Origin of the sequence: Streptomyces sp. NPDC001530, assembly GCF_042894545.1 — a bacterium.
GTDB lineage: Bacteria > Actinomycetota > Actinomycetes > Streptomycetales > Streptomycetaceae > Streptomyces.
On the sequence record NZ_JBIAVS010000007.1, the window covers coordinates 227,154 to 338,161 of the forward strand.

The following is a 111,008-nucleotide window of genomic DNA, read 5'->3' on the forward strand; positions in this document are numbered from 1 at the left end:
AACTCGCCGACGATCTCGCCCGCGGTGGCCGCCCCGACGAGGCCGCCCTCGCCGGCCTGCGCGTCCTGGACCTCCTCGGTGAGGTCCAGTCCTCCCGCATCCAGACCATGCTGGCGGGGACCGCCCGCGTCCTGCTCCCGCACCGCAGGGCATCGGGCGTCTCGACGTTCCTGGAACGCCACGCGAGCCTGCCGCGCATGGCGTGAGGACCGTCGGGGCGGGACTTTGCTTTCGCGGTGCCCGGCGGGGGTGCGGGGGTGCTGGGCGGGGTGGGCCGCGCAATCCGGCGCTTACGGGGTGCCTCCCCCAAGCTCTTCGAGCAGGGGGTACCCCCAGTGCCCACCCTCCCCCAAGTTCTCGACTTCGCTTGAACAGGGGGACCCCCATCGCCCAGCGGCACGCATGCCCACAGCTACATAAGGTGCCCGCAGTCGTTCCACGTCTCGATCGCGGGCTCCCCGTACGCCCATCCGAGCACCGACAGCGAGGTCGGGTTGAGCCGGATGCGGGCCGCGAAGTCGAGGGGAAGGCCGAGCCAGCGGGCGCCTATGGAGCGCAGGATGTGGCCGTGGGCGAAGACCAGGACGTCACGGTCCTCGGCACGGGCCCAGGCGACGACCTCGTCCGCGCGCGCGGAGACCTGCTCCAGGCTCTCCCCTTCGGGGACACCGTCGCGCCAGATGAACCAGCCCGGGCGGATCCCCTGGATCTCGTCCGGCGTCATCCCCTCGTACGCGCCGTAGTCCCACTCCATGAGTGTGTCCCAGGTGCCCGCCCGCTCCCCGAACCCGGCGAGTTCGCACGTCTCACGCGCGCGTGCCAGCGGGCTGGTGCGCACCTCGACCCCGGAGAGGCTGTCGAAGGGTGCCCGGTGGAGCCGCTCCCCCAGCAGCTTGGCGCCGCGCCGGCCCTCCTCCAGGAGCGGGATGTCGGTCCTGCCGGTGTGCTTGCCGGACAGCGACCATTCCGTCTGTCCGTGCCGGGCCAGCAGGATGCGCGGTGCCATGAAGAGGTGCCTTTCCGGAGCGGGGGACGGGACCACACGTGCGAATGCGCAGTGGGTCACTCCATCATCGCTCACCGGCTCACGGGGCAACCCGGCGGGCGATCTCCGCGTCTTTGAGGACCGGGGGCACCCCTTCGGGGCGTTCACATACACCGTAAAATCCGATGTGGCCACGGATCGTCGTCAGCAGACTGCAGACTGTCGGGTCACCAACAAGCAGATGGGGGAGGGCGATCGGATGCCGCAGACCGATGCGCCGCGTTCCGAGGCGGCACCACGCGCCCGGTTTCGTCGGTGGACCGACCTGCGCAAGTCCGCGGCACCGCACGCCCGGCTCCGCTGGTGGACCGAGCTGCCGCTGATCGTGCTGGTGTACGCGTCGTACTCGGCGGGCCGGCTGCTCGCCCGGGGCGACACCTCCAGCGCCGTCCACCACGGCCTGGAGATCCTGCGCATCGAGAAGTTCTTCCACCTCAACGCCGAGCACCCGCTGAACCGGCTGTTCACCCGCGAGACCTGGCTGGGCGTGCCCGCCGACTTCTGGTACGCGTCCCTGCACTACCTGGTGACGCCCGCGATCCTGATCTGGCTCTTCCGCTCCCGCACGGTGCGCTACCGCGCGGCCCGCACCTGGCTGATGACGTCCACGTTCATCGGCCTGATCGGCTTCACGCTGCTGCCGACCTGCCCGCCCCGGCTGCTCTCCCCGGGCCACGGATTCGTCGACACGATGGCCCAGTACAGCTCGTACGGCTGGTGGGGCGGCGAGGCGAGCGCGCCGCGGGGTCTCGGCGGCATGACGAACCAGTACGCGGCGATGCCGAGCCTGCACGTGGGCTGGGCGCTGTGGTGCGGAGTGATGCTGTGGCGGTACGGCCGCACGCCTGCCGCCAAGGTCGCGGGCGTCGCGTATCCGCTGCTGACCACGATCGTCGTGATGGGCACGGCGAACCACTACTTCCTCGACGCCGTCGCGGGGGCCTGTGTGATGGGCGTCGGACTGCTGCTGACCCCGTTCGTGATGCGGCTCTCGGACCGGCTGAAGACACTGCTGGCCGCGCGTTTCCCGAGGGTCGCGGGTGCCTCGGGGGTCGCGGGTGCCTCAATTGTCAGTGCGGGGTGCCAGACTTCGGCGGGTGAGCGAATTCCCCGACAGCGCGAGTCCCGAACCGGGCCGGGAGCCGAACCGGGTGCCTCTCCCACGGACGCGGGGGACGGCGCTCCGGCAGCGGCTCGCTGAGCTGCGCGGTCCGGCCGTACCGCCCAAGTCCCTCGACGCGCGCGCCCTCGCGGCGCTCGCCGCGAACCCCGGGTGCAATCGGCGTGCGCTCCTGGACGGTGCGGGTGTCGACAAGGCGAAGCTGGCGGGCGCGCTGGGCTCGCCGTCCGCCTTCGGGCAGTCACAGTTCGCCTTCATGCGGGGCAACGCGTTCGAGGCACGGGTCAAGGCCGACGGCGGCGCGGAGTTGCTGCGGCTCGTGCACGAGAAGCTGGACCCCGGCGCCGAGCCGCCCACGGCCGGTGTCGTCCCCGACCTGAGCGCCGTCGGCCCCGAGGGCCGCGCGGCCCGTACGGCGCTGGCGCTGCGCGAGGCCACCGCGGCCGGCGGCTGGACGCTGCTCGACCACCCCATGCTCGCGCTCGACGTCGCGGGCTCCCCCGCCTTCCTGGAGCCGGACGCCGTGGTCGTGCACCCCGACGGCGGCTGGACGGTCGTCGAGATCAAGTCCTTCCCGATGCTGGACGGTTCGGCGGACCCGGCGAAGGTGGGCGCGGCCGCCCGCCAGTCCGCGGTGTACGTCCTCGCCCTGGAGGAGGTCGCCGCGCACCTCGGCGCGCAGCCGGAGGGACGCGCCGGTGGCGGGGGGACGACCGTGCTCGACTCCTCGACACCGGCTGAGGCGCCCCGAAGGCGGAGCGCCTCAGACAGCGTCCCCGTCCCCGAGGTGCACCACCGCGTCCTCCTGGTCTGCCCCAAGGACTTCTCCAACCTGCCGACCGCGTCCGCCGTCGACGTCCGCAAGCAGCGCGCGGTCACCCGACGCCAGCTCGGCCGTCTCACCCGTGTCGAGGACATCGCCGCCGCCCTCCCCGAGGGCACCTGCTTCTCCCCCGACCTCCCCACCGCCGACCTGACGACCGCCGTCGAGTCCGTCCCGGCGACGTACGCCCCCGAGTGCCTGTCCGCCTGCGAACTGGCCTTCCACTGCCGCGACCGCTCCCGCGCCGAGGGCGCCGTGACGTCCCTGGGGCGCTCCCTGCGCGCGGACCTGGGCGGGTTGACGACGGTGGGGGACGTGTTGGCGGCTGCCCATGGCGAGGCGGGCGACCCGGACGACCCGGCGGTCGCGGCCCTGAGGAGAGCGGCACAGCTGCGGGCCGAGGCGCTGGGCGCGCGGTCTCTCGGAGTCGGGCCCCCGGGAGCCGAGGCGCCTGGAGTGGAGCCTTCGGGAGCGGCGGCATCGGCAGCCGCGGCGCCGGAAGCTGCGGCGTCAGGAGCTGTGGCGCCGGGAGTTGTGGCGTCGGGAGCCGAAGCGTCGGGTGTTCGGGACGGTGCCGTATGTCGCTGATCGCCACCCTCGCCCGGCTGGAGGCCGTCGAGAGCGGTCGGGCTCAGCCCGCCGCCACCGTGCGGCACCGGCATCTCACCGAGCGGCCGCTGGTGTTCGTGCCGCTGATCACCGCCGGTGAGGCGGGCGCTCCGCTCGGCGCGCTCGTCGGGACCGAGCGGGACGCGCCCCGGCTGCTCGTCGTACCGCAGCCCCGGGACCGGGATCTGCGGTTCGCGTTCCTCGCCGAGCTGGCCGATGTCGTCCTGCCGTACATCGACTCGTACGCGGACGTGGTCGAGGCGGCCGAGCGCAACGAGACCGATCCGGAGACCGGGAAGCGCGTCAAGGTCGAGGTCGAACTGTGCGCGGACGCCCCGCAGTTGATCGTGCCGAGCCGGGCGGGCATCGAGCTCGTACGGCTGCTCGGGCGCTCCACACGGTTTAGGCGCACCGCCGAGCAGGATCCCGAGACGCCCCATCCGGCGCCGCCCCGGGTGCCGTTGCTCGGGCGGTGGCTCACGCACTACGGGGAGCGGGCCCGGGTGCCGGGTTCCTCGCTCCTCCTCGCGCTCACCGACGTGCTGTCGCGGCACTGGGCCACCGGACAGAGCAGCCTGGAGGACCAGCACCTGGGCGCGCTGCTCGCCTGGATCGACCCGCCGGACGGTGCATCGGGCGCGGAGGCCGCGCTGCACGCCGAGCTGCGGCGGGACTCCCGGGGCCAGCTCGTCTGCCCGCCCGCGGGCCCCGCCACCGACCCAGCCTTCGACAACACGCTGCTGGCTCCCGCCATCGAGCGCTACGACCGCGCGCGTACGGCACTCGCCGCCGCCGAGGACGGCATCGAGGCGGACGACCGGCTCGGCGCGCTCACCGCCGCCGAGCGGGAGATCCGGGCCCTCGTCGAGAGGGTCACCCGGCCCACGTGGGACGCGGTGTGGCGCGGACTCGACCTGCTGCGCGCGCTCCCCGAGGGCGCCCACGCCGCTGACCGCTGGACCCGCGACCGCTGGTCGTTCACCGGCCACCGCGACCGCGTCCTCGCGGGTGAGCCGCCACAGCCGCGCCGCGACGACGCGGTCACCGCGGCGAACAAGCTCGCCACGCGCGAGCGCGAACAGGCCCGCCTGGAAGCCCAGGAGGCCCTCGACGACCCGCTGGTCATGGCCGGGCGGCGGCTCGCCGGGGAGGCGTTCGCGGGCGAGGTCACGGAGGTCGTGATGGCGTACAGCGAGGGCAAGCGGCCGAGCCCGCGCCCCCTGGTGACGGTCTACACGGAGGACCGGCCGCATCTGGGGGAACGGGCGAAGGTGTACCGGTCGTTGGGAGGAAAACCGCAGGCCGCGGAGTTCGTCGGGTACGAAGGGCCCGGGGACGAAGGCGTCGGGGGTGCCGCTGTCGTGCTGCGCGTCCTCGACAAGATGGGGCGCGGCAAGGAGCCCGAGGCCGGATCCGTGCCCGTGAAGGGGGATCTCGTCTGCTTCACGCTCTTCGAGCACGAGCAGCGGGGCGGCGCGAAACTGCCCGACCCGGAGGAGACACCGTGGACGCACGGGGGGCCGCCGGGTGAGCCCGACGCGGTTCCCCTCCCGGACCCGGTGACGGAGGAGGACGTCCTGTGACCCCCGCGACCGAAGAGGACGTCCGCGAACCCCGTGACCGCGGAGAAGAACGTCCCGCGAGCCGCCCCGCGACCGAAGAGGACATCCCGGTGCACCCCGTCGCCCCTTTCGACCCCGGCGCCGAAGCCACCCGCGCCACCGACGCGATCCTGCGCGACACACTGCACGGCACGCATCGCGGAGTCGTGGTCGACTCCCCGCCCGGCGCCGGGAAGTCGACCCTCGTGGTCCGCGCGGCGCTCGAACTGGCCGCCGCCGGACGCCCGTTGATGGTGATCGCGCAGACCAACGCCCAGGTCGACGACCTGGTGCTGCGGCTCGCCGAGAAGGACCCCGAGCTGCCCGTCGGGCGGCTGCACAGCAGTGACTCCGACCCGTACGACAAGGCGCTCGACGGCCTGGAGAACGTGCGCAAGTCCACCAAGGCGGCCGACCTGGCGGGCCTCGACGTCGTCATCTCCACCGCCGCCAAGTGGGCCCATGTCAAAGGGGTCGAGCCGTGGCGGCACGCGATCGTCGACGAGGCCTACCAGATGCGGTCGGACGCGCTGCTCGCCGTGGCCGGGCTCTTCGAACGGGCGCTGTTCGTAGGCGACCCGGGGCAGTTGGACCCGTTCGCGATCGTGGGCTCCGAGCAGTGGGCCGGCCTGTCGTACGACCCGTCGGCGTCCGCGGTGACCACGCTGCTCGCCCACAATCCCGAGCTGCCGCAGCACCGGCTGCCGGTGTCCTGGCGCCTGCCCGCGACGGCGGCACCGCTGGTCTCGGACGCGTTCTATCCGTACACGCCCTTCCGTAGCGGTACGGGGCACGGTGACCGGCGGCTGAACTTCGCCGTCCCGTCGGACGGTTCGGGTCCCGACCGGGTCATCGACGAGGCGGCGGAGGCGGGTTGGGGACTGCTGCAGCTGCCGGCCCGGCACACACCTCGTACGGATCCCGAGGCGGTGCGGGCCGTGGCCCAGGTCGTACGCCGGCTGCTGGACCGGGGTGGCGCGGCCACGTCGGAGCGGGCGGATGATCCGGTGCCGCTCACCGCCGACCGGATCGCCGTCGGTACGGCGCACCGGGACCAGGCCGCCGCCGTACGAGCCGCCCTGTCGGACCTCGGCGTCGCGGACGTCACCGTCGACACGGCGAACCGTCTTCAGGGGCGGGAATTCGATGTGACGGTCGTGCTCCACCCGCTCTCGGGGCGGCCGGACGCGACGGCGTTCCACCTGGAGACCGGGCGGCTGTGCGTCCTCGCCTCCCGGCACCGGCACGCGTGCATCGTGGTGTGCCGGGCGGGGGTGACCGACCTGCTGGACGACCATCCGTCGACGGAGCCGGTGCAGCTGGGGGTCACGGTGAAGTTTCCCGATGGTTGGGAGGCCAATCACGCGGTGTTGTCGCACTTGGCGGAGCATCGGGTGGAGTGGCGGCCATAGATCCTGGGGATCCATGTCCCCGTGGATCCCCAGGATCCCCGCAGATCCCTGCCCCCAGGGATCCTGAGGATCCCTGCGGATCCCTGTCCCCTGTGGTTCCTGCGGATCCCTGCCGGGGCTGGTCCTTCGGACCCACTTGCGCGGGCGGGGGAGAATAGACGGTGGTCCACCCACGAGGGGGGCGGGTCGCTGAACCGTACGAGGAGGAGAAGACATGGCGGAGCCAACGCCGCGTCGGAACGAACCGCGGCTGCGCCCCGCGCCCCTGCTCTTCGAGCCCGCGGAGGCCGCCGGGGATCCGGAGCATTTCTTCGACCTGGAGTCGATCGACGATCCCCGAGCGTTGTTGGACCGGGCGACGGAGCTGACGCTGGCGTTTCGTGCCGCGGCGGACAGGGCTGTCGAGTTCCAGGCGATCGCCGCGGCGCAGCTGGCCGATCCGCGGCGGTTCGACCGGCTCACGCCGGCTGCCATCGCCGAGCGGGCCGAGTGGACCGAGGACTACGCGAAGAAGATGATCGAGTTCGGGCGGGATCTGCTGCGGGGGGTTGAGGGGAACGGGCATGGGCACGAGGTGACCGACCTGGCCTGAGCCCGGGCGCACCTGGAGTTTTTCGCCCCCTCCGCCCCTACCCGTCCCATACCTGGGGGGCTCCGCCCCCCAGAGCCCCCGTATCGCGCTGACGCGCTCGTCCTCATACGCCGGACGGGCTAAGACCCGCTGACATATGGCTAAGACCCCCTGGCATATTCCGGCGGGCAAGATACTCCGCCTCACCCCCTCCTGTCCCGATTTCCGGCAACCCTTCGGGGCGGAATGCTCACCGTCGGTAGATGTATTCGACATGAGCAGCACGCGGAACCCGGCAAGCACCTTCCCCCAAGGCCCCGGCGCGCCGTTGCCCGATCGGCCCGACGTCGCGGGAGTCACCTCCGCGGGCGCCGCCTGGCTCGCCTCGGCAGGAACGCATCCGCGCAGCACGCTCGCCCTCTGGGCGGAGCGGCCGAGCGCCCCGGTCGTACTGCCCTGCGGCCGTGCCTTCGACGTCGTCAACGCCCCGGCGATCTTCGGGCGGCGAATGCTCGACCGGTTGTGGGACGACGGGCCCGGCTCGGGCCCGGTGGCGGCGTACAACGGGCGGATGCTGCTGTTCGCCGCGCCCGGCACGGCTCAGCGGCTGCCCTCGCTCCTGGAGTGGGAGGAGTGGGGTTCCCGCGGCGCCGAGGGCCAGGAGGCCGCCGGGTATGTGGGACGGTGCGGCGCGGTGCCGCCCCTGCTCTGCCACGGCACCGGGGACGCGGTCACCGTCCCCGCACTGAGCGACGAGGGCGTAGGGCCCGCCGCCCGCCTGGAATCCCGCTGGCTCGTCGCCCCCGACACCCGGCATCCCTGGCTTCCCGGCCCCGAGATCCTGCTCTGGGCGGCCGTCCGGGCGGCACGCACGGCCGCCTCCGCCGCGGTCCGCATATCGATTTTTCCTCCCGCCGATCAGGATGCTAAGGTCTACGACGTCAGCAGGCGCCGCTAGCTCAGTTGGTTAGAGCAGCTGACTCTTAATCAGCGGGTCCGGGGTTCGAGTCCCTGGCGGCGCACGCTAGCGATGGCGAGGCGTGTTCGCGGAAAGCGCGAACACGGCTCGCCATCGTTGTTTCTGCGCGGCTTCGCCGCGCGTCGTGGAGGCTTCGCCACCCACATCCCCGCCCCCGACGGGCCGGGGTGATCAAGTGGCCGTTCGGCTCATCCCGTCGTGATCTTCACCGTCCACGCCCCCGAAGCCGTCCGGTCCTCCACCTCGATCCGGACCTTCTCGCCCGGCACCGTGTAGGTCTCCCCGACCGCCACCGGCGCATCCGCGAGGGGCGGGTAGACCGAGTCCTCCCAGCAGGACTCGGTGTGGGGGTGCGCGTCGAGAACCTCGATCGGACCGCCTCCCGACTCGGCCTCGCTGCGGACGCGGTAGACCAGGACGCCCTGCGTGCACGTCGAGCCGTCGTTGCCCGCCGAGCCGCGCACCTCGAAGGCGAGCACGCTGTCGGAGCCGGTGGGGACCACCGCCAGCTTGGTGCCCCCGCCGGAGCCGAAGGCCCGCGCACCAGGGACACCCGACCCGCCCGACCCGCCCACGGCGTACGACCGCGCGCGCGGGCCGGCGGCGCCCGCCCCTGAGGCCCCGAAGGAACCCAAGGGCCGCAAGGAACCCGAGGACCGCAAGGAACCCGAAGCCCCCGAGGCACCCAAAACCCCCGAGCCACCTGGAGCACCCGAGCCACCCAAGGCGCCAAAGGAGCCAACGGCCCCCGGGGCACCCGACGCCCCAAGGGCCCCCGCCGCCCCCACCGGGTCCACCGGGTCCACCGGCTCCACCGGCTCCACCGAATCCAGCGGGTCCAGCGACTCCAAAGACTCCAACGTCAACCGCGTACTCCCCGAACCCCGTACGCACGCCACCTGGTCCGCATCCAGCCAACCCAGCTTCCACTTGTGCCAGCCGAAGAGGTCGGGGGCGAGTCCGAACTGGCTGCCCATGAGGTCCCAGTCGCCGACGTAGGTGTCCCAGTCGCCCTTGCCGTCGGAGGGGCGGTGGTAGAGGTCGGGCAGGTCGAAGACGTGGCCGGTCTCGTGGGCGAGGACGAGGCGGTCCGGCGGGTGCTTCTCGAAGACCGTGACCACGCGGCGGATGTCCGTGCCGTCGGCGTGCAGGGGGGTGTCGAGGTTGACCACCTTCGTGGCGTCCGAGTCGACGCCCGGCGCGTCCGGGTCGGCCACGAAGTAGACGATGTCGTAGCGCGAGAAGTCGACCTGCTTGTCGGCGACGGCGAGCGCGTCGTGCAGATAGGCGGCGCGGTTCGCGGCGCTCCAGTCACGCTGTATGGCGTACGACGTGGAGGTGTGCGGCATGCGGATCCAGTCACGCTGGGGATGCGGGCGCACCGTGAACTTGCCGTACGAGGCGCGCTCGAAGAAGTCGCTGGTGGACGGGAAGTAGTCGGTGGTCAGTTCGGCGGGTGTGGTGCGCGGTGTGGAGTCCGGGAAGGACAGGAAGACCATCGCCGCGTCGAGCGGGTGGGTGGGGCGCACATACGCGGAGTTCCAGGTGTCGACACCCTCCGCGTGATGTGCCTCGGTCCGCTTCAGGGCGCACGGGGCCGAGCGGGGTTCGGCGAGCGCGGGGCCCGGCAGCAGGGAGGTCGCGGCGAGCGCGGTCATCGAGGTGAACACGGCCGCGGTGCTGCGCCAGCGTGGCGCCCCGTCACGAGTGAGGCCGCGCAGGGCCGCACGGGTGAAACCCTGCAGGGCCTCGGTGTGACCTCTCAGGGGGAGTGGACGCGGCACGTCGACCTCCGGATGCGGACTTCAGGACACCGCACCCAGCCTGTGTGAGTTCGTCATACTTCGCCCTGTTTGCCTGCACCAGAAGGGTGAGGAGCCTTGCGAGGCCGACACCCCGAACACTCACGGAACGTCACATGCGATCGGCGGGCCAAGGAACCCGTCCAGATGCAGGCAGAAACGATCTGTCAGAAGTGGCCGTTGGTCCGAGACACTGGACAGTGGCTGCAACCCCCCGAGGCCACCCTCTATGATCGGCACACTTTCCTGCACGGACACGGCTTGTTCGGCCGTCCAGCACCGGCCGACCACGCCGAGAGACCCATACGAAGAACGAGTGCACTGCGGGAGCGAGCGGTGAGCGGAACGTCCGAAGGGCCGGCGCCCGCGGCAGACCTCGTCCGGCCGGCCGTCACAGAGCGTCACATTGGCACATCTCCTCGTACGTCCGCCGGGTCCCCTCCCGGTGCCTCCGTCTCCCCCGGGTCACCTCCTGACCCGTACGCCTCTGCCGAGGCGCCCCCTGACACATCCGCACCCGACGGAACGTCACCTCGCACGTTCCGGGCCGCCTTCGCCACCGCGCCCCTCGCCATGGCCGTCGTCGACCGCGAGGGACTCGTCGTCACCGCCAACGACTCGCTGGGCACGCTGCTCGGGGCCGATGCGGACGCGCTCGCCGGGCGGATCGCCGCCGATCTCGTGGACCTGGCGTCCGACGCCCGCACCTGGCACTCGTACCGCGAGGTGCTGCGCGGCCGGCAAGCGCGCCTGCGCTGCACCCGGCGCCTCAAGCACCCCGACGGGCACTCCGTCTGGGTCCAGGTGACGGTCGCGCCGCTGCCCCCGCAGGAACAGGCCGTGCTGGTGTCCGTCGCCGACATCAGCGCCCGGCGTGAACTCCAGGCGCGTCTGCGCCACTTGCAGATGCACGACCCGGTGACCCGGCTGCCCAACCGCACCCTGTTCTTCGAGCGTCTCTCGGCCGCCCTGGAGGCGGAGGTGTACGAGGAGGGCGGCACCGGCCGGATCGGGCTCTGCTATCTGGACCTCGACGGGTTCAAGGCGGTCAACGACACGCTCGGCCATCGCGTAGGGGACCGGCTGCTCGCGGCCGTCGCCGAACGGCTGACGCGCTGCGCCGACGAGGCGGGTTACGCGAGAGCGGCCACTCCCCTGGTGGCGAGACTCGGCGGGGACGAATTCGCGCTCCTGGTCGAGGACTCCACGGGCACGGACCAGTTGGCGGACCTCGCCGAGTCCGTCCTGAAGGCCCTTCAGGCCCCGTTCGACCTCTCCGGCCAGCGGCTGTCCCTCTCCGCGTCGATCGGGGTCGTCGAGCGGCGCGCCGCCGGGACCAGCGCGACCGGTCTGATGCAGGCCGCGGACACGACGCTGTACTGGGCGAAGGCGGACGGCAAGGGCCGCTGGACCCTGTTCGACCCGGAGCGCAACGCCCACCGCATGACCCGCCAGGCGCTGTCCTCCACCCTCCGCGCGGCCGTCGAGCGCGGTGAATTCGCGCTGGAGTACCAGCCGTTGGTGGGCATGGAGGACGGCGGCGTACGCGGCGTCGAGGCCCTCGTCCGTTGGAACCATCCGCAGTTCGGCATGCTGACGCCGAATCGGTTCATCGGATTGGCCGAGGAAGACGGTTCGATCGTGCAGCTCGGCCGCTGGGTGCTCGCCACCGCCTGCCGCCAGGCCCGCCGCTGGCAGCTGGACCACCCGGACGCGCCACCGATCTTCGTCAGCGTGAACGTGGCGGTGCGCCAGGTCTGGGACTCCGACCTGGTCGCGGACGTGGCGGAGATCCTCGCGGAGACCGGCCTCGCCCCGCACCTCCTCCAACTGGAGCTGACGGAGTCGGCGGTGATGGGCTCGGCCGGCCGGCCGCTCCAGGCACTGCAGGCCCTCAGCGACATGGGCGTCCGCATCGCCATCGACGACTTCGGCACCGGTTACTCGAACCTGGCGTACCTCAGCCGCCTGCCGGTCTCCGTCCTGAAGCTGGACGGCTCCTTCGTACGGGGCTTCCAGTACGAGAACGCCGACGGCACCTCCGCCCACCCCAATCCCGCCGACGAGGTCATCGTCGAGGCCCTCATCCAACTCGCCCACCGGCTGGGCCTGACGGTCACCGCCGAGTGCGTGGAGACCGCCTCCCAGGCCTCCCGTCTGCGCGGCATCGGCTGCGACACCGGCCAGGGATGGCTGTACTCGCGGCCGGTGGCGCCGGATCGTATCTCCGCACTATTGACCGCGACCACCTGCCGTCAGACCTGAGCCTTCGGCAACCCGTAGGCGTCCGCGATCAGTTCGTACGAGCGCAGGCGTACGTCGCCGCTGTGGGCGTTGCCCGTGATCATCAACTCGTCGGCGCCGGTGCGCTTTTGCAGGTCGTCGAGGCCGGAGCGGACCTCGTCGGCCGTGCCGTGGATGACGTTGGAGTTCCAGCTGTCGATGAACTCCCGCTCCATCGGGCTGAATGCGTACGCCTCCGCCTCCTCGGGCGTTGGGACGAGACCCGGGCGGCCGGTGCGCAGGCGGACCATGTTCAGGGCGGCGGCCAGGACTTGGCGGCGGGCCTCCTTCTCGTCGTCCGTGGCGAGAGCGGAGACGCCGATGAGGGCGTACGGGGCATCCAGTACGGCGCTGGGCTGGAACGACTCGCGGTAGAGGTCGAGCGCCGGGATCGTGTTCTGGGCCGAGAAGTGGTGGGCGAAGGCGAAGGGGAGGCCCAGGACTCCGGCGAGGCGGGCGCTGAAGCCGGAGGAGCCCAGCAGCCAGATCGGGGGGCGGTGCGGGGACTGGACGCCGCCGGGGGACGTGGACTGGATGGGGCCGGGGACCGCGTGGATACGGGCGTAGGGGTGGCCGTCCGGGAAGTCGTCGTCCAGGAAGCGGATGAGCTCCGCGAGCTGCTCGGGGAAGTCGTCGGCGCCTTCGTTGAGGCGGTCGGTGCGGCGGAGGGCGGCCGCGGTCGCGCCGTCCGTGCCGGGGGCCCGGCCGAGGCCCAGGTCGACGCGGCCCGGGGCCATCGCCTCCAGCGTGCCGAACTGCTCCGCGATGACCAGCGGGGCGTGGTTGGGGAGCATCACTCCGCCCGAGCCCAGGCGGATGCGGGTCGTGTGGGCGGCGAGGTGGGCGAGGATCACGGCGGGGGAGGACGAGGCGACGCCCGGCATCGAGTGGTGTTCGGCCACCCAGTAGCGGTGGAAGCCGCGGGACTCCGCGAGGCGGGAGATCTGGACGCTGGTGTGCAGGGCGTCGGTCGCGGTGCGGCCCGCGCCGACGGTGACCAGGTCCAGGACCGAAAGGGGTACGGGGGCGGTGCCCTGCGCCGTGCCTCGGATCTCGTCCGTCTCGTCCACCGGGGTGCCTCCTGTTGCGTGCGCGATGCCGTCCTCCGCCTCCTAACAGGAGGCGGTCTCCGCTTATTCCCGGGGGGCGCGGCAGGGCGGGTGGGGGGCGGGGCTGGGGTGGTTTTCGCCCCCTCCGCCCCTACCCGTCCCGTTACCTGGGGCTCCGCCCCAGACCCCGCTCCTCAAACGCCGGAGGGGCTGAACTTTTGCCGGCCGGGGCTGAAAATCTTCAGCCCCGGCCGGCAATCTTCTAGCCCGTCCGGCGTTTGAGGACGAGCGCGTCAGCGCGATAGCGGGGGTCTGGGGGCGGCAGCCCCCAGGTACGGGACGGGTAGGGGCGGAGGGGGCGAGAAACCCTCACACCCTCACACCCTTCACACCCTCACACCTGCACGATCGGCTCCTTCGTGAACAGGGTCCCCAGCTGTGGGGCGTTCACGCGGCGGTCGGCGAGGCGTAGGGCCTCCCAGACGGTGACCTGGTTGGCGGTGAGGACCGGCTTGGCGAGAGCGGCCTCCAGGGCGGGGATGTGGGACGCCGTGTGGAGGGCGGTGTCGGGGAGGAGGACCGCGGAGGCGTCGGGGTGGTCGGCCTCGCGGGCCAGGGCGAGGATCTGGTCGAGCCCCCAGGTGGCGACCTCCGCGGCGGTGATGACACCGGCCCCCCGCACCCCGGTCACCTCCACCCCCGCATCCTTCAGGAACGCGACGAACAGCCCGGCCACGTCATCCGGATACGTCGCCGCGACCGCGACCCGCCGCGCCCCGATCTCCCCCAACGCGTGCGCGAAGGCGAAGGACGTGGAGGAGGCGGGCAGCCCCGCCGTACGGGCGAGGGCGCGGATCTGCTCGTGGGCGCCCTGCCAGCCGTACACGAAGCTGCCGCTGGTGCACGCCCACACCACCGCTTCCGCGCCGGACAGCCGCAGCTCCTCGACGCCCGCCGCGAGCCGGGCCTGCGAACCCATCTCGAGGAGCGCGTCCACCCGGTGCGCGTCCTCGCCGATGTCCGTGTGGACGAGGGTCAGGCGGATGTCGCTGCCGAGCAGCTGCTCGATGCGCGGGTAGTCGTCCTCGGCCGAGTGACCTGGGTAGAGGAATCCGAGTGCGGTCATGCCCATCCTTCCTGTTCTTCCGGGAGTACGGGTCCTCGCCGAGCGGATTCGTCGAGCAGCGCCTGATAGGGACCCACCGCCCGGGTACCCAGCTGACGCAGCGCAGCCCACATCGTCACCTGGTTGGCCGAGAGGACCGGGATGCGCAGTTCCGCCTCCAGCTGCGGGATGACGTCGTACGTCGGGAGGTTGGTGCAGCTGATGAAGAGGGCGTCCGCCGCACCCCGTGCAGCCTCCGCTCGCACGGTCTCAGCTCGCACGGTCTCCGCTCGTCCGGGCTCAGCCCGTGCCGCCGCGCCGCGTACCGCCTGATGGGCCATCCCCACCACATCCCGGTACGGGACCTTCCAGATATGCCTGGTCAGGCCCATGAAGGCACGTCCGGTGACCGTGATGCCCGCTTCGGCGAGGTACTTCTCCAGGGACTGGGTGACCGAGACCGTGTACGGGGTCACCAGCGCGATACGGCGGGCGCCCAGCTCCTCCAGCGCCGCCAGGAGGGCGCCGGACGTGGTGAGCGACGGGACGGCGCCCGCCCGTGTCATCGCCGCGCACATGGCCCGCTCGCCCGCGACACCCCCGACGAAGCTGCCCGAGGTGCAGGCGTACGCCACGACCTCCGGCGCGACCGCGTTCAGGGCGCGCACCGCGTCGCCGAGCGTCTCGTGTTCGGAGACCAGGCGGGCCAGGTCCAGGCTGACCTCGACCGGCACGAACGGGGTGCGGGTGAGGTGCAGCGACACGTCGTCCGGCACCCAGCGCCACAGCTCGCGGTCGAGGGCGAAGTCGAAGGGGGCGACGACACCGATGCCGCGCTGCGGGCGCGGACCGCCGAGAAAGGAAACGTCCATGGCAGGCACCGGCCTCACGAGAGAAACAGGACGAGGAACAGGACGAGAAACAGGACGAGAAACAGGACGAGCGACACGAGGAGGAACAGGGCGGGAGACACTCCGGGGACACGACCGGGAACGGTGGGCAACGGACCACACGCGGGCCCGTGTTGACGAAGGTAGGTTCGGGTGCGAGCGTGGTCAATCCGCGCATCTCAGACGGCTCCGGCACATCCTGCGAAACGGTTGCCCCAGATGACCACCCTCCTCGTCCTCGACGCCGACCCCCTCCCCCGCCTCGGCCGGCTGACCGGCCGGGTGCGCATCGAGCACGCCGACGCGTCCACGCTGGCCGAGCGGCTGCCGCACGCGGACGTGCTGCTCGTATGGGACTTCACCTCGACCGCCGTACGCCGTGCCTGGCCGGGCGAGGGGCCGCGGCCGCGCTGGGTGCACACCGCGAGCGCGGGCGTGGACCATCTGATGTGTCCCGAGCTCGCCGCGTCCGACACGGTGGTGACCAACGCCCGCGGGGTCTTCGACCAGCCGATCGCGGAGTACGTCGCCGCGCTGGTGCTCGCCATGGCGAAGGATCTGCCGCGCACGTGGGATCTGCAGCGGCGGCGGGAGTGGCGGCACCGGGAATCGCAGCGGGTGGCGGGGAGCCGTGCGTGCGTGGTCGGCTCGGGGCCGATCGGGCGGGCGATCGTCAGGACGCTCAAGGCGCTCGACGTCACGACGGCCCTGGTCGGGCGGACCGCGCGCAGCGGTGTGCACGGCGCGGAGGAGCTGGACCGGCTGATGGCGCGGGCCGACTGGGTGGTGTCCGCGGCGCCGCTCACCGAGGCCACCCGCGGCATGTTCGACGCGCGGCGCTTCGGGATGATGCAGCCGTCGGCGCGCTTCATCAACGTCGGACGCGGGCAGCTCGTCGTCGAGGACGCGCTCGCCGAGGCGCTGTCGAAGCGGTGGATCGCGGGCGCGGCCCTCGATGTCTTCGAGCATGAGCCGCTCGGCCCCGACAGCCCGCTCTGGGAGGTCCCCGGGCTGATCGTGTCGCCGCACATGAGCGGGGACACGGTGGGCTGGCGGGACGAACTGGGCACACAATTCGTGGAGTTGTACGAGCGCTGGGAGGCGGGAAAGCCGCTTGCGAACGTCGTCGACAAGAAGCGTGGGTACGTGCCCGGGCACTGAACTCCCTTTGGAGGGGCCGATGTCGGAACTCACCGAGCTGACCGCGGTACAACTCGTCGATGGCTACCGCAAGGGCGAATTCAGCCCCGTGGACGCGACACGCGCGGCCCTGGAGCGGGCCGAGCGCGTGCAGCCCACCGTGAACGCCTTCGTACGACTGGACGCGGACGACGCCCTCGCTCGGGCCCGGGAGTCGGCGGAGCGCTGGCGGCGGGGCGAGCCCGCGGGGCTGCTCGACGGCGTTCCGGTCACCGTCAAGGACATCCTGCTGCTACGCGGCACGCCGACCCTGCGCGGCTCCAAGACCGTGAATCCACAGGGCCGTTGGGAGGAGGACGCGCCGTCCGTGGCCCGGCTGCGCGAGCATGGTGCCGTCTTCCTCGGCAAGACGACGACGCCCGAGTTCGGCTGGAAGGGCGTCACGGACTCGCCGCTGTCGGGGGTGACGCGCAATCCCTACGACGTCTCGCGCACGGCGGGCGGCTCCAGCGGCGGCAGCGCGGCGGCAGTGGCGCTGGGCGCGGGCCCGCTGTCCCTCGGCACGGACGGCGGCGGCAGCATCCGCATCCCGGCCGCCTTCTGCGGGATCTTCGGACTGAAGCCGACGTACGGGAGGGTGCCGCTGTATCCCGCGAGCGCCTTCGGGACGCTCTCGCACGTGGGACCGATGACGCGGGACGCCGCCGACGCGGCGCTGATGATGGACGTGATCAGCGGCCCCGACGCACGGGACTGGTCCGCGCTCGGGCCGGTCGACGGGTCCTTCGTGGAGGCGCTGGAGGGCGGGGTGCGGGGGCTGCGGGTCGCGTACTCGCCCTCGCTGGGCGGGCAGGTCGCGGTCCGCCCGGCGGTCGCGGCGGCGGTGCGGCGAGCGGTGGAGCGGCTCGCGGGCCTCGGCGCGTATGTCACCGAGGCCGACCCCGACCTCACCGACCCGGTGGACGCCTTCCACACGCTCTGGTTCAGCGGTGCGGCCCGCCTGACGCAGCGCTTCGGGCCCCATCAGCGGGAGTTGCTCGACCCGGGCCTGCGCGAGATCTGCGGTCTCGGCGCCCGCTTCGGCGCGCTGGACTATCTCGCCGCGGTGGACGTCCGCATGGAGCTCGGGCGGCGGATGGGACGCTTCCACACGTCGTACGACCTGCTGGTCACGCCCACCCTGCCGCTGACGGCCTTCGAGGCGGGCTCGGAGGTCCCGCCCGGCTCCGGCCAGCGCCGTTGGACGAGCTGGACCCCGTTCACGTACCCCTTCAACATGACGCAGCAGCCCGCGGCGACGGTCCCCGTCGGGGTGGCCGCGGACGGCCTCCCGGTGGGCCTGCAGATCGTGGCCGCCCGGCACCGCGACGACCTCGTCCTGCGGACGGCGCACGCGTTGTACGAGGCGGGAGCCGCCGGAGTGACTCCCCCGACGCCGGCAGCCACGCCCTAGCCTCGCCGCGTCGCCCTAGCCTCGCCGTGGCGCCTAGCGTCGCCGTGACGCCCAAGCCTCGCCGCGACGCCCTAGCGTCGCCGGAAGCTGAGCGTCTCCCCCAGCGCACCCGACCGCCACAGGTCGTTGCAGGCCTCGGCCATCGCGTCGAGGCCCTCGACCACCTGGCCCCACACGATGCCCGGCACCCAGCCCACGTCTCCGTTGAGCAGCAGGTTGTTGCGCTCGTAGAACAGCGCCAGGTCCACCACCGTCGTCCCCGCGCCGAGCGCGCGGTCGTATCCGTACGCCTGCGTGCCCAATTCCGTACCCGCGAAGGAGAAATAACAGAGATCTCCCGGGATCGGGGTAACTGTCGGATTTTCCAGTGGCGGCTCCGATGTCGCGAAAGGCGGGAAAAGAGCGTAGATCTCATTGCGCGCGTATTTCGCGTGGTAGACGTCGCCGCCCAGCGGAAGCGCGTCCCAGACCGCCGCGCAGGTGATCGGCGCCCGGTCGTCGAGCAGTTTTGCCGTGCAGTGGATTCCCCGCTTGACCAGGGAGACTTCGATATAGCGATCGGCCATGCATTCCATGGTCCCGCCGGGGTCAAGGGGGCCTCGGCACCACGCGGGGCTCAAATCGATCCGAATACATCGCATGCTCTCGGGTAGCCGCGCGCCCATGGCTCCACCACTTGGGAACGACGCAAAGAAACGAGGTCCGGCCCGGCGGTCGCTGCTCGCCGGCGCCTCCGCGCTCGGTGCCGTCGGCGCACTGGGCGCCGCGGGCTGCAGCCGCGTCGCCACGGCGGCCGGTACGGACGGCGGTGATCTGCTCGAACGGCTGAAGGCGCAGGGCGTCGTGCGGCTCGGTATCGCGGGTGAGATCCCCTTCGGCTACATCGACAAGAACGGCGAGCTGACCGGGGAGGCGCCCGAGCTCGCGAAGGTCGTCTTCAAGCGGCTGGGGGTCGATCGCGTCCAGCCGGTCCCGACCGAGTTCGGCTCGCTCATTCCCGGGCTCAACTCGCAGCAGTTCGACGTCGTGTCCGCCGGGATGTACATCAACCCCGAGCGCTGTGAGCAGGTCATCTTCGCGGACCCGGACTATCAGATGCTGGACGCGTTCATCGTGCGCAAGGGCAATCCGAAGGGGCTGCACGACTACAAGGACGTCGTCGAGAAGAAGGCCAAGTTCGCCACCGGCACGGGGTACGCCGAGATCCAGTACGCCGTCGAAGCCGGGTACAAGGAGAGCGACATCCTGATCGTGCCGGATCAGGTGGCCGGGCTGAACGCCGTCGAGGCGGGGCGCGCCGACGTCTTCGCGGGGACCGCGCTCACCGCGCGCGAGGTGGTCAAGAAGTCCCGCAAGGCCGAGAGCACCAAGCCCTTCGCGCCCCTGGTGAAGGGGAAACCGCACGTCGACGGGGGCGGCTTCGCGTTCCGCTCACCCGAGACGAAGCTGCGGGACGCCTTCAACGCGGAGCTCAGGAAGCTGAAGGCCAGCGGCGAACTGTTCCGCATCCTGCGGCCGTTCGGCTTCACCCGGGCCGAGATGACCGACATGACCGCGAAGGAGCTGTGCCGCGAATGACTTCGGGACTCTGGGAACTCGTCCTCAAAGGGGTCTGGACCACCCTCCAACTACTGTTCTTCAGCGCCCTGTTGGCCGGTGCCGTCTCCTTCGCGATCGGTATCGCGCGCACCTCGCGGCGGTGGATCGTCCGCTTCCTCGCGGGCTGCTACACCGAGGTGTTCCGCGGCACCTCCGCGCTGATCATGATCTTCTGGGTGTACTTCGTGCTGCCGCTCGCCTTCGGCTGGCAGCTCGTCCCGATGTGGGCGGGCACGCTGGCGCTGGGCCTGACGTACGGGGCGTACGGCGCCGAGATCGTGCGCGGCGCCCTGAACGCGGTCGACCCGGCGCAGCGCGAGGGCGGCATCGCGCTCAGCTTCACGCCCTGGCAGCGGATGCGGCTGATCCTGCTGCCGCAGGCGGTGCCCGAGATGATCCCCTCGTTCTGCAACCTGCTGATCGAGCTGCTCAAGGGCACGGCGCTGGTCTCCATCATGGGCATGGGCGATCTGGCGTTCAGCGGCAATCTGGTGCGGCTCGCGCTGCAGCAGAGCGCGGAGATCTACACGTACGTCCTGCTCATCTACTTCGTCATCGCCTTCCTGCTCACGCGGCTGATGCGCGGTCTGGAGAAGCGACTGAAGGCCGGGCTCGGCAAGGACCCCGGGACGGAGTCGGCGGCGCGTGAGCTCAAGCGCGCGCAAACGACCGGCGTGGGAGCCGCGAGCGGAGGTGCCGCATGAAGTGGGACTGGAGCGCCGTCGGTGACTTCATGCCGCATTTCTGGGACGGGCTGCTGGTCACCCTGCAGGCGCTGGCCCTCGGTTCGCTGATCTCGTTCGCCCTCGGGCTGGTGTGGGCGCTGCTGATGCGGACGCCGACGCGGTGGGTGCGCTGGCCGATCGGGGTCGCCACCGAGTTCATCAGGAACACCCCGCTGCTGGTGCAGCTGTTCTTCCTCTTCTACGTGCTGCCCGAGTGGAACATCACGTTCTCCGCGCTGACCACCGGTGTCGTCGCGATCGGGCTGCACTACTCGACGTACACGATGCAGGTCTACCGGGCCGGCATCGAGGCGGTGCCCGCCGGCCAGTGGGAAGCGGCCACGGCGCTCAGCCTGCCCGTGCGGCGCACCTGGAGCGCGGTGATCCTGCCGCAGGCGATCCGCCGCGTGGTGCCCGCGCTCGGCAACTACGTCATCGCGATGCTCAAGGACACCCCGATGCTGATGGCGATCACCGTGCTGGACATGCTCGGTGAGGCGCGGCTGTACAGCCAGCAGCACTTCCAGTTCACCGAGCCGCTCACGGTCATCGGTGTGGCCTTCATCCTCATTTCCTATCCGGCTTCCCTCCTTCTGCGAGCCCTGGAGCGACGTCTTGTCCGCTGACACCAATCCCGTGAAAGACCTGCACGCCAATCCCCCGGTGGACGGTGCCGAGCTGATCCGTTTCGACAAGGTCACCAAGCGCTTCGGGGACAACACCGTGCTCGACGGGCTCGACTTCCGCGTCGACTCCGGCAAGCACGTCACACTGATCGGCCCGTCCGGCTCGGGCAAGACGACGATCCTGCGGCTGCTGATGACCCTGGCCCAGCCGGACGAGGGGACGATCACAGTCGCCGGGGACCGGCTCTTCCCGGCGGACGAGAAGCAGATCCGGGAGGTCCGCAAGAAGATCGGAATGGTCTTCCAGCAGTTCAACCTGTTCCCGAACATGAGCGTGCTCAGGAACATCACCGAGGCACCCGTCACCGTCCTCGGCCTGTCCAAGGACGAGGCCGAGGCACGGGCCCGCGAACTGCTCGACCTGGTGGGCCTCGCCGACAAGTGCGACGAGCGCCCGAGCCGGCTGTCCGGCGGTCAGCAGCAGCGGGTGGCCATCGCCCGGGCGCTGGCGATGCGGCCGCAGGTGCTGCTCCTCGACGAGGTGACGTCCGCGCTCGACCCCGAGCTGGTCGCGGGTGTCCTCGACGTCCTCCGTGACATCGCCCGCACCACCGACATCACGATGCTCTGTGTGACCCACGAGATGAATTTCGCCAGGGACATCTCCGACCAGGTCCTGATGTTCGATTCCGGCCGCGTCATCGAGGCCGGCTCACCGGAGAAGATCTTCAGTGATCCCGAGCACGACAGGACCCGGGAATTCCTCAGCGCGGTTCTTTGACTACGACGCGTGCATGCGGGCCGGGCCGGCAAGGTGCGAGGCCCGGCCCGTGTGGCATGCCCTGTGCGCCATGACTTTGGCATATGCCACGGTGGCGCGCCGCTGTTGAGAGGAGTGGAACGCGCCATGAATCTCGTCAACGGACGCTCACAGCACGCTCTTTGATGGTTATCGTGGAGGGAGCCCGGTACCCCGGGCTGTGTCTTGTTTGAGCCGGGCCCATGAAGCGCAGGGGGAAACCGTGGCGCTGATGCACGAGCCGACCGCGCCGTACCACTCGGCCCAGGACGCCCTCCGCGTCCTGGAGACAGTGTCGCGGCACTCCACCGGCGTCACCGACGCCGAACTCGCCCGCCAGACCCGCCTCGGCACGGAGCGCCTGACCACGCTCCTGCGGATGCTGCGCCGGGAGGGCTACGTCGAGCAGATCGCCGACGGTGCGTACGTGACCGGGGCGGCCCTCAGCCGGCTCGGGTCCGCGCACGGCCGCGACCAGGCGCTGCGCGAGAAACTCCAGCAGACCATCGACCGGCTGCGTGACTCGGTCGGCGCCGCGATCTACATCAGCCGCTACATCGACGGTGAGGTGCACGTCACCCAGTGCGCCGCGAGCCCCTCGACCCCCGCGGTCAACGAGTGGGTCGACTTCCGCTCCGCCGCCCACGCCAGCGCGGCCGGCAAGAGCCTGCTCGGCCAGCTCGACCACAACGGCCGCCGCGACCACCTCGCCCGCCACAAGATGGCCCGCCTCACCTCGCGCACCATCACCAGCGAGCGGCTCCTGCTGTCCCGCCTGGAGGCCCAGCCGCCCACCGTGCCGGTGCTCGACCTCCAGGAATACGCGGTCGGCACGGTCTGCGCCGCCGTCCCCATCACGGCGGGCTCCTCCGTCGGCTGCCTCGCCCTGTCCCTGCCGGTCGAGCACGCCCACCGGCTCCGCCAGGCCGCGGACACGCTGAACCGTGGGGCGACGCCGGTCCTCCTGTCCCTCGCGATCTAGGACACCGCGGGTGGTCAGGAGCACCCCTCCGGACCAGGTAGTATTTCTTATGTCGCCGACCGCGAGAGCGGGAGGCGGGAGTCATGCGCCGCTAGCTCAGTTGGTTAGAGCAGCTGACTCTTAATCAGCGGGTCCGGGGTTCGAGTCCCTGGCGGCGCACCTTGGTGAAGGCCCTCCACAGCAGTGGGGGGCCTTCACGCATGTCCCCGTACGTCCGACAGGGCGCGGACCGTCGGAGTCGTGTCAGCAGCCGCAGCGGGGGCAGGCCGCGGGCGCGCAGGGCGGTGCCGAGGCGGAGGGCGCAGAGGGAGTTCCCGCCGAGCTCGAAGAAGTGCTCGTCGGGGCGGACGGGGACGCCGAGGATCTCCTCCCGGCCGGGCTGCGGGCGGCCCACCGAGCGGGAGGCTGCCAGGGCCTCGCGCCGGGTGACCGTCGTCGCGGTCGTGTGGACCGTGGTCTCCGTGATGCCGTACATGTTCGCCAGACGGCAGCGGTCCTCCGGGTCGGCCCGGATGTCCCGCCAGTACGCGCCGGGCGTGTCAGCTCCCGGAAACCCCAGCGCCGTCCCGACGATCGATGGACGCACCACTCGCCCCCTCCGCGTCGGCTCCCCGGAGGGCGTACAACCGCAGCAGGTAGATCCCCGCGACGACGATGGCTACCCTGTGGGACCAGGCCACGACGGTGAGCGCCGAGAACGATTCGAGGGCCGCCGACACGGCGATCATGCCGAGCCCGAAGCCGAGGTTCTCGACGGTGGCCGACAGGCCGAAGGCATGGCCGCGCAGGGTCTCCGGCAGGGTCTGCAGATGCGAGGTGTACGACACCTCGGTGAGCCCGTCCGCCGCGCCCGCGGCCGGCGCGCTCCCGATCGGCGCCGCCATCGGGAACCTGTCGAAGCCGAGGATAAACGCGGACGACATGACCACGGTGCCCAGGCCGAAGCCGAGCGCTCCGACGGACCGGCCGGTGCGTTTGGTCCAGCGCTGGAGGACCTGCTGCGCCAGTGCGTTGCCCAGCGCCCAGAACAGCCAGAAACGGCTGACGAACGCCGCCGGATCGTCCGGGTCCAGCGCGCTCGAATAGACGGGCAGGGCCGCGTTGTGCGAGGAGGAGCCGAGCGCGTCGATCCCTCGCAGACACACCATCAGCCCGAGCACGGGCACGGCGGTCAGCGCCGTCGCCGTCCCAAACACGCCCTTCCGCTCTCCGGGTTCACCATCGGCGATCGGCTCGGCCGTCCGCGTCACCCCCGGCAGCCAGGCCACCGCTCCCGCGCACGCGAGGAAGCTCACCGCGTCCACCAGGAACGCGGCGGTGAAGCCCAGCCACGGCGCCACCACGCCGGACGAGGCGAACCCGGCGACCATGGCCACGGTAGGCGGCGCCCGGCGCCCCGGACCATACGAGCAGCGGGCGCGGTGGAGGTAGGCCCAGCCCTACCTCGCGAGCAGCTCCTCCCGGCCCCTGGCCCGGTACTCGGCCAGCAGCCCCTCGACGTCGGCCTCCCCCAGCCTCCGGTACGCGCACTCCCCCGGTGGCCGCCACCACACCGGATCCGGGCACCGGAAGCCCTCCCGCCGCAGCCCCACCCGGTGGATCTTGTTGGTGGCGGTGACGGGCATCCGCTCCACGATCCGCACGAAGCGGGGCGCCATCTTGGTCCCCAAGTCGGGCTGGGACAGCAGGAATTCGCCGAAGGACAGCGGATCGAAGGAGACCTCCGTCTTCAGGGCCAGCGTCGCCATCACCTGGTCCCCGGCCACGGGATCCGGCACCGCGTACACCGCCACGGCGGCGGCGTCCGCGTACCGGGCGAGGATGTTCTCGATCATCGCGGCGGCGAGGTTCTCGCTGTCGACGCGGAGGCGGTCGTCGGTGCGGCCCGCGAAGTACAGGAACCCGTCGGCGTCGCGGTAGAAGAGGTCACCGGTCCAGTACCAGCCGTCGCGCCGCCGGGCGGCGTCGGCGGCCGGGTTGCGCCAGTAGCCCTCGAAGGGGTTGCGGCCGCGGTTCACCAACTCCCCTATGGCGTCCACCCCGTTGAGGAGGCGGCCGTCCTCGGTGAAGTCGGCGGGCGGGCACTCGCGGCGCGTGGCCGGGTCGACCACCGCGAGGTCGTCGCCGGGCGCGGCCCGTCCGATCGCCCCGGCCGGGGTGCCGGGCGCCCGCTGGATGGCCGCGCCGCCCTCCGAGGAGCCGTACCCCTCCACCAGGCGCACCCCGAAGCGCTCCTCGAAGGCGGCCGCGTCGACCGCGCCGGCCTCCGTGCCGAAGCCCATCCGCAGCGGGTTGTCGCGGTCGTCGGGGCGGGCGGGCGTGGCCAGCAGGTACTGCACCGCTCGGCCGACGTAGGTGAAGTACGTGGCCCCGCTGGCCCGTACGTCGGCGAGGAACCCCGACGCGGAGAACCGCCGCCGCAGCGCGACCGTCGCGCCCGCCGCCAGCGCGGGCGCCCAGTCGGCGATCACCGCGTTGCCGTGGAACATCGGCATGCAGATGTAGTGCGTGTCGTCCGGGCGCACCCCGAAATGGTCGACGAGCGACTGCCCGGCGGCGGCGAGCCTGCCCTGGGTGCAGATCGCGGCCTTGGGGGCGCCGGTCGAACCGGAGGTGAAGTAGAGGAGGAGGCGCGCGTCGGGGGTCGCCGCCGACGCGTCCGGCTTCGCGCCCTCGTACGACGTGAGGAGGTCGGCGTAGGCGTCCGTGTCGGTCACCAGGACACGTACGCCGGGGAGTTCGAGGCCGTCGAGGAGGGGCAGATGGGCCCGCTCGGTGATCAGGACGCGGCACTCGGTGTGCAGGATGTCGCGGGCCAGTTCGGGGCCGCGCCGGGTCGGATTGATCCCGGCGACGGCGGCACCGGCGAGGGTGGCCGCGCTCAACCACATCGGATACTCGGGGGTGTTGTCGAGCAGCACCCCGACGTGCGGTTCGGCGCCGGGCGGCAGCAGGTCGGCGAGCAGCGCCGCCCGCGCCGCCGCGCCCGCCGCCACCCGGTGGTGGCTCAGCACCCGCCCCTCGAACCACAGCCCGGGGCGGTGGTCGCCCCACCGTTCCTGTACGAGCTCCGCGACGGTGCGCCTCATGGACCCCATGGGGCCGCACGATAATTGACGTACCGTCAGATGAGGAGAGTGGCGGCGTGCGCGGTACCCGCCGTACGGACTAGATCCCGCCGACGAACGCGTCGTTCGTCGCGAAGACCTCGTGGTACGTGACCATGAAGCCGACGCAGAACGCGATGATCACGCCGAAGAACATCAGGAAGCCGATGGTGCTCGCGGCGGCCTTGACCGGGCTCGGCGCGTGCGCGGTGGCCTTCTCGGGGCGCTCGGCCGCGTAGTGCACGGTGACGATGTCGCCCTCGACGACGGTCGAGGGGCCGTTCGCCTCCTCGAAGCGGACCGGGCGGCCGTCGCGCGTCGTGTACTCGTAGACGTGATGCAGCGTCGTGGTGACGGAGCTGTCGCCACCGCCGCCGCTGGTCGTGGTGTACGAGCGCAGACAGCGCGCCTCGGCGGTCAGCCCGCTGTTCCAGGCACTCCGCAGCTCCAGCGAGCGGCGGATCACCTTGACCGCCATGAAGATCGCCACGGCCATGATCAGTCCGGGCACGGCGTAGAAGAAGACATCCATCTCGGTCCCCCGATGGTCGGCACTTGCTCCCCGCACGCCGTCATGGTCATGTCGACGTGCGGGGAACATACCCGCGCCGGACGCGCCCGCGCCTCAAGGGAGGCTCAGAAGTGTGCGGCTCAGAACGTGACGTCCGCGCACGAGTAGAACGCGTTCGCCGTGTCGGCGATCGTCCACACGCCGAGGATGACGTGGTGTCCGCTCCTGCCGGTCGGCAGCGTGCCGGTGTGCGAGAACGTGGACGGCGGGCGCTGCCCGTTGTAGGGGACCGTCAGGAACGGGGTGGTCTCCAGGTCCGCGCGGGTCAGCGCGTGGTTCTGGTTCCAGCCGGCCTTGGTGATGAAGTACTTGAAGTCGGTCGTGGCGTGCACGGCCGTGAACTGCCAGCGGAAGCTGTAGCTCTGGCCGCTCGTGACCCTGGTCGTCGGCCAGGCCGTGCCCGAAGGGGTCTTGGGCTGGTCGAGCTGGCTGAAGTTGGTGTGGTTCGCGGAACAGATCCGGCCGTCGGCGGGACCGGCCGCGGGGAAGCCCTTCGGGCCCTCGACGCTCTGCGGCTCCCACTGGATGTCACCGCAGTTGGCGACGGTGCCGCCGTTGGCGGCACACATCTTCTGCCGGCTGAGGGGCTGGTCGGTATAGCCGTGGGCGCTGGCACCGCCGGTCGAGAGCACGAAGGTGCCCACGGTGACGAGGCCGAGCGCGGCCGCGTAGAACTTGGCTTTGCGCATACTGCCGCTCCTGGAGGACGTGGGGGAAGTTCTCGTGAGCTGTGCGCGCGACGTTCAGGTCTAGACCAAGTCCCAGATTATTGCGGGTAGTTGGCTGTGTCCATATCAAAAGGCGTGTCCATACCCATCGCGGAGCGGCATTCCGGTAGCGCGCCTCTCACGCCCCGTCCGGTTTGCGCCCCGTATAGAACGCCACCGTCAGGTCCTTCACCAACGCCTTGCGCTCGTAGTCGTCCAGCTCGACGAGCCCCCGCATGGTCAGCCGCGTCACCGTGTCCTCGACCGAGTCGACGACCGAGCTCAGCACGGTGTCCCGGTGCTGGGCGTCCAGCGCCGCGATCCGCCGGCGCTGCATCACGGCGGCCACCTCGGGCGCGTACTCGATCCGGGTCGGCTGCGCCGAGAACACCTCGAGCCCGACCGGCGCCGTGTCGGCCGCGACCAGCCGCGTCAGCGCCTCGCCGACCGCGTCCGTGTTGCGCAGCGTCACGTCCTTGACGACCGCGGGCGGCACCTCGGCCGGCAGTTGCGAGAGCACCCGCGAGAGCGCCGCCTCCACACACTCCCGCAGATACGTCTGGTGGTCCTCGACCCCGAGCGTGGCGCGCGCGGTGTCCTTGATGCGCCAGACGACGAGCACGACCACCCGCAGCGCGACCCCGTTCGCGTCGACCACGGACATCGGCTCACTGCGCCAGTGCCGCAGGCGTACATCGACCCGGCGGCGCAGCATGAACGGGTTGACCCACATCAGCCCGGTGCGCCGGACCGTGCCGCGGTAGCGCCCGAACAGGCCGAGCACCCAGGCCCGTCCGGTCCGGCCGCGGGCGAGACCGCTGAAGCCGAACAGGCCGAGCGCCCCGGACCCGGCGTACGCCGCCCACTGCGCGGGCCCGAGCCCGGCGACCGGCGCCCCCGGAACCTCCAGTGCCGCCAGGACCGGAGGGGGCAGCACGCCCGCCCACCACGAGGTGAGCACACATCCGGCCACACCACAGGCCCCGGCCAGCACTCCCGCCACTCCGGGCAGCACCCGGGCGGGGTGCTCCACCAGTTCGGGATCGACCTCCGGCACCGGGCGCGGGACCCTGCCGGGTGCGGGCCGCCGGATCCGCGGCTGCTCGCCGGTGCCGCGCCGCCGGCCGACGACGGCGGGCGCGAGCGGCACCGAGACGGGCTCGGGGTCATCGCGGAAGAGCAGATGGACGGGGATCTCGGTGGTCGCCTCGTTCTGGATGAGCCGAGCGGACCGCGTACCGCCGCCCTCCGATGCCGATGCCGATACCCCTGCCTCTGCCTCTGCCCCTGCCCCTGCCCCTGCCCCTTCGGACTCCGGGGTGTGTGAAGTCGTCGTACTCATACGTGCCTCCATGCCTCCGCGCCTGGAAGATTCGTAAGAACTCATAACTCAGAGCTCGGAATTCAGAGCTCAGAAATCGGATCCCGGAACCCTGAATCCGGAATCCGGGATGGGCTCAGGAGAAGAGCCGTCGCCACGTCTCCGGCCCCGGACAACCGTCCGCCGCGCCGCCGCGCCAGCCCTGGGACCGCTGGAACGCCTCGACGTTGCGCCGGTCCGCCTCGCCCCAGCGCGGCCCGGGTTCCGTCGTGTAGTACTTGCCGAACCCCTTCTTGACCAGCTGCTTTCCGAGCCGGGTGACGTATTCGTTGTGCGCGCCCGGCCGGAACATCGCGCGCCCCGGATAGCTGGGCACCCCGTGCGAGGAGGCACCCGGCGCGCTGGACCCCTTCGACCCCGGGCTGCCCGCCGCCGGGCCACCCGCGCCCGGAATGTCCTTCCCTTTCTTCCCCACCAGGTACGACCACGTCTCGGGCCCCGGCACCCCGTCCGCGTCCGCCCCGGTCCAGCCCTGCGCCCGCTGGAACGCCTGGGTGGCCCGCCGGTCCGCGTCCGACCAGCGCGGCCCCGGGCCCGAGGCGTAGAAGCGGCCCGCGCCCCGGTCCACGAGGAGACGGCCCAACTGGGTGACGTAGGCGCTGTTCGCGCCGGGACCGACGTACGCGGCCCCCGGGTAGCGGGTGGTCTTCACGTCCGGCGAGGACGCGCTCGCGCCGCTCGTGCCCTCGGTCAGCCCTTTGTAGCGGTACGCCACATAGCGGTCCGAGTTGCTCCAGTAGGCGTACGGGGTGGCCTGTTTCCGGGTGTGCGGGCGGGTCTGCTCGTACGCGAGGTAATAGGTGTGCGTGTAGTCCGCCCAGCCGCCGAAGATGACGACGTGCGAGCCGTTCTCGGGGTCCGCCGGATTGTGGAAGAGAAGAATGTCGCCGGGTTGCAGCTGATCGCGGGAAATCCGCACGCCGTAGCCGCTCAGGCTGCCCGTCCATTCGTTTCCCGGCAGGTTCCAGGCCATCGAGACAAAGCCGGAGCAGTCCTGCCGGTAGCCGTCCGACCAGTAGGCGTACAAGCTGTACGGCACCTGCGCGGCGACCCATGTCTTGGCCCGCTTGATGATCGCGGCCCGGGTGGTCCTGGGCATCTTGACCCCGGCCCCCGGCTTCCCGTGGCTCGACGGTTTCCCCCCGGGGCCGTGCAGCGGGGCCTTGCCGCCCTGCGGGGTGTCGGGCTCGTCACCTGCGGGAACGCCCGGCTGGGCGGGTCCGTGCGCGGCCGCGACCGCCGGCATCGACTGGCCCGCGCCGAGGACGGTGCCCGCCGCCGCGGCGAGGACGAGCGCCATGGGGGTACCCCCTGCTCGAGCGAAGCCGAGAGCTTGGGGGAGGGCCGCCGGATGGCCGAAGGGCCCCGAAAGTGAGGAATACGGCATGACGCGTCGCCAGTGAACGCATCCGGGGCAGTCGCAGTCGCTCGCGGGATCGAATTCCTCGAATACCGGAGTCTCCATGCGAATCCCCTCACACTCCAGGTGGAAATGTCCGCAGTTCTGCACAGTCGTCAGTTTCTCAACTGTCCTCCGGTGTCGCATGTTGACGGTCCGAATGATGTACGGGGACCTCTTCGCCCTGGTCCGGGACCCCTCCGACCTGGTCGGGAGCCCTCCTCGGTGGTCGGGAGCACCCCTCCCGGTCGGGTAGAGTTCTCGGGTCAGCGGGCGCCGCTAGCTCAGTTGGTTAGAGCAGCTGACTCTTAATCAGCGGGTCCGGGGTTCGAGTCCCTGGCGGCGCACCGACCGAAGGGGCCCTCGCAGCAGCGGGGGCCCCTTCGCCGTACCGGCACCACGGCCGGGTGCGCGCCGGCACCACGGCCGGTGCGCATCGGCCCCAACGTCGTACACACGTCCCAATGAGCGCGTATGACCGGTTAACACCGCGTTTCGCATCTTGCGATCATGCTGAACGGCGTAGAACCCTGGGCTTCAAGGGACTGTCGATATCTGGCAGTTGGGGGCAAGCGGTTGCTGCCATGGGGGGTTGGGGGCCCCGTTCATGAATCGATGTCGAGGGGGGCATCATGCAACCGGAAGGTCGTCGTTCCATGTCTATATGGTGTGGATGATGTGGTGACGCTGGCCTGCCAGTGATGCGCCCGGGACGGTCGAGGGGGACCCGAGCGGGCGACAGGAACCGACGAACACGCACCGACCGTGCGTGCGGGGGGATGGACTCATGACGTCGACGCCGACGGGCGCCCGGCAGAACTTCGACCCGTCAGAGACGACCCAGCTCCGCGTGCCATCGCACCGGACCGGTGGCTTCCGCAGGATCAAGAAGAGCCTGCCGAGATACGACTACGAGCACTACAGCCGACTCGCCGGCCCCCTCACCCAGCCGGACCCGGGCAAGCCGTACAAAGTGCAGTACCGCTCACTGCTGTCGCAGGAGCCGCACCGCATCAGGGCCGCCCTCATGCTGGGCGCCGCACCGCTGCTCTCGCTGATCCTGCTCGGCTGGCTGCTCCAGCCCGAGCACTGGACCGAACGGGAGTATCCGGCCTACGACTTCCTGCCGGCGCTCGACATCGTGATGCTCGTCTCGATCGGTCTGATCGAGTTCTTCCGCTGCATGAACGTGCTGTCGAACGCGCACGCGACCCTGGTCGCCCGCGACCCCATCCCGGTGGTGCCCGAGACCGGCACCAGAGTGGCCTTCCTCACCTCCTTCGTGCCCGGCAAGGAGCCCCTCGCCATGGTGACGAAGACCCTGGAGGCGGCCGTCAAGCTGCGCCACCGGGGCCTTCTGCACGTCTGGCTGCTGGATGAGGGCGACGACCCGGAGGTCAAGGAGGTGTGCGCGCGTCTGGGCGTGCACCACTTCTCCCGCAAGGGCGTCGCGAAGTGGAACCAGGCCAAGGGCCCGCACCGCGCCAAGACCAAGCACGGCAATTACAACGCCTGGCTGGAAGCCCACGGCGACGACTACGACTACTTCGCCTCGGTCGACACCGACCATGTGCCGCTGCCCAACTACCTGGAGCGGATGCTCGGCTTCTTCCGCGACCCGGACGTCGGCTTCGTCATCGGCCCGCAGGTGTACGGCAACTACGACAACCCCATCACCAAGGCCGCCGAATCCCAGCAGTTCCTCTTCCACGCGCTGATCCAGCGCGCCGGCAACGCCTACGGCGCGCCGATGTTCGTGGGCACCTCCAACGCCGTACGCATCAAGGCGCTGAAGCAGATCGGCGGTCTGTACGACTCGATCACCGAGGACATGGCGACCGGCTTCGAGATCCACCGCCACAAGAACCCGGCCACGGGCAAGAAGTGGCGCTCGGTCTACACCCCGGACGTGCTCGCGGTCGGCGAGGGCCCGAACGCCTGGACGGACTTCTTCACCCAGCAGCTGCGCTGGTCCCGGGGGACGTACGAGACGATCCTCAAGCAGTACTGGAAGGGCTGGTTCTCGCTGCCGCCGGGCAAGCTCTTCAACTACACGATGATGATCATCTTCTACCCGATGTCCGCCCTGAACTGGATCCTCGCGGCGCTGAGTTGCGCGCTGTTCCTGGGCCTGGGCGCATCGGGTGTGAACATCGACCCGACGGTCTGGCTGATGCTGTACGGCAACGCGTCCGCGCTGCAGATCGGCCTGTACATCTGGAACCGCCGGCACAACGTCTCCCCGCACGAGCCGGAGGGCTCCGGCGGCGTGGCCGGCATGATGATGTCCGCGCTTTCCGCGCCCATCTACGCCCGGTCCCTGATGGACGCCGTGCTGCGCCGCAAGAGCAAGTTCGTGGTGACGCCCAAGGGCGATTCGGCGAGCCCCGACACGCTGTTCGGGACCTTCCGGATCCACCTGTTCTTCATTCTGGTCTTCGCCGGCTCGATCACCGCCGGTTTCCTGCTCGGGCACTCCCACCCGGCGATGATCACCTGGGCGTCGTTCGCCCTGCTGATCACCGCCTCGCCGATCTTCGCCTGGCGCTGGTCCATGCGCCAGGACCGGAAGAAGCCGGCGGCGCCGCCCGAAGCAGCCGCCCTTCCTCCGCAGGCCTCCGTGCCGCAGCAGGAGCAGCACGCCCCGCACGCGCCGCAGCACAAGCCGACGTGGGCCGCCGCACAGGGCAGCAACGACCAGACCATGCAGATCACCCTTGGGGGAAGGCCGCATTCATCTGGGGGCTGAACCCATGAGCGGCTCCGCCGCAGGCCCCCAGACCCCCAGCCGGAAAAGCCCGTTAGGTACAGCCAAATTGATCATTAAAAGGGGTATGAAGTGAAGGACGGTGCCCGCCGCCGCCGTGCCCGCCGCCTCGCGATAACCGGCGTGGTGGTGCTCGCTCTGGCCGGGATGAACGGGCCGTGGCTGTATCGCTTCGGGACGGACAAGTACCACCAGTACACGATCAACAAGCCGGAGTACAAAGCCGCCAACGGTCACTGGGACATCATCGATTTCCCCAAGGAATACCGCCTCAACACGATCCACGCGGCCCTGCTGCACACCGGCAAGGTCCTGCTGATCGCGGGTTCGGGCAACAATCAGGACAACTTCGACGCGAAGAAGTTCGACACGCGGATCTGGGACCCGGTCAAGGGCACCATCAAGAAGATCCCGACGCCGGCCGACCTGTTCTGCACAGGACACACCCAGCTCGCCAACGGCAATCTGCTGATCGCCGGCGGCACCAAGCGGTACGAGACGCTCAAGGGTGACGTCACCAAGGCCGGCGGCCTGATGGTCGTCCACAACGAGAACCCGGACAAGCCGATCACGCTGCCCGCGGGCACCAAGTTCACCGGCAAGAAGAACGGCAAGACGTTCGTCTCCAAGGACCCGGTGCTCGTCCCGCGCGCCAAGAAGGTCTTCGACCCGGCGACCCGCGAGTTCCTGCGCAACGACCCGGGCCTCGGCCGTATCTACGTCGAGGCGCAGAAGAGCGGCCAGAAGTACGAGACCGGTACCCAGGACAACTACCGCGTCCAGGGCCTGACCGGCACGGACGCCCGCAACACGTACGGCATCGCGCAGAAGCTCGCCCTGGACAAGAAGGACTTCCAGGGCATCCGGGACGCGTACGAGTTCGATCCGGTCGCCGAGAGGTACATCAAGGTCGACCCGATGAACGAGGCCCGCTGGTACCCGACGCTCACCACGCTGTCCGACGGCAAGATCCTGTCGTTGTCCGGCCTGGACGAGATCGGCCAGCTGGTCCCGGGCAAGAACGAGGTCTTCGACCCGAAGACCAAGAAGTGGACCTACACCAAGGGCATCCGGCAGTTCCCGACCTATCCGGCGATCTCCCTGATGCAGAACGGCAAGCTCTTCTACTCGGGCTCGAACGCCGGTTACGGCCCCGACGACGTGGGCCGCGACCCCGGCGTCTGGGACCTGGCCAGCAACAAGTTCACCAAGCTCAAGGGCCTCAGCGACCCGAACATGATGGAGACGTCCGGCACGGTACTGCTGCCGCCCGCGCAGGACGAGAAGTACATGGTGATCGGCGGCGGCGGGGTCGGCGAGTCCAAGCTGTCCAGCAAGAAGACCCGGCTCATCGACCTGAAGGCGGACAACCCGCACTTCGTGGACGGGCCCGAGCTGGACAAGGGCACCCGCTACCCGCAGTCCTCGATCCTGCCCGACGACACCGTCCTGGTGTCCGGCGGCTCCGAGGACTACCGCGGCCGCGGCGACTCCAACATCCTCCAGGCACGGATCTACCACCCGAAGTCGAACACCTTCGACCGGGTCGCCGATCCGCTGGTGGGCCGCAACTACCACTCGGGCTCGATCCTGCTGCCCGACGGCCGCGTGATGTTCTTCGGCTCCAACTCGCTCTACGCGGACAAGGCCAACACCAAGCCCGCCACGTTCGAGCAGCGCATCGAGATCTACACGCCGCCGTACCTCTTCCGCGACGCACGGCCCTCGCTCTCCGGCGGCCCGAAGACGATCGCCCGGGGCGCCTCGGCGACGTTCACCTCGCAGCACGCGTCGTCCATCAAGACGGCCCGGCTGATCCGGCCGAGCGCGTCCACCCACGTCACCGACGTCGACCAGAAGTCCATCGCGCTGGACTTCAAGAAGACGAAGACCGGGATCACGGTGACGGTGCCGAAGAACCGGAACCTCGTCGAATCCGGCTGGTACATGCTGTTCGTGACGGACGATCAGGGGACGCCGAGCAAGGCGCAGTGGGTCAAGGTGCCGTGATTCTTTGAGAGTTACGTGACTGGGGGCGCCCTCCGCTTGTGCGGCGGAGGGCGCCCCCAGTCACGTACGCACCACTACTCGGAGGCCTTGGCCAGCTTCAGCGCGTACTCCGGCCACCACTGGCCCGCCTTCGGCCCGCCCTTGCACGTGCCGTCCGACTCGCCGGGCCGCTTGACCCAGAGGTAGGCGTCGACGAGCGGGTCGGCGGTCTTGGTCGTCGGGGCCTCGCCCAGCGCGCGGCCCGGCGGATTGCACCAGTTCTCGTCGGCCTTGCCGCCCGTGTAGGGGCCGTTGCCGTTGCGGCTGGTGTCGATCACGAAGGGCTTGTTGCCCACCTTCACGGACAGCTGCTTGCCGTACGCGATGGAGTCCTTGGTCGAGTAGAAGTTGGAGACGTTGACGGAGAAGCCGTCGGCCTGGTCGATGCCCGCCCACTGGAGCGGCTGGAAGATCTGGTCGGGGTGGCCCCAGCCGGCATTGCCCGCGTCCAGGTACACCTTGGTGTTCTTCAGGGACTTGAGCTTGGTGATGGCGCCCTTGAGGAGGTCGTAGCGCTCCTCGTGGAACTCGTCCGGGGTGCACTGGTTCACCAGGTGCAGGATCGCGTCCGGTTCCAGGATCACCGTGGCGGGGCGGTCCTCGATGCCCTTGGCGATCCCGTCGATCCAGGCCCGGTAGGCGTTGCCGTCCGCGGCGCCGCCCTGCGAGAACTGCCCGCAGTCGCGGTGCGGGATGTTGTACAGGACCAGGATCGCATCCCGGTCCGCCTTCTCCGCGGCCTCGGTGAAGCCGCGCGCCTCCGCCTCCGGGTTCTCCGGGCCGATCCACTCCCCGGTCGGCTGCTCGGCTATCTTGCGGATCTGCTCGGCGTCGTCATCCTTGCCCGCCTTCACATAGGAGGCGACCTGCTCGGCCGCGTTCCCCTCCGGATTGACCCAGAACGGGTCCGAATTCTTGGGCTGCTGTGTGACCTTGGAACCGGAGCCGTCGCCCTTGTCGCTGTCGCCCCCGGAGGAGAAACACCCCGCGAGCAGCAGTGCCGCCCCCGCCACTGCAACGGACGCCCGTGCCCCGGCCCCCCTCGTGCCGTACATCCAACTCCCCCTTGGGTCCCCCTTGGGTGCACCGTCCTAAGTCTCAATCCTGACATACGTCTCGCGCCGCCCACGAGGTCGCCCGACCCTTGTCGGAGAGCTGTTACAGCCCCGGGGCCACGGGTAGGCGCGGCTGGACGGGACCGCCGGGGTACGGGGGAGCAAAAGAATCGGGGTAGGGCACATGCACCTGAGCACCCGGGAAACGCTCCTGGCAGCGGCCCTGTTGGAGGCCTCGGACACGCTGTCCGACGGTTTCGACGCCAGGCGCTATCTGGAGCGCCTGTCCGATCACTGCGTGGAGATCCTCGGCGCGCGGGCCGCCGGGATCATGCTGATCAACGGTGGCGAGGCGGTGTCGCTCGCGGTGAGCAGTCGCCAACAGGACGTCGCACTCGACCTGTTGACCGTCCAGCACCACGGCGGTCCCTGCATCGACAGCTACGGCACGGGACGGCCCGTCCCGCCCGTCTCGATCAGCGTCGCCCATGCCGCCTCCCGCTGGCCCGACTTCACCGAGCGGGCGCTGCGGCACGACATCGTCGCGACCTTCGCGGTCCCGCTGCGCCGCCGCGAGACCCTGCTCGGCGCGCTCAACGTCTTCGTGCCCACCCTCCCCGAGCACGACGCGCCACCCGAGGGCCACTGGAGCGTGCGGCTCGCCCAGGTCCTCGCCGACGCGGCGTCCGTCGGACTGCAGAACCACCGGGTGTACGCGGAGTACCGCACGCTGGCCGAGCAGCTGCAGATGGCCCTCTCCAGCCGCGTCCGCATCGAACAGGCGAAGGGCATGCTCGCGGAGCGCTGGGGCACGGGCGTCGATCAGGCCTTCATGGCGCTACGCCAGTACGCGCGCCGGCACCGGCTGCCGCTCGACGAGGTCGCGACGGGCGTGATCGACGGCTCGGTGGACCGGGACGATCTGAGCGGCGGACCGCCGCGGTCTTCCCAAAGGCTTGAATAAAGCACCCCCTACCAGTGTGGATGACACAGAGCCACCGACTGTCGACTTGGCGTCAAACACCCTCTAGGCCAGAATGCTCATCCGTTCTACAGTTGGCCTCAAACGGCCCCAGCCCCTGGCCGGTTACGCCGTCCGCCCACCCCCCACGGACGGCCCCAGAACCTCCCGCGCCGCTCGCCGGGTTACTCCCGCAGCCCGTGCGCGCGCGGTCGAGGACCAGCCCGGTCGGCGGTCTCGGGGGGAGCGGGCCGTCGACCGGGCCCGGTGCGGTCCACCTACGGCTCACACGGCTCGCGCACGGCTCACGCCCCGCTTCCGGTGCGCCTCAGAGGCCGGTTCCCGTGAGATACGCCGACACGACCACGTTCGCCGTATAGGTGCGGCTCGCCCGGTCGAACGTGCCGCCGCAGGTGATGAGCCGCAGCTCGGCCCGCCCCGAGTGGCGGACGCCGTACGCCTGTTGGGCGTCGAAGTCGTCACGCGAGAACACCTGGACGTCGTCCACGGTGAACTCGGCGATCGTCCCGTCGTCGCGGATCACCCGGACCGTCTCGCCGGGCCGTACCGCGCTGAGCTTGTAGAAGACCGCGGGCCGGGTCTCGGTGTCGACGTGCCCCACGAACAGCGCGGTCCCGGCCGCCCCGGGTTTCACCCCGGCGGCGTACCAGCCGACCACGCCCGGCTGGTCGAACGGCGGCGGATCGATCGCGCCCTTCGCGTCGAGGCCACGGGCCACGACCGGCGCCTGCACCCCCATCGACGGGATGTCGATGCGCTGCGGCCGCGCGTTTCCTAGCGGCTTCAGCGCGGGCGGCAGCCGCACCTCCGGGGGCCGTCCGACGGCCGCGATGTCCCCCGTGGTCGGCGCCGCTATGCCCTGCCGTACGTCGGTCACCTCGCGGCCCCACAGCCACAGCCCGAGCAGCAGCACCACCCAGGCGATACCCGTCAGCAGACGCCCGGTACCAGCGGAACACTCCCGTTCGGACATGTCGCTCACGTCAGTCCCGGCTGTCGCGGCCCCGGCGTGTACTGCGGACCGCCACAGCCACCGCGGCCACACTCGCGAGGACGAGGCCGATCACCGCCTGCTTGGTACCGGGGCCGGTCGCCCGGGCGTCCACCGAGGCGAAGTGCGCGGTGCCGCCGCCGCCCGCGTGCACGGGCGCGACCGGCGAGGCGGGCACGGACGTACGCGCACCGCCTTGCGGTACGACAGTGACCGTGCCCTTGGCCTTGCCGTCGTTGCCATCGCAGCTGACCTTGATGTCGTACGTGCCGGGCGTGAGCGAGGTGGGCACGCGCGTCTCGCCGACGAGCACGCCGCTGCCCTGGCCGGTGAGCTGCGCGTCCGCGACGAAGGCAGCCGACTTCGCGGTGCCCGCCGCGCCCGTGCAGCCCGTCGCCCGCAGCTGGATGTCGCTGCCGGGGGCCGGGGACGTCGGCGTGACGGAGACGCCCGCGTCAGCCGCGTACGCGAGGGGTGTGCACGCGGCCGCGACCACCGCCCCGGCACAGAGAGTGAGTCGCAATGAGCACATCGTGAACCTCCAGATACCAGGAGACTCCCCCGCGCGGCGGCCGGACGCATCTTCAGAGGGGCGCGGCTGCTCCGTACGAGTTGTGAATGGTCTGAACGCGCATGGTTTGGACGCGCGTGGTTCGGACGCGCAGGGTTCGGCCTCAAGACCGGTCGGCACGTCCTTGTCCACGCGGCGGCACGTCGGCATCCTTGCGCCGGTACGTCGGTGTCCATGCGCTGGTACGTCGGTGTCCATGCGGTCGCCGATCATCGCGCTGGTCTTGGAGTGCGACCCTGGTCCAGCCGACGGCCTTCACCCTGATGAGTGAATACCATGGTCACCCCGTAGGCAGACAGGGCAGGAGTCCGCACCCATGACAGAGCGCAAGCCCATCGAATCGTGGCTCACCGACATGGACGGGGTGCTGATGCACGAGGGGGTCCCGGTGCCCGGCGCGGACGCCTTCATCAAGAAGCTCCGTGAGTCGGGTCGTCCGTTCCTGGTCCTCACGAACAACTCGATCTACACCGCACGTGACCTCCACGCCCGGCTGAACCGGATCGGTCTCGAGGTGCCGGTGGAGAACATCTGGACCTCTGCCCTGGCCACCGCCAGCTTCCTGGACAACCAGCATCCCGGCGGCACCGCCTACGTGATCGGCGAGGCCGGCCTGACCACGGCACTGCACGACGCCGGTTACGTGCTGACTGACTCCGACCCCGACTTCGTGATTTTGGGTGAAACCCGGACTTATTCGTTCGAGGCTCTGACCAAGGCCATCCGATTGATCAACAACGGTGCCCGCTTCATCGCCACCAACCCTGACAACACCGGGCCCTCCGCCGAGGGCGTCCTCCCGGCGACCGGATCCGTCGCCGCGCTGATCACCAAGGCGACCGGCAAGGAGCCGTACTTCGTGGGCAAGCCGAATCCGCTGATGATGCGGACCGCGCTGAACACCATCGGAGCGCACTCGGAGACCAGCGCCATGATCGGCGACCGCATGGACACGGACGTACTGGCCGGACTGGAGGCCGGCATGGAGACCTTCCTCGTGCTCACCGGACTGACGGCCAAATCCGACGTCGATCGCTACCCCTACCGGCCGACCAAGGTCGTGGACTCCATCGCGGACCTTGTCGACCTCGTGTGACCGCCACGGCACCAGGGCCCGCCGCGGGAGCGGGCCGTGGTGCCGGTGAGGTCGAGGCATCAGCTGCCGGTGGCTTCCTTCCAGGCCTCGACGTACGACGTCAGGTTCGTGTCGATGTCGGCCCAGTCCGGCTCGAAGATCTCGACGCCGTCCATGAGCTTGGTCAGGGCGTTGGCGTTCGCGTCGGTGGCCTTGACGTCCTTGCGGGCGGAGAAGCCGCCGCCGATCTCGCTGACCTGCTGCTGGGCCTTGGCGGAGAGCATGAAGTCGAGGAGCTTCTTGCCGTTCTCCGCGTGCGGGGCCTTGGTGACCAGGCCGGCGGCGTACGGGAGGGCGGAACTCGTTCCGCGGCGCGCGGTACAGCTCCCGCGGAGTTCCACAGTCCCGCAGCCGCGCCTTGTCCATGACGGCTATCCGGTCCGCCAGGGTGAGCGCCTCGACCTGGTCATGGGTGACGTACAGGATCGACACGTCGGGCAACTCCCGGTGCAGCCGGGCGAGTTCGGCCAGCATTCCGGACCGCAGCTGCGCGTCCAGCGCGGACAGCGGCTCGTCGAGGAGCAGTACGCCGGGCCGGATGGCGAGGGCCCGCGCGATGGCGACCCGCTGCTGCTGCCCGCCGGACAGCTCGCGCGGATACCGTCGCGCGTACTCCGCCATCCCGGTCATCTCCAGCGCCTCGGCGACCCGCCCGGGGATGTCGGCCCTGGCGGCCTTCTGCGCCTTGAGGCCGAAGGCCACGTTCTCCGCGACCCGCATGTGCGGGAAGAGCGCGTACTGCTGCACCACCATCCCGACTCCGCGCCGGTACGGCGGCTCGTCGGTGACATCCCGCCCGCCGAGGAACACCCGCCCGGAGACGGGCCGCACGAACCCGGCGACGGCCCGCAGCGCGGTCGTCTTCCCGGACCCGGAGGGCCCGAGCAGCGCCATCACCTCGCCGGGCTCGACGGTGAGGTCGAGCGAGTCGAGCACGGTGGTCCCGCCGTACGCGACGGACACCCGGTCGAAGCGGATACCGCTGCTCATCGCCCGGCTCCGTCGACCTGGCCGGGTCCGCCGAACTGATCGTGTCCGCCAAGCTGGCCGTCTCCGCCAAGCTGATCGTCTCCGTCGAGCAGGTCGGCCCCGTCGAGCTGACCGTGTCCGCCAAGCTGGTCGTGTCCGTCGAGCAGGGCGGGCAGTGCGACCACGGAGCCGAGCACCTGCCCGGCCCCGGCGGCGCGCAGCGCCCGGTCGTCATGCGCCCCGGTCAGCACCCCGGCGACGACCCCGGCCCCGGCCCGTACACCGCTGACCATGTCGTACGAGGTGTCGCCCACGACGGCGACCTGCTGGACGCCCTCAGCGGCCTTGGTCCGCAGAAAGGCCTCCAGCACCATGTCGGGGTACGGCCGCCCCCGGCCCCCCGCGTCGGCCGGGCACAGCGTGAGCGGCACCAGCTCGCGCCAGTCGAGGGCGTCGAGGATGGCGTCCTGGGTGACCCGGGCGAACCCGGTGGTGAGCACGACCGTCCGCCCCGCTTCCACGAGCTCCTCGATCGCCTCGCGCGCCCCGGCGATGGGCGCGATCCGCCCGCCGTCGACGAGTTCCCCGTACGCCTTCTCGAAGGCGGAGTTGGCCCGCTGGGCGAGCTCCTCCTCCCCGAACAGATGCCGGAAGACGGAGATCTTGGACTCGCCCATGGTGGCCCGGACGTAGTCGAGTTTCTCGGCGTGATCGGCGGACCCGGGCTCGACGCCCAGCTCCCCGGCGGCCACGGCGAAGGCCTGCTCGACGAGCCCGCCGTCGGCGACGGTGGTCCCGGCCATGTCGAGGACGACAAGTCGTATGCGGTTCAACTCGGTCACCATCCCAGCTCGTTGGCGGTTGTCTCGGCAATGGCGGGTGAGCAGGTCATCCCGCGCCCGCCGGGCCCGGTGACCAGCCACACCCCGTCGCGCACCCGCTGCCGGTGCACGACCCGGCTCGGGTCCACGCACTGCGCGTACACCCCGGCCCAACGGCGCCGGATCTTCGGCAGCGGCCGCCCGAGGAAGGACTCGACGACCTCGGTGAGGTGGTCGTAGGGGTCTTCGAGGGTGTCGAAGGCGAAGGGGTGCTCGTACTCGTGGGTGTCGCCGATGGTCAGCCCACCGTCCGCGCGCTGCACCATGAGCAGCTGCATCCGGTGCGCGGCGGCGGTCGCGGACTGCGGCCGGCGCGCGTCGAGTTCGTCGAGGGCGGGGCTTCGGTACGCGGGGTAGTAGCGGAAGCTGTCCGCGTCGGCGACCGAGGTCGTGAGCGGTTCGCCGAGCGGATCGGTCTGCATCATCTGCAGCCGTACGCGCCGCACGGGCAGGTCGGGCCCCGCCAGCTCCCGTACGAGACCGCCGAGCCAGGCGCCCGTGCACAACACGACGACGTCTCCGTCGTGCACCTCTCCGTGATCGTCACGGACGGCACGCTCGCCGACGACGTCACGGACCTCGCGTCCCGGCAGGAAGGTATAGCCCGGGGACTTCAACAGCTGCTCTCGGAGGGCGAGTTGAGCGGTACGAGGCTCGACGGCCGCGTCGCGCTCGCAGTACAGGGCGGCGTCGAACGCACCCCGCAGCGCCGGATTCACGGCGCGTGCCTCGTCCGCCGTCAGCAGCTTGTAGCCGCGCGCGGCAGCGTCCGGCCGGGCCAAGGCGGCCTCGGCGACGCCGACTTCGAGGGCACCCCGCACGGGTGTCAGCGACCCGTTGGCGCGAAAGCCGAGCCCCGGCACACGGGCGCCGATCGTCTCCCACAACTCCCGCGCCCGCAGGGCGGTTTCAAGCTCCTCCCCTCCGGCGCGACCACTCACCCAGATCTGCCCGAAGTTGCGCAGCGAGGCCCCGCGGGCCTCCGCCTCACGCTCGATCTGCACGACCTCGTGGCCGCGCTCCACCGCATGCCACGCATGCAGGGTGCCCACCACACCGGCTCCGACGACTATCACTCTCACGGCGGCAACGCTCCTTGGGACGGGGGAATCGGAAGGGTCCGGTCAGCAACCAGATGGTGAACTGCCCATCACGTTTGGGCTAGACCCGTTATCTTGTCGTTATAAAAAGGGGCGGGCCGGAGCCCGCCCGAGTGTGGCTGGAATCAACCGCCGGGGTGGTGGCCGAGGTGCGCCGTGAAGGAGAAGCGATCCCCCCGGTACAGCGTCCGCACCCGCTCCAGCGGCCGCCCCTCCGTGTCCCGCGAGACCCGGTGGATCAACAGCATCGGCAACGCGGGCGGCGTACCGATGAGCAGCGCCTCGCGCGGGGTCGCCAGCACGGTCTCGATCCGCTCGTCCGCGTCGCCGAACGCGATGCCGAGCCGGTCGTGGAGGTAGGCGTAGAAGGACGAGTCGGGCGTGAAGTCGCGGTCGAGATGCGGCACGCGGGCCACGGCGACGTACGTGCTCTCCAGCCCCACCCGCTCGTCGTCCGCGAGCAGGACGCGCTCCATGTGCCAGACGGGTTCGCCGCGCGTGAGCCCGGCCTCGGCGGCGAGCGCCTCCGGGCAGGGAAAGCGGTCGAGGCTGATGAGCGTACGGCCCGGGGTGCGCCCCTGCCGCCGTACGCCCTCGGTGTAACTGGCCAGCGACAGCGGCTGCTCCAGCTTGGGCCCGGCGACGACCGTGCCGCGCCCCTGCCGCCGCAGCTTCCCTTCGAGCAGCAGCTCGCGCAGCGCCTGCCGCACGGTCTCGCGGGCGACCTCGTACTTCTCCGCGAGATCACGCTCGGTGGGAAGGAGGCCCCCCTCACCCAACTCCTCGATCAGCAGGGCGATGTGCGCCTTCACCGCGTAGTACTTCGGGATACGGCCGTGCTCCGGGATGCCGGAGCGGACGGGGGCGCCGGGGGCCTGGTCGTTCGGGTAGTCCACGGGGGGATCGTCGCAGATCGGATTCGCGCCACGAGCTTCAGGTGTCAGCGACGACCAGCGACGATCTCCTCGTTCGCGCACCGCAGACAGGCGCCGCCGAGCGGATAGCCCCGCCGATTGCCGACGCGGACGCGCTCAGCAACGATCTTCTCGTTCGCGCGCCGCAGACAGGCGCCACCGAGCGGATAGCCCCGCCGATTGCCGACGCGGACGCGCTCAGCAACGATCAGCGACGTTCAGCGACGACGGAATCGCACCCGGCGGGATGCGGCGAGCAGGGCGGCGCCCATCGCGAACAGCACGAGGCCCGCCGCCACGCCGAGACGGTGCGGTTCGCCCGGTCCCGTGCGCGCCAGCTCGTCCGGGGACGGGGTCTGCGCGCCCTCGCGGTCGAGCCCGCCACGACCGTCCCCACTGCCGGCACCGGCGCTGGGACTGGCGCTGGGACTGGCACCGACGCCGGCGCCTCCGTCCTCTTGGCCTCGCACGTCCTCGCCCTCGACCTGGTCCTCGTCCTCAATGCGGAACCGGTAGTCGTTGGACTGGCCCACCCAGTCGCCGTCGTCGTTGTGGCGCTGCACGACGGCCGCGTTCGCGACGACGTCGTTCGGTGCGGTCGCGTCCGAGGTCACGGAGAGGCGCACCTTCACGGTGAGGGTCCGCCCGGGCCCCACGGTGAACCCCGGGAACCCGTCGTCGAACGCCCCCACGTTCTCGGCCTCGTCGCTCTTGTCGAACGTCACCGGATGCGACCGCTCGCCCTCGTAGAACTCCAGGCGCGCCTGCCCCGGCCGCAACACCCGCTTCTCGTCCACGAGCACGACGATCGGGTGAATGCCACCGCAGTCGTGCGCCGTGGTGTTGGTGAGGTCGATGTACCAGGTCCGGAAGTCCCCGCCGACGTCGTAGGCGGCGGGACCACCGTGAATCCGGGTCTTGATGGGAAAGTCCCGGGTTTCGGGGGCGGCGCAGGTGGGGCGTGGGGCGGCGGTGAGTGCGTGGGCGGGGGTGAGGGCCAGGGGGGAGAGGGTGACGGTTGCGGTCAGGGCGAGTGGGAGGGACTTGCGCAGTCGCATGAGGGGTCTTTGGCCGATCGGGGACGGTAGGAAGCGGGATCGGAAACGTCAGGCGGTACCGGGCAATGGCACCCGCGACGCTGCCACGCCCCCACCCCGACGCAGATCCGCCACACCGCCGCCCACCCCGTTCGGCCCGAAAAAGTCCCTCACCCGGCGGACGGGAACCTTCGTGGCTTTTCAGCCCGTCCGGCGTTTGAGGACGAGCGCGAAGCGCGATACGGGGGTCTGGGGGCGGAGCACTCAGGGACGGGACGGGTAGGGGCGGAGGGGGCGAAAAAACACTCCCCCCAGCCCCGTCACCCCTCCCCCCGCCCAAACAACGGCGCCAACAACAACTGCGCCGCCCCCTCCGCAACCCCCCGCGCCCCACCGGGAGCAACCCGCACCGGAACCCCCACCCCCGCCCCCTCCCGCCGAGCCCGCTCCTCCAGCACAGCCCCGACCCCCCGCACAAACGCCTCCTGATGGGCCGCGACCGTACGCCCACCCAGCAGCACAAGGTCGATGTCCAACAGCCCCACCAGATTCGCCGCGCCGGCCCCCAGCACCCGCGCCGCCTCATCCACGGCCCCCCGCCGCACCGCATCCAGACACAGCACCTCGATGCAGCCCCGGTTCCCGCACCCGCACACCGGCCCGTCCAGCTGAATCACCTGATGCCCGAACTCCCCCGCCCCGGTACGGGCCCCCCGATGCACGCCCCCACCGATCACCAGCCCGGCCCCCAGCCCCGTACCAAGGTGCACATACGCGAAAGACCCCCCGGCGGACCCACCAGCGCCGCCGGGTCCGGGGGCGCCACCCCCCACCGCAACCCCCAACGCCGCCGCATTCGTGTCCTTGTCCACCACCACCGGCACCCCCAACCGCCCTACCAGCGCATCCCGCAACGGAAACCCGTCCCACTCGGGAAACCCGGTCACCCGGTGCAGAACCCCCCGCACATGATCGAGCGGCCCGGGCAGCGCAACCCCCACCCCCAACACGGACGACACCCCGGCGATCAGGGCCTCCGCCTCCCCGGCCGCCCCCTCGACGACCGCATCCGCCCCGGCCCCCAGATCCAGTGGAGCCCTCCGCTCGTCCACCACGGCACCGGTGAGATCGCAGAGGACCGCCGTCAGCTCGTCCCGGTCGAGGTGCAGCCCGACGGCGTGACCGGCCTCGGGTACGAGGCGCAGCACCGTACGGGGCTTGCCGCCGGTGGACGCACGGCGCCCCGCCTCCGCCGCGAGACCGTCCGCCCGCAGCCTGGCGGTGATCTTGCTGACGGCCTGCGGGGTCAGTCCGGTCCGCTCGGCGAGTTCGAGCCGGCTGATCCCGGACGGCCCGGCCGTACGCAGCAGATCGAGCACGAGCGCGGCGTTGTGGCTGCGCAGGGCGAGCAGGTTCACCCCGGCCTCGGTGTGCTGACCGCGCAGCCCGGACGAGGCCGCCCCCGCCTCCACGCCCGGACCGAGGGCCTGTCCCCGACGCGCCTCCGGCACCCCCACGCCCGACCCCACATCGCCCCCACGGCCCCGATCGCTCCTGTTCACGTCCACCATTGTCCCCCGCGCTTGCACTTTGGCAACAGCGTTGCGAAAGTGGAGCCCATGACAGGCATGACTGGTACTCCCCTCCGTGTGGGCCTCGTCGGCTACGGCCTCGCGGGCTCCGTCTTCCACGCCCCGCTGATCGCCGCGACCGAGGGGCTGACCCTCGACACGGTCGTGACGTCCAACCCGGAGCGGCAGGAGCAGGCCCGCGCCGAGTTCGGCGACAGTCTCCGGTGCGCCGCCACGCCCGACGAGCTGTGGGCGCGCGCCGACGAGCTGGACCTGATCGTCATCGCGTCCCCGAACAAGACCCACGTCCCGATCGCGACGGCCGCCCTCAAGGCGGGCCTCCCGGTCGTGGTCGACAAGCCGATCGCCGGTACGGCGGCGGAGGCCCGCGAGCTGGCCGCCCTCGCCGACGAACGCGGCCTCCTCCTCTCCGTGTTCCAGAACCGCCGCTGGGACAACGACTTCCTGACCGTCCGCAAGCTGCTCGCCGAGGGCGAGTTGGGTGACATCTGGCGCTTCGAGTCCCGCTTCGAGCGCTGGCGCCCGCAACCCAAGGGCGGCTGGCGCGAGTCCGGCGACCCGGCAGAGATCGGAGGTCTCCTCTACGACCTCGGCAGCCACGTCGTCGACCAGGCGCTGGTCCTCTTCGGCTCCGCGACCTCGGTGTACGCGGAGTCGGACATCCGCCGCCCGGGCGCGCGGACCGACGACGACACGTTCATCGCGATCACGCACGCGAACGGCGTCCGCTCCCACCTCTACGTCTCCGCCACGACCGCCCAACTCGGGCCGCGCTTCCGCGTCCTGGGCTCGCAGGCGGGTTACGTGAAGTACGGCCTCGACCCGCAGGAGGCGGACCTGCGCGAGGGCAAGCGGCCCGGCACGGCGGCTGAGTGGGGTGTCGAGCCCGAGTCCCTGTGGGGCCGCGTCGGCTCCGGGGAGTCCCCGCTGACCGGCGGCGGCCGCCCCGAGCCCACGCTCCCGGGCGCGTATCCCGCGTACTACGCGGCCATCGCCGCCGCCCTCCGCGACGGCGCCCCCAACCCGGTCACCGCGCACGAGGCCGCAGCCGCCCTCGACGTCCTGGAGGCGGCCCGCCGCTCGGCCCGCGACGGTGTGACGGTGACGCTGTGACCGACGCGCCCACCATCCCCGAACTCGAAGAGCAGGAGCGCCGGTTGACGCTCCCCCACTTCACACACGACGACGCGTGGGCCCTCGGCACACTCCTCGTCGAACTGGCCCGGGACCGGCACGCCCCCGTCGCCATCGACATCCGCCGCGCCGGCCAGCAGCTCTTCCACGCGGCGCTGACCGGCTCGACCCCGGACAACGACGCCTGGATCGACCGCAAGCGCCGCGTCGTCGAGCGCTACGGCTGCTCCTCGCTCCTGGTCGGCACCCGCTTCCGCGCCAAGGGCACGACCTTCGAGGACTCCTCCCGCCTCGACCCGAACGCGTACGCGGCCCACGGCGGCGCGTTCCCGATCACGGTCGAGGGCGCGGGCGTCATCGGCACGGTGGTGGTCTCGGGCCTGCCCCAACTGGAGGACCACGCGTTGGTGGTGGAAGCGCTGGAGCTCTTCAAGGCCTGAACGTGGGTACGAGGTTGGGGGCGCCCTCTCACCGGAGGGCGCCCCCAACCTCGTACGACTCAGGCGTCCTTCAACTCCTGCCGCTGCCGCCCGAGTCCCTCGATCTCCAGCTCCACCACGTCTCCCGCCCGCAGGAACGGCTTCGGCTCGGGCTGCCCGAGAGCAACCCCCGCCGGCGTACCGGTGTTGATGACATCGCCCGGGTACAAGGTCATGAACTGGCTGACATACCGCACCACTTCCGCCACCGGGAAGATCTGCTCGGCGGTCGTCCCGTCCTGCTTGAGCTCGCCGTTCACCCACAGCTTCAGCGACAGGTTCTGCGGATCCGGCACCTCGTCGGCCGTCACCAGCCACGGCCCCAGCGGATTGAACGTCTCGCAGTTCTTGCCCTTGTCCCAAGTGCCACCGCGCTCGATCTGGAACTCTCGCTCGGAGACGTCGTGCGCCACCGCGTACCCGGCGACGTGCGCGAGCGCCTCCTCGTGCGACTCCAGATAGCGGGCCGTGCGGCCGATGACGACCGCCAGCTCGACCTCCCAGTCGGTCTTGGTGGAACTCCGCGGCACGAGCACCGTGTCGTTCGGGCCGACCACCGTGTCCGCCGCCTTGAAGAAGATGACCGGCTCGGCGGGCGGCTCGGCGCCGGTCTCGCGGGCGTGGTCGTGGTAGTTCAGCCCGATGCACACGACCTTGCCGATGCGGGCGAGCGGCGGCCCGACGCGCAGTCCGGTCGCGTCCAGCGCGGGCAGCTCACCGGACTCGGCGACGGAACGGATCCGGCCGAGCGCCGCGTCGTCGGCGAGCAGCGCCCCGTCGATGTCCGGGACGATGTCCGACAGATCCCGGAGGGTCCCGTTGGCGTCGAGCAGCGCGGGCCGCTCCGATCCCGCCGTACCGACTCGCAGCAGCTTCATGATCACAATCTCCCTCGATCGCGGGCGGTCGACCGATGGGTGCAGCCATCGGAGGACTGGTCGATCCTCCAAGCTCGGCGTCCAGTCCGCAATACCCCGTTCACGGACTGGACCGTCACCAGAGTGCTGGAGGTTGCAGCCCCGGAAGGCCACGCGTCCTAGACGAGAGCCGCCGTCGCGGGTGCCGCCCCCGGCATGTCCCGGTACAGCACCGCCCGCTCCACCGCGCTCCAGGTCGTACTGGTCACCACGTACAGCGCGGCGGCCAGCGGCACCACCGCCACGGTGAAGAGCGTGAAGAAGGACATGAACGGCATGATCTTGTTGACCGAGGCGAGCCCGGGCACCTGTTCGCCGCCGGCCACCGGAGCCGAGGCGGCCATCATCCGCTTCGTCCGCAGGTAATTGAAGGTCGCGACCACGGCGACGACGGCGAACAGCCCGAGGTAGACGAGCCCCGACGCCCCGAACACTCCCCCGCCACCCAGCGCGTCCGCCCACCGGTCGCCGAGCGGCGCGGCGAACAGCCTGTGGTCGAGCAGGGCGTTGGCCTCGCCGCCGATCGTCGAGCTGGAGAACAGGTGGTAGAGGAGGAAGAACGCGGGCAGCTGGAACAGGCTCGGCAGACAGCCCGACAGCGGCGACACCTTCTCCTCCGCGTGCAGCGCCAGCACCGCCTTCTGCAGCTTCTCGGGATCCTTCGCGTGCTTCTTGCGCAGCTCCGCGATGCGCGGCTGGAGCTTGGCGCGCTCCCGCTGTCCGCGCGCCGCCGCCCGGGACAGGGGGTGCACGAGAAGCCGTACGAGCGCGGTGAACAGGACGATCGCGGCAGCCGCCGCCGAGGCGTGGAACAGGGGCTGGAGCAGGTCGGCGAGATGCTCGACCAGGCGCGCGAAAACGGACATGAACGTGGACATGGGTGAGCCCTCCGGGGGTCTCGTCGTGCCGGGGATACGGAGTTCGAACTCGGCATGACGACCCGCGCGGGGTGTACTCAGATGTGACCCGAAGAGGTCGAGGTCCCTACGCGGCGGCCGTCAGGAGGGCACGCCCCGGCGCTCGGGGACGCCTGCGCCCCGCCGCGTCGGGATCGCGTTGGGGCAGGAAGGCCGTACGGTGCTCGCGGTCGCGGATCGCCGTCCGTACGCGCGTACGCGGGACGGCGGGCGCGCAGCGCGAGCCGATGAGGGCGCAGACGGCGAGCGCGGAACCGGCCGCTGCGGTCGCGGTGAACGCGACGGCCACGGCGGCGGAGAGGCTGCCGGTGTCGAGCACGGCGACCTCGAGGAGAAGGAGCAGCAGCACGGCCGCGGGGCGCATGGTCGCCCGGGCACGGATCATCGGTCGCTCCCCTCCTCTCTCCTGGTCTCCTGGCTCAACCGGTTCTGCCGTTATCTCAACCGGTTCTGCCGTTATGTCAACCGGTTCTGCCGTTATACAGGATCCGCCTCGACGGCCTGCACGCGATCCAGCGGCCTTGGGGCATCCAACGGCCTTGCGGCATCCAGCGGCTTCACGGCATCCGTCTCGATCGGCTCGAGCAGCCGCTTCGGCTTGAGCAGCGCCCGGCTGACCGGATCCGCCGGGTCCGGATCGAGTCCGGGTCCCGGCACCATTTCGACGTCCGGGACGGGTACGACGGTTCCGCAGGCGGGACATTCGCCGTACGGGCCGAGCTCCGTGCCGCAGGCCGCGTGCCGGAAGACGCGCAGCTGGGTCTCGCCGAAGTGCTCGCGGCCCCACCGGCCGAGCGAGCGCAGGGTGGGCCAGAGCGCGATGCCGCGGTCGGTGACGACGTACTCGTCGCGCGGCGGCGACTCCTGGTAGCGGCGCTTTTCGAGGATGCCCTCGGCCGTCAGCGTCTGTAGGCGGGCCGCGAGGACGGCGCGCGGGATGCCGAGGTGGACGAGGAAGTCGTTGTAGCGCCGTACGCCGTAGAGCGCGTCGCGTATGACGAGGAGCGTCCAGCGCTCGCCGACGATCTCGAGCGCGCGGGCGATCGAGCACTCCTGCGTCGCGTAGTCCTTGCCGAGAGCCATGTCCCCCACTGTAACGACTTTCCGACTTCTTGGTTCAGTGAACGAACCTAGGGTGTTACGGTCGACTCACACCCAAGGTTCAATGAATGAACCCACCCACCCTCTGAAAGCTCAAGCCCGAAGGGCAGGCCATGGCACAGCTCGACCGCACCGCCGTCACGAGATCCACGACGTCCACGGCGTCCGCGGCATCTACGACGTCCACGGCATCTAAGGCATCCACAGCGTCCACGGCGCCACCCGCTCTCGAAGCCCCAGCCCCTCGCGCGGCCCCCACCCTCGCCCTCACCAGCGCCGCCACCGCCGTGGCCCTGATGACGTACACCGCGCCGGTGGTGACGCTCCCCGACACCGCCGCCGCGCTGCACACCTCGGTCTCCGCCCAGGCCTGGCTGCTCAACGGCACCCCGCTGGGCCTGGCCGCGCTGCTCCTGGTCGCCGGCAGCCTCGCGGACGACTACGGCCGCCGCCGGATCTTCCTGGCCGGCACGGTCGCGCTCGGCATCACCACGGCGCTGGGCGCGCTCGCGAACTCGACGTGGCTGTTCACGCTGACCCGCGTCGCCCAGGGCGCGGCGAGCGCGGCGATCCTCGCCAGCAGCCTGGGGCTGATCGTCCACGCCTTCCCGACCGCACGCGGACGGCTGCACGCGACCGGCGTCTGGGGCGCCTTCGTCAGCGGCGGCATCGCGGTGGGCCCGCTGCTCGCGGGCGCGATAGCCGAATGGAACTGGCGGGTGGCGTACGCCGTGCTGGGCGCCGCCGCGTTGATCGTCGCCCTGCTGGGCACCCGGGCGCTCACCGAGTCCCGCGCGCCGCGGGGCGGCCGACCCGACCTGGCGGGAGCCTTGACGTTCGGCCTCGCGCTGGTGGCTCTGGTGGCCGCGCTGACCTTTGGCCGGGACGGCTGGCTGCGCGCGCCGGTGGGCCTGCTGCTGGTGGCGTTCCTCGCGCTGATGGCCATGTTCGTCGTCGTCGAGCTCCGCGCCCGCACCCCCATGATCGACCTCGCCCTGCTCCGGCACCGCCGCTTCCTCGCATCCTCCGTGAGCGGACTCTTCACGGGCCTCGCGGTGATCGGACTGTTCAGCTTCCTCCCCGCGCTGTTCCAGCGGACGCTCGGACTGTCCGCAATCGACACGGCATGGCTGTTCCTGCTCTGGTCCGGCCTGTCCTTCGTGGTCGCCCTGCAGGCACGGCGCCTCGCGGGCCGGGTCTCACCCCGCCACCAGCTCGCCCTCGGCTTCGCCCTGCACGCGGTCGGCGTCCTGACGATGCTGGGCGCGGTCGACGCCGGTTCCTGGACCCGCCTGCTCCCCGGCTTCGTCATCTCCGGCGTGGGCAGCGGCCTCCTCAACGCCGCCCTGCCGCTCCTCGCGGTGGAGTCCGTCCCCGCGACCCGCGCCGCGATGGGCTCCGGCGCCCAGCAAACGCTCCGCTACATCGGTTCCTGCGCCGGAGTCGCCCTGACGATCGCGCTGGTGACCTCCACGGGTGGGGTTGCGCACGGCGCGGACATCGCGATCGGCGTCTCAGCGGGACTGGCGGTCGTGGCGGCGGCCATCGTGCTGGGACTGCGCGAGCGCACTGAGCACGTCCGCTGAGCGGCACTGAGCACGTCGCTGAGCGCCACTCAGGACTTCGCTGAGCGACGCTTGAGTACTTCGCTGAGCGACACTGAGGCTTTGTCGGCCGGGGCTGATCTTTCAGCCCCGGCGGGGGAAAGATTCAGCCCGTCCGGCGTTTGAGGACGAGCGCGAAGCGCGATACGGGGGTCTGGGGGCGGAGCCCCCAGGGACGGGACGGGACGGGACGGGTAGGGGCGGAGGGGGCGAAAAACCACTCCCCACCCACAGGCGTCACCGAGAGCCCGCCCCAGCCATAGGCTACTGATCATGGACACCTCCGCCCAGTACGAGCTCGGCAGCAACCTGTTGCAGCAAGGCCGCCGCGAGGAAGCGAAACGCCTACTCGTACCGCTGGCCGAGGCCGGCCACCCCCAGGCGGTCCGCCAACTGGCCTGGACCGCAAGCGAACTCGCGTACAAGAATGCAAGCTACGAGGCCGAGGCAGAACACTGGCTGCGCCGCGAGGCCGAGGTACGCCAGGACCCCGACTGGCTGGTCACGATGGCCCAGGAGATGCGCCGCTGGGCATCGGGACGGGTGGCCGAGGCCGAGGCCCTGGTGGCCGGAATGGCACGGGCGGGCAGCGCCCGGGCCGCCGGCCAACTGGGCTACTGGAAGCGCCGGGACGGCGACCCGGCGACCGCCGTGGAGTGGTACCGCCTCGCGATCGAGCTCGGCGACCGCTTCTGCTGGCGGGACCTCGGCTGGTGCCTGAGGACCCTGGGCCGCTACGCCGAGGCGGAAGCGCTCTACCGCCAGCGCGCCGAAGCGGGCGACGTGGTGGCGCAGTACGAACTCGCGGCGCTGCTGCACGCGCAGGGCAGGGGCCCGGCGGTGACACCACGGAGACCCAGCCTCTAGGGGGCTTCTGATGCCCCGCGCTTCCCGGTGGGTCTACCGAGGCCGCATGGACCGCAGCTTCCCCCACACCGCCAGCCGGTACTTGGACGTGTACTCGGGGGTGCAGGTGGTGAGGGTGATGTAGTACCCGGGCTCGCTGTACCCGTACGACGGCCGGACGGTGCTGCGCGGCACGCTGCGGAGGACGCCGCTGTCCCGCGCCGAGGTCTGCGGAAGGGCCTTGCCGACGACGTACGTGTAGAGGGCGGCCTTGGTCTCGACCGTGATCGTGTCGCCGCGCTTCAGCCGGTTGATGTACCGGAAGGGTTCGCCGTGGGTGTTCCGGTGCCCGGCGAGCGCGAAGTTCCCCGCCTGGCCCGGCTGTTGGGTGCCCTTGTAGTGGCCGACATACCCCTTGTTGAGGACGTCCCGCTTGCTGACGCCTTCGGCGACGGGGACGCGGAGGGAGAGGCGGGGGATGGCGAGGATGGCGTAGGCCTGGGACCAACTGGTCCGCTGCCGGGTGCTGTTGACGACGGCCTGCCGTTCACGTTCACGCGAGGAGGGTTCCTTCGCGCCGCCGGTGCCGCCGGTGTCATCACTGCCGTCACCCCCGCCCGGTTCGGCACTCGGCGCGGCGACGCCCCCTGGCAGCTCCCACTCCCTCTCCAGCGCCCGTACCGTGCGCGCGGCGTTGTGCTGGGCCTGCCGGTTGGTCCACCACAGCTGGTGCGCGACGAGCAGCAGGAGCACCGCCCCGACGGTGACGAGCATCTCGGCCCCGCCCCACACCGCACGCCGGTACGCGGCCCGCCGCCGCCGAGTGCCGTGGTGCACGATCCCGGGAGCCCGCATCCGTACGCCTCCTTCGCCGGGCCCGCACGATAAGCGCTGCCCCCTCAAGTCACCAGCCCCGTACGTCCCGCCACCCCGAGAGGGCGGAGGTGGCTGACTTCATACACCGGTTTTAGAAAGGGCTGTCACAACCCTCGACAACCCCACACGCCACACCCGATGCTTCCTGATGCCATCAGATGACATCGGGTGCATCAGGTGGCGTCAGATGGCATCAGGTGGCATCAGCGCGACAGGCCAGTGTCAGTGGGACGACTGGCGGTTGAGTCGACGGGCCAACGCCGGTGGGACGACCGGCCGTTGAGCGGGACGGAGAAGCCATGATCCGACGCAGAACACTGCTGGCCGCCGCGGGCGGTACGGTCCTCGGCAGCGCCTTGGCGACGGGCACCGCACGCGCGGACGCGACGATCGCCGTCAACCCCGCCACGACGTACGGGAAATGGGAGGGCTGGGGCACCTCGCTGGCGTGGTGGGCCAACGTGTTCGGCGCCCGGGACGACTTCGCCGACATCTTCTTCACCACCAAGTCGACGACGTACAACGGCACTTCGCTCCCCGGCCTGGGCCTGAACATCGCCCGCTACAACCTCGGCGCGTGCAGCTGGAACAGCGTGAACGGCGAGTCGATGGTCGCCTCCGCCAACATCCCCGCCTTCAAGCAGATCGAGGGCTACTGGCAGGACTGGAACAACGAGGACCCGACATCCTCCGCATGGAAGTGGACGGCCGACGCCACCCAACGCGCCATGCTGCTGAAGGCGACGTCACGGGGTGCGACGAGCGAGCTGTTCGCCAACTCCCCCATGTGGTGGATGTGCCTGAACCACAACCCGTCGGGCGCGTCCGGCGGCGGCAACAACCTCCAGTCCTGGAACTACCGCCAGCACGCCTCCCACCTTGCGGCGGTGGCCCTCTACGCCAAGAACAACTGGGGCGTGAACTTCTCCACTGTCGAGGCGTTCAACGAACCGTCCTCCAACTGGTGGACCGCCACCGGCACCCAGGAGGGCTGCCACATCGACTCCACCGTCCAGGCGGCCGTACTCCCGTATCTGCGCAGCGAGTTGGACAAGCGCGGCCTGACGAGCACGAAGATCTCGGCCTCGGACGAGACGAGCTACGACCTGGCCCGTACGACGTGGAGTTCGTTCGGGACATCGACGAGGTCGCTGGTGAACCGCGTCAACGTACACGGCTACCAGGGTTCGGGCGGCCGCCGGGACCTCCTCTACACAGACGTGGTGACGACGGCCGGCAAGGGCCTGTGGAACTCCGAGTACGGCGACAGCGACGGCACCGGCCTCACCATGGCGAGCAACCTGCTCCTGGACTTCCGCTGGCTGCACCCGACCGCCTGGGTCTACTGGCAGGTCATGGACCCGTCATCGGGCTGGGCGACGATCGCGTACGACGCGAGCACCCTGACCGCCGGCGCCGTCCAGACGAAGTACTACGTGATGGCCCAGTTCACCCGCCACATCCGCCCCGGAATGACGATCATCAACACGGGCGTGGACTACGCGGCGGCGGCCTACGACGCGACGGCCAAACGTCTGGTGATCGTGGCCGTGAACAAGGCGTCCTCGTCCCAGACCCTGACCTTCGACCTCTCCCGCTTCACCACGGTGACGGGCGGCACGGGCGGCCTGGTCCCCCGCTGGAACACGCTCACGTCCGGGTCCGGCGACCGCTACACGTCACACTCGGACACGCACCTGAGCGGGAAGTCGGTCGCGGTGCCGTTCGCGGCGGGGGCGGTGCAGACGTTGCAGGTGGATGGAGTGGTGGTGTAAGCCGCCGACCCCTCTGGCGCTGGGGCGCTCCGCTGCTCCGCCGGTCTGGCGCTCCGGCGCTCCCATGCTCCGCCCCTCTGACCCTCTGGCGCTCTGGCCTGCAGATCTCTCTTCTTTGTCGTTCTTCGGCAGTACGGTGTCCCCCATGCGCCCCGACACGCCTGCCGAGAACGTCGACCACACCGCGGAAGCAGCACGCCTGGAGCGGACTGCCGACCTGTACCCGGAGGACGCGGAGGCCCTGCTGCTGCAGGCCGCGGCCCACCTTGAACTGGCCGGCGACCGCCCCGCCGCGACAGCGCTCTACGACCGCCTGCTGTCGTCCTTGGATTCTCCGGATTCTCTTGAGAACCCCCACCTGGTACGAGCCCTCAAGGCATCGAACCTCTGGGAGTACGGCCACGACGCGGAAGCACGCGCGATCATCGACGGAGTCAGGGCGGCGTCCCCCCGCGACCCGGCGCCCTGGGTGATCGTGGCGGAGGCCCTGGAGTCGCACGACGAGCTGGAGCAGGCGCAGGAAACCTTCACCCAGGCGGCGACGCTCCTCCTCACCGACGTCCCCGAGCCCCCCTACTCCACCCTTCCCGTCCTCTTCGGCCGCCACCGCGTCCGCCGCATGCTGGGCGAAGCCCACGACACCTGGGACACCCTGGCGGACACCCTCCACTCGTCTCCGGTGTCGCTGGACGAACTCCACGACCCGAAGCGCGTCTGGTCCCTGGGCTCGGACAACCCGGCAGAACTCCAGGCGGAAATCTCCCGCCTACAGGCAGAGCTCGGCACCTACAGGGAGGCCCTCTCCCGCCCGTTCCCCGTAGCGGTCCTCCACTGGCCGGCACCCGAACTGTCCGAGCTCCTGGCCGCCTACCCGCCCCTGTCCTCGGAGTACCCGTCCCACGAGGAACACCTGGCCACGATAGAAGCCTCCCTGAGGGAACTGGCCGCCTCCGGCACCCCGAACCTGGGCATCGTGACAGGCACGGTCCCGTCCTACGAGGCCTTCGCCGCCTCAGAGGCATCGTCCCCGGCGGACGTGACACTGCTGCCGCAGTACGCGACCACATTGGCTGCGCGGGGGCGGGCTGTGGCTTGGCCGCCGCAGAGGGGGGCGGGGTGTTGGTGTGGGTCGGGGCGGGCATACGAAGACTGCCACGGGGACGCCGCCTGACGATCGACGCCCGAACGACAGCGTCGGCTGACCATCGCGCAGCTCTTCGTGGCGGAGCGGCTGGGGTTGGGCAACCGCTCAAAGGGCGTGGCCGTCCGTGGCCCTCACTGCGACAGCGCCGCGGTGCGCCCAGCCGAAAACCGCCGTCAGGCAGGCGGGAAGACGCTGTGTCCAGTTCGCCGCTGGGCACGGCATCCCTGATGCCACTGGCACAATGCCACCGTGCCCGACGCCGTCCCGTCCTCACCTTCCGTCTCGGCCCGCATGAGTCGACAAAGTTCACGCGACACGGCTCCCGAGGCGGCGGTCCGCCGCCTCCTGGACGCCGCCGGACTGCGCTACCGCGTAAACGTGCCGGCGCCCGGCATGCCGCGCCGCACCATCGAAATCGTCTTCGGGAAGGCCAAGATCGCCGTATTCATGGACGGCTGCTTCTGGCACGGCTGCCCCGAACACGCGACTCGGCCCAAGGCGAATGCGGAGTGGTGACGGGTCAAGCTCAACAAGAACATGGTCCGTGATCAGGAGACCACAAGGCACCTCGACGACGCGGGTTGGATCGTGCTGCGTTTCTGGGAACACGAAGACCCCGCGACTGTGGCCCGTCGCGTGGCGAAGCGAGGAGAGGCGCAGATCGGCCGCAGCACAGAACCGGGACCGCCCGTAGTCACAGGATGTCTCGCCCGGAAACAGGACTTCCACCCGGTTGTCATGCTCTGTGGACTACGGTCACCATTGATCGTACTAATTGGCCTGTAGCTCCCGAGGCGAGGAAATGACCACCGACTGGCAGTTCGACGTGCCCACCGCCGGGAGCAAGCATCTTCCACCCGACGCGCGATACATGGAGGCGCTGAGCAGCCAGGGATACGGGTTCGAGGTGGCGATCGCGGACCTCGTCGACAACTCCATCGACGCCGGCGCCAAGGACGTTGTGATCCACTTCCTCCGCGACGGCGACGAGCTCGTCAGCCTGCTCGTCGTAGACGACGGCAAGGGCATGAGCGAGGAGGAACTGGACGTCGCCATGACCGTAGGCGGCCGCCGCGACTACGCGGCGAACGCCCTCGGGATGTTCGGAACCGGCCTGAAGTCCGCATCACTCAGCCACGCATCCGCGGTCACGGTCGTCTCCACCACCAAGCGCACTCGCACCGCGGGCCGCCGCTGGCTGATGGAGCGGGCCGTGTCCGGCTTCCAGTGCGACATTGTCGAGCCGAGCTACGCGCAGACGCTGCTCGACCGATATGCGGACCGGCCCATCGTCTGGCAGGGCACGGTCGTCCGGTGGGACGCCGTGAAGGACTTCCCGAAGCACGGAGGCGGCGGCCAGACCGACCGCTACCTCCACCGAACGATCAACAAGCTCGGCCTCCACCTGGGGCTGCACCTGCACCGTTTCCTGGCCCGCGACGACTTCAACATCACGATCGCCGTGGAGGACGTCCGCACGGGCACCGTCTACCTGGACTTCGGCGTCGAGCCTCTCGACCCCTTCGCGTACCCGGTCAGCGGCCACCCTGACCATCCGCGCCGGATCACGGCAGCCGTGCCGTCCGTCGGGGACGTGACACTGGACGCCCACATCTGGACCCCGAAGTCCAACCTGGACGAGTACAAGGCAGTCGGCTCCGTCCTCGACCGGCAGGGCTTCTACTTCTACCGCCACGACCGCCTCGTACAGGCCGGAGGCTGGAACAACTTCCGGCAGCCGGAGCAGCACCTCTCTCTCGCGCGCATAGCCATCGACCTGCCCGACGTGCCCGCGGACGTCTTCCGTCTCACCGTGAAGAAGGCCGGAGTCGAGGCCTCTCCGGAATTCACCTCCGCTCTGGAGAAGGCCGTCGACGGCGAGGGGCTCACGTTTCTGCGGTACTTGGCGGCTGCGGAGACCGTCTACCGCGAGGCCCGCAAGCGGTCCGGCACCACACGCAAGGCGGTCCTGCCACCGGGGAAGGGTTTCGACCCCGCCGTGCGGGAGACCGTCGCAGACGAACTGCCGGCGATTCCGTACGAGGATCCGATCTCGGTCCGCTGGCAGAAGCTGGACACCAGCGTCTTCTTCGACATCGACCGCGAGGGCCGCACCATCGTCCTCAACCAGCACTATCGAGCGGCGATCCTGGGCGGCCGACGCGGCGGGCTCAACGACGCACCAATGCTGAAGTCCTTGATGTACGTACTACTGCATCAGGTCTTCGAGAAGGAGTACAGCGGAAGCAGGGAGAAGGACAACCTGCAGCTGTGGCAGTCGATCCTGGTCTCCGCGGCCCGGGCGGAGCTGGACCGGGTGGGAGACGATGACTGACTCCCCCTCAGGGCCACATGTCGCCTGGACCGATGTCGAGTACTACCTGGGTCTGGGGCAGGCCACGACCTTCCCGCTCTCCCGGCCCGGCGCACACCCGCAGGTCTCGTACGTCGTCGAGCACGGCGGCAGCGACATCGCTCTCCACGTCGAGCTGGACAGACACGGACGCACTCCCCAGGCAACCCTGCCCACCATCCGCATCGACCGGATCGCCGACCCGAGCCGGCGCTACGCCCGTATCCGCACAGTCAGGGCGGAACTGATCCGCGACTTCCACGACTTTCTCTGCGCAGTCGCCGACCGGATCGTGGTCCACGGCCGAACTCTCGACCAGGCGTACGCGGAGACCGTGCAGGCATGGAGCGCGTTGCTCGACAGACCCCGTGCTCTGAGCCTGGAGCAACGTATTGGCCTGATCGGTGAACTCGCCGTTCTCCGTGCCTTGTCCAACGAGTGCGGCTGGGCAGCGGCCGTCGAGTCCTGGACGGGTCCCGACGGCGAGGAGCACGACTTCGGGCTTCCGGGATTCGACCTCGAGGTGAAAACCACGGCCTCCGAGCAGCGACGCCACACCATTCACGGCATCACCCAGCTCACCCCGACTCCAGGCCGCCTCCTCTGGTTCGCGTCGCTCCAGCTCACCCGCGGCGGCACGAACGGTCGCACCCTGGCGGAATGCGCGCAGACGGTGCACGCGAAGGTCGCCGAACACGCCCCCGCCGCGCTCGCCCGCCTCGACCGCCAACTGGCCGCATCCGGCTGGTCGGAGGCATCCCGGGACGACGAGCGCTGGAGTCTGCGTTCTCCGCTCCTCCTGCTCGACGCCAACGCGCTGCCCCGCCTGGATCTCTCCGCCCTCCCCGAGGTAGCACGCGAGCGCATCTCGTCCGTCACCTACGTACTCGATGTGACAGACCTTCCCGCGTCGCCCCACCCCCCGTCCGCCCTGGCCGGCTTCCGGCTTCCGTAGGCCCGAGGAAACCCTCATGAGCAACACCGCAGACGTCCTCCGCCTCACCCTTCACACATCGGCACTCGCCGGCATGCGGGCGAGCCGACCCAAGAACCTGGTGCGCGCCCTTGCCTACCAGGCAGAAGACGAGGTCCCTGAGGCGGCGGAGTACACGACCGAGGCGGACTTCCGGGACACCCTGCACACCTCGCACGCCACCGATCAATTGGTGGAGCTGTGGCGCAAGCAGCTCACCCAGTGGGACTACGCCGACACCCCGGCCTGGACGGAGACCGAACCCCGCACCGACGAGCGGCGGACCGCCGTACTGACCCTTCTGGGGCTGGGAGAGGAGACGCACAAGCTCCTCACCGCACTCGTCCCCGTCCCCAAGGCTGCGGGTCCCGTGGTCATCGCGCCGGAGCACACCCCCTGGTACACGCCGCAGTCGCAGCAGGGATACAGCTGGTACTGGCCCGCCTACCGGCGGCTGCTCTCCGACAAGGGCTGGCCGGAGACGGCGGTCGCCGGGCTGGACATCGCCACCGACCGTGTCGTCGAGCGGCTGGCCGACCCGACCTCCGATACTGCCTACCAGTCCAAGGGCCTGGTCGTCGGCTACGTGCAGTCGGGCAAGACCGCCAATTTCACCGGCGTCATCGCCAAGGCCCTCGACGCCGGCTACCGCCTCGTCATCGTCCTCGGCGGCACCCTCAACCTCCTGCGCGCCCAGACCCAGCGCCGCCTGGATATGGAACTCGTCGGCCGCGAGAACATCCTGCGTGGAGCGGCCGAGTACGAGTCCGACTACGCCGACGACCCGGCCTGGGCCAAGGGGAAGTTCCTCTCTCACGGTGGGCTGCCCTCGGCCCTCGGGGGCTTCGACATCGTACGGATGACGACCCGGCGCGAGGACTACAACAGCCTGCTCCAGGGAATCGTGGCCCTGGAGTTCGAGAAGCGGGAACCCGCGCTCCCCCTCCACGACCCGCGCAATCTGCACCGCGCCTCGGCGCGCCTGATGGTCGTCAAGAAGAACAAGACCGTTCTTACCAAACTGGTCAAGGATCTCAACAAGATCAAGACCCCGCTCTCCGAGATCCCGGTCCTGATCATCGACGACGAGTCCGACGAGGCCTCGGTCAACACCGCCAATCCCGCCAAGCCGGATGCCGAGCGCACCGCTATCAACCAGAAGATCTCCGAACTCTTGCGGATGCTCCCCCGGGCACAGTACGTCGGCTATACGGCGACACCGTTCGCCAACGTCTTCGTCGACCCCGGCGACACCGAGGACATCTTCCCCAAGGACTTCATCGTCTCCCTGCCCCGCCCGACGGGTTACATGGGCGTGCAGGACTTCCATGACCTGGACTCGCCAATCCCGCCCGCAGAGCGGTCTTTCGCCGACTCCAACGAGCGGGCCCACGTACGCGACATCGTCCTCGACTCCGACGAGGACGACACGGCGCTCCAGCAGGCCTTGGACATGTTCGTCCTCACGGCCGCGATGAAGTTGTACCGCGAGGCGAACGGCCTCGGCGACCGCTACTTCCAGCACCACACCATGCTCATCCACGAGTCAGTCCGCACTGCCGACCAGCGTGAACTCATGGGACGCGTAAGCCAGTTGTGGTGGCACTCCGGCTATACCGGCCCTTCCGGGCACGAACGTCTGCGCGAACTCTTCGAGACCGACCTCGCTCCCGTCTCCCACGTCCGCGCCGACGGCCACGCTGTCCCGGCGACGTACAAGGATCTTGCTCCCTACATCGGTGCAGCCGCCATCCGTATTGGTGGCGACGACCAACCCATCATCGTCGTCAATGGCGACAAGGACATCGAGACCGGCGAGGCCGACTTCGACAAGCGCCCCATCTGGAAGATCCTCATCGGCGGCCAAAAACTCGCGCGCGGCTTCACGGTCGAGGGCCTCACGGTCTCCTACTACCGCCGTCGCACGAACAACGCCTCCACATTGATGCAGATGGGGCGCTGGTTCGGCTTCCGCAAGGGCTACCAGGATCTCGTCCGCCTCTACCTCGGCCGCGCAGAGACGATGGGCAAGAAGGAGATCGACCTGTACGAGGCGTTCGAGGCGATCTGCCAGGACGAGGAGACATTCCGGGGGGAATTGGAGCGGTACGCGGAGCCGGTGGACGGGCGGCCGCAGGTTACGCCTGCGCAGGTGCCGCCGTTGGTTTCGCAGCGCCTTCCCTGGCTCAAGCCGTCCGCTCCGAACAAGATGTTCAACGCCGAGCTGGTGGAGGTGCGGTCGCCCGGGACGTGGGTGGAACCCACCGCTTACCCGACTGCTCCTCAGGAACTGCGGCGCAACGCGGAGACGTGGGCACCGGTTCTCACCGAACTCGGCCAAGAGCCAGTCCCGTTCGTGCACCTATCCGCCAACGACCGTGGCAACTACACGACTTACCCCGCGAGGACGTGCGTCATCCCCCACGGTCAGCTACTGACGGTGATGAATGGACTTGTCTGGGGACGCCCCGACCTCATGGGACCCCACCTGCGTTATCTGCGGGACCCGGGCGACACCGGCTGCGGCACAGACGACTGGGTCGTCATCGCGCCCCAGACGAGTGGGCCGAAGTCGGTGAAGGCCAACATCCTCGGCAGCGACACGCTGAGTCTCGTCCAGCGCTCCAGGAGGGCCCGCGGCGTCTTCAACCGCATCTCGGGTATGGCACACCGCCAGGCCGCCGAGCGCATCGCGGGAGCGCGTCCCCTCACAGACGAGGACCCGTTCGCGAGCGAATTGCACCGCCCGCGCCGGGGTGCGCTCCTGCTCTATCCCGTGATCGATACGGGACTGGGGGCACCTTCTTCGCTCATCACGAACAACGGTCAGATCAACCCCGGCAAGATTGTCCTGGCCGTGGCGTTCGTACCGGCCACGAACCGCCACGCCAAGGCTTCCCCGCTGGTCCGGTTCCGTGCCATCAACTCAGCCCTTGAGGGTGAGGCGGTCATCGACACCCCGTAGCGTGGCTATGCCCGGCCACCGAGCAAACCTGCGCAACCGTGCGCGGCAGGAGTCAGCAGATGAACGAGCCACAGCCCTGGTCCCCGCCAGAGGGATCCTGGGCATCATCCGCCGCGAGACGCCGCAATATGCAGGCCATCCGAAGCCGGGACACCAAGCCGGAGCGCGTGGTCCGGCGGCTCGTGCACGCCCAAGGCCTGAGATACCGGGTTGCAGCACGTCCGCTGCCTGACCTTCGCCGGACAGCGGACATGGTCTTCCGGCCGGCGAAGGTCGCCGTGTTCATCGACGGGTGCTACTGGCACGGCTGCCCCGATCACTACGTGTCACCGAAGACCAATCCGGGCTACTGGTCGGAGAAGGTCGCACGCAACGTCGCGCGCGACCGGGATACCGATCAGCAGCTCACTGAGGCTGGATGGCTCGTCCTGCGGTTCTGGGAGCACAGCCCGGCAGAAGAGACCGCTGCCGAGATCATCCGGCTGGTCGCCGAGCGGCGGAAGGCCGCATCAGACGAGGGTCCCCTGGACTGAATCCCATGTCATCCCGTCGAGCTCAAGATCTCCGTCAGGGATCTCCGCGAGGTCGCCTGTGCGTTCCAGGGCCTCCTTGATCGCCTTTCCCACAGCCTCGGCCACCGGCGGCGGGAACGCGTTGCCCACCTGGCGGTACTGAGCGGTCTTGCGGCCGGAGAAACGCCAGTTATTGGGGAAGCCTTGGATGATGGCCGCCTGCTCGACAGTGAGCATGGGGCCAACCTCCCCTCCGTCCCCCAGGTCTCTCTCAAGATTGACGTCGTCCTCGTCGTTGGCGACGCCCATGCCGTTCACACCAAGAGCCGCCCAGGCCCTCTTGGCTCTCGTCGGCCCCAAGTCAGCGCCACCATGCTTCTTGGAGCCGCCGACCAACGTCGGTCCTACCGTTCCAGCCTCGGTAGCCTTCTTACGCCACTTTTCGTACCAGTCCAGCCGGTTCGCTTTTTTAAAGCGCCGCTTCATCGAGATATCAAGCGCCGCAGCGACCGTTTTGAGTTCCCCAGTCGGCTTGGGCCAGGAAAAGCCGCGGTAGCAGTCTTCCCGGATGGCCACCAGAATGGCGCGGGGGCGTAGCTGGGGAACCCCGTAATCAGCCGCTTCGAGCAGTCGCCAGCCGCACACCACGTATCCCTCGGAGCGGAGTCGCCGCTTAATGTCCTCACGGTAAGTGGAGAACTTATCAAAAGGCTTAACCAGGCCAGTGACATTCTCAATCATCACCGCACGCGGCTTGAGTTCTTCCACCAGGTCCAGCATGGTCGGGAAAAGGTCACGGTCGTCATCCTTTCCCAGCTGCTTTCCGGCGACAGAGAAGGGCGGGCAAGGAACTCCACCGGCGAGAAGGGCCAGTTCACCCTGCTCAATAGGACGCTTCTCTCGCTCGTTGAACTTCTTGAGGTGCTTGGCGGGCTTGAAGTCCTTCACGTCCATGGGAAGGATCTCGCACTGCAGAGCCTCCACAGCACCCCACAACTTCCGCTCGGCCACGTTGAGTTCCAGCGTCGCTGCCGCGTGCTTGTCGATCTCGACGAGCGCGAGGTGGCTGAACCCCGCGTTGTGGAGGCCGACAGCCTGGCCTCCCGCGCCCGCGCAGATCTCAATCGAGGTCAGCGACTGGCCGCTGGAACTCATCGAACGCCTCCCGGTACTGACTGGTTACAGACACGCAAGTGTCGCATCCACAGCCACCGGTCATCCCGCGTGTTGCCCCTCTTTCTCTGTACATCAGCTCTCCAGTAGTACCTCCAAGTCCCGCTTGATCCCCTCACGCAACTCCCCGGGAAGCTGTCTGTACATCCCCCAGGCACGCTCCGTGTCAGTCTGCGCCCGGGCGTCAGCAGCCATCCACAGCAGCAGGTCCTTCTTGTGACGGAGCGGGAGTTCCTTGATCCGGTCCCACACCTGCTCGCTGGTCATCTGCGGTCCCGTGAGATGCCTCACCGTCTCATTGCACCGGGCGCACTCGGTGATCAAGTCTGCGGGACTCGACCCACTACCAGACTTATGGGGGTTCACATGCCCCAGAGTCAGCCTGGCCCTGGACCCCGGCTCGCCTGGATAGGCCTCCCCCGCCGCCACGCCGCAGCGGCGGCACATGTGGAGGTCACGCTCGTAGACGCTTCGCCGGGTCCGCGAGCTGATCTGCCGCAGCCCGGTCGCCCGTCGTTCCTTCTCCCAGATCGGAACCCCGATCTTCTCCAGGTACAGCTCATCCGCCTTCAGGCTGGGCTTGTCCCGGTAAGTCTTGATCACCCAGCCCGCGGGCCGGAGGTCCCGCATTCGGCGGTCCACCTGTTCCGAACCTGGGATCGCCAAACGCAAGGCCCGCTTCTTGAAGGTGTTCCCCTCGCCGACCTCATCCCGCAGCCACAGCGCCACCCGGACGCGGGTGCCGAGTCCCCCGTCACGCCAGTCCAGTCCGCCGTCCCGCATATCTCCTCCAGCTCGAACAAAGATCCACAGAGTCCTTCGATGGCGGCGGAACAGTAGCTTGCCGTCACATGCCGCGGCAAGTGACGGCAAGCTGGCGCAGCCACTCACCAGCTTCCCCCCTCAGGAGGGTCCGTGCCCGGGCAGCCCGTAACGCGTCCTGCCACCTTCACCTGTCTTGAACTCTGCGCGGGCGCGGGAGGCCAGGCTCTAGGCCTGGAGCAGGCCGGATTCAGCCACGCCGCTCTTGTTGAGCTGGAGGCGGATGCGTGCGAGACACTGCGCGCCAACAGACCTCAGTGGAACGTCATGCACTCCGATATCCGCACACTTGACGCCGTGTACACCGACCGCTGGAGTCGGTGCTCGTTGCTAGCGGCCGGAGTTCCATGCCCTCCGTTCTCACTGGCAGGAGCACAACTGGGCGCAAACGATGAGCGGGACCTCTTTCCCGCCGTCATTTCCCTGGTCTCAGCCATCAAGCCCAGGGCAGTCCTCATCGAGAACGTGAAAGGGCTGCTGCAGAAGAAGTTCTCCGGCTACCGGCACGGCATTCTCCTCGCTCTCTCCGAACTCGGGTATGCCGCCGAGTGGAAACTGCTGTATGCCAGCGAATACGGCGTCCCGCAGCTCAGGCCCCGCGCCGTTCTTGTGGCCTTGGAGGCGGACACGTTCAGGCATTTCGCATGGCCCGAAGCCCTGTCCGGCCCAGACAGCACCCCGCTCGTGGGAAACGTACTCCGTGAGTCCATGGCCTCCCACGGATGGGAACTGGCGGATCTATGGGCAGAGCGGGCTCAGCGGATCGCCCCGACCCTGTGTGGTGGCTCGAAGAAGCACGGCGGACCGGATCTCGGGCCCTCACGTGCCCGGAGGGCCTGGGCGGAACTGAGCGTCGACGGCTCAGGAGTAGCCGACAGGCCGCCAACGCCCGGCACGCCCCTGCCAGTGAAGCTCACAGTCGCGCAGATGGCACTCCTGCAGGGCTTTCCTCCGGACTGGAAGTTCAAAGGCCGCAAGACATCCGCGTACCGGCAAGTGGGAAACGCTTTCCCGCCACCGGTCGCCCGAGCGGTCGGCGACAGGATCGCAGCTGCTCTGGCTCACATCGACAGCGCCGACGGGGCCTGTGACAAACCCCAGACAGGCATGAGGGGAGCAAGAGCGTCCGGAACCAGCCGCCGACCGTCAGCCCTCACGATGCCGGGCGTAAGTACATGAAACGGGACGCTGAAACGCGCGGACTCCCACTGACCATTGCAGTCTCTGTCCTCAGGTGCGGCCAAACCCAGCCAGGCCCGGCTGACCGTCACCACGTTCAGGGCGTCGCCTTGCACACCCATCAGTACAGCTGCGAGGAGCCAGTCAGGGTCCCTGCGCATCACTTCGTACTCGTGACGTGTCAGGTAAACAATCAGTCTGGTCGGGTCAGTTGTCGCCTTCACCTCGATGTGGCCGACCGCTCCGTCCTTCGACTCCGCCTGTATGTCGTAGCCATACGCGTCGGAAAGCGCGGCCACATGAACAACGCGGGCTGAAGCGCTCAGTTCCAGCAGCCGGACAACGGCCCGTTCGCCGGCGGTCCCCGTTTCCCTGCGCGCGGCCTCGGCAGCGGGGGTCCAGCGAACTCGGGAGACCTGGACCGCCGCTGCCCGGTCACGCGTTTCATGCGCACCGACCCTGACCAGCGAGCGGCCGTCCGGCGTAATAATCCCCTGCCTGAGCAGCCAGGCAAGACCATCCGCGTACTGGACCGGGGTGAGGTCCGAGTAGTCCGGGTGGTGAGTGAACAGCGAACGTAAGCGCGGAATATCGGCCACATGGAGGTGTTCAAGCCAGCGCCGCGCGGCGCGGCGCGTGCCTTCACCGGGTGCCGTGGCCATCAATATGCCTGAGCAGCGCGCGAACATCAGCCATGTCCATTCCCGCTGCTAGGGCCGGTTCCTCCTCCAGATCCGCGAGTTGTTGCACAGACGGGTCATCCAGGATCTGCCCCATGAATTCGAGCTTCTCCTCGAGCCGGAGAGCAACAACCTCATCAATCGTGGCCTCAGCGGCGAGCACCGTGACACGCGTCTCCGTGCCGGGAGCAAGCCCCAATCGGTGGATGCGGTCGAGACTCTGCAGGAACCGGCCCGCCATGAAGTCACGGTCAACGTACACAGCGTCATGACAGACCTGGTGAAGGCTGATGCCTTCGCCAAGGGTGGCCGGGTTCGACAGCAGGACATGGCAGTCCGGGTCCTCGCGGAACCGCCGGATCTGTTCCTCTCGGTCCGGAGTACCTCCATGGACCACGGCAGGCTGATAGGCGGCGAAGAGTTTCTCCATGGTCGTCAGGCTGCGTACGAACGTCGACCAGACCAGGGTCTTCCGGCCCCTCGCGGCATTCTCGGCAACGATGCTCAGTGCCTCTTTGTACTTGGGCGAGAGTTCGTAGCTCGGCAGTTGCTGCATCAGGGAGTACAGCGAATCAGTCTCTGGAACTGCCAGCGGGGGGACCTGATAGGAGAGCGGCGCGTATCGGCTCTCCCCCTCCAGCAGCAGTGCCGGGCTGGTGGCTGCCATGAGCAGGCGCAGCATCGCCTTGCCGAGTGCGTCAAAGTCGGAGCGGCCGGCCTCGGCCCGAGCGGTGAAGTTTCCGATCAACGCGTCGTACACCTCGCGGTGCAGGGAAGGCAATTCGACGTACCGGATACGTGTCTCGAAGGGAGGCAGCCCGAGTTCATTCTTAGTGGTACGCGTGAACATCGGACGAAGCACGCTGCTGGCGTACGACAGATCCCCGCCGGCGACCGCTTGGGTGACCACGCGCCGCCCGTGTCCAGGCCAGACGAAGGAGAGCAGGTTCTCAAGATCGCGTGCCCCGTTGGGAGCCGGCGTCCCGGTAAGGATGAGGCGCCGCCGGGCAAGGGGCCCCAAAGCCATGCACGCGCTTCCGTAGATGCCCCGTGAACCCAGTTTCATCCGGTGTGCCTCATCAAGGATGACCACGGCCGGGGCCGCGCGAAGCCAGGAGGCAAGTGCCGTAAGGGAACGATCGAGGCGCTCGTAGTTGACGATGAGCACGTCCGTACCGGGATCTGGAACGCCGTCCATGACCCGAACGGTGAGAGGCTCCTTGAAGCACACCTCACTCTCGTAACGCCACGATTCATAGGCTGACTTGGGGCTCACCACCAGAAGCCTGTGTGCTTCGCCCCTTGCGCGCATCGCAGCGAACACCGCGAGGCCGACGCGCGTCTTGCCGGCTCCCGGCACGGAGAAGTTCGCGCCGTGCTGCATCGACAGCAGCTGGGCGATATCCCGTATCTGGAAGTCAGTGAGGTCGGCGCACCACTCCAGGCCGAGGTGTGCGTGTACTTCGTCCGACGCGACAAGGCTGATGGCTTCCGGATTGCTGAGCAGCTCCTCCGCTCGATCAGCGTCGTCGAGCACGCCACCGACGAGCGTAATCAGGTCTGGCTCCCACTCGACCGTGTCCGCGTGCGGCCAGACGGCCAGTGCGTCCAGGCCTGTCAGGAAGTCGTCGAGGTCGACCTCCACGGACAGCGAAGTACGCTGCCCGCCCGCTGGAAAGCGGGCGGCCACCTTGGCGAAGTCGCCTTCGAAACCTCGAGCTGCCCGGAGGACAGCCCGGGTCCGGGTGACATCGAAAGCAACGCGCAGAGACGGTTCCGCAATCGCGGTCACGCGCCCTCCTGCCGCACCGCGTCCAGCAGCCACGCGACTCCGTCGCCAGGGGCCTTGATGCTCCGCTGCGTCGCCACTGCGAGCTTCGCCAGCGACTGCCGCAGCGCGAGCACCGCCTCGTCGAACGCTTCCTCATCCAGGCTGTTGGACGCCTTAGCGAGGGTGAGGTCAGTGATGCACTGCTCGATGTCCTGGCAGGCATCAGTGATGCGATCGGGGGCGGCCTGCTTCCGCTTACGGACTCGGGCGTCCTTGCCCGCGGGCTCCAGGGCGTCTTCTACCGCCTTCTGCGCTGCGGAGAACGCTTTGGCCGCGACAGTTCCACGCTCGGTGAGTTTCCCGTCCTCGGCAGCCTCCACAGCCTTGGCCTTCAGCACCGTATCCGTCAGTGACTTGGCCTGGGCGACTCTAGGAGCTGCGGACTTGACCGTCCGGTTAAGCCCCGGGATAGCCACGGCAGCCGACGCTGACGGTTCCGACCTCAGCGCCTCGGGAAGCTTCTGGTCCAAGTACCGGGCCCTGAAGTCCGGTTCGATGAGACGAACGTCAGTCTTCGAGAAGCCCAAAACGATCGCAGCGAGCCTCGTCTCCTTGATCAACTCAGCGTTGTCTCTATTGACAGTCGCCTCTTTGACGTAGCGGCGGTGGAGTTCACGAAGCTTCTCCTGGTGCTGCTCGAAGTCCAGGAGCCGAAGCTGAGCGTCCCCATCCCTGGAGCGGTCAATGAGGTCACGCAGGCACGAGAGGATCCACAGATCCTGCTCACACGTTGATGTTCGGATACGGAATTCTCGCGCGATATCAGCCATGGTGCGCCCGAGGAGATGCTGCTCGTCAATGGCCAGCAGCCGGTTGATGTACGAGTAGTCACGACGCTGGTCGGGACGAAGCTGCAGTGAGAGTTCGACCGCACTGACGTCATCCCAGGTGCACGATTCCGGCAGGACTCCGACCCGGATATTCGCGACTCCCAGTTCTTTGAGCGCTGCCCTGCGGGTGTTGCCGTTGACGAGGATGCCATCCCGAGTAATGAGGCCGGGCTCGTTCTGCCGGTACTCACGCAGGCTCTCCGCGAGATTCTCGAACTCCGGATCCCGCTTCGACGGGTCAGCCGGCAGGGCCTGGAGCAGGTAGTGCAGGTAGCCCTGGCTCTCCGGACTCCACGGGTCCTCGTCGAGCAGCAAATCCCGCGCCGGATCATGGCTACGCTGAGCTCGGATGCGGTGAGTCCCCGGGTTGTAGTAGAGGGAGTCCACCGGCATGTCGATGACCTCGACGTGCATCGGCTTGGTACGCCACTCCACGGTCAGCGTCTCACGGATGCCGCCGCTGCCGGCGGCCTCCTTCAGACGCTGCTCGACCAGCGTCTGGTTTTCCTGCGCCAGCGGCGGCCGGCCGAATTCCTTGCTCACGAAAGCGTTCTCCTGCAGAAAGTTATTGGTCAGGTCTCACCGAGGAAGCCGGCACGGATTCCGGCCTCCTCGGGCATGTGCGGCGGTGTGAGCCTCAGTCGCCCGGCTCAAGCGCCTTCCGGATCCTCGCCCGCGACTCCTCAGGGAGCGTGCGGTAGTCGGCCCAGATCAGTTCCACCTTGCTGAAATCGCGCTTGTCCTGATCGATCCAGTCCGCGAGCATCCTGCGTTCCATGCCACTGAGGGTCTCGACGTCCGCGAGTACCGTCCCGAAGTCCACCGTCGTCCCGCGCCCCCCGACACGGCACCGGTTGCATTCGGCGACGAGTTCTACGGCCTCGCTGCCGTCCGCCTGCCGCACCACCCTGCGGGCGATGTCCAGTTGCGCGGACTCGTACGTGCCGGCGTAGATCTCGCCCGGGGCGATCCCGCACGACCGACAGAAGTGGCCATCCCTCGCCAGGACTTCACGGCGCCGAGTCTGGGTGATCGACGTCCCCGGGCGGGACCCCTTGCCCGGCTCCCACACCGGTGCTCCCCGCCTGACGAAGCGCTGCTCATGCTGGCCGAGGGAGGCGTCCTCGCGGTTAGTGTCGATCTGCCAGTCGTGGTCGCGCAGATCCCGCACGCGGCGATCGGCCTGGCTGACGCCCGGAAACGCCTCCTTGACGTCCTCCTTGGTGAAGACATTGCCCTCACCAACCACGGTCACGAGCCACAGCGCCGCGCGCTTCATCGTGCCGAGCTTGGTGTCGTTCCACGACGGAAGATCCATCACGTTCCCCTTATGCCAGATCCTCTGAAACCGCTTCAAAGCCAGACCGTGGACACCCCGAAGCCCACCCGAGCGATGCTCCACTGTCACGTCTGGCGGCATCCGAAATCCAGTCCCACAAGACCTTCGCGGGATGCGCGTAAGTCACATCCGGCACAGAACCTAGCTCTGCTGACACAGCGTCATCCACAGTTAGGAGGCGTGGACTTCACTCGACATCTGAGAGGACTGATGTGACCGGCAGAACACAGAGGTGGAAGGAAATCCCGAGTGAACGTTCCTCCGAGCTGAGGGAGTTCGTCATCGCGCTGCGCGAGTTGAAGGACTCCACAGACCTGACCCAGCAGCAGATCGCTGAAGCCGCTGGAATGGCACCAACCACGTACTCCGGCTATCTCAACGGCCAGAGGCTGCCCGAGGACGGGCATCTGACGAGGATCTACGACGTCATTTCGGAGGACGTACGACAGCGAGGGAAGGCTGAGCGTCACAGCCTCGACGAACTGCGTGCGCGCCGACTGCTCGCATCACGCTGCGCTGCCTGCACTCGGCGCGGCGACTCCAGGGCTCCGGCCAAGGAGCTTTCTCTTGAGGCGGCCCCTGCCACCGCGCCCACGAGGCGTCGGCCGGCTCCCCGAGTTGTTCGCGGCAGCGCGCGAAGGCGAGTCCATCTGTACGGCAGCCGCCGACGCATGATTTCTATGCCCCCGCCACGCACAGAGGTGCCGGTCCCCCGCGAGGAGGGGGACCGGCACCTCACGCCCCATGTGAGTGACGTACTCGCAGCGGAGCTCAGGACGCTCCACAGGCATCAAGCAGCAGGACGCATCCGGGACACACACGTGTTGCTGTGGGGCAAGGCACGCAGCATCACGCCTGTCGAGTTCCCTGAAACGGTTGCCGTCTACAGGGCAGCCGGACTTGAGGAAGAGGTGGAAACCCTCTTGCGGACCGCCGCCGCCGAACGTGACGTGCATGCCGTGCTCAACATCGTTGCGGCTCTGCACGACAGCCATCAATACGCGGACGCACAAGCCATACTGGCGGCTGCCCGCACCGATCTCTGACCTCTGCCGGCCGGCTGAGGCCGCTGTGGATAACCGCGCTACGCAGCTTCAGCTTCAGCCTCGGCCTCGGCCTCGAAGTGCATCTGCGCCCGGTCCAGCACCTCATCCGGATCTCCGCCCTGAGCCACAAGCCAGTGCAGCAGATCCGCGATGACGTCCGTGACCGACTCCTCTGGAACCGCGTGGGCCGGCACAGCCGTCGAGGCTGCTCCGACTACCCGGCGGTACTCGTCCAGGACCGAGGCGGCTCGCTGGATCCGCATGCAGTAGCGCGCGGGTTCCAGGGACAACTCGCACCACACAGCCTTGCCGCTGGCCGTGAGCAGGGTGCCCCATTCCACGCACATGGCCGACAGTAAATGCAGTCCTCGGCCGCACTCCAGGTCACAGTCAGCCGACGTGACCGCCGGCACAGCCTGGCTCGTGTCATGAAGTTCGACCCGAAGCCGGTCATCCACGGGCTCCAGCACAAGGGTCGCAGTCGCCCCCTCTCCCACGTGCTTGATGACGTTGGTAGCCAACTCGGTCACGGCTAGCTCAGCTTCCTCCGCAACAGCTGCTGCCCCCCACTGGCCCAGCGCGCCCCGGACAGCTTGACGCACTGTCCTCAACTGCGCCGGCTCAGCATCAAAGGACAGAACGTAGCGCAGGCGGTGTTCGGGTTGTTCGAGCAAGGTCATGGCGAAGCTCCCTCCCTGGCCACGCCAGCGCTGCGCCCACCGCAACCATGCGGCGACGCTGTGTAGCCGATCTGAATCCGAGTATGGCAGTGAGAAGTCTTGCCGTGTAACTTCTCACAGAACTCGGTCGGGTGAATCCGGTAGAACGCCAACTGCAGGTCGACCTAGCCTGATTGGCGCTCACCAGGTATGTGGTGCGGCACCACACCGGGGAGGAAGACACCATGTCCGCAAGGGCTACAACCCGTCGCCGCCAACTCGGCGCCACCATGCGCAAATTGCGTGCGCGTAAGGGCATGACGCTTGAGGAGGCAGGACAGCTCGTCGGAGTCTCGAAGGCGACAGTCAGCCGTTACGAGACTCAGGCCGGGCCAGTGAAGTGGCTTGTCATCGATGCGCTCTGCCGGGCGTACGGAGTAAGTGACCCTGAACGCCGAGCTGTTGTGAGCCTGGCCAAGGACGCGAAGCAGCAAGGCTGGTGGAACTCCTTCGCCGACTCCATCCCGGAGAGCATGAACCTACTGCTCACGCTCGAAGACGAAGCCGTTCGGGAGAATCACTTCTCCTGCGTTTACGTACCCGGGCTTTTGCAGACTCGGAGCTACACGACCGCCTTGCAGCACGCCAACGAGATGCGGCGCTCACCCGGGGAGATCGAGCGGCTCGTCGACATCCGCATGAAGCGGCAGGAGATCCTGGCACGCCCCAACGCGCCCCACCTATGGGCCATCCTCGACGAGTCGGTGATCCGTCGCGTGGTCGGGTCGCACGAGATCATGCGGGAGCAGCTTGGCCAGTTGCTGAGCGCCGGCGAGTCCTCCAACGTCACGCTTCAAGTCCTGCCATTCGCCCGCGGCGCCCATGCGGCTGCACTCGGGAGCTTCGTGATCCTCGGTGGAGTCGAGGCCTCCCTCGACGTCGTGTACGTCGACCTCCATGTCGGCTCTCTCTTCATGGAGAAGGAGGAGGAACTGGAGCGTTATCGACTTGCGTTCGAATACTTGCGCGCACAAGCCTTGGATATCGACGCCTCGTCGTCGATGATCAAGCGTGCGCGTGAGGAGTTGTGAGATGACCACTGGTTTCGGCGCCGTAGCTGTACCGGATGTCGCGTGGTTCAAGTCGTCGTACAGCGGGGGTAACGAGACCGAGTGTGTCGAGTGCGCGCACACGGACAGTGGCACCCTCGTGCGCGACTCCAAGCGCCCCGCTGGCCCGGTTGTCACCGTCCGTTCCGACACCTGGCGAGCCTTCGTAGGAGCGCTGGAGCAAGAGGACCTGGGACTCTGACTTCGTCACAAGGTGCCGGTAACCCTCATCGCCCACCTCGATAGCCTGCCCCCATGATTCGCGCAGTGGTTTTCGACGTCGGTGAATGCCTGGTGGACGAGACACGTGAGTATGGGACTTGGGCCGATTGGCTGGACGTGCCTAGGCACACCTTTCACGCGATGTTCGGGGCGGTGATCGCCCAGGGCCGTGACTATCGCGAGACATTCCAGGAGTTCCAGCCCGGCTTCGATCTCTATGAGGAGCGGGAGAAGCGGGTCGGCGCGGGGCAGCCGGAGACGTTCGGGGAGGGCGACCTGTACGAGGACGTCCGGCCTGCGCTCACCGAGCTCCGCGCCGATGGTCTGTGGCTTGGTATCGCCGGCAACCAAACCGTGCGGGCAGGGCGGATTCTGCACTCGCTGTTCTCCGATGACGTCGATCTGATCGGTACGTCGGACGACTGGGGTGCCAGTAAGCCCGACCCGGAGTTCTTCAAGCGCGTCGCGGCCGTGGTGCCCTTCGAGAGTGACGAGATCCTCTACGTCGGGGATCGGTGCGACAACGACATCCGGCCTGCCGTAGACGCGGGGATGCACACCGCGCTCGTACGCCGCGGGCCCTGGGCCACGATCCAGTGGAACAGCCCCGAGGCCCAGGAGCTGCCGACGTTTCGCGTCGACAGCCTCCTGGAACTGTCCGGCTTGATCCTCAACTTCAACGGCTCAGCGCGCTGAGTGTCGTCGACCATCCGTAGAGCCGGTCGTCGAGGTCACGAACGCAGGGCTCGCGTTGGTTGGGGATGAGCGCCCGCCTAACCTCTCGTACTCGGTCCATACCTGTCGCGTACCAGGTGAGGGCGAGCTGGTCGAGGGCGCGAGCCGCGTACTCGCACGCCTGCTGCGGGTTCCCCGAAGCGGCTTCGACCGCGGCCAAGTCGCCGAATACGACGGTGCGTTGCTTGTCCTCGCCCACTGGCATCTCGTCGAGAACGCGGAGCAGGGTCTCGCGCGCTTGGGGAAGGTGCCCAGCAATCAGCTGAGTGTTTCCCTTGAACGCTGCCAGGCGGGCCGGAGAGAACCAGCCCATCCACTCGGGCGACGCGTGCTCGTTCCCCGTGGTGATCACATCCTCGGCGTGACCGATCAGGTGGAGTGCGGTACGCGTGTTCCCGCAACGGGTCTCGCACTCGGCTTCGACGGCGTCGAGCCAGGCGAGGAACTCCGCGGAGGCAGGGACGCGCCGGGCGTACGTGCGTGCTGCGACCATCCGCTCCAGTGCCGTATCACGGTCGCCAACCCACCCGGGGATGAACGCCATGTGCGCGATGACCGCCGAGCCGAGCAGAGGGTCATCGGCCTCGCCCGCGGCCTGGAGCGCCAGGAGAAGGGTGTCGTTCGCGCTGCTCGGTTCGCGGCGATCGAAGAACTCGATCCGTCCCGCCAGGAGGTAGGACTCGGCCAGCGCTGTGGCGACAGTACGACGTGTGGAGCCGCTCGTCTCCGACAGCAGTGCGCATCCCAACGCAGCGTGCGCGATCACGGCAGGGTGCAGCTTGTCCGGCGAGACCGACCAGTACAGCCGCCGATGCGATCGAGTCACGGCCTCGAAGTCCACGCCAGCAGTGGCTGGTTGTGTTGTCGCGGCCGTCCGCCCCGGTACGACGGAGAGGCCGACAGCGGCTGCGTCACCGGTCACCGGAGTGCGACGCATACGGTCGGGTTGCGTCCCGTCAGAACCCCATGGAGGGGTGAAGCCAAGGGATTCCACGCTCTGTCCAAGCAAGTGGACGAGTACCCGCTGGCAGTCCGGTTGCGGCCACGGCGGGCTCTCCGACTCCCAGCGCCGCACCTGACGTACGCCGATCGACAAGCCGCGGAGGCCAAGCCGCTGGGCGGCCTTGGTCAGAGCATCGGCTAAATCCTGCTGTGAGTTGAAGCCGGCTGCCACACGCGCGGCCTTCAGGCGGACATTGCCGGTGGGACGGGGCATGAGCACCTCCTCAAGGAGACTGTGCTGATCGCCTCACAGTAAGTCCGATCTCGCGCAGCTCGTCACCCAATGGCGCCAAGTAAGCCCTATAGATGTCCTCTTGATGGCCTGCCAAAGTCCTCGAATCGAACGCACCGGGCGTCCAGGCTGTATCTCACCAGCCGACCGCATGTGAGGACAGGGGTACGCCGTGGGCGACACACAGCAGGCGACGGACAGAGAAATTGCCGAGTGGCTCACCATGGAGCACCCGGTGCCGCGGCAGGTCTGGACGGAATGGGCGACGCACGGTGTCGCCCTGCTGCCGCTCGGCAAGCGGTTCGCCGCGGTGCGGATGACTACGGATGCCGTCCACGCCATGGTCGACTCCGACCAATTGGCTGACGTGGCGTCAGCGGTACGGGACTTACTCTGCGGCCCCGTCGTCTATGACCGTCGAGCCGTAGGGGTCACGTACTACGCCCTGGTCCAGCGGGACACCGAACTCGTCTGGACCCACGACGATGTCGCACCTTGTCTTGGGCAGGGCGTCTACCTGGGCGTACCTCGCCTCGACCGCCGTGAGCCACCTGGCACGTACTGGGTAGTGCCACCGCGGTATCCCGGCGATCTTTGTACTTCACAGGCTGTGGCCGCCCTGGTCGAGGCCGGGCAGCGGCGGCTCGTCGAGTCATCAGGGCTGTGCTCACCCCGCCAGCAGAGCTGTGACGGCCCTCCGGTCATCACTTGAGGTGACCAGACCGGGGCACTGATGGCCTGGTGGGAACGGTTCGGTGCTCAACGGTGACGCCGACGGCGAGTGGGTGTTCTTCGAGAACAACCCTGCCGGAACGTGGGCATGGGTGGAAAACCGAACCGGCCTGCCGATCGCTGCGGCGCACGCCGACTACCTGCAAGGAGACGCCGAATGACTGGCCCGGACAGCCGAGTGTCGGCGGCGCTGCGGCGGAGGTTCGCCGGGGAACTCGGCGCACGGTTCGGCAGCGGATGGGGTGACGCGTTCGCGGCCGTCCCCCGGCACATCTTCGTCCCCCGCTTCTATGCCCAAGCCGACGAAGGTTCGTGGCGGGCCGTCAGCTGCGGTGACCCTGGCTACCTGGAGACCGTCTACTCGAACCAGGCGCTCACCACTCAGCTGGACGAACAGGGCATCCCCACCAGCTCATCGAGCGAACCGGCCCTCATGCTGGACATGCTCGACGCCCTCGACGCCCGGGAAGGCGACACCGTCTTTGAACTCGGGACGGGTACCGGATACAACGCCGCGTTGCTCTCGCACCGGCTCGGCGACGACAGCGTGACCAGTGTCGATGTCGACCCGGTCCTCGTCGAGGCTGCGGTGCACCGTCTCGAGGAGGCCGGCTACCGCCCGTTCGTCACCTCCGGAGACGGCGCCCGCGGCTGGCCGCAGCGTGCCCCGTACTCGCGCATCATCGCCACCGCCGCCCTGCGGGCCCTACCGGCGGCGTTCCTCGCCCAGGCCGCGACCGGCGCGGTGATCGTCGCCCCCATCGGTTACGGCGTACTGCGCGCCACCGTCACCGCCCCGGGCCACGCCACCGGACGGTTCCTGCCGACGCCCGCTCACTTCATGCCCCGGCGCACCCCCACCGTTGCCCCTGCGTTCGATGCCCTGCGTAGCGTGGAACCCACGGACACCAAGGTGGCCGCGGGCAACGTCCTCGACCGTCTGCGGTTCCCCCTGTCGATTGCCTTGGCCGGCCACAACTCGTGTTCCTGGCGGGATGATGACGGCGAACTCACCGCCGTTGGTCTGTGGACCCAGGAAGGCTCGACGGCGACCGCCCACGTATCCGGCGCGGTGCGCCAGATCGGGCCGCGGCGCTTGTGGGATGTCGTCGAAGATCTCGCCGCCGTCTTCGACGGCGTACCGCTTCGCGATGAGTTCCATGTGACCATCACCCCAGGTCGGCAGACCGTCTCGTACAGCGTGTCCGGCGGGCCTTCGTGGGAACTGCTCGGAGGTAGCACCCCTTGAGTGGCAGACCCGACTAGACGCAGCTGGCGGCAGAGCGAGAAATCGCCGAGTTGCTCACCAGGGGGCATCCGGTGCCGGAGCAGGTCTGGGCGGAATGGGCGACGCACGGTGTCGCTCTGCTTTCATCTCAGTCCGCGGAGCTGTGACGGCATGCGTTGGTTAGGGTCCTGCGCATGTCGAACGAGTATCCGTCGCAGCCGAATCCGTATGCGCAGCCTGGTAGTTCTGGTTCGTATGAGAGTCCGGGGCCGTATGGGGCTCCGGGTCCGTACGGGGCTTCAGGGCCGTACGCGCCCTCCGGTCCGTACGCTCCGTACGGCTATGTGCCTCCCGTGGCACCCCCGGTCATGCCAACCAGTGTGCGGGCCGCGCAGGTGACGGTCTTCGTGATGATGGGCTGTGTCTGCTGATGTCGGTCGTGGTGGGGGCCGGGAGTGGGTCGCGGGCTGCTGGGGCGAGCCTTGGGCAGAACCTGATGGGGTGCGTGCTGTTCGTTCTGGCGTTCCGGTATGGGACAGCCGGGAATGGGGTGCGGGTCGCCTCGATCGTGCTGGCGAGTGTGCAGATCGTGCTCGCGCTTGCAGGGACTGCGCGGGGAATCCAGGGTGGGATCTTCGCGCTGGCCGGAGCGGTCACTGTTGTTGCGCTGCTCAGTCAGGGGACGGCTGGGGCGTGGTTCAAGAGGGCGCGTGGCTCTGCGGTGCCGTATGGGGCGGGGCCTGGGACTCAGTGATGTCGGTTTGCGAGGCGCCCAGGGCCGTCCTGGTTGCCGAGTGTGGCGGTTCCGGGGCGAGCGGCCCGAAAGGGGGCGGCGGGGGACGTGGACGCTAGGTGGCCATGTGAGCATCACAGTTAGCCAGCCGAGCGACCGCGTGATGAGGCTGTGCAGGCGGGGACCATCTCCTTCCCCACCCGACACGCCGCAGCGTCAGCCAGCGGCGTCAGCGACCGCTGTCCAAGGTGAGCTGGGCGTGGTGGAAGTCGAAGTGCTGCGTCGGGTAGCGGTAGATGTCCGCGAGCGTCATGAAGTCCTTGAAGAACGGGTCCCAGCGCACGGGGTAGTACATCCCGCGAGCGAGGTCAGCCTCGGGCTCCGCCGAGAGTTTGCGGCCGAGTGAGTCGATGAGGCGGTCGAAGGCTGCGCCCGTCCGGCGTGGCCCATAGACCTTCACGGCGCCGCACGGCCCGAGGTAGTTGATGAAGTGGAACGGCACCGTCGCCGCGTCCAGCAGCCGGGCGAACGTCTTCCCCATACCGGCGGGAAGCCGCCCGATCAGCCGCACCAGGAACAGCAGCCTCAGGGTGACCATGTAGCCGAAGAGCATGTGCCACAGCAACTGCTCGTTGTTCCACCTGGTGCCGTTCGTCGGGCGGGCCAGGTCGGCCGCGGAGGCCGCATCGAGGAGACGATGGAAGATCTGCCGGACGCGCTCGTAGTCGTCGTACACCGCCTGCCGGTCCATCGGATCCGTGTTCGCCATGGCCTGCTGCTCTCGTCGGCACTCGAGTTCCGCCGGGATTGTGATGATGCCCCTGCACGAGCCCGGTGACCAGCAGCGGCACACGCCGAACCAACGGCTTGAGCGACACCTGGAACACCGCCGCGACATCCTCGCGATCCCGGCACGACGCCAACGCGGCCACCGCCGCAGACGCAACGCTTCCTGTGCCTGCGGCGACAACTGCTGTGCGTCCCGTACCAGTTCAGGCAGGCAGGCAGGCAGGCAGGCACGGATCAACGACCCAGAACCACCACCGCTTCGGTTCAGCAGGCGCTGCGCTTCGACTTCCTCGCCGATACGCGCGGGCTCAGGCGGCGCGCCTACGCGTTGTCGCAGGCGACCGGCCGGGATCGCGTGCCGGTTCGTGTGTAGTTGGAGACCCCATTGACGATCATCGACGTGTCTCCAGTGAGCGCGTCGCACACGCCCACCGGCCGGGTAGGCGAATAGCAGATCAGGCTGTACTGGCCGAGGTACCGCTCCTTGGTGCAGACAGCGCTGCTGCCGAAGCTGCTGTTGAGTGAACCGCTGATGTCTACGGCCTTGGTGGTGTCCAGGGTCGCAATCAGCGCGATCTGCGCTCCACCACTGCGGTTGGTCACGAGGCAGCCTCGGTACTGCACATGGTCGGAGACGGAGTGGGTCTTCGAGGTTGAGCAGTACCAGTTTGACTCGCCGAGGTACCGTCCCGGCTGCCAGGTACCAGCGGCCGAAGCTGGACTTGAGGCGAAGATGACGCCGGCGGCGGCAGCGGCCAGCGTCGCCAGACCACGATTGACACGAAGCATTGGTTCCCCCGTTTGTAAGCCCGCGCACGCGCAAGGACGTGCGCAAAGATCAGTCGCGTTCGAACTGTATCTCGACAGTTGCCGCACCAACCGCTACCGCGTTCTGCGACAAGCAGCAGGGCTGCCCACGACTAAGACTTGTCCGGTCGATCTCTGGGGCGGCGGGCCACCTCGGAGGCCTGCACACCGGCTTCAGCTTCGAGAATCCGGACAACCCGGTGGGTCGGGACCTGGATCTGCTGCTGCCCGCCCTCACCGCGGCCAACCTGGCTGGACCCCTCGCGAAGCCCGGCAGAGAGGACCGCGAGGAGCAAATCGTGCAAGCGATCACAGGCTTCCTCTCCCTTCCCGAGCTCGAACTGCCATGATCGGCGGCAACAAGACCTGTCCTACCGATCGTGTGACTGCTCCGTGTCCGGGTCGTTCATGTGGACATGGGGCGGGGTCATCTGGCTGACGCCGAGTGGGAACGGCTGCGGCCGTTCCTGCCGGCAGCAACGGGCGTCGTGGCCGGTGGCGGGATCACCGACAGGTGATCGACGGGACTTTGTACCGGGTGCGGACCGGGGTGCAGTGGCGTGGTCTACCCGAGCGATTCGGGCCGTGGAAGACGGTCTACGAACGCCACCGGCAGTGGTCGGCCGACGGAACCTGGAATCGGCTGCTCCAGCAGGTCCAGGCCGCGGCCGACGCGGCTGGTGGGATCGACTGGGACGCCTCGGGGCCGCTCTGGTCATGTCCTGAGGGCGGCGGGTGCTGGCGCCGTGACCTCGGGCGTCGTACTTCTCAGGTCGTCGCCGACCGCCCTGGGCAGGACGTTCTCGCGGTGCTCAGGGGGTTCATCGTTCGGGCTCTCCTCGCGGTCCGGTGCTCAACTCGCTTCGGTCTCTCGGCGATGCCTCCGCCCCGCGGGGCCAGTACCAGAGGCGCGTACCCGCGGGGCAGGGGCGTCGGGCCGAGGTCAGCTGTGGAGCTGCTTGCGCTTGCTGCCGCCGGCGATCGGGATGCGGCGGGGCTTGGCCTGTTCGGCCACGTGGATGCGCAGGGTCAGTACTCCGGCGTCGTACGAAGCGTCGATGTGCTCCGTGTCGAGGGTGTCGCCGAGGAACAGCTGCCTTGTGAAGGTTCCGGTCGGGCGCTCCGCCACGATCATGTTCGCGCCCTCGGGGGCGGGGGAACGGCGCTCGGCGCGTACGTTCAGGACGTTGCGCTCGACGTCCAGGTCGATGGTCTCCGGGTCGATGCCGGGGAGGTCGAAGTGGACGATGAGGTCGTCACCGGCTCGGTACGCGTCCATCTGCATCGCCGCGGGGTGATCGGGGCCGAAGAACTGCTGCGCAAGGCGGTCGAATTCGCGGAACGGATCGGTGCGCATGAGCATCACAGGTCACTTCTTCCATACAGGTACTGGGTGCAATGCCCTACGGCTTCTTATATAACTCCCGCGAAGAAAATTGACAAGCCTCGACTCAAGCTTGGCGCTTGGGGCGTTCCGCGAGGGCGGGCGCTGGTCGGCCGGAAGATCCGCGTTAGCCTCGGTTCGTTCGACAGACGCAGCAGCGGGAGGCAGCAATGGCGAAGGTACCGGCCGCGGCGGTGGCCGCGAGTGGGCTCATCGGCGGGTACGGCGTGGCCCGTTGGACCAAGAAGCGGCAGCTCGGCGGGGTCGTGCTGGCCGCCGCAGGGGCCGCGGCCGCGCAGCAGTGGAAGCAGCAGGCCGGCGGGAAGGCCGCCGGGGCACTGACCGCGGCGTACGTCGCCGCCTTCGCCGGGTCCCACCCGCTGGCCAAGAAGATGGGCGCCTGGCCCGCCGTGTTCACGGTCGCCGGCGCCGTCGCGCTCGCCTCCTGGGCGGTCGCCGACCGCCAGGGCTGAGCCCACCGGGGGACGGGACCGGCCGGAGAGGGACTCGGTCAGCGGACCGACGTCGCCCCGCCCCCTCCCTCCACGCCCTGAAACGCCCGCCGATACGCGTACGGACTCGTCCCCACCACCCGCTTGAAGCGTTCCCGGAACGCCGTCGGCGAGCCGAACCCCGCCTGGGCCGCGATGCGTTCGACCGGATACGTGGTCGTCTCCAGGAGGTACTGGGCGCGCCGCACCCGCGCCCGGTGCAGCCACTGGAGGGGTGTCGTGCCGGTCTGTTCGCGGAAGCGGCGGTTGAGCGTACGGGTGCTCATGCCGGCGTGGGCGGCGATGTCCTCCAGGGTCAGGTCGTGGCCCGCGTTCTCCTCCAGCCAGTCGAGGAGGGGCTCCATGGTCGTACCGGCCGGTACCGGCGGCTGGTCATGGACGATGAACTGGGCCTGGCCGCCCTCCCGTTCGAGCGGCATGACGGACATCCGGGCGGCGTGCGCGGCTACGGCGGACCCGTGGTCCTTGCGGATCATGTGCAGGCACATGTCGAGGGCCGCGGCCGCGCCCGCCGAGGTGAGGAACTGGCCGTTGTCGACGTAGAGGACGTTCGGGTCGACGGTCACGGCGGGATACCTGGCCGCCAGGTCCTGGGCCGCGATCCAGTGGGTGGTCGCGCGCAGCCCGTCCAGCAGCCCGGTGGCGGCGAAGACGAATGCGCCGACGCAGATCGAGGCGATACGGGTGCCGTTCGCGGCCGCCGCGCGAAGCGCCTCCGCGACGCCCGGCGGCAGCGGGACGGTGGGGTCGGCGACGCCGGGCAGGATGATCGTGTCGGCGTCCGCCAGCGCCTCCAGGCCGTAGGGGGCGCGCAGCGCGAACGGGCCCGCGCTCACCTCGTGGTCCGCCGCGACCGAACAGACCCGGATCCGGTACGCCGCCCGCCCGTCCGGCAGCCGCGCCCAGCCGAAGGTGTCGATCGGGGCGGAGAGATCGAACGGGATGACCTGGTCGAGCGCCAGTACGGCCACGGTGTGCATGGCTAGAGGGTAGGCACACGACGGGTTGTGGTCAGCCGCTCACCCACTCGACAGTCCCCGGAGACTCCGGAGAACCCCCTTGCCGTGAGGCCATGACGGTCGTGGCGAGAATCCGTTACCCCCTGGCAAAAGTGCCACTTCTGCAAGATCCGCTCCGGCCCCTACCGTCACCCCGTGACCAAGTTCCTCCTCGCTGTTCACGTCCTCGCCGCGATCGTCGCCGTCGGGCCCGTCACGGTCGCCGCCAGCATGTTCCCGCCCAGCGCGCGCAGACTGCTGGCCGAGCCGGGGAACGCCCAAGCCGTGTCCACGGTGCGGCTGCTGCACCGTATCTGCCGTGTGTACGCCACCGTCGGCGTCGTCGTTCCCGTCTTCGGGTTCGCCACGGCGAGCAACATGGGCGTACTCGGAGACGCCTGGCTGATCGTCTCGATCGCGCTGACGACCCTCGCCGCGCTCGTGCTCATCGCGCTGGTCCTGCCCAGGCAGGCCGCCATCGCGGAGGGGGTCTGGGATGCCGGGGGCAGCGAGATCGCGGTGGCACAGAACGTGTCACGGAAGACGACCGTCCAGCTCGCCATGTTCACCGGGATCTTCAACCTCCTCTGGGCCACCGTCACCGTCCTGATGATCGTGCGACCGGGGTCCACCACGGGGGCTTAGGATCCCGCCCATGTACGGACAGCAAGAGCAAGCGGCGCCGCAGGCCTACCTCGCCTCGGTGGAGGGCCGGCTGACGGCCGACGGATGTGCCACGCGGTGGGAGGACTGGGCCGGGGTGCCTGTGCTCGTGGGGCGGCGGGCCGACTTCAAGATGCGCTGGATGGCCACCAAACTGCACCTGTTCACGGTGGCCGCGGCGGTCCCGGAGATAACCGTCCCCGCCATCTCGGCCTTCACCGACCAGGTGATGAAGTACGCCAAGGACACCAAGGGCGGCCTCCCCGTCGGTATGCAGAACGGGGTCGGCGCCTTCCCGCTGCTGGTCAGTGACCGTGTCGATCCGGCCGCCGTACGGTGGGCCGAGGAGCAGCAGCGCATCAAGTTCGCCTGCATGACCCGGCCCGTCGTGGTCGACAGCACCCGCCAGTACGTGGGGATGTACCGCGGCAAGCCGGCCCTCGGGCGCGTCTACGCCTCGTACTTCATCGAGAAGGGTTCGCGGTACTTCTACGGCCAGTGAGCCGGCCTTGCCTGAGTCCTGCCGGCCCTGCCTCAGTTCTGCCGACCTTGCCTCAGTTCTGTCGGCCCTGCCTCAGGTCTGCGGCCGGCCCTGCCTCAAGTCTGCGGACAGTGGGCCCGCGCCCGTCACCATCGGTGGGCCAGGCTCAGCTCCTCGTCCACCAGGTCCGCCCTGAACTGCCGTGCCACCGCGGCCGCGACGAGCACCCCGGCCGCCATCAGCAGCGTGAAGAACGCCCACGCCAGCGGCCACGCGTTGGCGAATCCGTCCGGCGGCCCGGGGTGCGTGCGCAGCGACACGTACAGCAAGGTCGCCGGCGGCACCGCCACCAGCAGCAGCGGCCAGGCCAGCGCGTCCCGGTGGCCGAAGTAGGCGGCCAGGGCCAGCAGGAGCACGCCGAGGAACACGACTCCCAGGCCGCTCACCGGCGTCGTCTCGACGATCGAATCCGCCGTCTCGGGGCGGTTGCGCAGGTCCCAGGGCAGGCAGACGAGGTACGCCGCGCAGGAGAGGGCGGCGCCGAGCACGCGCGTCAGCCAGCGTTCCGGCCAGGGGCGCGTTCGCAAGGGGCTCAACAGCTTCTCGGTCATGCGTACGAGGGTTCCGCGCCCGGCGAGGGCCCGACAGAGTACGCGTACTCAGATGCTCGTACTCAGATGCGTCCGAGCCGCCCGACAAACCTGCGGGCAATTGAGGTTACGCCTGTTACGCCCCCAGCGGCCTACGCCCCCACCGCCCGCGACACCACATAGATCAGCAGCCCCGCCAGCGAGCCCACCACCGTGCCGTTGATCCGGATGAACTGCAGGTCGCGGCCGATGTGGGCCTCGATCTTGCGGGTCGTGTGCTCGGCGTCCCAGCCCGCGACGGTGTCCGTGATGAGGGAGGTGATCTCCTTGCGGTACGTCGTCACGACGTACACCGCGGCGCCCTCGACCCAGCTGTCGACCTTGGCCTGGAGCTTGGGATCGGTGGCCATGCGGGCGCCCAGCGACAGCAGGGAGGCGCGCACCCGCAGCCGGAGCTCGCTGCGCTCGTCCTCGGCGGCGGACACGATCATGGACCGTACGGCCGTCCAGGCGGAGGCGATCAGTTCCTGCACCTCGCCGCGCCCGATGACCTCGACCTTCAGCCGCTCCACGCGGGCCCGGGTGTCCGTGTCGGACTGGAGGTCGGAGGCGAAGTCGGTGAGGAAGCGGTCCAGGGCGCCGCGGGCCGGGTGGGCGGGCGCGTCGCGCATCTCGGTGACGAAGCGGAGCAGCTCCTTGTAGACCCGCTCGCCGACCTTCCTGTCGACGAAGCGGGGGGTCCAGCCGGGTGCGCCGCCCTCGATCGCGTCCATGACCTGCTCGTCGTGCAGCACCAGCCAGTCGTGGGCGCGTACGCAGATCAGGTCGACGACCCGCTTGTGGCCGCCGTCCGCGACGATCTTCTCCAGCATCTTCCCTATGCCGGGCGCGATCTCCTGGGCGTCGGCGCGCCGTGTGATCGCCTCGCCGACGACCGCCTGCACGTCGGAGTCGCGCAGCACCGTGAGCGCGCCGCGCAGAGCGGCGGAGAGCTCCGCCGTCACCCGGTCGGCGTGGTCCGGTACGGCGAGCCAGGCGCCCAGCCGGCTGCCGATGCCGACGGCGCGCAGCCGCTGTCGTACGACCTCCTCGGAGAGGAAGTTCTCGCCGACGAACTCGCCGAGCGAGATGCCCAGCTGGTCCTTCTTGGTGGGGATGATCGCGGTGTGCGGGATGGGCAGGCCGAGCGGGTGGCGGAAGAGGGCCGTGACCGCGAACCAGTCGGCGAGCGCGCCGACCATGCCGGCCTCGGCGGCCGCGGCGACGTATCCGGTCCAGACGCCGGCTCCCGCGTTCTGCCCCCACTTGGCGAGGACGTACACGAGCGCGACGAAGAGCAGCAGGCCGGTCGCCGTGATCTTCATCCGGCGGACGCCCCGGCGCTTCTCCTCGTCGGCGGGGCTGAAGGTGGTCATCGCCCGGCCCGGCGGCCCGGGGGCGGTCACCACCGGGTTCACGGCGGCGTCCGGCCGGGCATGCTGCCCTTCGGCACCCATTTCTTCCCGTTTCGTACGTTCCATCCGCTCCACCCGTCCGGCGACCCCGTACACATTGTCCCTTCCTGACCTACTCCTGGAACGGAACAGGAGTTCCCGGCGTCTGTTCGGACGGGGAATCGACCAGGGGAACCCTTAAGGGGCGCTGTCGGCGCTCTGCCACCCCATGACGCATCATGGGGTCATCACATCGGAGCCTCGGGCTCCCATCGCCCGAGGAGACACGCACCGCATGACCAAGCGTCACGGTTATGCCCTGCTCGCCGCGATCATCGCCGTGATCGTGGTTCTTTCCGCCGCCATATACGTCGGTGTCTCGGCCGACGACGGCTCCGGGGACCGGAACAACCTCGCCAGTGGCCGCGCCCCGCACAACTCCGCCGCCCCCGCCTCCACCGGCGCCTGGGTCGGCGCCTGGTCGGCCTCCCCCGTCGGAGCCGAGCCCGGCACGGAGACGAACGGCATGGCGGGCCGCTCCGTGCGCAACGTCGTGCACGCGAGCGCCGGGGGCACGAGTGCCCGCGTCACGCTGTCCAACCTCTACGGACAGCAGCCGCTGAACATCACGCACGCCACCATCGCCGTCGCCGCGACCGTGAACAACGCCGCCGCCGCGACCGACACCATGCGCCGCCTCACCTTCGGCGGCAGCACCTCGGTGATCGTCCCGGCCGGGGAGCAGGTGCTGAGCGACGCCGTGCGCGTGCGGATCCCGCACGGCTCGGACGTCCTCGTGACGACGTACTCGCCCACGCCGTCCGGCCCGGTCACCTACCACCCGCACGCGCGGCAGATCTCGTACGTCGCCGACGGCGACCGCACGGAGGACGTGAGCGGCACCGCGTACACCGAGCAGAGCGAGTACTGGCGCTATCTGACCGCGCTCGACGTGCTGAGCGACGACTCGGTGGGCACCGTCGTCGTGCTCGGCGACTCCCTCACCGACGGCATCACCTCCACGGTCGGGGCCAACCACCGCTGGACCGACGTCCTTTCGGACCGGCTGCGCGACGCGGCCGGCTCGTCCGACGCGCCGCGCTACAGCGTCGTCAACCAGGGCATCAGCGGCAACCAGATCCTGGCCGCGGGGCTCGGCCGCCCGGCCGACAACCCAAGTGGCCTCTCCCGCTTCGGACGTGACGTCCTCGACCGTACGAACGTCAAGGCCGTCGTCATCGACCTCGGGGTCAACGACATTCTGCGCAACCCGAACCAGGTCGATCCCGCGACGATCACCGACGGGCTGCGGAAGCTGGTGCGGCAGGCGCATGCCCGCGGACTGCGGGTCGCTGGGGCCACCCTGATGCCGTTTCAGGGGCACCGGGGGTACACGGACGCGCGGGATGCCGTGCGGCAGGCGGTCAACGCGGAGATCCGGGCGGGGAAGGTGTACGACGCCGTTGTCGACTTCGACGCGGCGCTTCGTGATCCTTACAACCCGCGGCGGCTGCGGGGCGATTACGACTCGGGGGATCACTTGCACCCCAGTGACAAGGGGTACAAGAGGATGGCCGAGGTGTTCGACCTGGAGGATCTGAAGGGGTCGGCGCCGGCTGAGCTGTAACAGTCTTCCGGGTGCGGGTTCGTCGTGGCTGGTCGCGCCCACGCGGCGGAGCCGCATAATTCACAGCCCCGCGCCCCTGACGGGCGGCGCTCCAGCCGGCCGGGAGTCAGTAGTCGCCGTAGCGGCGCCTGTCGCGCTGCTCCCTGCGTTCCCGGTGGCGCTCCCTGCGCTCCTCGTGCCGTTCGCGGCGCTCCTCGTGGCGTTCGCGGATCAGGTCGCGGGCCTCGTCCAGGGCGTCGAACATGTCGCCCAGACCGTCGGTCTGTGAACCCTGAGAGCCCTGCAACTCCTTGCGGGCCGCCTTCCGTTCGAGCTTCTCCTGGCGGCGCTCCTCCTTCAGCCGCTGGCGCTCGGCGCGGGTCAGTTTGCGTTCGACGCCGACGCCGCCCCAGAAGGCGAAGCCCGTGACGATCACGCGGGGGGCGCCGGGCTCCCCGGGTTCGCCCTCCTCGCGGTGGTCGAAGCCGCCCATGATGCCGATCCCGCGGACGACGACCTCGACGCCGGGCGGTACGACGACGTTCACGCCGCCCATGATCGCGATGCAGTTGATCACCACCTCGCCGTCGGCGAAGTTCGCCTCGCGCAGGTCGATCTCGCCGCCGCCCATGAAGGCGAAGGAGTTGAAGCGCCGCGGCACGGTCCAGCGCCCCTTGCGCTCGAAGCCCGACAGGATCGCGACGCCCCACGAGGACGAACCCTCGCCGCCGACGATCCGCCCCGACCAACTTCCCCTCTGCGCGGGCTGCTTGACCATGTTCACCACGGGCGACGGCACACCCGCGGTCGGCAGATCGCGGGTGATCGGCGTCAACTCCCCGTAGGTGCGCGCCTTGTACGTCGCCTCCAGCCGCTCCTCGAACTCCTCCATGTCGAGGCGGCCCTCCGCGAGGGCATCCCTCAGCTGGTCGGCGACTCGTTCACGATCGGCGTCGGAGGCGCGCAGCTCCGGGAGTTCGTCGTCGGTCATGTACAGCAGCCTACGAGTTCCCCGCCCGAGGGGCTATGCGGCCCGCCAATCCGCCAAAGCCTCGCTACGAGACCGCTTCCTCCCCCGGCCAGGAGACCGCCCTCTGCCCCGGCTACGAGACCGCCTTCCCCTCATACATGCGGCTGATTACCGCCTCGATGTCCGGCTCCCGCACCGAGAGATCCACCAAGGGATACTGCGCCGCGATCCGTGCCACGAGCGGCGCCGCCGACTGGGCCGCGGGGAAGGCGAGCCACTGCCGCGGCCCCTCCACCTTCACCACCCGCGCCGACTCCACCTCGATCGGTGGAAGCTCCCGCTCCAGGTCCACGACCAGCGTCCGCTCGCTCTCCCCCACCTCGTGCAGCCCGGTCAGCGGGCCGTCGTACATCAGCCGCCCGTGGTCGATGACCATCACCCGTCGGCACAGCTGCTCGATGTCGGTGAGGTCGTGCGTGGTGAGCAGGACGGTCGTGCCACGCTCGGCGTTCAGGTCCCGCAGGAAATCCCGGACCCGCGCCTTGCTGATCACGTCGAGCCCGATCGTCGGCTCGTCGAGGTAGAGCACCTCCGGGTCGTGCAGCAGCGCGGCCGCGATGTCGCCGCGCATCCGCTGGCCCAGGGAGAGCTGGCGTACGGGCACGTCCAACAGGGTGCCGAGTTCGAGGAGTTCGACGCAGCGGTCGAGGTTCTCGCGGTAACGCCCGTCCGGGATCCGGTACATGCGGTGCATCAGCCGGTACGAGTCGATCAGCGGGAGGTCCCACCACAGGGTCGTACGCTGCCCGAACACGACCCCGATGCGCCGCGCGAGCCGCGTCCGCTCGCGGGACGGGTCGATGCCCGCGACCCGCAGCCGGCCGCCGCTCGGCGTGAGGATGCCGGTCAGCATCTTGATGGTGGTCGACTTGCCGGCACCGTTCGGGCCGATGTAGCCGACCATCTCGCCGCGCGGCACGGTGAACGAGAGGGAGTCGACGGCGCGCACCTGTCGCCGCTCACTGCGCAGGAAGCCGGTCTTCTTGCGCACGTCGAAGACCTTCTCGACCCCGTCGAGCTCGATGAAATCACTGTCCGCGTCGAAATCACTGTCCACGTCGGTCAACTCCCCGTACTCCGGTACGCACGCAGTCCCGCGCGCCAGGCGATCCCCGCCAGCGCGCAGCAGCCCGCCGCGACCAGCGGCGCTGCGAAGGCGACCCACGTCGGCAGGTCGAGCGGATAGGGCCGCCCCAGCACGTACAGCGCGGGCAGCCAGTTGACGAAGGCGAGCGGGAAGACGAAGGTCACCCCGCGCAGCAGGTCCTTGGCGAAGACGGTCGGCGGATACTGCAGGAGCGTACTGCCGCCGTACGTGAAGGAGTTCTGCACCTCGGAGGCGTCCTGCGCGACGAACTGGAAGGCCGCGCCCGCCACGAACACGGCCCCGAAGATCGCGCCGCCACTGAGCAGCATCAGCGGGATCATCAGCAGCCGGAGCGGTGTCCAGTCGATGTCGAGTACGGCGAGGGCGTACCCGAGGACCAGCAGTCCCTGGGTGACCCTGCCGAGGCGGCGCAGCGCGAAGCGGTCCGCGGCGACCTGCGCGAGGACGGGCACGGGGCGCACCAGGAGCGTGTCGAGCGTGCCGTCGCGCACCCGGCGCCCGAGCCGGTCCATCGAGCCGAGCACCAGGTCGGCGAGCCCGAAGGCGGTGCCGGCGACGCCGTACAGGAAGGCGACCTCGGGGAGGCTGTAGCCGCCGAGCCGGTCGACCTGGGAGAACATCAGCAGGATCGCGACGAAGTCGAGGGCGGTCCCCGCGAAGTTGCCGAACGTGGTCATCGCGAAGGAGGCGCGGTAGGCCATCGTGGAGCGCACCCACATCGCGGCGATCATGCGATAGGCGCGCACTCCGTCGCGTAACCGGGCGTACGCCCCCTGCTTCTCGGGCCACCTCGGATCAGCCACCCGCGCCGGTCCGTCCACCGCCCGCTCGCCCCTCGGCTTCTCACCCCTCGGCTTCTCGTCCACCCGGCTAACCACCCTGCACCACCACCCTCCGCGTAGCCACCGACTGGACCAGCCGCCCGGCCGCGAGCAGCCCGACCGCCCAGGCCGCCTGGAAGGCGTACGTGCCCAGCGGGTTCGCCGTGCCGAGCAGGACGTCCACGGGGGCCTGGATCAGCGACGACCAGGGCAGGGCGCGTACGAACTCTCCCAGCGCGCCCGGGAAGACGTTCAGCGGCAGCAGCATCCCCGAGCAGAAGATCCCCGCGATCCACGCCAGCTGCACCGCACCCGCCCCGTCGAGGAGCCAGAACGCGGACAGCGCCACCAGGAAGCGGATCGCGAAGCTGACGACCACCCCGAGGACCACCGCGACGAGGAAGGCAATCCAGGACAACGGGTCGGCGGGCAGCGCGAGGTCGAAGAAGAGCGCCCCGAAGGCGAGCGGGACCACCCCGCGTCCCAGCAGGTGGAACAGCGCCCGGCCCGCGTCCTGGGCGAGCCACCACAACTGCAGGTCGGCGGGCCGGTACAGGTCGATCGCCACGTCACCCGTACGGATTCGCTCGATCAGCTCGTCCTCGAAGCCGCCGCCCATCACCGCCACCACCATGAGCAGCGCCTGGCCGAGCCACACATAACTGAGCGCCTGCGCCTGGTCGTAGCCGCCGAGATGCGGCCTGTCGTCCCACAGCGCGATGAAGATGTACGCCAGGATCAGCCCGAAGACCGTGTTGGTGAACACCCCCGCCGCCGTGGCCGTCCGATAGGTCGCGTAGCGCCGGAACCCGCCGACCGCGACGGCCGCGTACAACCGTCCCGTGCCCACAACCCGCTCCTCTCCGCCGCGTTGAGCCAAAGCGCAGGAGCCTAGCCCGGGGTTGACGTGGCCCGCCAGGCATTTTCCGGCGCGACGCGTGCCGGGAACAGGGAACGGAACGCTTGGTGCGACAGTCTTCAAGAGGGGCGCACAAGGCGTACGAGGGCGTACGGGAACGTACGCACGCGAAACAGGAGTCCGGCGACAAATGAGCGACGAGCCGCAGCCGCAGCAGAACAGCCAGGGCTGGGCACCCAGGGACCCGGAACCGCGACCGGCACCGGCACCGGCACCGGCACCACAGGGAGCGCCAGGCAAGCCCGGGAAGAAGCAGCGGCCCCAGCGCACCGGCTGGCGTCGGCTCATCCCGACCTGGCGGATCGTGCTCGGCACCGTGCTCGGCGTGATACTGCTCCTGATCGGCCTCTTCGCCCTCGGCTACTACCTGGTGAAGATCCCGCCCGCGAACGCCGCCGCGACCAAGCAGAGCAACGTCTACCTCTACGCGGACGGCAGCCAGCTCGCCCGCGACGGCGACGTCAACCGGGAGAACGTGTCGCTCGCGCAGATCTCCAAGGACGCCCAGCACGCGACCCTCGCCGCCGAGGACCGCGACTTCTACTCCGAGTCGGCGGTCGACCCGAAGGCGATGGTCCGCGCCGGCTGGAACACGGTCACCGGCAAGGGCAAGCAGTCCGGCTCCACGATCACCCAGCAGTACGTGAAGAACTACTACTTGGGCCAGGAGCAGACCGCCACGCGGAAGGTCAAGGAGTTCTTCATCTCCATCAAGCTCGACCGGGAGAAGAGCAAGGACGACATCCTGGAGGGCTACCTCAACACCAGCTACTACGGCCGCAACGCGTACGGCATCCAGGCCGCCGCCCAGGCCTACTTCGGCGTCGACGCGAGCGATCTGACGGTCGGCCAGGGCGCCTACCTCGCGGCGCTCCTCAACGCGCCCAGCGAATACGACGTGATCGCGCACCCCGAGAACAAGTCCGCGGCCGTCGCCCGCTGGAACTACGTCCTCGACGGCATGGTCAAGAAGAAGTGGCTGAGCCCGTCGGACCGGAACAACGTCAAGTTCCCGATGCCGAAACAGGCCAAGGGCTCGGCGGGCATGTCGGGTCAGCGCGGCTACGTCGTGAAGGCCGTCAACGACTACCTGATCCAGAACAAGATCATCGACGAGGACACCCTCCAGACCGGCGGCTACCGCATCACCACCACCCTGCAGAAGCCCAGGCAGGACGCCTTCATCAAGGCCGTCGACGACCAGGTGATGGACAAGCTCGACAAGAAGAACCGCAAGGTCGACAACTACGTCCGCGCGGGCGGCGCCGCCATCGACCCCTCCACCGGCAAGGTCGTCGCGATGTACGGCGGCATCGACTACACCAAGCAGTACGTCAACAACGCGACCCGCCGCGACTACCAAGTCGGCTCCACCTTCAAGCCGTTCGTCTTCACCTCCGCCGTGCAGAACGACTCGACGACCCAGGACGGCCGCACCATCACCCCCAACACCCTCTACGACGGCACCAACAAGCGCCCCGTACAAGGCTGGAACGGCGGCTACTACGCGCCCGAGAACGAGGACGGCCTCTCCTACGGCGACATCACGGTGCGCCGCGCCACCGACAAGTCGGTGAACGCGGTGTACGCGCAGATGGCCGTGGACGTCGGCTCCGACAAGGTCAAGGACACGGCCGTCGATCTCGGCATCCCGTCCAACACACCGGACCTGACCGCCTCCCCCTCCATCGCGCTCGGCTCGGCCACCGCCAGCGTCCTCGACATGGCGGAGGCGTACGCCACGCTCGCCAACCACGGCAAGCACGGCACGTACACGATCATCGAGAAGATCACCAAGGACGGCGCGCCGGATGTGAGACTGCCGGCCCGGGACACGAAGCAGGCGGTGAGCCGGGAGGCCGCGGACACGACCACGTCCGTCCTGCGGAGCGTCGTCGAGAGCGGCACCGGCACGGCCGCGCTGGCCGCCGGCCGGCCCGCCGCGGGCAAGACCGGCACCGCCGAGGAGGACCAGGCCGCCTGGTTCGCGGGCTACACCCCCGACCTCGCCACCGTCGTCTCCGTCATGGGCCAGGACCCCGAGACGGGCGCCCACAAATCCCTGTACGGCGCCCTCGGCGAGACCCGCATCAACGGCGGCGGCTACCCGGCGCAGATCTGGGCCCAGTTCACGAAGGCCGCCCTCACGGGCACCGCCGCGTCGGACTTCGACCTCCAACTCCAGCCGGGCGCCGAGCAGCAGGAACTCCCGCCGATCGAACCCAGCACGCCCTCCACCCCCGGCGGGGACAACGGCGGCACCGAGACGGGCGACGAGGACACCGAGGGCCAGGACCAGGGGCAGACCCAGGGCCAGACGCAGGGCCAGGACCAGGGCCAGACCCAAGGACAGACGGAAGGCCAGGACCAGGGCCAGACCCAAGGACAGACGGAAGGCGAGACGAACGGCGGCGACACCACCGGCGACACGACGACAGGCGGCGACACCACCACCGAAGGCACCACGGGCGACACCACCACCACGGGTGGTGACACCACCACGGGCGGCACGACGGACGGCGGCACGACGGGGACGACTACGGGGACGGGGCTGCTCGGCCGGCCCTCGCAGAGACGCTCGTAGACCTCGGTGGCCTGACGCGTCGACGTCAGTGGTCCGAGGCGTGGACGTCAGTGGCCCGACCGGTAGACCTCAGTGCCCTGAGGTGACCTTCAGCCCCACCACGGCCACCAGCAGCAGACACACGAAGAAGATCCGGGCGGCGGTCGCCGGCTCACCGAGCACGACCATGCCGAGCACCGCCGCACCGGCCGCGCCGACGCCGACCCAGACGCCGTAGGCGGTACCGATCGGGAGCGACTTGGCGGCGTACGACAGCAGGACCATGCTCGCGACGATGCCCGCGCCCGTGAGGACGCTCGGGACCAGCCGCGTGAAACCGTCGGTGTACTTCATGCCGATCGACCAGCCGACTTCGAGCAGACCGGCGACGAGCAGCAGGATCCAGGCCATGAGAGGCACCTCCGTGATCAATCAACAGGGGTGCGTCGTCTTTGCCTGGGAGCTCTTTCGCTCTCCGCCCGGTACGGCGCGTCTCGTCGGTCCTTCAAAGGTAGCAAAGGAACGGCAAAAGGGGCTGGTGACGATGGTCACCAACCCCTTTGGGCTGCGATTTACAGGTACAGGCCGGTCGAGTCCTCGGACCCCTCGAACCGGTCCGCGGCCACCGCGTGCAGATCCCGCTCGCGCATCAGCACGTACGCGATCCCGCGCACCTCGACCTCGGCGCGGTCCTCGGGGTCGTACAGGACGCGGTCGCCCGGCTCCACCGTCCGGACGTTCTGCCCGACGGCGACGACCTCGGCCCAGGCGAGGCGCCGGCCGACGGCCGCCGTCGCGGGGATCAGGATGCCGCCGCCGGAACGCCGCTCGCCCTCGGCGGCGTCCTGCCGCACCAGCACGCGGTCGTGCAGCATCCGGATGGGCAACTTGTCGTGTTGGGTGCTGTGCTTTTCCCGATTGGCGCTCACGCCCCGAACCTACCTGCCTCAGCCGCTTTCGTACGTGGGTGGGTCAGCCCTTGCGTCGCCGCGAGCCCACGGCGAGCAGCCCGATGATCCCCACCACGACCAGGGCCACCGGCACGATGCGCTCGAGCCGCGGCGCGCCCTCCTCCGTGACGAGCTGGCCCTTCACATCGCTGACGACACGGTTGACGCCGACGTACGCCCGCCCCAGCGTGTGGTCGATGTTGGAGACGACCTTGGCCTTGGCGTCCCCGACGATGGTCTTCGGGTGCACCCGCACGCCGATCTCGTCGAGCGTCTCGGCGAGGGTTTCGCGGCGGCTCTTGATGTCCGCCTCGATCTGCGCCGGAGTCCTGGTATCCGACGTTCTCGACGTATCCGACACCGCGCTGCCTCCGTGGTCGTGTCCGGTTCTCTGCCTTCGACAGTCTGTCAGCTCGCACGGCGCCGCACCCCTCGGCACCCCCCATTACGCTCGTTCCGTATCCATTCCGCACCCCGGCCACGTGAGGTACCGATGAGCGAGCGACTCCAGCCCGGCGACACCGCCCCCGCCTTCACCCTGCCCGACGCCGACGGCAACGAGGTCTCCCTCGCCGACCACAAGGGCCGCAAGGTCATCGTCTACTTCTACCCGGCCGCCCTGACCCCCGGCTGCACCAAGCAGGCCTGCGACTTCACGGACAACCTCGACCTACTGGCGGGCGCCGGCTACGACGTCATCGGCGTCTCCCCCGACAAGCCCGAGAAGCTCGCCAAGTTCCGCGACAAGGAGTCCCTGAAGGTCACCCTGGTCGGCGACCCCGACAAGACCGTCCTGGAAGCCTACGGCGCCTTCGGCGAGAAGAAGCTGTACGGCAAGACAGTCGTCGGCGTCATCCGCTCCACGGTGATCGTGGACGAGGACGGCAAGGTCGAGCGGGCCCTGTACAACGTGAAGGCGACGGGTCACGTAGCGAAGATCATCAAGGACCTCGGCATCTAGACCCGACCCTTCGGATCAGAGGACCGCGATCCACACCTCGGGAGGCAGGCCCGGTCGCCCCGGCACCGGCCTGCGCTCCTGTGCCCAGGCGTCACCGACGATCTCGGCGACATCAACGGCGACTGGAGTGACGACCGTCGCCAGAACCTGCGACTGTCGTGCCCCAACTGCCATGCGATGACCAGTACCTGGTGCCGAGGCGGCAGACGGCGCGCTGGAGCAGCCTGACACAAACCCCGGCTCGCCCCCGGGCGCCTGGCCGGTACGATGGCAGGCGGCTAGCGGCGGTGGCGCAACGGCTGACGCAGCAGACTTAGGATCTGTGGCCCGTGAAACGGCTTGAGGGTTCGAATCCCTTCCGCCGCACTCGCAAACGGCCTGCGAATCGAAGGATCGATTCGCAGGCCGTTTCCGTGCGAGCCCTCAGCCCAACAGCTCCCGCACCACCGGTACCAGTGCCCGGAACGCCTTTCCCCGGTGGCTGATCGCGTTCTTCTCCTCGGGGGACAGTTCGGCACAGGTGCGCGTCTCCCCCTCCGGCTGGAGGATCGGGTCGTAGCCGAAGCCGTTGGTGCCGGTGGGGGTGTGGCGGAGGGTGCCGCGGAGTTGGCCCTCGACCACTCTCTCCGTGCCGTCGGGGAGGGCCAGGGCCGCCGCGCAGGCGAAGTGGGCGCCCCGGTGGGCGTCGTCGATGTCGGCGAGCTGGGCCAGCAGGAGTTCGAGGTTGGCCTTGTCGTCGCCGTGGCGGCCGGCCCAGCGGGCGGAGAAGATGCCGGGGGCGCCGTTCAGGACGTCGACGCAGAGGCCGGAGTCGTCCGCGACCGCGGGCAGGCCCGTGGCCTGGGCCAGGGCGTGGGCCTTCAGGAGGGCGTTCTCGGCGAAGGTGACGCCGGTTTCCTTGACGTCGGGGATGTCGGGGTAGGCGTCCGCGCCGACGAGGTCGTGGGTGAGTCCTGCGTCGGCGAGGATCGCCTTCAGCTCGGTGATCTTTCCGGCGTTGCGGGTGGCGAGGATCAGGCGGGTCATGGGCATCAGTATCCAAGAGCCAGCGGTGCGGTGCCCAAGAGCCGACCAGCGTCCAAGGGCCGCCCCGTAGCCAAGGGGCGACCCGTACCAGGGGCCGACCAGTTCCCAAGGTGCGACCAGTGTCCAAAGTGCGCCCCGTAGCCAAGGGGCGGTCAGTGCCCGGGAGCCGGAGCTTCTCCGTTACGGGGTGCAGACCTTTGTGAGTTCGCCCGCCGCGTCCGTGACCGGGCTGATGTCGGGGGTGTTGTCGCCGTTCTTGATGGCCGTGCGGACGTTCCCGACGGCCTTGTCGAGGTCGTCGACCGCCTTGTTGAGGTCGGCGTTGTCGGTCTTGTCGCCGATCTTGTCGAGGTTGTTCTCTATCGAGCTGAGGGACTCGTCGGTCTGCGTCGGGTCGTTCGCCGCGTTCTCGACGGCCTGTTGGAGGTCGGTGACGCTGTCGGCGATGGAGTCGGCGGTCTGGACGCAGTCCAGGGCCTTGTCGACCGCGTCGCAGCCGACGGCCGCCGGCAGGGCGACGAGTGCGGCGACGACGGCGAATGCGGCGGTGCGGCGGCGGTGGCGCGCGGCCATGGAACGGTCCCTCCCCGTGGGCATGATGTGGTCCGACCCCGTGCTGCGGTCGGCTCGACCGGTGATGCGGTCGGCTCGCCCCCGTGACGTGGTCGGCGGGGCGCACGGCTGGACCGTACGCCCGTACCTCTAAGAACGCGAAGGGTTAACGCGCGGTTGCCTCGATCGACGTTTCGAGTGCCGCGCGCTGGATGGCGGCGAGTTCGTCGCAGCCCGCGACGGCCAGGTCCAGGAGGGCGTTCAGTTCCTTGCGGTCGAAGGGCTCGGCCTCCGCCGTGCCCTGGACCTCGACGAAACGGCCGTCGCCGGTGCAGACGACGTTCATGTCGGTTTCGGCCTTCACGTCCTCCTCGTAGCAGAGGTCGAGGAGGGGGACTCCGTCGACGATGCCCACGGACACGGCGCTCACGGTGCCGGTCAGCGGCTGTCGGCCGGCCTTCACCAGCTTCTTGTTCTTCGCCCAGGTGACGGCGTCGGCGAGCGCCACGTACGCGCCGGTGATGGCCGCGGTGCGCGTGCCGCCGTCCGCCTGGAGGACGTCGCAGTCGAGGACGATGGTGTTCTCGCCGAGTGCCTTGTAGTCGATGACGGCGCGCAGGGAGCGGCCGATGAGGCGGCTGATCTCGTGCGTACGGCCGCCGATCTTGCCGCGTACGGATTCGCGGTCGCCGCGGGTGTTGGTGGCGCGGGGGAGCATGGAGTACTCGGCGGTGACCCAGCCCTCGCCGCTGCCCTTGCGCCAGCGCGGGACGCCCTCGGTGACAGAGGCGGTGCAGAAGACCTTGGTGTCGCCGAAGGAGACGAGGACGGAGCCCTCGGCGTGCTTGCTCCAGCCACGCTGGATGGTGATGGGGCGCAGCTGTTCGGGGGTGCGGCCGTCGATGCGAGACATGCTGATGAGCCTATCCGCATATGGGTGAGGGGCTGCCGCCGGTAACGGAAGCAGCCCCTCGGGGTGAGCCACAGAGCTGAGGAGCCGGCCCGGCAGACCTCAGAGCTGAAGAACTCCAGGTCTCACATCATGTCTTCGATCTCGCCCGCGATCGGGTCCGCGTCCGTGCCGATGACGACCTGGATGGCGGTGCCCATCTTGACGACTCCGTGGGCGCCGGCGGCCTTCAGGGCGGCCTCGTCGACGAGCGAGGGGTCGTTGACCTCGGTGCGCAGGCGGGTGATGCAGCCCTCGACCTCTTCGATGTTGTCGATGCCGCCGAGCCCGGCGACGATCTTCTCAGCCTTGGTGGCCATGTCCTACTCCCTGATCCGAACCGCTTTGTCGCAGTAACCCACAGTTGGCCCAACTTCGCGAGCGGTCATGTCGTCGTTGCCCCATGATGGCGATCACGACAGCGCAACCGTTCCTCGACTGGTCTACACCAGTCAGTGAACCGTAGCCAAACCGGCCGGTCCGGAGGACGCTCATGAGTGCCGACAGCACTGCCGCGCCCGCGAAGGCCCGCTGGAACCATCTGTTCCAGGGTCTGCAGAAGATGGGTCGCAGTCTCCAGCTCCCCATCGCGGTGCTGCCGGCCGCGGGCATCCTCAACCGCCTCGGACAGCCGGATGTGTTCGGCCCCGACGGGCTCGGCTGGGACAACGTCTCCAAGGTCATGAAGGGCGCCGGCGGTGCGCTGCTGGACGGCTCGCTCGGGCTGCCGCTGCTGTTCTGCGTGGGCGTCTCCATCGGCATGGCGAAGAAGGCGGACGGGTCCACCGCGCTCGCGGCGGTCGCGGGATTCCTCGTCTACTTCGGCGTGCTGCACCAGTTCCCGGAGAGCTGCGCACAGCAGGCGAAGGTCATCCAGAACATCGGCTGCCAGGCACCCGACTTCTCCGTGACGGGGTTCACGTACCAGAATCCGGGGGTCTTCGGCGGCATCATCATGGGGCTGCTGACCGCGTACTTCTGGCAGCGCTTCCACCGCACCAGGCTGGTGGACTGGCTCGGCTTCTTCAACGGGCGGCGGCTGGTGCCGATCATCATGGCGTTCGTGGCGATCGTGTTCGCCGCGCTGTGTCTGTGGATCTGGCCGCCGATCGGTGACGGGCTGGAGAACTTCAGCGACTGGCTGGTGAGTCTGGGCGCGTGGGGCGGGGGTGTGTTCGGTGTGGCCAACCGTGCGCTGCTGGTGATCGGTCTGCACCAATTCCTGAACGTGCCCATCTGGTTCCAGTTCGGCAGTTACACCAAGCCGGACGGGACGGTCGTGCACGGTGACATCAACATGTTCCTGGCGGGCGATCCGGACGCGGGCCAGTTCACCTCGGGGTTCTTCCCCATCATGATGTTCGCGCTGCCGGCCGCCGCGCTGGCGATCACGCACTGCGCGAAGCCGAACCGCCGCAAGGAGGTCGGCGGTCTGATGCTCTCCGTCGCGCTGACCTCGTTCGTCACGGGCATCACCGAACCGATCGAGTACTCCTTCCTGTTCGTCGCGCCGGTGCTCTATGTGATCCACGCGGTCCTCACCGGCGTTTCCATGGCCGTGACTTGGGGGCTGGGCGTGCACGACGGCTTCAGCTTCTCGGCCGGTCTGATCGACTACGTCATCAACTGGAACCTGGCGACCAAGCCCTGGGCGATCATTCCGATCGGGCTGTGCTTCGCCCTCGCGTACTACGTGATCTTCCGCTTCGCGATCACCACGTTCGATCTGAAGACTCCGGGGCGGGAGCCGGAGGAAGAGGTCGAGGACATCACGAAGGCATAGCCTCCACCTCTGCGCGAGGGCCCTTGGACCTACCGGTCCATGGGCCCTTCGTCATGCCTGGAACTACTTCCTCCCCTTATGACCCAGGCCACAAAATTCGCGGGTTCCTTATCCAGCCTTCACCGTGCTACAACAGGTCTACACCACTGAGTGGTGTAGACCACGCCGTCCCCACCCTTCCCTGTCCCCTGGGCGGCGCCTTGCCCACTGGAGGAAGTTGTGTCCACGGCCAGCGCCGCTCCCGCGGCCGACAAGAAGAAGGGCGCCGGCGCGATGGCTGTTCTGCAGCGCATCGGCCGCAGCCTGATGCTGCCGGTCGCGGTCCTGCCCGCCGCCGCGCTTCTGGTACGCCTCGGCAACACCGACATGCTCGGTCGCCCGTCCTTCCCCACGTTCCTCACCAAGATCGCCGGCTTCATGGCCGCCGGCGGCAACGCGATTCTCGACAACATGGCACTGCTGTTCGCCGTGGGCATCGCGATCGGCTTCGCGAAGAAGTCGGACGGTTCGACGGCGCTCGCGGCCGTGGTCGGCTACCTGGTCTTCAAGAACGTGCTCGCCACGTTCACCGACAAGAACCTGCCGAAGGTGGCGACGGCCGTCGACGGCAAGGTCGTCATGGTCGACGCCCCGGTGGACGCCAAGGTCCTGGGCGGTGTGGTGATGGGCCTCGTCGTCGCCCTCCTCTACCAGCGCTTCTACCGCACCAAGCTGCCCGACTGGGCAGGCTTCTTCGGCGGCCGCCGACTCGTCCCGATCCTCTCCGCCTTCGCGGGTCTGCTGATCGGCATCGTCTTCGGCTACATCTGGCCGGTCCTCGGCACGGGTCTGCACAACTTCGGTGAGACGCTGGTCAATTCGGGTGCCGTCGGCGCCGGCATCTTCGGTGTCGCCAACCGCGCCCTGATCCCGATCGGCATGCACCACCTGCTGAACTCGTTCCCGTGGTTCCAGGCGGGCGAGTACCACGGCAAGAGCGGTGACATCGCGCGCTTCCTGGCCCACGACCCGAGCGCCGGACAGTTCATGACCGGCTTCTTCCCGATCATGATGTTCGGCCTCCCGGCCGCGTGCCTGGCGATCGTGCACTGCGCCCGCCCCGAGCGCCGCAAGGTCGTCGGCGGCATGATGTTCTCGATCGCGCTGACCTCCTTCGTCACGGGTGTCACCGAGCCGATCGAGTTCACGTTCATGTTCATCGCGCCGGTCCTGTACGCCATCCACGCGCTGCTCACCGGTGTCTCCATGGCGCTGACCTGGGCGCTCGGCATGAAGGACGGCTTCGGCTTCTCGGCCGGCGCCGTCGACTTCGGCCTGAACCTCGGCATCGCGACCAACCCGTGGGGCCTGGTCCTGGTCGGCCTGTGCTTCGCGGCGGTCTACTACGTCGTCTTCCGCTTCGCGATCACCAAGTTCAACCTGCCGACGCCGGGCCGCGAGTCCGACGAGGAGCTGGCGGAGCTGCAGAAGGCCGAGGCCAAGTAGCCACCTGTACATAGGGCAGCCACCTGTACACCAGCGCGAGAAGGCCCCCGGAGTGATCTCCGGGGGCCTTGTCGTGCGTATGGGCTCGGCTTGTCAGATCTCGTACGACAGCCGAGGCATCGCCAGTTCCGCCGGACCCTCGTACGCCACGCGCGCGTCCGCCAGGTTGACCTGGGGGTCCGTCCACGGCGGGATGTGGGTGAGCAGCAGGCGGCGGGCGCCGGCGCGGGCGGCGGTCTCGCCTGCCTCGCGGCCGTTGAGGTGGAGGTCCGGGATGTTCTCCTTGCCGTGGGTGAACGCGGCCTCGCACAGGAACAGGTCCGTGTCGCGGGCGAGTTCGTCCAGGGCCTCGGTCACGCCCGTGTCCCCGGAGTACGTCAGCGACCTCCCCTCGTGCTCCACGCGGATGCCGTATGCCTCCACGGGGTGGCGCACCCGCTCCGTGTGCACGGTGAACGGGCCGATCTCGAACGTGCCCGGCTTGACCGTGTGGAAGTCGAAGACCTCGCTCATCGAGGAGGCGGAGGGCGTGTCGCCGTAGGCCATGGTCAGGCGCTGTTCGGTGCCCTCGGGGCCGTAGACCGGGATCGGGGCGCAGCGGCCGCCGTCGTGGCGGTAGTAGCGCGCGACGAAGTACGCGCACATGTCGATGCAGTGGTCGGCGTGCAGATGGCTGAGGAAGATCGCGTCGAGGTCGTAGAGACCGCAGTGGCGCTGCAGCTCGCCAAGGGCACCGTTGCCCATGTCGAGAAGCAGCCGGAAGCCGTCGGCCTCTACGAGGTAGCTCGAGCAGGCCGATTCCGCGGACGGGAACGACCCCGAGCAGCCGACGACGGTGAGCTTCATAAGAGCTGGAACCTCCGCGCTGGCAGGAAGTGCAGAGAGCAGATGCGGTGAGCAGATACTCGCTTCAGGCACTCGGAGCGGATACGGGAACAGGGGTCGTGCGGTCCGTCGAGCGTAAGGCGCAAAAGGGCCGGTCGCTCCTCCGCCAGGGGTCGTTGTGGGCGAACTCACCTGTGCTGTCACCGGATCGGATGGACCTGGCGTGGGCCGGGCGCGTCGAGTTGGGGCGGGCGGGGAGTGATGAGAAGCGGGTGCGGATGCGCGCCGGTACCTTCTTCGGTATGGACACGTCCTGGTGGCTCGCGTTGGCGGCGGTGGTGCTGCTCGCGTTGGTCGCGACGCTGGTGGACGGCTGGGGGCGCCGAGGGCGCCGGCCGGCCGGACGTGCGCGTCCGCCGGGGCGGGCGGGGGTGCGGCGAGGGGCGCCTCGGCCGCGGCCGGCGGAGATCTGGTGGGCGGACGTGCCGTACGAGGACGGGCCCGGGATCAAGGATCGGCCCTGTCTCGTGCTGACCGTGCGGGGGGATCACGCCACCGTCGCGAAGATCACCAGCAAGTACCACGATGAGCGGGCCGGGGTGATTCCGTTGCCGCCGGGGGCCGTGGGGGATGCCCACGGGCGGGCGAGCTTTCTGGAGACGGATGAGCTGCGGGAGGTTCCTGTGTGGGACTTCCGGCGGCGGGTGGGGGTGGTGGACCCGGTGCTGTGGGACCAGGTGCGGTATCTGGCGGGCTGAGGTGGGTGGGGGGTTGGTTTCTTCGCCCCCTCCGCCCCTACCCTCCCCCAAGCTCTCGGCTTCAGCTCTCGGCTTCGCTCGAGCAGGGGGACCCCCATCGTCCCTGGGGGCTCCCCCCAGCCCCCCCCGTATCGCGCTTCGCGCTCGTCCTCAAACGCCGGACGGGCTGCAGATATCCGGCCGGGCTGAAAGGTTGCCGGCCGGGGCGAAAGACCGCCCCGCCCCAGCCCTCGCACCCGCTACGCCCAGAGCTGTCCCTGCAACGTCTCGATCGCTTCCTCCGTCGTGGCGGCCGTGTAGACGCCCGTCGAGAGGTACTTCCAGCCGCCGTCGGCCACGACGAAGACGATGTCGGCGGACTCGCCGGCGGCGAGGGCCTTCTTGCCGACGCCGATCGCGGCGTGCAGCGCGGCCCCCGTGGAGACGCCCGCGAAGATGCCCTCCTGCTGGAGGAGTTCCCGGGTACGGGTCACCGCGTCCGCCGAACCGACCGAGAAGCGGCTCGTCAGTACGGACGCGTCGTACAGCTCGGGGACGAAGCCCTCGTCGAGGTTGCGCAGGCCGTACACCAGGTCGTCGTAGCGCGGCTCCGCCGCCACGATCTTCACGTCCGGCTTGTTCTCGCGCAGGAAACGGCCCACGCCCATCAGCGTGCCGGTGGTGCCGAGACCCGCCACGAAGTGGGTGATCGAGGGGAGGTCGGCGAGGATCTCGGGGCCCGTCGTCGCGTAGTGCGCACCGGCGTTGTCCGGGTTGCCGTACTGGTAGAGCATCACCCAGTCCGGGTGCTCGGCAGACAGCTCCTTCGCGACGCGTACGGCGGTGTTCGAGCCGCCCGCCGCGGGGCTGGAAATGATCTCCGCGCCCCACATGCCGAGCAGGTCACGGCGCTCCTGCGAGGTGTTCTCGGGCATCACGCACACCATGCGGTAGCCCTTGAGCTTCGCCGCCATGGCCAGCGAGATGCCGGTGTTGCCCGACGTGGGCTCGAGGATCGTGCAGCCGGGCGTCAGGCGGCCGTCCTTCTCCGCCTGTTCGATCATGTGCAGGGCCGGGCGGTCCTTGACCGAACCCGTCGGGTTGCGGTCCTCCAGCTTCGCCCAGATGCGGACGTCCGCGGACGGCGAGAGCCGCGGCAGGCGCACCAGAGGGGTGTTGCCCACCGCGGCGAGCGGGGAGTCGTAGCGCATAGGAGATCAGCGGCCGATCAGGCCATGCCACCGGCGACGGCCGGCAGGATCGTGACGTTGTCGCCGTCGGTCAGCTTGGTGTTGATGCCGTCGAGGAAGCGGACGTCCTCGTCGTTCAGGTAGACGTTGACGAAGCGGCGCAGCTCGCCGCCGTCCACGATGCGGTCCTGGATGCCCGCGTGCCGGGTCTCGAGGTCGGCGAAGAGTTCGGCGAGAGTCGCCCCGCCGCCCTCGACGGCCTTCTCGCCGTTCGTGTAGGGGCGGAGGATGGTGGGGATGCGGACCTCGATGGCCATGGCTCAGGGCTCCTGTCGGAAGGAAGTCAGGTCGGTGGCGCGCGGCAGCGCGGTGGAGCAGAAAACAGGGGTGACGCCGGTTGCGGTGCCGCGGCTCACGGCCGTACGGCGGCGGCAGGGATCAGCGCGTACAGATGGCGCTCTGCAGCCTGCACAGGTCGACGTGCAGCCGCGCCACGAGCAGCATGCCCGGCGTCTTGTCGCTCACGTCGTGGGAAACCATGGGCTCATCGTATCGATTCCCGGTCCGGGTCCCGGAATGTGATCTCAGATAGTGGATGAATTCTGACCGAATTGCGGGATCGGGTCGGGATTCGGGGCGGGATAGGAGCGGGATCGGGGCGGCGGGATCGCGTGGGATCAGTGCGCGATCAGTACGCCTCCACCACCTTGATCTCCTCCTCCTCCACCTCGCCCTCCACGATCCGGTACGAGCGGAACTGGAAGGGGCCGGCGCCGTCGGTGTCGGCGGTGGAGACCAGGACGTAGTGCGCGCCGGGCTCGTTCGCGTAGGAGATGTCCGTGCGGGACGGGTACGCCTCGGTCGCGGTGTGGGAGTGGTAGATGACCACCGGCTCCTCGTCGCGGTCGTCCATCTCGCGGTACAGCTTGAGCAGATCGCCGGAGTCGAACTCGTAGAACGTGGGCGAGCGGGCGGCGTTGAGCATCGGGATGAACCGCTCGGGGCGGCCGGTGCCCACCGGGCCCGCGACGACGCCGCACGCCTCGTCGGGGTGGTCCTGGCGCGCGTGCGCGACGATCTGGTCGAAGAGGGCCTGGGTGATGGTCAGCATGCTGGCCAGGATAAGCAGAAGGGCCGTCCCGTACCGAGGGGTGGTACGGGACGGCCCACATGGTGAGCTGTGCGGCTCGGGCGGCCCTTGCCGGGCGGCTCACTCTGCCTTTGTCGTGCGGCTCGCCCTGCCTTCGCCGTGCGGCTCGCCCTGCCTTCGCCGTGCGGCTCGCCCTGCCTTCGCCGTGCGGCTCGCCCTGCCTTCGCCGTGCGGCTCAGGCAGCTTTCACCGTGCGGCTCAGCCGACCTTCTCGAGCTCCGGCTCGCGGCGCTGGGTGACCTCCGGGTTGCGCGCCTTCAGGATCGCCCAGCCGACGGCCAGGACGGCGGCCCAGCCGGCCATCACGTACAGGCAGATGCGCGAGTCGGCGTCGTACGCGATCAGGCCGGTGACGAAGAGCAGGAACGCGACCGCGATCCAGCTGCACTTCGCGCCGCCCGGGGCCGGGAAGGAGGACGCGGGCAGGCGCCCGGCGTCGACCGCGCGGCGGTACAGGATGTGGCTGACCAGGATCATCAGCCAGGTCCAGATGCCGGCCGCGGTGGCCACCGAGGTGACGTAGCCGAAGGCCTTCTCCGGGACGATGTAGTTCAGGACCACGCCGATGCCCATGAAGAGCACCGAGATCGTGATGCCGATCGCGGGGGTCTTGGTCGAGGACAGCTTGTTGAAGACCTTCGGCGCCTCGCCGTTGTCGGCCAGGGTGCGCAGCATGCGGCCCGTGGAGTACATGCCGGAGTTGCAGGAGGACAGGGCCGCGGTCAGCACGACGAAGTTGACGATGCCGGCGCCCGCCGGGATGCCGATCTTCGCGAAGGCCTCGACGAAGGGGCTGACGCCCGGTGCGAACTCCGTCCACTTCACGACGCAGAGGATGACCGTGAGGGCACCGACGTAGAAGAGGGCGATGCGCCAGGGCAGGGTGTTGATCGCCTTGGGGAGCGTCTTCTCGGGGTCCTCGGACTCGCCCGCCGTGACGCCGACGAGCTCGACGGCGAGGTAGGCGAACATGACGCCCTGCAGGGTCATCAGGGACGAGCCGATGCCCTTGGGGAAGAAGCCGTCGAACTCCCAGAGGTTCGAGACGGCGGCCGTGTCACCGGCCGAGCTGAAGCCGAAGGTGAGGACGCCCAGGCCGATCACGATCATGCCGATCAGGGCGGTGACCTTGACCATCGAGAACCAGAACTCGATCTCGCCGAAGAGCTTCACCGAGATCAGGTTCGCCACGAACAGGACGACCAGGAAGACAAGGGCCGTCACCCATTGCGGGACCTGCGGGAACCAGTAGTGGACGTAGATCGCGGCGGCCGTGAGCTCGGCCATGCCGGTGACGACCCACATGAGCCAGTACGTCCAGCCGGTGAAGTAGCCGAAGAACGGGCCGAGGAACTCGCGGGAGTACTCCGCGAAGGAGCCCGAGACCGGGCGGTAGAGCAGGAGCTCGCCGAGCGCCCGCATGATGAAGAACACGATCGCGCCCGCGAGGGCGTACATCATGATCAGGCTGGGTCCGGCCTTGGCGATGTTCGCCCCGGCTCCCAGGAAGAGGCCGACGCCGATGGCGCCGCCGATCGCGATCATCTGGACCTGACGGCTGCCGAGCCCGCGCTCGTACCCCTCTTCGGGGGCGTCGCCGCCCACGGCCTCACTGCCGTCGTACTGCTTGTCGACCTGCGATGAGGTCATGTGTGGTGCGCCTTTCTCCATGCCGATCCGAGCCAGTCCCTTGGCTTCGGATCGGGTTCCGATCCCCCCGGATGGTGGAGCTTTATGCCTCGCCGGCGATCCGCCGGCTGGTGGCGCACCCGACCGGACATGGGTGGTGTCCCGTCGGGCGGTCGTGAAGATTTATCACGGCCGCAACATTGATCGGCTGTGGCTGGTGTAAGGCATGCCACAGGGAGAAGCGGACAAACAAACACTCAGGGCCGCATAGCAGGCCACAGCGGTGACGCGATCGTTATCCGGATTTGAGCGTCCGCTGAGCGAACACCAGGGGCGGTGCGAACTACGGCATCAGCGTCTCGACGAGCGACTCCTGGAGCCCGCCCAGCCACAGATACGCCATCACCATCGGCTTGCGCGGATCCTCGTCCGGGAGCCGGTAGAGGAGGTCGGTGTCCTCCTCGTCGACGACATCCAGCCGGGAGCCGATCGCCAGGCGCAGGTCGTTCAGGGCGCGCAGCCACCGCTCGGACTCCTCGGCGGACAACTTGAGGACGGCGCCGCCGTCGCCGCCGGGCGTCAGGGCGTCCAGGGAGCGGATCACCGCGAGGGCGTTCTCGCGCTTGCTCGCGCGCAGGTCGTTCTCGGTGAAGCGGCGGAACTCAGCGGAGTACGCGCGCTGCTCCTCGGCCTCCTCGGGCGAGGCGGCCTCGACACCCGGGCCGCTGTAGGCGTCGGGGAAGAGGCGCTGCAGCACCGGGTCGGCGGGCGGCTCGCTGGGGCCCTCGGCGAACAGCTCGGCCAGCGGGTCCTCGGGCGCGTTCTCCGCGGGGCCGGGACCGATGAGTTCCAGGAGCTGGACGGCGAGGGAGCGGATGATGGAGATCTCGACCTCGTCGAGCGCGACGGCCGCGCCGCCGCCGGGGAGCGGTTCGAAGTGTCCTGGCATGGAGTGAGTTCGCTACTTCCGGTACTGCTGGCGGGTTTCCAGGGTTCAGGCGGTCGGGCTACTTCCGGTCCTGCTGAAGGGTCGCCCACAGACCGTAGCCGTGCATGGCCTGTACGTCGCGCTCCATCTCCTCGCGCGTGCCGCTGGAGACGACCGCCCGGCCTTTGTGATGGACGTCGAGCATGAGCTTGGTGGCCTTGTCCTTGGTGTAGCCGAAGTACGTCTGGAAGACATACGTCACGTAGCTCATGAGGTTGACCGGATCGTTGTGGACGATCGTCACCCAGGGGACGTCCGGCTCGGGCACGGCGAAGACCTCCTCCGCCGACTCGGTCTTTTCGATCTCTAGGGGTGCGGGAGCCGTCACACCGCCCATGCTGCCACCAGAGGGGGGCACCCGCACAAACGGGGCCCACAAAAGGGACCCACAAATCGTCAGAGTGACGAGATGGGGGTACGATCCCGTCATGAACACAGCGGACCTTGGGCTGCCGGTGGATGTTCCCTCGACGGCACTCTTCACGGACCAGTACGAGCTGACGATGCTGCAGGCCGCGCTGGCCGCCGGGACCGCCGAGCGGCGCTCGGTCTTCGAGGTCTTCACCCGCAGACTGCCCGACGGACGGCGGTACGGGGTCGTGGCGGGCACCGGACGCGTCCTCGACGCCGTCGAGAACTTCCGCTTCGACGCGGGAGTCCTCAGCTTTCTGCGCGAGCGCGGGATCGTGGACGAGCCCACCCTGGAGTGGCTGGCCTCGTACCGCTTCAGCGGCGACGTGTGGGGCTATCCCGAGGGCGAGGTGTACTTCCCGGGCTCGCCGATCCTGCGGGTGGAGGGCTCCTTCGCGGAGTGCGTGCTCCTGGAGACGGTGATCCTCTCCATCCTCAACCACGACTCCGCGATCGCGGCCGCCGCGTCCCGGATGGCCTCCGCCGCCGGAGAGCGGCCGCTGGTCGAGATGGGCGCCCGGCGCACGCACGAGCTGGCCGCGGTGGCCGCATCGAGGGCCGCGTACGTCGGCGGCTTCACGACCACGTCCGACCTGGCCGCGGGCTTCCGGTACGGCATACCGACCGTGGGGACCTCAGCGCACGCCTTCACCCTGCTGCACGACCGCGAGCGTGACGCCTTCCAGGCCCAGGTGAACTCGCTCGGCCGGGGCACCACGCTGCTCGTGGACACCTACGACGTCGCCGAGGCCGTACGGATGGCCGTCGAGATCGCAGGGACGGACCTGGGCGCGGTGCGCATCGACTCCGGCGACCTGCTGCTCGTCGCACACCGGGTGCGGCAGCAGCTGAACGAGCTGGGCGCGACCAAGACGAAGATCATCGTGACCTCCGACCTGGACGAGTACGCGATCGCCTCGCTGGCGGCGGCGCCCGTGGACGCGTACGGCGTGGGTACCCAGCTGGTGACGGGATCCGGCCATCCCACCTGCTCCATGGTCTACAAGCTGGTCGCCCGCGCCGAGTCGGCGGACCCGAAGGCCCCGCTGCTGCCCGTGGCCAAGAAGTCCTCCGGGGGCAAGACGTCCATCGGCGGGCGCAAGTGGGCGGCACGGCGCCTCGACGAGGACGGGGTCGCCGAGGCCGAGGTGATCGGCACCGGGCCGGTCCCCGGTGAGCTGGCCGACCGCCAGCTCCTGGTCGAGCTGATCAAGGGCGGCCAGGTCGTCGCCCGCGAGCCGCTCGACGTCGTACGTGACCGGCATGCGGCGGCACGCGCCAACCTGCCGATGTCGGCGACGCAGCTCTCGCACGGAGAGCCGGTGATTCCGACGGAATACCTCTGATACGCCCGAGGGAGGGGCGCCCGCCTCGCGGGGCGGCCCCCCAATAGCCCCATGCGTGCGCACCCGCGTTACCACGCATGAACAAACGGTGAGCGGGAATGCAACGGCAGTGTGCCTGCGCGGCCCGCTGAAGCCAAAAGCACCCTCCCGCACCGCACTTGAAGTCTCTAGGCTCGGTACACCAGCTGTGCCCACGGGAACACCCTCACGAGCCCAAGCCGTCCTCCGGCCGGGGGTCCGGGGTTGTCCCCCGGGAAAACGCAGCAACGGCCGGGCCCGCACCCCTTCACCGACCTGCTGCCAAGCCGAAGGACACCGACCATGCGCCGCGCCTTGATCGTCGTAGACGTGCA

At 69.3% G+C, this 111,008-nt stretch carries 107 protein-coding genes, 4 tRNA genes and 6 pseudogenes (2 of these 117 cut by a window edge); 56 read left to right on the forward strand and 61 right to left on the reverse strand.

The genetic code is table 11. The features are described from left to right. A protein-coding gene (locus ACFY0T_RS16100) for a hypothetical protein (RefSeq protein WP_388869919.1) crosses the window boundary here: on the forward strand, positions 1-206 show its 3' portion. It extends 1,408 nt beyond the left edge of the window; 206 of the gene's 1,614 nt are visible here — the last part of the coding sequence; its start codon lies off the left edge, out of view; it ends in the stop codon at positions 204-206. A gap of 206 nt (positions 207-412) precedes the next feature. On the opposite strand, the gene ACFY0T_RS16105 is transcribed toward ACFY0T_RS16100, so the two are convergent. Continuing rightward, positions 413-1,006 carry a histidine phosphatase family protein gene (locus ACFY0T_RS16105; RefSeq protein WP_388869922.1) on the reverse strand — a complete coding sequence of 198 codons (594 nt, stop codon included), beginning with the start codon at positions 1,004-1,006 and terminating at the stop codon, positions 413-415. Between the two features lie 238 nt (positions 1,007-1,244). Here ACFY0T_RS16105 and ACFY0T_RS16110 point away from each other — a divergent pair, with 238 nt between their 5' ends. The 7 genes from ACFY0T_RS16110 (at position 1,245) to ACFY0T_RS16140 (ending at position 8,203) form a co-directional block, all read left to right on the forward strand. Next, a complete protein-coding gene (locus ACFY0T_RS16110) occupies positions 1,245-2,246 on the forward strand; it encodes a phosphatase PAP2 family protein (RefSeq protein ID WP_388869925.1) in 1,002 nt (333 codons plus the stop codon). Next, positions 2,197-3,576, forward strand: a complete 1,380-nt coding sequence (locus tag ACFY0T_RS16115) for a hypothetical protein (protein ID WP_388869927.1) — start codon at positions 2,197-2,199, stop codon at positions 3,574-3,576. The genes ACFY0T_RS16110 and ACFY0T_RS16115 overlap by 50 nt, the downstream gene beginning before the upstream one ends. Continuing rightward, positions 3,567-5,180, forward strand: a complete 1,614-nt coding sequence (locus ACFY0T_RS16120) for a hypothetical protein (RefSeq protein WP_388869929.1) — start codon at positions 3,567-3,569, stop codon at positions 5,178-5,180. The genes ACFY0T_RS16115 and ACFY0T_RS16120 overlap by 10 nt, the downstream gene beginning before the upstream one ends. Before the next feature lie 89 nt (positions 5,181-5,269). Beyond that, positions 5,270-6,610 carry an AAA domain-containing protein gene (locus tag ACFY0T_RS16125; protein WP_388870513.1) on the forward strand — a complete coding sequence of 447 codons (1,341 nt, stop codon included), beginning with the start codon at positions 5,270-5,272 and terminating at the stop codon, positions 6,608-6,610. Between the two features lie 214 nt (positions 6,611-6,824). Continuing rightward, on the forward strand, positions 6,825-7,202 hold the full coding sequence (locus tag ACFY0T_RS16130; RefSeq protein WP_388869932.1) for a hypothetical protein: 378 nt from the start codon (positions 6,825-6,827) through the stop codon (positions 7,200-7,202). 253 nt (positions 7,203-7,455) lie between these two features. Further along, entirely contained in the window at positions 7,456-8,139 is a 684-nt protein-coding gene (locus tag ACFY0T_RS16135; RefSeq protein ID WP_388869935.1) for a bifunctional DNA primase/polymerase, read from the forward strand. Beyond that, positions 8,130-8,203: transfer RNA gene (locus tag ACFY0T_RS16140), tRNA-Lys, on the forward strand. The genes ACFY0T_RS16135 and ACFY0T_RS16140 overlap by 10 nt, the downstream gene beginning before the upstream one ends. Positions 8,204-8,348: 145 nt before the next feature. Here ACFY0T_RS16140 and ACFY0T_RS16145 read toward each other — a convergent pair. Next, positions 8,349-9,944, reverse strand: coding sequence for a M6 family metalloprotease domain-containing protein (locus tag ACFY0T_RS16145; protein ID WP_388869937.1), 1,596 nt, complete (start codon positions 9,942-9,944; stop codon positions 8,349-8,351). Positions 9,945-10,298: 354 nt separating this feature from the next. Here ACFY0T_RS16145 and ACFY0T_RS16150 point away from each other — a divergent pair, with 354 nt between their 5' ends. Then, positions 10,299-12,227 (forward strand): EAL domain-containing protein, encoded by a 1,929-nt coding sequence (locus ACFY0T_RS16150; RefSeq protein WP_388869940.1) that lies wholly within the window; start codon positions 10,299-10,301, stop codon positions 12,225-12,227. Here ACFY0T_RS16150 and ACFY0T_RS16155 read toward each other — a convergent pair. The 3 genes from ACFY0T_RS16155 to ACFY0T_RS16165 all read right to left on the reverse strand — a co-directional run bounded on the left by ACFY0T_RS16155 (position 12,218) and on the right by ACFY0T_RS16165 (position 15,271). Beyond that, on the reverse strand, positions 12,218-13,315 hold the full coding sequence (locus tag ACFY0T_RS16155; protein ID WP_388869943.1) for an LLM class flavin-dependent oxidoreductase: 1,098 nt from the start codon (positions 13,313-13,315) through the stop codon (positions 12,218-12,220). The two genes, ACFY0T_RS16150 and ACFY0T_RS16155, sit on opposite strands and share 10 nt — an antisense overlap. A 373-nt stretch (positions 13,316-13,688) precedes the next feature. Continuing rightward, a complete protein-coding gene (locus ACFY0T_RS16160) occupies positions 13,689-14,420 on the reverse strand; it encodes a decarboxylase (RefSeq protein WP_388869946.1) in 732 nt (243 codons plus the stop codon). Then, complete coding sequence (locus tag ACFY0T_RS16165) at positions 14,417-15,271, reverse strand: decarboxylase (RefSeq protein ID WP_388869948.1); 855 nt, start codon at positions 15,269-15,271, stop codon at positions 14,417-14,419. Before ACFY0T_RS16165 ends, ACFY0T_RS16160 begins: the two co-directional genes overlap by 4 nt. A 237-nt stretch (positions 15,272-15,508) precedes the next feature. Here ACFY0T_RS16165 and ACFY0T_RS16170 point away from each other — a divergent pair, with 237 nt between their 5' ends. Beyond that, a complete protein-coding gene (locus ACFY0T_RS16170; protein ID WP_388869950.1) occupies positions 15,509-16,450 on the forward strand; it encodes a D-2-hydroxyacid dehydrogenase in 942 nt (313 codons plus the stop codon). Between the two features lie 19 nt (positions 16,451-16,469). After that, on the forward strand, positions 16,470-17,882 hold the full coding sequence (locus ACFY0T_RS16175; RefSeq protein WP_388869953.1) for an amidase: 1,413 nt from the start codon (positions 16,470-16,472) through the stop codon (positions 17,880-17,882). Positions 17,883-17,953: 71 nt separating this feature from the next. On the opposite strand, the gene ACFY0T_RS16180 is transcribed toward ACFY0T_RS16175, so the two are convergent. After that, entirely contained in the window at positions 17,954-18,448 is a 495-nt protein-coding gene (locus tag ACFY0T_RS16180; protein WP_388869956.1) for a DUF3830 family protein, read from the reverse strand. A 97-nt stretch (positions 18,449-18,545) separates the two neighbouring features. On the opposite strand from ACFY0T_RS16180, the gene ehuB reads away from it, so the two are divergent. From ehuB to ACFY0T_RS16210, 6 genes are all read left to right on the forward strand, one after another. Further along, on the forward strand, positions 18,546-19,460 hold the full coding sequence (ehuB, locus tag ACFY0T_RS16185; protein WP_388869958.1) for an ectoine/hydroxyectoine ABC transporter substrate-binding protein EhuB: 915 nt from the start codon (positions 18,546-18,548) through the stop codon (positions 19,458-19,460). Beyond that, positions 19,457-20,185 carry an ectoine/hydroxyectoine ABC transporter permease subunit EhuC gene (ehuC, locus tag ACFY0T_RS16190; protein WP_388869961.1) on the forward strand — a complete coding sequence of 243 codons (729 nt, stop codon included), beginning with the start codon at positions 19,457-19,459 and terminating at the stop codon, positions 20,183-20,185. The genes ehuB and ehuC overlap by 4 nt, the downstream gene beginning before the upstream one ends. Continuing rightward, positions 20,182-20,832, forward strand: a complete 651-nt coding sequence (ehuD, locus tag ACFY0T_RS16195) for an ectoine/hydroxyectoine ABC transporter permease subunit EhuD (protein ID WP_388869963.1) — start codon at positions 20,182-20,184, stop codon at positions 20,830-20,832. The genes ehuC and ehuD overlap by 4 nt, the downstream gene beginning before the upstream one ends. Beyond that, the gene (gene ehuA / locus ACFY0T_RS16200) at positions 20,822-21,613 is read left to right on the forward strand and encodes an ectoine/hydroxyectoine ABC transporter ATP-binding protein EhuA (protein ID WP_388869966.1); all 792 of its coding nucleotides are present in this window, start codon (positions 20,822-20,824) and stop codon (positions 21,611-21,613) included. Before ehuD ends, ehuA begins: the two co-directional genes overlap by 11 nt. A 241-nt stretch (positions 21,614-21,854) precedes the next feature. Further along, positions 21,855-22,613, forward strand: coding sequence for an IclR family transcriptional regulator (locus ACFY0T_RS16205; RefSeq protein ID WP_388869969.1), 759 nt, complete (start codon positions 21,855-21,857; stop codon positions 22,611-22,613). Between the two features lie 85 nt (positions 22,614-22,698). Next, positions 22,699-22,772 (forward strand) — tRNA-Lys (locus ACFY0T_RS16210). Here the strand turns inward: ACFY0T_RS16210 and ACFY0T_RS16215 are convergent. The 7 genes from ACFY0T_RS16215 to ACFY0T_RS16245 form a co-directional block, all read right to left on the reverse strand. After that, positions 22,738-23,007 (reverse strand): acyl carrier protein, encoded by a 270-nt coding sequence (locus ACFY0T_RS16215; RefSeq protein WP_388870516.1) that lies wholly within the window; start codon positions 23,005-23,007, stop codon positions 22,738-22,740. The genes ACFY0T_RS16210 and ACFY0T_RS16215 overlap by 35 nt on opposite strands. 145 nt (positions 23,008-23,152) lie before the next feature. After that, complete coding sequence (locus ACFY0T_RS16220) at positions 23,153-23,983, reverse strand: MFS transporter (RefSeq protein WP_388870519.1); 831 nt, start codon at positions 23,981-23,983, stop codon at positions 23,153-23,155. A 69-nt stretch (positions 23,984-24,052) separates the two neighbouring features. Continuing rightward, positions 24,053-25,711, reverse strand: coding sequence for a long-chain-fatty-acid--CoA ligase (locus ACFY0T_RS16225; RefSeq protein WP_388869972.1), 1,659 nt, complete (start codon positions 25,709-25,711; stop codon positions 24,053-24,055). A 70-nt stretch (positions 25,712-25,781) separates the two neighbouring features. Continuing rightward, a complete protein-coding gene (locus ACFY0T_RS16230) occupies positions 25,782-26,288 on the reverse strand; it encodes a DUF3592 domain-containing protein (RefSeq protein WP_388869975.1) in 507 nt (168 codons plus the stop codon). Between the two features lie 83 nt (positions 26,289-26,371). Then, positions 26,372-26,980, reverse strand: coding sequence for a lytic polysaccharide monooxygenase (locus ACFY0T_RS16235; protein WP_388869977.1), 609 nt, complete (start codon positions 26,978-26,980; stop codon positions 26,372-26,374). Between the two features lie 157 nt (positions 26,981-27,137). Further along, on the reverse strand, positions 27,138-28,340 hold the full coding sequence (locus tag ACFY0T_RS16240) for an SPFH domain-containing protein (protein ID WP_388869980.1): 1,203 nt from the start codon (positions 28,338-28,340) through the stop codon (positions 27,138-27,140). 115 nt (positions 28,341-28,455) lie between these two features. Then, entirely contained in the window at positions 28,456-29,844 is a 1,389-nt protein-coding gene (locus ACFY0T_RS16245; RefSeq protein WP_388869983.1) for a peptidoglycan-binding protein, read from the reverse strand. 207 nt (positions 29,845-30,051) lie between these two features. Here ACFY0T_RS16245 and ACFY0T_RS16250 point away from each other — a divergent pair. The 3 genes from ACFY0T_RS16250 to ACFY0T_RS16260 all read left to right on the forward strand — a co-directional run bounded on the left by ACFY0T_RS16250 (position 30,052) and on the right by ACFY0T_RS16260 (position 34,555). Then, positions 30,052-30,125 (forward strand) — tRNA-Lys (locus ACFY0T_RS16250). A 440-nt stretch (positions 30,126-30,565) separates the two neighbouring features. Next, positions 30,566-32,527 (forward strand): glycosyltransferase family 2 protein, encoded by a 1,962-nt coding sequence (locus tag ACFY0T_RS16255; RefSeq protein ID WP_388869986.1) that lies wholly within the window; start codon positions 30,566-30,568, stop codon positions 32,525-32,527. 90 nt (positions 32,528-32,617) lie between these two features. Beyond that, positions 32,618-34,555, forward strand: a complete 1,938-nt coding sequence (locus ACFY0T_RS16260; protein ID WP_388869989.1) for a galactose oxidase-like domain-containing protein — start codon at positions 32,618-32,620, stop codon at positions 34,553-34,555. A 74-nt stretch (positions 34,556-34,629) separates the two neighbouring features. On the opposite strand, the gene ACFY0T_RS16265 is transcribed toward ACFY0T_RS16260, so the two are convergent. Continuing rightward, positions 34,630-35,649: a glycoside hydrolase family 6 protein gene (locus ACFY0T_RS16265; protein WP_388869992.1), complete on the reverse strand. Its 1,020-nt coding sequence runs from the start codon at positions 35,647-35,649 to the stop codon at positions 34,630-34,632. Between the two features lie 184 nt (positions 35,650-35,833). Here ACFY0T_RS16265 and ACFY0T_RS16270 point away from each other — a divergent pair, with 184 nt between their 5' ends. Then, positions 35,834-36,613, forward strand: coding sequence for a GAF and ANTAR domain-containing protein (locus tag ACFY0T_RS16270; protein ID WP_388869994.1), 780 nt, complete (start codon positions 35,834-35,836; stop codon positions 36,611-36,613). A 325-nt stretch (positions 36,614-36,938) separates the two neighbouring features. Here the strand turns inward: ACFY0T_RS16270 and ACFY0T_RS16275 are convergent, their stop codons facing one another. Then, the gene (locus tag ACFY0T_RS16275; protein WP_388869997.1) at positions 36,939-37,604 is read right to left on the reverse strand and encodes a class F sortase; all 666 of its coding nucleotides are present in this window, start codon (positions 37,602-37,604) and stop codon (positions 36,939-36,941) included. A 10-nt stretch (positions 37,605-37,614) separates the two neighbouring features. Further along, positions 37,615-38,154 (reverse strand): hypothetical protein, encoded by a 540-nt coding sequence (locus ACFY0T_RS16280; RefSeq protein WP_388870000.1) that lies wholly within the window; start codon positions 38,152-38,154, stop codon positions 37,615-37,617. 355 nt (positions 38,155-38,509) lie between these two features. On the opposite strand from ACFY0T_RS16280, the gene ACFY0T_RS16285 reads away from it, so the two are divergent. Beyond that, on the forward strand, positions 38,510-39,289 hold the full coding sequence (locus tag ACFY0T_RS16285) for an HAD-IIA family hydrolase (RefSeq protein WP_388870003.1): 780 nt from the start codon (positions 38,510-38,512) through the stop codon (positions 39,287-39,289). Positions 39,290-39,348: 59 nt separating this feature from the next. On the opposite strand, the pseudogene ACFY0T_RS16290 reads toward ACFY0T_RS16285, so the two are convergent. From ACFY0T_RS16290 to ACFY0T_RS16320, 7 genes and pseudogenes are all read right to left on the reverse strand, one after another. Next, positions 39,349-39,633, reverse strand: a pseudogene (locus ACFY0T_RS16290) (2-aminoethylphosphonate ABC transporter substrate-binding protein); the annotation flags it as partial. After that, positions 39,626-40,318 (reverse strand): annotated as a pseudogene (locus ACFY0T_RS16295) (ABC transporter ATP-binding protein); the annotation flags it as partial. The pseudogenes ACFY0T_RS16290 and ACFY0T_RS16295, both read right to left, overlap by 8 nt. A 134-nt stretch (positions 40,319-40,452) precedes the next feature. Then, positions 40,453-41,142: pseudogene (locus ACFY0T_RS16300) on the reverse strand (HAD family hydrolase); the annotation flags it as partial. Then, positions 41,136-42,260 (reverse strand): TIGR03364 family FAD-dependent oxidoreductase, encoded by a 1,125-nt coding sequence (locus ACFY0T_RS16305; protein ID WP_388870006.1) that lies wholly within the window; start codon positions 42,258-42,260, stop codon positions 41,136-41,138. The gene ACFY0T_RS16305 and the pseudogene ACFY0T_RS16300, both read right to left, overlap by 7 nt. A 143-nt stretch (positions 42,261-42,403) precedes the next feature. Further along, positions 42,404-43,174: a GntR family transcriptional regulator gene (locus ACFY0T_RS16310; RefSeq protein ID WP_388870009.1), complete on the reverse strand. Its 771-nt coding sequence runs from the start codon at positions 43,172-43,174 to the stop codon at positions 42,404-42,406. Between the two features lie 236 nt (positions 43,175-43,410). Then, complete coding sequence (locus ACFY0T_RS16315) at positions 43,411-44,250, reverse strand: hypothetical protein (RefSeq protein ID WP_388870012.1); 840 nt, start codon at positions 44,248-44,250, stop codon at positions 43,411-43,413. A gap of 299 nt (positions 44,251-44,549) precedes the next feature. Then, positions 44,550-45,800, reverse strand: a complete 1,251-nt coding sequence (locus tag ACFY0T_RS16320; protein WP_388870015.1) for an ROK family protein — start codon at positions 45,798-45,800, stop codon at positions 44,550-44,552. A 48-nt stretch (positions 45,801-45,848) separates the two neighbouring features. Between ACFY0T_RS16320 and ACFY0T_RS16325 the strand changes: the two genes are divergently transcribed. Next, the gene (locus ACFY0T_RS16325) at positions 45,849-46,934 is read left to right on the forward strand and encodes a Gfo/Idh/MocA family oxidoreductase (RefSeq protein ID WP_388870018.1); all 1,086 of its coding nucleotides are present in this window, start codon (positions 45,849-45,851) and stop codon (positions 46,932-46,934) included. Then, positions 46,931-47,395: a heme-degrading domain-containing protein gene (locus ACFY0T_RS16330; protein WP_388870020.1), complete on the forward strand. Its 465-nt coding sequence runs from the start codon at positions 46,931-46,933 to the stop codon at positions 47,393-47,395. The genes ACFY0T_RS16325 and ACFY0T_RS16330 overlap by 4 nt, the downstream gene beginning before the upstream one ends. A 59-nt stretch (positions 47,396-47,454) precedes the next feature. On the opposite strand, the gene ACFY0T_RS16335 is transcribed toward ACFY0T_RS16330, so the two are convergent. The 4 genes from ACFY0T_RS16335 to ACFY0T_RS16350 all read right to left on the reverse strand — a co-directional run bounded on the left by ACFY0T_RS16335 (position 47,455) and on the right by ACFY0T_RS16350 (position 50,351). Beyond that, positions 47,455-48,312, reverse strand: coding sequence for a fumarylacetoacetate hydrolase family protein (locus tag ACFY0T_RS16335; RefSeq protein ID WP_388870023.1), 858 nt, complete (start codon positions 48,310-48,312; stop codon positions 47,455-47,457). Between the two features lie 158 nt (positions 48,313-48,470). After that, positions 48,471-49,217 carry a YidC/Oxa1 family membrane protein insertase gene (locus ACFY0T_RS16340; protein WP_388870522.1) on the reverse strand — a complete coding sequence of 249 codons (747 nt, stop codon included), beginning with the start codon at positions 49,215-49,217 and terminating at the stop codon, positions 48,471-48,473. A 118-nt stretch (positions 49,218-49,335) separates the two neighbouring features. Further along, entirely contained in the window at positions 49,336-49,653 is a 318-nt protein-coding gene (locus ACFY0T_RS16345) for a DUF6412 domain-containing protein (protein ID WP_388870026.1), read from the reverse strand. A 92-nt stretch (positions 49,654-49,745) separates the two neighbouring features. Beyond that, positions 49,746-50,351 (reverse strand): winged helix-turn-helix transcriptional regulator, encoded by a 606-nt coding sequence (locus tag ACFY0T_RS16350; RefSeq protein ID WP_388870028.1) that lies wholly within the window; start codon positions 50,349-50,351, stop codon positions 49,746-49,748. 131 nt (positions 50,352-50,482) lie between these two features. On the opposite strand from ACFY0T_RS16350, the gene ACFY0T_RS16355 reads away from it, so the two are divergent. Both ACFY0T_RS16355 and ACFY0T_RS16360 read left to right on the forward strand, forming a co-directional pair. Further along, positions 50,483-51,955, forward strand: coding sequence for an MFS transporter (locus ACFY0T_RS16355; RefSeq protein WP_388870031.1), 1,473 nt, complete (start codon positions 50,483-50,485; stop codon positions 51,953-51,955). Between the two features lie 291 nt (positions 51,956-52,246). Continuing rightward, a complete protein-coding gene (locus ACFY0T_RS16360; protein ID WP_388870034.1) occupies positions 52,247-52,840 on the forward strand; it encodes a hypothetical protein in 594 nt (197 codons plus the stop codon). Positions 52,841-52,873: 33 nt separating this feature from the next. On the opposite strand, the gene ACFY0T_RS16365 is transcribed toward ACFY0T_RS16360, so the two are convergent. Then, a complete protein-coding gene (locus tag ACFY0T_RS16365; protein WP_388870037.1) occupies positions 52,874-53,674 on the reverse strand; it encodes a class E sortase in 801 nt (266 codons plus the stop codon). 320 nt (positions 53,675-53,994) lie between these two features. Here ACFY0T_RS16365 and ACFY0T_RS16370 point away from each other — a divergent pair, with 320 nt between their 5' ends. The 7 genes and pseudogenes from ACFY0T_RS16370 (at position 53,995) to ACFY0T_RS16400 (ending at position 63,438) form a co-directional block, all read left to right on the forward strand. Next, positions 53,995-55,470 (forward strand): beta-1,6-galactanase, encoded by a 1,476-nt coding sequence (locus ACFY0T_RS16370; protein ID WP_388870040.1) that lies wholly within the window; start codon positions 53,995-53,997, stop codon positions 55,468-55,470. A 145-nt stretch (positions 55,471-55,615) separates the two neighbouring features. Next, a complete protein-coding gene (locus tag ACFY0T_RS16375; protein ID WP_388870043.1) occupies positions 55,616-56,641 on the forward strand; it encodes an SEC-C domain-containing protein in 1,026 nt (341 codons plus the stop codon). A gap of 264 nt (positions 56,642-56,905) precedes the next feature. Then, positions 56,906-57,400 (forward strand): annotated as a pseudogene (locus tag ACFY0T_RS16380) (very short patch repair endonuclease). Between the two features lie 16 nt (positions 57,401-57,416). Next, on the forward strand, positions 57,417-58,949 hold the full coding sequence (locus ACFY0T_RS16385; RefSeq protein ID WP_388870046.1) for an ATP-binding protein: 1,533 nt from the start codon (positions 57,417-57,419) through the stop codon (positions 58,947-58,949). Next, entirely contained in the window at positions 58,942-59,922 is a 981-nt protein-coding gene (locus ACFY0T_RS16390) for a PD-(D/E)XK motif protein (protein WP_388870049.1), read from the forward strand. Before ACFY0T_RS16385 ends, ACFY0T_RS16390 begins: the two co-directional genes overlap by 8 nt. A gap of 16 nt (positions 59,923-59,938) precedes the next feature. Then, the gene (locus ACFY0T_RS16395; protein ID WP_388870051.1) at positions 59,939-62,905 is read left to right on the forward strand and encodes a Z1 domain-containing protein; all 2,967 of its coding nucleotides are present in this window, start codon (positions 59,939-59,941) and stop codon (positions 62,903-62,905) included. Between the two features lie 59 nt (positions 62,906-62,964). Continuing rightward, positions 62,965-63,438 carry a very short patch repair endonuclease gene (locus tag ACFY0T_RS16400; RefSeq protein ID WP_388870054.1) on the forward strand — a complete coding sequence of 158 codons (474 nt, stop codon included), beginning with the start codon at positions 62,965-62,967 and terminating at the stop codon, positions 63,436-63,438. On the opposite strand, the gene ACFY0T_RS16405 is transcribed toward ACFY0T_RS16400, so the two are convergent. Continuing rightward, positions 63,415-64,572 (reverse strand): DNA cytosine methyltransferase, encoded by a 1,158-nt coding sequence (locus ACFY0T_RS16405; RefSeq protein ID WP_388870057.1) that lies wholly within the window; start codon positions 64,570-64,572, stop codon positions 63,415-63,417. The genes ACFY0T_RS16400 and ACFY0T_RS16405 overlap by 24 nt on opposite strands. A 93-nt stretch (positions 64,573-64,665) precedes the next feature. Then, complete coding sequence (locus ACFY0T_RS16410) at positions 64,666-65,373, reverse strand: HNH endonuclease (protein ID WP_388870060.1); 708 nt, start codon at positions 65,371-65,373, stop codon at positions 64,666-64,668. A 132-nt stretch (positions 65,374-65,505) separates the two neighbouring features. Here ACFY0T_RS16410 and ACFY0T_RS16415 point away from each other — a divergent pair, with 132 nt between their 5' ends. After that, entirely contained in the window at positions 65,506-66,591 is a 1,086-nt protein-coding gene (locus ACFY0T_RS16415; protein WP_388870063.1) for a DNA cytosine methyltransferase, read from the forward strand. Here the strand turns inward: ACFY0T_RS16415 and ACFY0T_RS16420 are convergent. The 4 genes from ACFY0T_RS16420 to ACFY0T_RS16435 form a co-directional block, all read right to left on the reverse strand. Further along, on the reverse strand, positions 66,474-67,253 hold the full coding sequence (locus ACFY0T_RS16420) for a DUF3883 domain-containing protein (RefSeq protein ID WP_388870067.1): 780 nt from the start codon (positions 67,251-67,253) through the stop codon (positions 66,474-66,476). The two genes, ACFY0T_RS16415 and ACFY0T_RS16420, sit on opposite strands and share 118 nt — an antisense overlap. Beyond that, entirely contained in the window at positions 67,234-69,063 is a 1,830-nt protein-coding gene (locus ACFY0T_RS16425; RefSeq protein ID WP_388870070.1) for a DEAD/DEAH box helicase, read from the reverse strand. Before ACFY0T_RS16425 ends, ACFY0T_RS16420 begins: the two co-directional genes overlap by 20 nt. Continuing rightward, positions 69,060-70,475 (reverse strand): transcriptional regulator, encoded by a 1,416-nt coding sequence (locus ACFY0T_RS16430; protein ID WP_388870073.1) that lies wholly within the window; start codon positions 70,473-70,475, stop codon positions 69,060-69,062. The genes ACFY0T_RS16425 and ACFY0T_RS16430 overlap by 4 nt, the downstream gene beginning before the upstream one ends. Positions 70,476-70,569: 94 nt before the next feature. Beyond that, the gene (locus ACFY0T_RS16435; RefSeq protein WP_388870075.1) at positions 70,570-71,250 is read right to left on the reverse strand and encodes a hypothetical protein; all 681 of its coding nucleotides are present in this window, start codon (positions 71,248-71,250) and stop codon (positions 70,570-70,572) included. A 233-nt stretch (positions 71,251-71,483) separates the two neighbouring features. On the opposite strand from ACFY0T_RS16435, the gene ACFY0T_RS16440 reads away from it, so the two are divergent. Then, positions 71,484-72,317 carry a helix-turn-helix domain-containing protein gene (locus ACFY0T_RS16440; protein ID WP_388870078.1) on the forward strand — a complete coding sequence of 278 codons (834 nt, stop codon included), beginning with the start codon at positions 71,484-71,486 and terminating at the stop codon, positions 72,315-72,317. A gap of 38 nt (positions 72,318-72,355) precedes the next feature. On the opposite strand, the gene ACFY0T_RS16445 is transcribed toward ACFY0T_RS16440, so the two are convergent. Then, complete coding sequence (locus tag ACFY0T_RS16445) at positions 72,356-72,997, reverse strand: ATP-binding protein (protein WP_388870081.1); 642 nt, start codon at positions 72,995-72,997, stop codon at positions 72,356-72,358. A gap of 224 nt (positions 72,998-73,221) precedes the next feature. Here ACFY0T_RS16445 and ACFY0T_RS16450 point away from each other — a divergent pair, with 224 nt between their 5' ends. The 3 genes from ACFY0T_RS16450 to ACFY0T_RS16460 are packed head-to-tail and all read left to right on the forward strand — an operon-like array spanning position 73,222 to position 75,003. Further along, positions 73,222-74,067, forward strand: coding sequence for a helix-turn-helix domain-containing protein (locus ACFY0T_RS16450; protein WP_388870084.1), 846 nt, complete (start codon positions 73,222-73,224; stop codon positions 74,065-74,067). Position 74,068: 1 nt separating this feature from the next. Further along, complete coding sequence (locus tag ACFY0T_RS16455) at positions 74,069-74,287, forward strand: DUF397 domain-containing protein (protein WP_388870087.1); 219 nt, start codon at positions 74,069-74,071, stop codon at positions 74,285-74,287. 53 nt (positions 74,288-74,340) lie between these two features. Further along, on the forward strand, positions 74,341-75,003 hold the full coding sequence (locus ACFY0T_RS16460; protein ID WP_388870089.1) for an HAD family hydrolase: 663 nt from the start codon (positions 74,341-74,343) through the stop codon (positions 75,001-75,003). On the opposite strand, the gene ACFY0T_RS16465 is transcribed toward ACFY0T_RS16460, so the two are convergent. Continuing rightward, positions 74,984-76,258 (reverse strand): transcriptional regulator, encoded by a 1,275-nt coding sequence (locus tag ACFY0T_RS16465; protein ID WP_388870092.1) that lies wholly within the window; start codon positions 76,256-76,258, stop codon positions 74,984-74,986. The genes ACFY0T_RS16460 and ACFY0T_RS16465 overlap by 20 nt on opposite strands. 190 nt (positions 76,259-76,448) lie before the next feature. Between ACFY0T_RS16465 and ACFY0T_RS16470 the strand changes: the two genes are divergently transcribed. From ACFY0T_RS16470 to ACFY0T_RS16480, 3 genes are read left to right on the forward strand one after another with little or no spacing between them, the layout of a single operon-like run. Continuing rightward, positions 76,449-76,988 carry a hypothetical protein gene (locus ACFY0T_RS16470; RefSeq protein WP_388870095.1) on the forward strand — a complete coding sequence of 180 codons (540 nt, stop codon included), beginning with the start codon at positions 76,449-76,451 and terminating at the stop codon, positions 76,986-76,988. A gap of 43 nt (positions 76,989-77,031) precedes the next feature. Beyond that, positions 77,032-77,169, forward strand: a complete 138-nt coding sequence (locus ACFY0T_RS16475; RefSeq protein WP_388870097.1) for a hypothetical protein — start codon at positions 77,032-77,034, stop codon at positions 77,167-77,169. After that, complete coding sequence (locus ACFY0T_RS16480) at positions 77,166-78,257, forward strand: methyltransferase domain-containing protein (protein ID WP_388870100.1); 1,092 nt, start codon at positions 77,166-77,168, stop codon at positions 78,255-78,257. Before ACFY0T_RS16475 ends, ACFY0T_RS16480 begins: the two co-directional genes overlap by 4 nt. Before the next feature lie 941 nt (positions 78,258-79,198). Here the strand turns inward: ACFY0T_RS16480 and ACFY0T_RS16485 are convergent. Beyond that, a complete protein-coding gene (locus ACFY0T_RS16485) occupies positions 79,199-79,738 on the reverse strand; it encodes a DinB family protein (RefSeq protein ID WP_388870102.1) in 540 nt (179 codons plus the stop codon). A gap of 341 nt (positions 79,739-80,079) precedes the next feature. Continuing rightward, a complete protein-coding gene (locus tag ACFY0T_RS16490) occupies positions 80,080-80,361 on the reverse strand; it encodes a hypothetical protein (protein ID WP_388870105.1) in 282 nt (93 codons plus the stop codon). A 224-nt stretch (positions 80,362-80,585) separates the two neighbouring features. On the opposite strand from ACFY0T_RS16490, the gene ACFY0T_RS16495 reads away from it, so the two are divergent. Together ACFY0T_RS16495 and ACFY0T_RS16500 are read left to right on the forward strand one after the other, a co-directional pair. Continuing rightward, complete coding sequence (locus ACFY0T_RS16495; RefSeq protein WP_388870108.1) at positions 80,586-80,915, forward strand: hypothetical protein; 330 nt, start codon at positions 80,586-80,588, stop codon at positions 80,913-80,915. Positions 80,916-80,981: 66 nt separating this feature from the next. Next, positions 80,982-81,268: pseudogene (locus tag ACFY0T_RS16500) on the forward strand (transposase); the annotation flags it as partial. Positions 81,269-81,508: 240 nt separating this feature from the next. Here the strand turns inward: ACFY0T_RS16500 and ACFY0T_RS16505 are convergent. Continuing rightward, positions 81,509-81,928 (reverse strand): Hsp20/alpha crystallin family protein, encoded by a 420-nt coding sequence (locus ACFY0T_RS16505; protein ID WP_388870111.1) that lies wholly within the window; start codon positions 81,926-81,928, stop codon positions 81,509-81,511. Positions 81,929-82,119: 191 nt separating this feature from the next. Between ACFY0T_RS16505 and ACFY0T_RS16510 the strand changes: the two genes are divergently transcribed. Continuing rightward, positions 82,120-82,422 carry a hypothetical protein gene (locus ACFY0T_RS16510; protein WP_388870114.1) on the forward strand — a complete coding sequence of 101 codons (303 nt, stop codon included), beginning with the start codon at positions 82,120-82,122 and terminating at the stop codon, positions 82,420-82,422. A 38-nt stretch (positions 82,423-82,460) separates the two neighbouring features. Here the strand turns inward: ACFY0T_RS16510 and ACFY0T_RS16515 are convergent, their stop codons facing one another. Next, positions 82,461-83,441 carry a GlxA family transcriptional regulator gene (locus tag ACFY0T_RS16515; RefSeq protein WP_388870117.1) on the reverse strand — a complete coding sequence of 327 codons (981 nt, stop codon included), beginning with the start codon at positions 83,439-83,441 and terminating at the stop codon, positions 82,461-82,463. Between the two features lie 174 nt (positions 83,442-83,615). Here ACFY0T_RS16515 and ACFY0T_RS16520 point away from each other — a divergent pair, with 174 nt between their 5' ends. Together ACFY0T_RS16520 and ACFY0T_RS16525 are read left to right on the forward strand one after the other, a co-directional pair. Next, entirely contained in the window at positions 83,616-84,104 is a 489-nt protein-coding gene (locus ACFY0T_RS16520; protein ID WP_388870120.1) for a DUF2269 family protein, read from the forward strand. Positions 84,105-84,114: 10 nt separating this feature from the next. Next, positions 84,115-84,624 (forward strand): levansucrase, encoded by a 510-nt coding sequence (locus ACFY0T_RS16525; RefSeq protein ID WP_388870123.1) that lies wholly within the window; start codon positions 84,115-84,117, stop codon positions 84,622-84,624. A 125-nt stretch (positions 84,625-84,749) separates the two neighbouring features. On the opposite strand, the gene ACFY0T_RS16530 is transcribed toward ACFY0T_RS16525, so the two are convergent. Beyond that, positions 84,750-85,214 (reverse strand): hypothetical protein, encoded by a 465-nt coding sequence (locus ACFY0T_RS16530; RefSeq protein ID WP_388870125.1) that lies wholly within the window; start codon positions 85,212-85,214, stop codon positions 84,750-84,752. A 131-nt stretch (positions 85,215-85,345) separates the two neighbouring features. Beyond that, entirely contained in the window at positions 85,346-86,713 is a 1,368-nt protein-coding gene (locus ACFY0T_RS16535; RefSeq protein WP_388870128.1) for a DUF445 domain-containing protein, read from the reverse strand. A 208-nt stretch (positions 86,714-86,921) separates the two neighbouring features. Between ACFY0T_RS16535 and ACFY0T_RS16540 the strand changes: the two genes are divergently transcribed. Further along, positions 86,922-88,253: an SGNH/GDSL hydrolase family protein gene (locus ACFY0T_RS16540; protein ID WP_388870131.1), complete on the forward strand. Its 1,332-nt coding sequence runs from the start codon at positions 86,922-86,924 to the stop codon at positions 88,251-88,253. 106 nt (positions 88,254-88,359) lie between these two features. Here ACFY0T_RS16540 and ACFY0T_RS16545 read toward each other — a convergent pair whose 3' ends face one another. The 4 genes from ACFY0T_RS16545 to ACFY0T_RS16560 form a co-directional block, all read right to left on the reverse strand. After that, positions 88,360-89,223: a DUF1707 domain-containing protein gene (locus ACFY0T_RS16545; RefSeq protein WP_388870133.1), complete on the reverse strand. Its 864-nt coding sequence runs from the start codon at positions 89,221-89,223 to the stop codon at positions 88,360-88,362. A gap of 112 nt (positions 89,224-89,335) precedes the next feature. After that, positions 89,336-90,328: an ATP-binding cassette domain-containing protein gene (locus ACFY0T_RS16550; protein ID WP_388870136.1), complete on the reverse strand. Its 993-nt coding sequence runs from the start codon at positions 90,326-90,328 to the stop codon at positions 89,336-89,338. Continuing rightward, entirely contained in the window at positions 90,325-91,173 is an 849-nt protein-coding gene (locus ACFY0T_RS16555; RefSeq protein WP_388870139.1) for an ABC transporter permease, read from the reverse strand. The genes ACFY0T_RS16550 and ACFY0T_RS16555 overlap by 4 nt, the downstream gene beginning before the upstream one ends. A gap of 67 nt (positions 91,174-91,240) precedes the next feature. Continuing rightward, positions 91,241-92,041 (reverse strand): ABC transporter permease, encoded by an 801-nt coding sequence (locus ACFY0T_RS16560; protein WP_388870142.1) that lies wholly within the window; start codon positions 92,039-92,041, stop codon positions 91,241-91,243. A gap of 199 nt (positions 92,042-92,240) precedes the next feature. Between ACFY0T_RS16560 and ACFY0T_RS16565 the strand changes: the two genes are divergently transcribed. Continuing rightward, positions 92,241-94,694, forward strand: a complete 2,454-nt coding sequence (locus ACFY0T_RS16565) for a transglycosylase domain-containing protein (protein ID WP_388870145.1) — start codon at positions 92,241-92,243, stop codon at positions 94,692-94,694. A 69-nt stretch (positions 94,695-94,763) separates the two neighbouring features. On the opposite strand, the gene sugE is transcribed toward ACFY0T_RS16565, so the two are convergent. The 3 genes from sugE to ACFY0T_RS16580 all read right to left on the reverse strand — a co-directional run bounded on the left by sugE (position 94,764) and on the right by ACFY0T_RS16580 (position 95,984). After that, positions 94,764-95,084: a quaternary ammonium compound efflux SMR transporter SugE gene (gene sugE / locus ACFY0T_RS16570; protein WP_388870148.1), complete on the reverse strand. Its 321-nt coding sequence runs from the start codon at positions 95,082-95,084 to the stop codon at positions 94,764-94,766. Positions 95,085-95,245: 161 nt separating this feature from the next. Beyond that, on the reverse strand, positions 95,246-95,548 hold the full coding sequence (locus ACFY0T_RS16575) for a co-chaperone GroES (protein ID WP_187285621.1): 303 nt from the start codon (positions 95,546-95,548) through the stop codon (positions 95,246-95,248). A 97-nt stretch (positions 95,549-95,645) separates the two neighbouring features. Further along, positions 95,646-95,984: a DUF3618 domain-containing protein gene (locus ACFY0T_RS16580; protein WP_388870150.1), complete on the reverse strand. Its 339-nt coding sequence runs from the start codon at positions 95,982-95,984 to the stop codon at positions 95,646-95,648. Between the two features lie 132 nt (positions 95,985-96,116). Here ACFY0T_RS16580 and bcp point away from each other — a divergent pair, with 132 nt between their 5' ends. The 3 genes and pseudogenes from bcp (at position 96,117) to ACFY0T_RS16595 (ending at position 96,950) form a co-directional block, all read left to right on the forward strand. After that, entirely contained in the window at positions 96,117-96,584 is a 468-nt protein-coding gene (bcp, locus tag ACFY0T_RS16585) for a thioredoxin-dependent thiol peroxidase (RefSeq protein WP_388870153.1), read from the forward strand. 108 nt (positions 96,585-96,692) lie between these two features. Next, positions 96,693-96,812 (forward strand): annotated as a pseudogene (locus tag ACFY0T_RS16590) (HNH endonuclease); the annotation flags it as partial. Positions 96,813-96,865: 53 nt separating this feature from the next. Beyond that, positions 96,866-96,950: transfer RNA gene (locus ACFY0T_RS16595), tRNA-Leu, on the forward strand. Between the two features lie 57 nt (positions 96,951-97,007). Here the strand turns inward: ACFY0T_RS16595 and rdgB are convergent. The 4 genes from rdgB to ACFY0T_RS16615 all read right to left on the reverse strand — a co-directional run bounded on the left by rdgB (position 97,008) and on the right by ACFY0T_RS16615 (position 99,431). Beyond that, a complete protein-coding gene (gene rdgB / locus ACFY0T_RS16600) occupies positions 97,008-97,610 on the reverse strand; it encodes an RdgB/HAM1 family non-canonical purine NTP pyrophosphatase (protein WP_388870156.1) in 603 nt (200 codons plus the stop codon). Between the two features lie 180 nt (positions 97,611-97,790). Beyond that, complete coding sequence (locus ACFY0T_RS16605) at positions 97,791-98,183, reverse strand: hypothetical protein (RefSeq protein WP_388870158.1); 393 nt, start codon at positions 98,181-98,183, stop codon at positions 97,791-97,793. Positions 98,184-98,328: 145 nt separating this feature from the next. Then, positions 98,329-99,075 (reverse strand): ribonuclease PH, encoded by a 747-nt coding sequence (gene rph / locus ACFY0T_RS16610; RefSeq protein ID WP_388870161.1) that lies wholly within the window; start codon positions 99,073-99,075, stop codon positions 98,329-98,331. Between the two features lie 122 nt (positions 99,076-99,197). Then, positions 99,198-99,431, reverse strand: a complete 234-nt coding sequence (locus ACFY0T_RS16615; protein ID WP_362501359.1) for a PTS glucose/sucrose transporter subunit IIB — start codon at positions 99,429-99,431, stop codon at positions 99,198-99,200. Positions 99,432-99,604: 173 nt separating this feature from the next. On the opposite strand from ACFY0T_RS16615, the gene ACFY0T_RS16620 reads away from it, so the two are divergent. Together ACFY0T_RS16620 and ACFY0T_RS16625 are read left to right on the forward strand one after the other, a co-directional pair. Next, positions 99,605-100,894 (forward strand): PTS transporter subunit EIIC, encoded by a 1,290-nt coding sequence (locus ACFY0T_RS16620; RefSeq protein WP_388870164.1) that lies wholly within the window; start codon positions 99,605-99,607, stop codon positions 100,892-100,894. 219 nt (positions 100,895-101,113) lie between these two features. Then, positions 101,114-102,379: a PTS transporter subunit EIIC gene (locus ACFY0T_RS16625; RefSeq protein ID WP_388870167.1), complete on the forward strand. Its 1,266-nt coding sequence runs from the start codon at positions 101,114-101,116 to the stop codon at positions 102,377-102,379. A 93-nt stretch (positions 102,380-102,472) separates the two neighbouring features. On the opposite strand, the gene ACFY0T_RS16630 is transcribed toward ACFY0T_RS16625, so the two are convergent. Continuing rightward, complete coding sequence (locus tag ACFY0T_RS16630; protein WP_388870170.1) at positions 102,473-103,225, reverse strand: MBL fold metallo-hydrolase; 753 nt, start codon at positions 103,223-103,225, stop codon at positions 102,473-102,475. A gap of 281 nt (positions 103,226-103,506) precedes the next feature. On the opposite strand from ACFY0T_RS16630, the gene ACFY0T_RS16635 reads away from it, so the two are divergent. After that, positions 103,507-103,962, forward strand: coding sequence for a type II toxin-antitoxin system PemK/MazF family toxin (locus ACFY0T_RS16635; protein WP_388870525.1), 456 nt, complete (start codon positions 103,507-103,509; stop codon positions 103,960-103,962). 239 nt (positions 103,963-104,201) lie between these two features. On the opposite strand, the gene ACFY0T_RS16640 is transcribed toward ACFY0T_RS16635, so the two are convergent. The 7 genes from ACFY0T_RS16640 to clpS form a co-directional block, all read right to left on the reverse strand. Then, positions 104,202-105,152 carry a PLP-dependent cysteine synthase family protein gene (locus ACFY0T_RS16640; protein ID WP_388870173.1) on the reverse strand — a complete coding sequence of 317 codons (951 nt, stop codon included), beginning with the start codon at positions 105,150-105,152 and terminating at the stop codon, positions 104,202-104,204. Between the two features lie 17 nt (positions 105,153-105,169). Beyond that, the gene (locus ACFY0T_RS16645) at positions 105,170-105,448 is read right to left on the reverse strand and encodes a MoaD/ThiS family protein (RefSeq protein WP_388870176.1); all 279 of its coding nucleotides are present in this window, start codon (positions 105,446-105,448) and stop codon (positions 105,170-105,172) included. Positions 105,449-105,569: 121 nt separating this feature from the next. Continuing rightward, on the reverse strand, positions 105,570-105,671 hold the full coding sequence (locus ACFY0T_RS16650) for a putative leader peptide (protein WP_313904860.1): 102 nt from the start codon (positions 105,669-105,671) through the stop codon (positions 105,570-105,572). Between the two features lie 148 nt (positions 105,672-105,819). Beyond that, positions 105,820-106,242 (reverse strand): Mov34/MPN/PAD-1 family protein, encoded by a 423-nt coding sequence (locus ACFY0T_RS16655; protein WP_388870180.1) that lies wholly within the window; start codon positions 106,240-106,242, stop codon positions 105,820-105,822. Positions 106,243-106,479: 237 nt separating this feature from the next. Next, the gene (locus ACFY0T_RS16660) at positions 106,480-107,931 is read right to left on the reverse strand and encodes an amino acid permease (RefSeq protein WP_388870183.1); all 1,452 of its coding nucleotides are present in this window, start codon (positions 107,929-107,931) and stop codon (positions 106,480-106,482) included. Between the two features lie 322 nt (positions 107,932-108,253). Then, positions 108,254-108,859: a DUF2017 domain-containing protein gene (locus ACFY0T_RS16665; protein WP_388870186.1), complete on the reverse strand. Its 606-nt coding sequence runs from the start codon at positions 108,857-108,859 to the stop codon at positions 108,254-108,256. Positions 108,860-108,917: 58 nt separating this feature from the next. After that, the gene (gene clpS, locus ACFY0T_RS16670; RefSeq protein WP_388870189.1) at positions 108,918-109,235 is read right to left on the reverse strand and encodes an ATP-dependent Clp protease adapter ClpS; all 318 of its coding nucleotides are present in this window, start codon (positions 109,233-109,235) and stop codon (positions 108,918-108,920) included. 91 nt (positions 109,236-109,326) lie between these two features. Between clpS and ACFY0T_RS16675 the strand changes: the two genes are divergently transcribed. Together ACFY0T_RS16675 and ACFY0T_RS16680 are read left to right on the forward strand one after the other, a co-directional pair. Next, positions 109,327-110,655, forward strand: coding sequence for a nicotinate phosphoribosyltransferase (locus tag ACFY0T_RS16675; RefSeq protein WP_388870192.1), 1,329 nt, complete (start codon positions 109,327-109,329; stop codon positions 110,653-110,655). A gap of 321 nt (positions 110,656-110,976) precedes the next feature. Further along, positions 110,977-111,008 carry the 5' end (the start) of an isochorismatase family protein gene (locus ACFY0T_RS16680; protein WP_388870195.1) on the forward strand. 553 nt of this gene lie beyond the right edge of the window, so the window shows 32 of its 585 coding nt (coding positions 1-32); its start codon is at positions 110,977-110,979; its stop codon lies off the right edge, out of view.

Coding starts and splice junctions, on each gene's coding strand:
- ACFY0T_RS16105 (WP_388869922.1), bottom strand. CDS start 1,006: ATGGCACCGCGCATCCTGCTGGCCCGGCACGGACAGACGGAATGGTCG.
- ACFY0T_RS16110 (WP_388869925.1), top strand. CDS start 1,245: ATGCCGCAGACCGATGCGCCGCGTTCCGAGGCGGCACCACGCGCCCGG.
- ACFY0T_RS16120 (WP_388869929.1), top strand. CDS start 3,567: ATGTCGCTGATCGCCACCCTCGCCCGGCTGGAGGCCGTCGAGAGCGGT.
- ACFY0T_RS16130 (WP_388869932.1), top strand. CDS start 6,825: ATGGCGGAGCCAACGCCGCGTCGGAACGAACCGCGGCTGCGCCCCGCG.
- ACFY0T_RS16135 (WP_388869935.1), top strand. CDS start 7,456: ATGAGCAGCACGCGGAACCCGGCAAGCACCTTCCCCCAAGGCCCCGGC.
- ACFY0T_RS16160 (WP_388869946.1), bottom strand. CDS start 14,420: ATGACCGCACTCGGATTCCTCTACCCAGGTCACTCGGCCGAGGACGAC.
- ACFY0T_RS16165 (WP_388869948.1), bottom strand. CDS start 15,271: ATGGACGTTTCCTTTCTCGGCGGTCCGCGCCCGCAGCGCGGCATCGGT.
- ACFY0T_RS16170 (WP_388869950.1), top strand. CDS start 15,509: ATGACCACCCTCCTCGTCCTCGACGCCGACCCCCTCCCCCGCCTCGGC.
- ACFY0T_RS16175 (WP_388869953.1), top strand. CDS start 16,470: ATGTCGGAACTCACCGAGCTGACCGCGGTACAACTCGTCGATGGCTAC.
- ACFY0T_RS16180 (WP_388869956.1), bottom strand. CDS start 18,448: ATGGCCGATCGCTATATCGAAGTCTCCCTGGTCAAGCGGGGAATCCAC.
- ehuB (WP_388869958.1), top strand. CDS start 18,546: ATGGCTCCACCACTTGGGAACGACGCAAAGAAACGAGGTCCGGCCCGG.
- ehuC (WP_388869961.1), top strand. CDS start 19,457: ATGACTTCGGGACTCTGGGAACTCGTCCTCAAAGGGGTCTGGACCACC.
- ehuD (WP_388869963.1), top strand. CDS start 20,182: ATGAAGTGGGACTGGAGCGCCGTCGGTGACTTCATGCCGCATTTCTGG.
- ACFY0T_RS16220 (WP_388870519.1), bottom strand. CDS start 23,983: ATGGTCGCCGGGTTCGCCTCGTCCGGCGTGGTGGCGCCGTGGCTGGGC.
- ACFY0T_RS16225 (WP_388869972.1), bottom strand. CDS start 25,711: ATGGGGTCCATGAGGCGCACCGTCGCGGAGCTCGTACAGGAACGGTGG.
- ACFY0T_RS16235 (WP_388869977.1), bottom strand. CDS start 26,980: ATGCGCAAAGCCAAGTTCTACGCGGCCGCGCTCGGCCTCGTCACCGTG.
- ACFY0T_RS16240 (WP_388869980.1), bottom strand. CDS start 28,340: ATGAGTACGACGACTTCACACACCCCGGAGTCCGAAGGGGCAGGGGCA.
- ACFY0T_RS16245 (WP_388869983.1), bottom strand. CDS start 29,844: ATGGAGACTCCGGTATTCGAGGAATTCGATCCCGCGAGCGACTGCGAC.
- ACFY0T_RS16255 (WP_388869986.1), top strand. CDS start 30,566: ATGACGTCGACGCCGACGGGCGCCCGGCAGAACTTCGACCCGTCAGAG.
- ACFY0T_RS16265 (WP_388869992.1), bottom strand. CDS start 35,649: ATGTACGGCACGAGGGGGGCCGGGGCACGGGCGTCCGTTGCAGTGGCG.
- ACFY0T_RS16270 (WP_388869994.1), top strand. CDS start 35,834: ATGCACCTGAGCACCCGGGAAACGCTCCTGGCAGCGGCCCTGTTGGAG.
- ACFY0T_RS16275 (WP_388869997.1), bottom strand. CDS start 37,604: ATGTCCGAACGGGAGTGTTCCGCTGGTACCGGGCGTCTGCTGACGGGT.
- ACFY0T_RS16280 (WP_388870000.1), bottom strand. CDS start 38,154: ATGTGCTCATTGCGACTCACTCTCTGTGCCGGGGCGGTGGTCGCGGCC.
- ACFY0T_RS16285 (WP_388870003.1), top strand. CDS start 38,510: ATGACAGAGCGCAAGCCCATCGAATCGTGGCTCACCGACATGGACGGG.
- ACFY0T_RS16315 (WP_388870012.1), bottom strand. CDS start 44,250: ATGCGACTGCGCAAGTCCCTCCCACTCGCCCTGACCGCAACCGTCACC.
- ACFY0T_RS16320 (WP_388870015.1), bottom strand. CDS start 45,800: ATGGTGGACGTGAACAGGAGCGATCGGGGCCGTGGGGGCGATGTGGGG.
- ACFY0T_RS16325 (WP_388870018.1), top strand. CDS start 45,849: ATGACAGGCATGACTGGTACTCCCCTCCGTGTGGGCCTCGTCGGCTAC.
- ACFY0T_RS16335 (WP_388870023.1), bottom strand. CDS start 48,312: ATGAAGCTGCTGCGAGTCGGTACGGCGGGATCGGAGCGGCCCGCGCTG.
- ACFY0T_RS16340 (WP_388870522.1), bottom strand. CDS start 49,217: ATGTCCGTTTTCGCGCGCCTGGTCGAGCATCTCGCCGACCTGCTCCAG.
- ACFY0T_RS16345 (WP_388870026.1), bottom strand. CDS start 49,653: ATGATCCGTGCCCGGGCGACCATGCGCCCCGCGGCCGTGCTGCTGCTC.
- ACFY0T_RS16350 (WP_388870028.1), bottom strand. CDS start 50,351: ATGGCTCTCGGCAAGGACTACGCGACGCAGGAGTGCTCGATCGCCCGC.
- ACFY0T_RS16355 (WP_388870031.1), top strand. CDS start 50,483: ATGGCACAGCTCGACCGCACCGCCGTCACGAGATCCACGACGTCCACG.
- ACFY0T_RS16360 (WP_388870034.1), top strand. CDS start 52,247: ATGGACACCTCCGCCCAGTACGAGCTCGGCAGCAACCTGTTGCAGCAA.
- ACFY0T_RS16365 (WP_388870037.1), bottom strand. CDS start 53,674: ATGCGGGCTCCCGGGATCGTGCACCACGGCACTCGGCGGCGGCGGGCC.
- ACFY0T_RS16370 (WP_388870040.1), top strand. CDS start 53,995: ATGATCCGACGCAGAACACTGCTGGCCGCCGCGGGCGGTACGGTCCTC.
- ACFY0T_RS16375 (WP_388870043.1), top strand. CDS start 55,616: ATGCGCCCCGACACGCCTGCCGAGAACGTCGACCACACCGCGGAAGCA.
- ACFY0T_RS16385 (WP_388870046.1), top strand. CDS start 57,417: ATGACCACCGACTGGCAGTTCGACGTGCCCACCGCCGGGAGCAAGCAT.
- ACFY0T_RS16390 (WP_388870049.1), top strand. CDS start 58,942: ATGACTGACTCCCCCTCAGGGCCACATGTCGCCTGGACCGATGTCGAG.
- ACFY0T_RS16395 (WP_388870051.1), top strand. CDS start 59,939: ATGAGCAACACCGCAGACGTCCTCCGCCTCACCCTTCACACATCGGCA.
- ACFY0T_RS16400 (WP_388870054.1), top strand. CDS start 62,965: ATGAACGAGCCACAGCCCTGGTCCCCGCCAGAGGGATCCTGGGCATCA.
- ACFY0T_RS16405 (WP_388870057.1), bottom strand. CDS start 64,572: ATGAGTTCCAGCGGCCAGTCGCTGACCTCGATTGAGATCTGCGCGGGC.
- ACFY0T_RS16410 (WP_388870060.1), bottom strand. CDS start 65,373: ATGCGGGACGGCGGACTGGACTGGCGTGACGGGGGACTCGGCACCCGC.
- ACFY0T_RS16420 (WP_388870067.1), bottom strand. CDS start 67,253: ATGGCCACGGCACCCGGTGAAGGCACGCGCCGCGCCGCGCGGCGCTGG.
- ACFY0T_RS16435 (WP_388870075.1), bottom strand. CDS start 71,250: ATGGATCTTCCGTCGTGGAACGACACCAAGCTCGGCACGATGAAGCGC.
- ACFY0T_RS16445 (WP_388870081.1), bottom strand. CDS start 72,997: ATGACCTTGCTCGAACAACCCGAACACCGCCTGCGCTACGTTCTGTCC.
- ACFY0T_RS16450 (WP_388870084.1), top strand. CDS start 73,222: ATGTCCGCAAGGGCTACAACCCGTCGCCGCCAACTCGGCGCCACCATG.
- ACFY0T_RS16455 (WP_388870087.1), top strand. CDS start 74,069: ATGACCACTGGTTTCGGCGCCGTAGCTGTACCGGATGTCGCGTGGTTC.
- ACFY0T_RS16460 (WP_388870089.1), top strand. CDS start 74,341: ATGATTCGCGCAGTGGTTTTCGACGTCGGTGAATGCCTGGTGGACGAG.
- ACFY0T_RS16465 (WP_388870092.1), bottom strand. CDS start 76,258: ATGCCCCGTCCCACCGGCAATGTCCGCCTGAAGGCCGCGCGTGTGGCA.
- ACFY0T_RS16480 (WP_388870100.1), top strand. CDS start 77,166: ATGACTGGCCCGGACAGCCGAGTGTCGGCGGCGCTGCGGCGGAGGTTC.
- ACFY0T_RS16485 (WP_388870102.1), bottom strand. CDS start 79,738: ATGGCGAACACGGATCCGATGGACCGGCAGGCGGTGTACGACGACTAC.
- ACFY0T_RS16505 (WP_388870111.1), bottom strand. CDS start 81,928: ATGCTCATGCGCACCGATCCGTTCCGCGAATTCGACCGCCTTGCGCAG.
- ACFY0T_RS16510 (WP_388870114.1), top strand. CDS start 82,120: ATGGCGAAGGTACCGGCCGCGGCGGTGGCCGCGAGTGGGCTCATCGGC.
- ACFY0T_RS16515 (WP_388870117.1), bottom strand. CDS start 83,441: ATGCACACCGTGGCCGTACTGGCGCTCGACCAGGTCATCCCGTTCGAT.
- ACFY0T_RS16525 (WP_388870123.1), top strand. CDS start 84,115: ATGTACGGACAGCAAGAGCAAGCGGCGCCGCAGGCCTACCTCGCCTCG.
- ACFY0T_RS16530 (WP_388870125.1), bottom strand. CDS start 85,214: ATGACCGAGAAGCTGTTGAGCCCCTTGCGAACGCGCCCCTGGCCGGAA.
- ACFY0T_RS16535 (WP_388870128.1), bottom strand. CDS start 86,713: ATGGAACGTACGAAACGGGAAGAAATGGGTGCCGAAGGGCAGCATGCC.
- ACFY0T_RS16540 (WP_388870131.1), top strand. CDS start 86,922: ATGACCAAGCGTCACGGTTATGCCCTGCTCGCCGCGATCATCGCCGTG.
- ACFY0T_RS16545 (WP_388870133.1), bottom strand. CDS start 89,223: ATGACCGACGACGAACTCCCGGAGCTGCGCGCCTCCGACGCCGATCGT.
- ACFY0T_RS16565 (WP_388870145.1), top strand. CDS start 92,241: ATGAGCGACGAGCCGCAGCCGCAGCAGAACAGCCAGGGCTGGGCACCC.
- sugE (WP_388870148.1), bottom strand. CDS start 95,084: ATGGCCTGGATCCTGCTGCTCGTCGCCGGTCTGCTCGAAGTCGGCTGG.
- ACFY0T_RS16575 (WP_187285621.1), bottom strand. CDS start 95,548: ATGCTGCACGACCGCGTGCTGGTGCGGCAGGACGCCGCCGAGGGCGAG.
- bcp (WP_388870153.1), top strand. CDS start 96,117: ATGAGCGAGCGACTCCAGCCCGGCGACACCGCCCCCGCCTTCACCCTG.
- rdgB (WP_388870156.1), bottom strand. CDS start 97,610: ATGACCCGCCTGATCCTCGCCACCCGCAACGCCGGAAAGATCACCGAG.
- ACFY0T_RS16605 (WP_388870158.1), bottom strand. CDS start 98,183: ATGGCCGCGCGCCACCGCCGCCGCACCGCCGCATTCGCCGTCGTCGCC.
- rph (WP_388870161.1), bottom strand. CDS start 99,075: ATGTCTCGCATCGACGGCCGCACCCCCGAACAGCTGCGCCCCATCACC.
- ACFY0T_RS16615 (WP_362501359.1), bottom strand. CDS start 99,431: ATGGCCACCAAGGCTGAGAAGATCGTCGCCGGGCTCGGCGGCATCGAC.
- ACFY0T_RS16620 (WP_388870164.1), top strand. CDS start 99,605: ATGAGTGCCGACAGCACTGCCGCGCCCGCGAAGGCCCGCTGGAACCAT.
- ACFY0T_RS16630 (WP_388870170.1), bottom strand. CDS start 103,225: ATGAAGCTCACCGTCGTCGGCTGCTCGGGGTCGTTCCCGTCCGCGGAA.
- ACFY0T_RS16635 (WP_388870525.1), top strand. CDS start 103,507: ATGGACACGTCCTGGTGGCTCGCGTTGGCGGCGGTGGTGCTGCTCGCG.
- ACFY0T_RS16640 (WP_388870173.1), bottom strand. CDS start 105,152: ATGCGCTACGACTCCCCGCTCGCCGCGGTGGGCAACACCCCTCTGGTG.
- ACFY0T_RS16645 (WP_388870176.1), bottom strand. CDS start 105,448: ATGGCCATCGAGGTCCGCATCCCCACCATCCTCCGCCCCTACACGAAC.
- ACFY0T_RS16650 (WP_313904860.1), bottom strand. CDS start 105,671: ATGGTTTCCCACGACGTGAGCGACAAGACGCCGGGCATGCTGCTCGTG.
- ACFY0T_RS16655 (WP_388870180.1), bottom strand. CDS start 106,242: ATGCTGACCATCACCCAGGCCCTCTTCGACCAGATCGTCGCGCACGCG.
- ACFY0T_RS16660 (WP_388870183.1), bottom strand. CDS start 107,931: ATGACCTCATCGCAGGTCGACAAGCAGTACGACGGCAGTGAGGCCGTG.
- ACFY0T_RS16665 (WP_388870186.1), bottom strand. CDS start 108,859: ATGCCAGGACACTTCGAACCGCTCCCCGGCGGCGGCGCGGCCGTCGCG.
- clpS (WP_388870189.1), bottom strand. CDS start 109,235: ATGGGCGGTGTGACGGCTCCCGCACCCCTAGAGATCGAAAAGACCGAG.
- ACFY0T_RS16675 (WP_388870192.1), top strand. CDS start 109,327: ATGAACACAGCGGACCTTGGGCTGCCGGTGGATGTTCCCTCGACGGCA.